Source organism: Lactobacillus sp. ESL1191, assembly GCF_058504435.1.
Map to the genome: position 1 here is coordinate 472,425 of NZ_CP196365.1, position 114,344 is coordinate 586,768.

114 protein-coding genes, 2 tRNA genes, 1 other RNA gene and 1 pseudogene (2 of these 118 cut by a window edge) are annotated in these 114,344 nt (G+C 41.9%); 79 read left to right on the top strand and 39 right to left on the bottom strand.

The genetic code is table 11. The annotated features are described in order from the left end of the window. The 3 genes in view from rapZ to whiA are tightly spaced (at most 4 nt apart) and all read left to right on the top strand, a layout consistent with a single transcriptional unit that may run on beyond the window. Positions 1 to 340: the 3' end of an RNase adapter RapZ gene (gene rapZ, locus ACSYSN_RS02565; RefSeq protein WP_317637962.1), read on the top strand. 539 nt of this gene lie to the left of the window's left edge; 340 of the gene's 879 nt are visible here — the last part of the coding sequence; its start codon lies off the left edge, out of view; its stop codon occupies positions 338 to 340. A gap of 4 nt (positions 341 to 344) precedes the next feature. Beyond that, entirely contained in the window at positions 345 to 1,373 is a 1,029-nt protein-coding gene (locus ACSYSN_RS02570) for a gluconeogenesis factor YvcK family protein (RefSeq protein ID WP_317637963.1), read from the top strand. A gap of 4 nt (positions 1,374 to 1,377) precedes the next feature. After that, complete coding sequence (gene whiA / locus ACSYSN_RS02575; RefSeq protein ID WP_491712629.1) at positions 1,378 to 2,313, top strand: DNA-binding protein WhiA; 936 nt, start codon at positions 1,378 to 1,380, stop codon at positions 2,311 to 2,313. A gap of 41 nt (positions 2,314 to 2,354) precedes the next feature. Here the strand turns inward: whiA and ACSYSN_RS02580 are convergent, their stop codons facing one another. Both ACSYSN_RS02580 and clpP read right to left on the bottom strand, forming a co-directional pair. Next, positions 2,355 to 2,504 (bottom strand): hypothetical protein, encoded by a 150-nt coding sequence (locus ACSYSN_RS02580; RefSeq protein WP_491712630.1) that lies wholly within the window; start codon positions 2,502 to 2,504, stop codon positions 2,355 to 2,357. A 132-nt stretch (positions 2,505 to 2,636) separates the two neighbouring features. Beyond that, complete coding sequence (clpP, locus tag ACSYSN_RS02585; RefSeq protein WP_491712631.1) at positions 2,637 to 3,221, bottom strand: ATP-dependent Clp endopeptidase proteolytic subunit ClpP; 585 nt, start codon at positions 3,219 to 3,221, stop codon at positions 2,637 to 2,639. Between the two features lie 169 nt (positions 3,222 to 3,390). On the opposite strand from clpP, the gene ACSYSN_RS02590 reads away from it, so the two are divergent. Next, a complete protein-coding gene (locus ACSYSN_RS02590) occupies positions 3,391 to 5,094 on the top strand; it encodes an SH3-like domain-containing protein (RefSeq protein ID WP_491712632.1) in 1,704 nt (567 codons plus the stop codon). 23 nt (positions 5,095 to 5,117) lie between these two features. Here the strand turns inward: ACSYSN_RS02590 and ACSYSN_RS02595 are convergent, their stop codons facing one another. Together ACSYSN_RS02595 and ACSYSN_RS02600 are read right to left on the bottom strand one after the other, a co-directional pair. After that, positions 5,118 to 5,570 (bottom strand): Fur family transcriptional regulator, encoded by a 453-nt coding sequence (locus ACSYSN_RS02595; RefSeq protein ID WP_491712633.1) that lies wholly within the window; start codon positions 5,568 to 5,570, stop codon positions 5,118 to 5,120. A 94-nt stretch (positions 5,571 to 5,664) separates the two neighbouring features. After that, positions 5,665 to 7,107: an APC family permease gene (locus ACSYSN_RS02600; RefSeq protein WP_491712634.1), complete on the bottom strand. Its 1,443-nt coding sequence runs from the start codon at positions 7,105 to 7,107 to the stop codon at positions 5,665 to 5,667. 157 nt (positions 7,108 to 7,264) lie between these two features. Here ACSYSN_RS02600 and ACSYSN_RS02605 point away from each other — a divergent pair, with 157 nt between their 5' ends. The 11 genes from ACSYSN_RS02605 to ACSYSN_RS02655 all read left to right on the top strand — a co-directional run bounded on the left by ACSYSN_RS02605 (position 7,265) and on the right by ACSYSN_RS02655 (position 21,036). Next, on the top strand, positions 7,265 to 8,803 hold the full coding sequence (locus tag ACSYSN_RS02605) for a bacterial Ig-like domain-containing protein (RefSeq protein ID WP_491712635.1): 1,539 nt from the start codon (positions 7,265 to 7,267) through the stop codon (positions 8,801 to 8,803). 344 nt (positions 8,804 to 9,147) lie between these two features. Beyond that, positions 9,148 to 10,674: an LBA0864 family S-layer associated protein gene (locus tag ACSYSN_RS02610; protein ID WP_491712636.1), complete on the top strand. Its 1,527-nt coding sequence runs from the start codon at positions 9,148 to 9,150 to the stop codon at positions 10,672 to 10,674. A 262-nt stretch (positions 10,675 to 10,936) separates the two neighbouring features. Continuing rightward, the gene (gene argF, locus ACSYSN_RS02615; protein WP_491712637.1) at positions 10,937 to 11,959 is read left to right on the top strand and encodes an ornithine carbamoyltransferase; all 1,023 of its coding nucleotides are present in this window, start codon (positions 10,937 to 10,939) and stop codon (positions 11,957 to 11,959) included. Positions 11,960 to 12,354: 395 nt separating this feature from the next. Further along, positions 12,355 to 13,386: a sugar-binding transcriptional regulator gene (locus ACSYSN_RS02620; protein WP_491712638.1), complete on the top strand. Its 1,032-nt coding sequence runs from the start codon at positions 12,355 to 12,357 to the stop codon at positions 13,384 to 13,386. Between the two features lie 62 nt (positions 13,387 to 13,448). After that, the gene (gene gap / locus ACSYSN_RS02625; protein WP_317637973.1) at positions 13,449 to 14,465 is read left to right on the top strand and encodes a type I glyceraldehyde-3-phosphate dehydrogenase; all 1,017 of its coding nucleotides are present in this window, start codon (positions 13,449 to 13,451) and stop codon (positions 14,463 to 14,465) included. Between the two features lie 105 nt (positions 14,466 to 14,570). Next, positions 14,571 to 15,782: a phosphoglycerate kinase gene (locus ACSYSN_RS02630; RefSeq protein ID WP_491712639.1), complete on the top strand. Its 1,212-nt coding sequence runs from the start codon at positions 14,571 to 14,573 to the stop codon at positions 15,780 to 15,782. A 20-nt stretch (positions 15,783 to 15,802) separates the two neighbouring features. Then, positions 15,803 to 16,558 carry a triose-phosphate isomerase gene (gene tpiA, locus ACSYSN_RS02635; protein ID WP_491712640.1) on the top strand — a complete coding sequence of 252 codons (756 nt, stop codon included), beginning with the start codon at positions 15,803 to 15,805 and terminating at the stop codon, positions 16,556 to 16,558. A 258-nt stretch (positions 16,559 to 16,816) separates the two neighbouring features. Beyond that, positions 16,817 to 18,871, top strand: coding sequence for an SLAP domain-containing protein (locus tag ACSYSN_RS02640; RefSeq protein ID WP_491712641.1), 2,055 nt, complete (start codon positions 16,817 to 16,819; stop codon positions 18,869 to 18,871). A 161-nt stretch (positions 18,872 to 19,032) separates the two neighbouring features. Continuing rightward, entirely contained in the window at positions 19,033 to 19,650 is a 618-nt protein-coding gene (locus ACSYSN_RS02645; RefSeq protein ID WP_491712642.1) for a hypothetical protein, read from the top strand. Positions 19,651 to 19,776: 126 nt separating this feature from the next. Further along, on the top strand, positions 19,777 to 20,364 hold the full coding sequence (locus tag ACSYSN_RS02650) for a hypothetical protein (RefSeq protein WP_491712643.1): 588 nt from the start codon (positions 19,777 to 19,779) through the stop codon (positions 20,362 to 20,364). A 102-nt stretch (positions 20,365 to 20,466) separates the two neighbouring features. Next, positions 20,467 to 21,036: a GDSL-type esterase/lipase family protein gene (locus tag ACSYSN_RS02655; protein WP_491712644.1), complete on the top strand. Its 570-nt coding sequence runs from the start codon at positions 20,467 to 20,469 to the stop codon at positions 21,034 to 21,036. Between the two features lie 22 nt (positions 21,037 to 21,058). Here ACSYSN_RS02655 and ACSYSN_RS02660 read toward each other — a convergent pair whose 3' ends face one another. Together ACSYSN_RS02660 and ACSYSN_RS02665 are read right to left on the bottom strand one after the other, a co-directional pair. Beyond that, on the bottom strand, positions 21,059 to 21,580 hold the full coding sequence (locus ACSYSN_RS02660) for an LURP-one-related/scramblase family protein (protein WP_317638234.1): 522 nt from the start codon (positions 21,578 to 21,580) through the stop codon (positions 21,059 to 21,061). Between the two features lie 10 nt (positions 21,581 to 21,590). Further along, positions 21,591 to 22,466 carry a Cof-type HAD-IIB family hydrolase gene (locus ACSYSN_RS02665; protein ID WP_491712645.1) on the bottom strand — a complete coding sequence of 292 codons (876 nt, stop codon included), beginning with the start codon at positions 22,464 to 22,466 and terminating at the stop codon, positions 21,591 to 21,593. 83 nt (positions 22,467 to 22,549) lie between these two features. Between ACSYSN_RS02665 and ACSYSN_RS02670 the strand changes: the two genes are divergently transcribed. The 3 genes from ACSYSN_RS02670 to tsaE are packed head-to-tail and all read left to right on the top strand — an operon-like array spanning position 22,550 to position 24,708. After that, positions 22,550 to 23,245, top strand: a complete 696-nt coding sequence (locus ACSYSN_RS02670) for a uracil-DNA glycosylase (RefSeq protein ID WP_491712646.1) — start codon at positions 22,550 to 22,552, stop codon at positions 23,243 to 23,245. Between the two features lie 11 nt (positions 23,246 to 23,256). Further along, positions 23,257 to 24,231, top strand: a complete 975-nt coding sequence (gene pta / locus ACSYSN_RS02675) for a phosphate acetyltransferase (RefSeq protein ID WP_491712647.1) — start codon at positions 23,257 to 23,259, stop codon at positions 24,229 to 24,231. A 3-nt stretch (positions 24,232 to 24,234) separates the two neighbouring features. After that, on the top strand, positions 24,235 to 24,708 hold the full coding sequence (gene tsaE / locus ACSYSN_RS02680; RefSeq protein ID WP_491712648.1) for a tRNA (adenosine(37)-N6)-threonylcarbamoyltransferase complex ATPase subunit type 1 TsaE: 474 nt from the start codon (positions 24,235 to 24,237) through the stop codon (positions 24,706 to 24,708). A 30-nt stretch (positions 24,709 to 24,738) separates the two neighbouring features. On the opposite strand, the gene ACSYSN_RS02685 is transcribed toward tsaE, so the two are convergent. Beyond that, positions 24,739 to 25,272: a 3'-5' exonuclease gene (locus ACSYSN_RS02685; RefSeq protein WP_491712649.1), complete on the bottom strand. Its 534-nt coding sequence runs from the start codon at positions 25,270 to 25,272 to the stop codon at positions 24,739 to 24,741. 98 nt (positions 25,273 to 25,370) lie between these two features. On the opposite strand from ACSYSN_RS02685, the gene murB reads away from it, so the two are divergent. From murB to ACSYSN_RS02725, 8 genes are all read left to right on the top strand, one after another. After that, positions 25,371 to 26,270, top strand: a complete 900-nt coding sequence (gene murB / locus ACSYSN_RS02690) for a UDP-N-acetylmuramate dehydrogenase (RefSeq protein WP_491712650.1) — start codon at positions 25,371 to 25,373, stop codon at positions 26,268 to 26,270. A 35-nt stretch (positions 26,271 to 26,305) separates the two neighbouring features. Further along, entirely contained in the window at positions 26,306 to 27,151 is an 846-nt protein-coding gene (cdaA, locus tag ACSYSN_RS02695) for a diadenylate cyclase CdaA (RefSeq protein ID WP_317638236.1), read from the top strand. Next, positions 27,148 to 28,128 carry a CdaR family protein gene (locus ACSYSN_RS02700; protein ID WP_491712651.1) on the top strand — a complete coding sequence of 327 codons (981 nt, stop codon included), beginning with the start codon at positions 27,148 to 27,150 and terminating at the stop codon, positions 28,126 to 28,128. The genes cdaA and ACSYSN_RS02700 overlap by 4 nt, the downstream gene beginning before the upstream one ends. 19 nt (positions 28,129 to 28,147) lie before the next feature. Then, a complete protein-coding gene (glmM, locus tag ACSYSN_RS02705; RefSeq protein ID WP_491712652.1) occupies positions 28,148 to 29,500 on the top strand; it encodes a phosphoglucosamine mutase in 1,353 nt (450 codons plus the stop codon). 197 nt (positions 29,501 to 29,697) lie between these two features. Further along, positions 29,698 to 31,509, top strand: coding sequence for a glutamine--fructose-6-phosphate transaminase (isomerizing) (glmS, locus tag ACSYSN_RS02710; protein WP_491712653.1), 1,812 nt, complete (start codon positions 29,698 to 29,700; stop codon positions 31,507 to 31,509). A gap of 94 nt (positions 31,510 to 31,603) precedes the next feature. Beyond that, a complete protein-coding gene (locus tag ACSYSN_RS02715) occupies positions 31,604 to 32,419 on the top strand; it encodes a Cof-type HAD-IIB family hydrolase (protein ID WP_491712654.1) in 816 nt (271 codons plus the stop codon). Positions 32,420 to 32,442: 23 nt separating this feature from the next. Next, the gene (locus tag ACSYSN_RS02720) at positions 32,443 to 32,877 is read left to right on the top strand and encodes a CopY/TcrY family copper transport repressor (protein WP_491712655.1); all 435 of its coding nucleotides are present in this window, start codon (positions 32,443 to 32,445) and stop codon (positions 32,875 to 32,877) included. Between the two features lie 34 nt (positions 32,878 to 32,911). Continuing rightward, positions 32,912 to 33,631 (top strand): hypothetical protein, encoded by a 720-nt coding sequence (locus ACSYSN_RS02725; RefSeq protein ID WP_491712656.1) that lies wholly within the window; start codon positions 32,912 to 32,914, stop codon positions 33,629 to 33,631. A 48-nt stretch (positions 33,632 to 33,679) separates the two neighbouring features. Here the strand turns inward: ACSYSN_RS02725 and ACSYSN_RS02730 are convergent, their stop codons facing one another. Genes ACSYSN_RS02730 through ACSYSN_RS02740 form a run of 3 tightly spaced genes read right to left on the bottom strand, consistent with a single transcriptional unit; the run spans position 33,680 to position 35,076 of the window. After that, positions 33,680 to 33,904: an IS3 family transposase gene (locus ACSYSN_RS02730; protein WP_491712039.1), complete on the bottom strand. Its 225-nt coding sequence runs from the start codon at positions 33,902 to 33,904 to the stop codon at positions 33,680 to 33,682. A 3-nt stretch (positions 33,905 to 33,907) separates the two neighbouring features. Next, complete coding sequence (locus ACSYSN_RS02735) at positions 33,908 to 34,510, bottom strand: DDE-type integrase/transposase/recombinase (RefSeq protein ID WP_491711753.1); 603 nt, start codon at positions 34,508 to 34,510, stop codon at positions 33,908 to 33,910. A gap of 32 nt (positions 34,511 to 34,542) precedes the next feature. Then, positions 34,543 to 35,076 carry a helix-turn-helix domain-containing protein gene (locus ACSYSN_RS02740; RefSeq protein WP_491712657.1) on the bottom strand — a complete coding sequence of 178 codons (534 nt, stop codon included), beginning with the start codon at positions 35,074 to 35,076 and terminating at the stop codon, positions 34,543 to 34,545. Between the two features lie 160 nt (positions 35,077 to 35,236). Between ACSYSN_RS02740 and asp1 the strand changes: the two genes are divergently transcribed. From asp1 to ACSYSN_RS02755, 3 genes are all read left to right on the top strand, one after another. Further along, positions 35,237 to 36,757, top strand: coding sequence for an accessory Sec system glycosyltransferase Asp1 (gene asp1, locus ACSYSN_RS02745; protein ID WP_491712658.1), 1,521 nt, complete (start codon positions 35,237 to 35,239; stop codon positions 36,755 to 36,757). Positions 36,758 to 36,886: 129 nt separating this feature from the next. Further along, positions 36,887 to 38,284 carry a DHA2 family efflux MFS transporter permease subunit gene (locus tag ACSYSN_RS02750; protein ID WP_491712659.1) on the top strand — a complete coding sequence of 466 codons (1,398 nt, stop codon included), beginning with the start codon at positions 36,887 to 36,889 and terminating at the stop codon, positions 38,282 to 38,284. A gap of 3 nt (positions 38,285 to 38,287) precedes the next feature. Next, positions 38,288 to 38,713 (top strand): MarR family winged helix-turn-helix transcriptional regulator, encoded by a 426-nt coding sequence (locus tag ACSYSN_RS02755; protein WP_491712660.1) that lies wholly within the window; start codon positions 38,288 to 38,290, stop codon positions 38,711 to 38,713. A 62-nt stretch (positions 38,714 to 38,775) separates the two neighbouring features. On the opposite strand, the gene guaB is transcribed toward ACSYSN_RS02755, so the two are convergent. Together guaB and ACSYSN_RS02765 are read right to left on the bottom strand one after the other, a co-directional pair. After that, a complete protein-coding gene (gene guaB, locus ACSYSN_RS02760; protein ID WP_491712661.1) occupies positions 38,776 to 39,921 on the bottom strand; it encodes an IMP dehydrogenase in 1,146 nt (381 codons plus the stop codon). Between the two features lie 51 nt (positions 39,922 to 39,972). Next, entirely contained in the window at positions 39,973 to 40,878 is a 906-nt protein-coding gene (locus tag ACSYSN_RS02765; protein WP_491712662.1) for a LysR family transcriptional regulator, read from the bottom strand. Between the two features lie 106 nt (positions 40,879 to 40,984). Here ACSYSN_RS02765 and ACSYSN_RS02770 point away from each other — a divergent pair, with 106 nt between their 5' ends. The 4 genes from ACSYSN_RS02770 (at position 40,985) to ACSYSN_RS02785 (ending at position 45,170) form a co-directional block, all read left to right on the top strand. Continuing rightward, positions 40,985 to 41,851 carry an aldo/keto reductase gene (locus ACSYSN_RS02770; protein WP_491712663.1) on the top strand — a complete coding sequence of 289 codons (867 nt, stop codon included), beginning with the start codon at positions 40,985 to 40,987 and terminating at the stop codon, positions 41,849 to 41,851. 11 nt (positions 41,852 to 41,862) lie between these two features. After that, a complete protein-coding gene (locus tag ACSYSN_RS02775; protein WP_491712664.1) occupies positions 41,863 to 42,723 on the top strand; it encodes an aldo/keto reductase in 861 nt (286 codons plus the stop codon). Between the two features lie 154 nt (positions 42,724 to 42,877). Then, a complete protein-coding gene (locus tag ACSYSN_RS02780; protein WP_491712665.1) occupies positions 42,878 to 43,249 on the top strand; it encodes a cupredoxin domain-containing protein in 372 nt (123 codons plus the stop codon). A gap of 16 nt (positions 43,250 to 43,265) precedes the next feature. Continuing rightward, the gene (locus ACSYSN_RS02785; RefSeq protein WP_491712666.1) at positions 43,266 to 45,170 is read left to right on the top strand and encodes a copper-translocating P-type ATPase; all 1,905 of its coding nucleotides are present in this window, start codon (positions 43,266 to 43,268) and stop codon (positions 45,168 to 45,170) included. Positions 45,171 to 45,387: 217 nt separating this feature from the next. Here ACSYSN_RS02785 and ACSYSN_RS02790 read toward each other — a convergent pair whose 3' ends face one another. From ACSYSN_RS02790 to ACSYSN_RS02810, 5 genes are all read right to left on the bottom strand, one after another. Further along, positions 45,388 to 45,642: an ATP-binding cassette domain-containing protein gene (locus ACSYSN_RS02790; protein ID WP_491712667.1), complete on the bottom strand. Its 255-nt coding sequence runs from the start codon at positions 45,640 to 45,642 to the stop codon at positions 45,388 to 45,390. Between the two features lie 512 nt (positions 45,643 to 46,154). Next, positions 46,155 to 46,580 carry a helix-turn-helix transcriptional regulator gene (locus ACSYSN_RS02795; protein ID WP_491712668.1) on the bottom strand — a complete coding sequence of 142 codons (426 nt, stop codon included), beginning with the start codon at positions 46,578 to 46,580 and terminating at the stop codon, positions 46,155 to 46,157. 18 nt (positions 46,581 to 46,598) lie between these two features. After that, a complete protein-coding gene (locus ACSYSN_RS02800; protein WP_491712669.1) occupies positions 46,599 to 47,318 on the bottom strand; it encodes an antibiotic transporter permease in 720 nt (239 codons plus the stop codon). Then, entirely contained in the window at positions 47,315 to 48,046 is a 732-nt protein-coding gene (locus ACSYSN_RS02805; protein WP_491712670.1) for a multidrug ABC transporter permease, read from the bottom strand. The genes ACSYSN_RS02800 and ACSYSN_RS02805 overlap by 4 nt, the downstream gene beginning before the upstream one ends. Before the next feature lies 1 nt (position 48,047). Further along, complete coding sequence (locus ACSYSN_RS02810) at positions 48,048 to 48,812, bottom strand: ABC transporter ATP-binding protein (protein ID WP_491712671.1); 765 nt, start codon at positions 48,810 to 48,812, stop codon at positions 48,048 to 48,050. Positions 48,813 to 49,154: 342 nt separating this feature from the next. Between ACSYSN_RS02810 and rsgA the strand changes: the two genes are divergently transcribed. Together rsgA and ACSYSN_RS02820 are read left to right on the top strand one after the other, a co-directional pair. Then, on the top strand, positions 49,155 to 50,084 hold the full coding sequence (gene rsgA / locus ACSYSN_RS02815; protein WP_491712672.1) for a ribosome small subunit-dependent GTPase A: 930 nt from the start codon (positions 49,155 to 49,157) through the stop codon (positions 50,082 to 50,084). A 21-nt stretch (positions 50,085 to 50,105) separates the two neighbouring features. Beyond that, on the top strand, positions 50,106 to 50,678 hold the full coding sequence (locus ACSYSN_RS02820) for a GrpB family protein (protein ID WP_491712673.1): 573 nt from the start codon (positions 50,106 to 50,108) through the stop codon (positions 50,676 to 50,678). Positions 50,679 to 51,139: 461 nt separating this feature from the next. On the opposite strand, the gene ACSYSN_RS02825 is transcribed toward ACSYSN_RS02820, so the two are convergent. From ACSYSN_RS02825 to ACSYSN_RS02840, 4 genes are all read right to left on the bottom strand, one after another. Then, positions 51,140 to 53,926: an FtsX-like permease family protein gene (locus tag ACSYSN_RS02825; protein WP_491712674.1), complete on the bottom strand. Its 2,787-nt coding sequence runs from the start codon at positions 53,924 to 53,926 to the stop codon at positions 51,140 to 51,142. 12 nt (positions 53,927 to 53,938) lie between these two features. Beyond that, positions 53,939 to 54,640, bottom strand: coding sequence for an ABC transporter ATP-binding protein (locus ACSYSN_RS02830; RefSeq protein ID WP_491712675.1), 702 nt, complete (start codon positions 54,638 to 54,640; stop codon positions 53,939 to 53,941). A gap of 52 nt (positions 54,641 to 54,692) precedes the next feature. Next, positions 54,693 to 55,505 carry a Cof-type HAD-IIB family hydrolase gene (locus tag ACSYSN_RS02835; RefSeq protein WP_491712676.1) on the bottom strand — a complete coding sequence of 271 codons (813 nt, stop codon included), beginning with the start codon at positions 55,503 to 55,505 and terminating at the stop codon, positions 54,693 to 54,695. 145 nt (positions 55,506 to 55,650) lie between these two features. Then, positions 55,651 to 57,306, bottom strand: coding sequence for an APC family permease (locus ACSYSN_RS02840; protein WP_317638017.1), 1,656 nt, complete (start codon positions 57,304 to 57,306; stop codon positions 55,651 to 55,653). 213 nt (positions 57,307 to 57,519) lie between these two features. On the opposite strand from ACSYSN_RS02840, the gene ACSYSN_RS02845 reads away from it, so the two are divergent. From ACSYSN_RS02845 to ssrA, 11 genes are all read left to right on the top strand, one after another. Continuing rightward, positions 57,520 to 58,248, top strand: coding sequence for a YebC/PmpR family DNA-binding transcriptional regulator (locus ACSYSN_RS02845; RefSeq protein WP_317638018.1), 729 nt, complete (start codon positions 57,520 to 57,522; stop codon positions 58,246 to 58,248). 112 nt (positions 58,249 to 58,360) lie between these two features. Then, entirely contained in the window at positions 58,361 to 59,335 is a 975-nt protein-coding gene (gene comGA, locus ACSYSN_RS02850; protein WP_317638020.1) for a competence type IV pilus ATPase ComGA, read from the top strand. Continuing rightward, the gene (locus tag ACSYSN_RS02855) at positions 59,301 to 60,305 is read left to right on the top strand and encodes a type II secretion system F family protein (RefSeq protein ID WP_491712677.1); all 1,005 of its coding nucleotides are present in this window, start codon (positions 59,301 to 59,303) and stop codon (positions 60,303 to 60,305) included. The genes comGA and ACSYSN_RS02855 overlap by 35 nt, the downstream gene beginning before the upstream one ends. Before the next feature lie 12 nt (positions 60,306 to 60,317). Further along, positions 60,318 to 60,662: a competence type IV pilus major pilin ComGC gene (gene comGC, locus ACSYSN_RS02860; protein ID WP_317638022.1), complete on the top strand. Its 345-nt coding sequence runs from the start codon at positions 60,318 to 60,320 to the stop codon at positions 60,660 to 60,662. 85 nt (positions 60,663 to 60,747) lie between these two features. Then, on the top strand, positions 60,748 to 61,074 hold the full coding sequence (locus ACSYSN_RS02865; protein ID WP_317638023.1) for a Prepilin-type cleavage/methylation protein: 327 nt from the start codon (positions 60,748 to 60,750) through the stop codon (positions 61,072 to 61,074). 185 nt (positions 61,075 to 61,259) lie between these two features. Beyond that, positions 61,260 to 61,835 carry a competence type IV pilus minor pilin ComGF gene (locus ACSYSN_RS02870; protein WP_491712678.1) on the top strand — a complete coding sequence of 192 codons (576 nt, stop codon included), beginning with the start codon at positions 61,260 to 61,262 and terminating at the stop codon, positions 61,833 to 61,835. Positions 61,836 to 62,003: 168 nt separating this feature from the next. After that, positions 62,004 to 63,005, top strand: a complete 1,002-nt coding sequence (locus tag ACSYSN_RS02875; RefSeq protein WP_491712679.1) for a class I SAM-dependent methyltransferase — start codon at positions 62,004 to 62,006, stop codon at positions 63,003 to 63,005. Between the two features lie 42 nt (positions 63,006 to 63,047). Beyond that, a complete protein-coding gene (locus ACSYSN_RS02880) occupies positions 63,048 to 64,232 on the top strand; it encodes an acetate/propionate family kinase (RefSeq protein WP_491712680.1) in 1,185 nt (394 codons plus the stop codon). Between the two features lie 106 nt (positions 64,233 to 64,338). Further along, positions 64,339 to 64,806 carry an HIT family protein gene (locus tag ACSYSN_RS02885; RefSeq protein WP_491712681.1) on the top strand — a complete coding sequence of 156 codons (468 nt, stop codon included), beginning with the start codon at positions 64,339 to 64,341 and terminating at the stop codon, positions 64,804 to 64,806. After that, a complete protein-coding gene (locus ACSYSN_RS02890) occupies positions 64,803 to 65,612 on the top strand; it encodes a Cof-type HAD-IIB family hydrolase (protein WP_491712682.1) in 810 nt (269 codons plus the stop codon). Before ACSYSN_RS02885 ends, ACSYSN_RS02890 begins: the two co-directional genes overlap by 4 nt. A gap of 77 nt (positions 65,613 to 65,689) precedes the next feature. Beyond that, positions 65,690 to 66,057, top strand: a transfer-messenger RNA (tmRNA) gene (gene ssrA / locus ACSYSN_RS02895). A gap of 164 nt (positions 66,058 to 66,221) precedes the next feature. Here the strand turns inward: ssrA and ACSYSN_RS02900 are convergent. Continuing rightward, positions 66,222 to 67,091, bottom strand: a complete 870-nt coding sequence (locus ACSYSN_RS02900) for a LysR family transcriptional regulator (RefSeq protein WP_491712683.1) — start codon at positions 67,089 to 67,091, stop codon at positions 66,222 to 66,224. Between the two features lie 126 nt (positions 67,092 to 67,217). Between ACSYSN_RS02900 and glpK the strand changes: the two genes are divergently transcribed. The 4 genes from glpK (at position 67,218) to ACSYSN_RS02920 (ending at position 72,079) form a co-directional block, all read left to right on the top strand. Continuing rightward, entirely contained in the window at positions 67,218 to 68,729 is a 1,512-nt protein-coding gene (gene glpK, locus ACSYSN_RS02905; protein ID WP_491712684.1) for a glycerol kinase GlpK, read from the top strand. Positions 68,730 to 68,765: 36 nt separating this feature from the next. After that, on the top strand, positions 68,766 to 70,508 hold the full coding sequence (locus ACSYSN_RS02910; protein WP_491712685.1) for an FAD-dependent oxidoreductase: 1,743 nt from the start codon (positions 68,766 to 68,768) through the stop codon (positions 70,506 to 70,508). Between the two features lie 186 nt (positions 70,509 to 70,694). After that, positions 70,695 to 71,663 (top strand): mannose-6-phosphate isomerase, class I, encoded by a 969-nt coding sequence (gene manA / locus ACSYSN_RS02915; protein WP_491712686.1) that lies wholly within the window; start codon positions 70,695 to 70,697, stop codon positions 71,661 to 71,663. 20 nt (positions 71,664 to 71,683) lie between these two features. After that, on the top strand, positions 71,684 to 72,079 hold the full coding sequence (locus ACSYSN_RS02920; protein ID WP_491712687.1) for an SdpI family protein: 396 nt from the start codon (positions 71,684 to 71,686) through the stop codon (positions 72,077 to 72,079). Between the two features lie 87 nt (positions 72,080 to 72,166). Here ACSYSN_RS02920 and ACSYSN_RS02925 read toward each other — a convergent pair whose 3' ends face one another. From ACSYSN_RS02925 to ACSYSN_RS02935, 3 genes are all read right to left on the bottom strand, one after another. Continuing rightward, positions 72,167 to 73,111 carry an SLAP domain-containing protein gene (locus ACSYSN_RS02925; protein ID WP_491712688.1) on the bottom strand — a complete coding sequence of 315 codons (945 nt, stop codon included), beginning with the start codon at positions 73,109 to 73,111 and terminating at the stop codon, positions 72,167 to 72,169. Between the two features lie 156 nt (positions 73,112 to 73,267). Continuing rightward, positions 73,268 to 74,137 (bottom strand): SPFH domain-containing protein, encoded by an 870-nt coding sequence (locus ACSYSN_RS02930; RefSeq protein WP_317638035.1) that lies wholly within the window; start codon positions 74,135 to 74,137, stop codon positions 73,268 to 73,270. A 45-nt stretch (positions 74,138 to 74,182) separates the two neighbouring features. Then, positions 74,183 to 76,372: an LTA synthase family protein gene (locus ACSYSN_RS02935; protein WP_491712689.1), complete on the bottom strand. Its 2,190-nt coding sequence runs from the start codon at positions 76,370 to 76,372 to the stop codon at positions 74,183 to 74,185. 142 nt (positions 76,373 to 76,514) lie between these two features. Here ACSYSN_RS02935 and ACSYSN_RS02940 point away from each other — a divergent pair, with 142 nt between their 5' ends. Continuing rightward, positions 76,515 to 77,138, top strand: a complete 624-nt coding sequence (locus tag ACSYSN_RS02940; RefSeq protein ID WP_491712690.1) for a VanZ family protein — start codon at positions 76,515 to 76,517, stop codon at positions 77,136 to 77,138. 77 nt (positions 77,139 to 77,215) lie between these two features. Beyond that, positions 77,216 to 78,565, top strand: coding sequence for a glucose-6-phosphate isomerase (locus ACSYSN_RS02945; protein ID WP_491712691.1), 1,350 nt, complete (start codon positions 77,216 to 77,218; stop codon positions 78,563 to 78,565). A 135-nt stretch (positions 78,566 to 78,700) separates the two neighbouring features. On the opposite strand, the gene pgmB is transcribed toward ACSYSN_RS02945, so the two are convergent. Genes pgmB through ACSYSN_RS02960 form a run of 3 tightly spaced genes read right to left on the bottom strand, consistent with a single transcriptional unit; the run spans position 78,701 to position 83,878 of the window. Further along, positions 78,701 to 79,360, bottom strand: a complete 660-nt coding sequence (pgmB, locus tag ACSYSN_RS02950) for a beta-phosphoglucomutase (RefSeq protein WP_491712692.1) — start codon at positions 79,358 to 79,360, stop codon at positions 78,701 to 78,703. Next, complete coding sequence (locus ACSYSN_RS02955) at positions 79,341 to 82,157, bottom strand: alpha-L-rhamnosidase (RefSeq protein WP_491712887.1); 2,817 nt, start codon at positions 82,155 to 82,157, stop codon at positions 79,341 to 79,343. The genes pgmB and ACSYSN_RS02955 overlap by 20 nt, the downstream gene beginning before the upstream one ends. 17 nt (positions 82,158 to 82,174) lie before the next feature. Next, complete coding sequence (locus tag ACSYSN_RS02960) at positions 82,175 to 83,878, bottom strand: glycoside hydrolase family 3 protein (protein WP_491712693.1); 1,704 nt, start codon at positions 83,876 to 83,878, stop codon at positions 82,175 to 82,177. Positions 83,879 to 84,063: 185 nt separating this feature from the next. Between ACSYSN_RS02960 and ACSYSN_RS02965 the strand changes: the two genes are divergently transcribed. The 5 genes from ACSYSN_RS02965 to ACSYSN_RS02985 all read left to right on the top strand — a co-directional run bounded on the left by ACSYSN_RS02965 (position 84,064) and on the right by ACSYSN_RS02985 (position 88,521). Beyond that, positions 84,064 to 84,717 carry a cupin domain-containing protein gene (locus ACSYSN_RS02965; RefSeq protein ID WP_491712694.1) on the top strand — a complete coding sequence of 218 codons (654 nt, stop codon included), beginning with the start codon at positions 84,064 to 84,066 and terminating at the stop codon, positions 84,715 to 84,717. 63 nt (positions 84,718 to 84,780) lie between these two features. Beyond that, entirely contained in the window at positions 84,781 to 85,074 is a 294-nt protein-coding gene (locus ACSYSN_RS02970) for a helix-turn-helix domain-containing protein (protein WP_491712695.1), read from the top strand. A 165-nt stretch (positions 85,075 to 85,239) separates the two neighbouring features. After that, the gene (locus ACSYSN_RS02975; RefSeq protein WP_491712696.1) at positions 85,240 to 86,514 is read left to right on the top strand and encodes a PTS sugar transporter subunit IIC; all 1,275 of its coding nucleotides are present in this window, start codon (positions 85,240 to 85,242) and stop codon (positions 86,512 to 86,514) included. A 2-nt stretch (positions 86,515 to 86,516) separates the two neighbouring features. Beyond that, entirely contained in the window at positions 86,517 to 87,941 is a 1,425-nt protein-coding gene (locus tag ACSYSN_RS02980) for a glycoside hydrolase family 1 protein (RefSeq protein ID WP_491712697.1), read from the top strand. 403 nt (positions 87,942 to 88,344) lie between these two features. After that, positions 88,345 to 88,521, top strand: a complete 177-nt coding sequence (locus ACSYSN_RS02985; RefSeq protein ID WP_317638043.1) for a hypothetical protein — start codon at positions 88,345 to 88,347, stop codon at positions 88,519 to 88,521. Positions 88,522 to 88,548: 27 nt separating this feature from the next. Here the strand turns inward: ACSYSN_RS02985 and ACSYSN_RS02990 are convergent, their stop codons facing one another. From ACSYSN_RS02990 to ACSYSN_RS03000, 3 genes are all read right to left on the bottom strand, one after another. Next, positions 88,549 to 89,559, bottom strand: a complete 1,011-nt coding sequence (locus tag ACSYSN_RS02990) for a serine hydrolase domain-containing protein (protein ID WP_491712698.1) — start codon at positions 89,557 to 89,559, stop codon at positions 88,549 to 88,551. 166 nt (positions 89,560 to 89,725) lie between these two features. Beyond that, positions 89,726 to 90,181, bottom strand: a complete 456-nt coding sequence (locus ACSYSN_RS02995; RefSeq protein WP_491712699.1) for a DUF3021 domain-containing protein — start codon at positions 90,179 to 90,181, stop codon at positions 89,726 to 89,728. After that, positions 90,178 to 90,621 (bottom strand): LytTR family DNA-binding domain-containing protein, encoded by a 444-nt coding sequence (locus ACSYSN_RS03000; RefSeq protein ID WP_491712700.1) that lies wholly within the window; start codon positions 90,619 to 90,621, stop codon positions 90,178 to 90,180. Before ACSYSN_RS03000 ends, ACSYSN_RS02995 begins: the two co-directional genes overlap by 4 nt. Before the next feature lie 250 nt (positions 90,622 to 90,871). On the opposite strand from ACSYSN_RS03000, the gene ACSYSN_RS03005 reads away from it, so the two are divergent. The 3 genes from ACSYSN_RS03005 (at position 90,872) to ACSYSN_RS03015 (ending at position 91,832) form a co-directional block, all read left to right on the top strand. Then, positions 90,872 to 90,943 (top strand) — tRNA-Glu (locus ACSYSN_RS03005). 10 nt (positions 90,944 to 90,953) lie between these two features. Further along, a tRNA-Gln gene (locus ACSYSN_RS03010) sits at positions 90,954 to 91,025 on the top strand. 495 nt (positions 91,026 to 91,520) lie between these two features. Further along, positions 91,521 to 91,832 (top strand): ArpU family phage packaging/lysis transcriptional regulator, encoded by a 312-nt coding sequence (locus ACSYSN_RS03015; RefSeq protein ID WP_491712701.1) that lies wholly within the window; start codon positions 91,521 to 91,523, stop codon positions 91,830 to 91,832. A gap of 349 nt (positions 91,833 to 92,181) precedes the next feature. On the opposite strand, the gene ACSYSN_RS03020 is transcribed toward ACSYSN_RS03015, so the two are convergent. The 4 genes and pseudogenes from ACSYSN_RS03020 to ACSYSN_RS03035 form a co-directional block, all read right to left on the bottom strand. Next, complete coding sequence (locus ACSYSN_RS03020) at positions 92,182 to 93,012, bottom strand: hypothetical protein (protein WP_491712702.1); 831 nt, start codon at positions 93,010 to 93,012, stop codon at positions 92,182 to 92,184. A gap of 751 nt (positions 93,013 to 93,763) precedes the next feature. After that, complete coding sequence (locus ACSYSN_RS03025; protein ID WP_317638055.1) at positions 93,764 to 94,102, bottom strand: hypothetical protein; 339 nt, start codon at positions 94,100 to 94,102, stop codon at positions 93,764 to 93,766. 150 nt (positions 94,103 to 94,252) lie between these two features. Further along, positions 94,253 to 94,786: pseudogene (locus ACSYSN_RS03030) on the bottom strand (ClbS/DfsB family four-helix bundle protein). 405 nt (positions 94,787 to 95,191) lie between these two features. Further along, positions 95,192 to 95,812, bottom strand: coding sequence for an NUDIX hydrolase N-terminal domain-containing protein (locus ACSYSN_RS03035; protein WP_491712703.1), 621 nt, complete (start codon positions 95,810 to 95,812; stop codon positions 95,192 to 95,194). A gap of 251 nt (positions 95,813 to 96,063) precedes the next feature. Here ACSYSN_RS03035 and ACSYSN_RS03040 point away from each other — a divergent pair, with 251 nt between their 5' ends. Then, positions 96,064 to 96,321, top strand: coding sequence for an ABC-2 family transporter protein (locus tag ACSYSN_RS03040; protein ID WP_491712704.1), 258 nt, complete (start codon positions 96,064 to 96,066; stop codon positions 96,319 to 96,321). A 134-nt stretch (positions 96,322 to 96,455) separates the two neighbouring features. On the opposite strand, the gene ACSYSN_RS03045 is transcribed toward ACSYSN_RS03040, so the two are convergent. Next, positions 96,456 to 97,808: a MurT ligase domain-containing protein gene (locus ACSYSN_RS03045; protein ID WP_491712705.1), complete on the bottom strand. Its 1,353-nt coding sequence runs from the start codon at positions 97,806 to 97,808 to the stop codon at positions 96,456 to 96,458. 147 nt (positions 97,809 to 97,955) lie between these two features. Between ACSYSN_RS03045 and ACSYSN_RS03050 the strand changes: the two genes are divergently transcribed. The 18 genes from ACSYSN_RS03050 (at position 97,956) to ACSYSN_RS03135 (ending at position 111,927) form a co-directional block, all read left to right on the top strand. Beyond that, positions 97,956 to 98,555 carry a thymidine kinase gene (locus tag ACSYSN_RS03050; RefSeq protein WP_491712706.1) on the top strand — a complete coding sequence of 200 codons (600 nt, stop codon included), beginning with the start codon at positions 97,956 to 97,958 and terminating at the stop codon, positions 98,553 to 98,555. 21 nt (positions 98,556 to 98,576) lie between these two features. After that, the gene (prfA, locus tag ACSYSN_RS03055; protein WP_491712707.1) at positions 98,577 to 99,665 is read left to right on the top strand and encodes a peptide chain release factor 1; all 1,089 of its coding nucleotides are present in this window, start codon (positions 98,577 to 98,579) and stop codon (positions 99,663 to 99,665) included. Beyond that, positions 99,658 to 100,506, top strand: coding sequence for a peptide chain release factor N(5)-glutamine methyltransferase (gene prmC, locus ACSYSN_RS03060; RefSeq protein WP_491712708.1), 849 nt, complete (start codon positions 99,658 to 99,660; stop codon positions 100,504 to 100,506). The genes prfA and prmC overlap by 8 nt, the downstream gene beginning before the upstream one ends. Beyond that, positions 100,506 to 101,510 carry an L-threonylcarbamoyladenylate synthase gene (locus tag ACSYSN_RS03065; protein ID WP_491712709.1) on the top strand — a complete coding sequence of 335 codons (1,005 nt, stop codon included), beginning with the start codon at positions 100,506 to 100,508 and terminating at the stop codon, positions 101,508 to 101,510. Before prmC ends, ACSYSN_RS03065 begins: the two co-directional genes overlap by 1 nt. A gap of 81 nt (positions 101,511 to 101,591) precedes the next feature. Next, the gene (gene upp, locus ACSYSN_RS03070; protein WP_317638066.1) at positions 101,592 to 102,221 is read left to right on the top strand and encodes a uracil phosphoribosyltransferase; all 630 of its coding nucleotides are present in this window, start codon (positions 101,592 to 101,594) and stop codon (positions 102,219 to 102,221) included. A 105-nt stretch (positions 102,222 to 102,326) separates the two neighbouring features. Further along, on the top strand, positions 102,327 to 103,040 hold the full coding sequence (atpB, locus tag ACSYSN_RS03075; RefSeq protein WP_491712710.1) for a F0F1 ATP synthase subunit A: 714 nt from the start codon (positions 102,327 to 102,329) through the stop codon (positions 103,038 to 103,040). An 18-nt stretch (positions 103,041 to 103,058) separates the two neighbouring features. Next, positions 103,059 to 103,283, top strand: coding sequence for a F0F1 ATP synthase subunit C (atpE, locus tag ACSYSN_RS03080; protein WP_317638068.1), 225 nt, complete (start codon positions 103,059 to 103,061; stop codon positions 103,281 to 103,283). A gap of 43 nt (positions 103,284 to 103,326) precedes the next feature. Then, positions 103,327 to 103,839 carry a F0F1 ATP synthase subunit B gene (gene atpF / locus ACSYSN_RS03085; RefSeq protein ID WP_491712711.1) on the top strand — a complete coding sequence of 171 codons (513 nt, stop codon included), beginning with the start codon at positions 103,327 to 103,329 and terminating at the stop codon, positions 103,837 to 103,839. Beyond that, positions 103,839 to 104,387 (top strand): ATP synthase F1 subunit delta, encoded by a 549-nt coding sequence (gene atpH / locus ACSYSN_RS03090; RefSeq protein ID WP_491712712.1) that lies wholly within the window; start codon positions 103,839 to 103,841, stop codon positions 104,385 to 104,387. The genes atpF and atpH overlap by 1 nt, the downstream gene beginning before the upstream one ends. 14 nt (positions 104,388 to 104,401) lie before the next feature. Beyond that, positions 104,402 to 105,913 (top strand): F0F1 ATP synthase subunit alpha, encoded by a 1,512-nt coding sequence (gene atpA, locus ACSYSN_RS03095; protein WP_317638071.1) that lies wholly within the window; start codon positions 104,402 to 104,404, stop codon positions 105,911 to 105,913. Positions 105,914 to 105,922: 9 nt separating this feature from the next. Beyond that, a complete protein-coding gene (locus ACSYSN_RS03100; protein ID WP_491712713.1) occupies positions 105,923 to 106,885 on the top strand; it encodes a F0F1 ATP synthase subunit gamma in 963 nt (320 codons plus the stop codon). 23 nt (positions 106,886 to 106,908) lie between these two features. Continuing rightward, positions 106,909 to 108,348, top strand: a complete 1,440-nt coding sequence (atpD, locus tag ACSYSN_RS03105; protein ID WP_491712714.1) for a F0F1 ATP synthase subunit beta — start codon at positions 106,909 to 106,911, stop codon at positions 108,346 to 108,348. A gap of 11 nt (positions 108,349 to 108,359) precedes the next feature. After that, positions 108,360 to 108,797 carry a F0F1 ATP synthase subunit epsilon gene (locus tag ACSYSN_RS03110; RefSeq protein WP_317638074.1) on the top strand — a complete coding sequence of 146 codons (438 nt, stop codon included), beginning with the start codon at positions 108,360 to 108,362 and terminating at the stop codon, positions 108,795 to 108,797. A gap of 73 nt (positions 108,798 to 108,870) precedes the next feature. Then, positions 108,871 to 109,101, top strand: coding sequence for a DUF1146 domain-containing protein (locus tag ACSYSN_RS03115; RefSeq protein WP_317638075.1), 231 nt, complete (start codon positions 108,871 to 108,873; stop codon positions 109,099 to 109,101). Between the two features lie 83 nt (positions 109,102 to 109,184). Further along, positions 109,185 to 110,174, top strand: a complete 990-nt coding sequence (locus ACSYSN_RS03120) for a rod shape-determining protein (RefSeq protein WP_317638076.1) — start codon at positions 109,185 to 109,187, stop codon at positions 110,172 to 110,174. Positions 110,175 to 110,187: 13 nt separating this feature from the next. Then, entirely contained in the window at positions 110,188 to 110,481 is a 294-nt protein-coding gene (gene yidD, locus ACSYSN_RS03125) for a membrane protein insertion efficiency factor YidD (RefSeq protein ID WP_491712715.1), read from the top strand. A gap of 8 nt (positions 110,482 to 110,489) precedes the next feature. Then, on the top strand, positions 110,490 to 110,717 hold the full coding sequence (locus ACSYSN_RS03130) for a DUF2969 domain-containing protein (protein WP_317638078.1): 228 nt from the start codon (positions 110,490 to 110,492) through the stop codon (positions 110,715 to 110,717). A gap of 16 nt (positions 110,718 to 110,733) precedes the next feature. Further along, positions 110,734 to 111,927, top strand: coding sequence for an FtsW/RodA/SpoVE family cell cycle protein (locus tag ACSYSN_RS03135; protein ID WP_491712716.1), 1,194 nt, complete (start codon positions 110,734 to 110,736; stop codon positions 111,925 to 111,927). A 65-nt stretch (positions 111,928 to 111,992) separates the two neighbouring features. On the opposite strand, the gene ACSYSN_RS03140 is transcribed toward ACSYSN_RS03135, so the two are convergent. The 3 genes from ACSYSN_RS03140 to ACSYSN_RS03150 form a co-directional block, all read right to left on the bottom strand. After that, on the bottom strand, positions 111,993 to 112,442 hold the full coding sequence (locus ACSYSN_RS03140) for a universal stress protein (RefSeq protein WP_491712717.1): 450 nt from the start codon (positions 112,440 to 112,442) through the stop codon (positions 111,993 to 111,995). 44 nt (positions 112,443 to 112,486) lie between these two features. Continuing rightward, positions 112,487 to 112,768, bottom strand: coding sequence for a hypothetical protein (locus ACSYSN_RS03145; protein ID WP_491712718.1), 282 nt, complete (start codon positions 112,766 to 112,768; stop codon positions 112,487 to 112,489). Between the two features lie 441 nt (positions 112,769 to 113,209). Next, on the bottom strand, positions 113,210 to 114,344 hold the 3' portion of the coding sequence (locus ACSYSN_RS03150; protein WP_491712719.1) for a replication-associated recombination protein A. 179 nt of this gene lie beyond the right edge of the window; 1,135 of the gene's 1,314 nt are visible here — the last part of the coding sequence; its start codon lies off the right edge, out of view; the stop codon is at positions 113,210 to 113,212.

Sequence of the window (114,344 nt, forward strand, 5' to 3'; positions counted from 1 at the left end):
GCCGATTGATGCTGATATTGTAATGGATGTCCGCTTTTTGCCTAATCCATTTTATATTCCTGAATTGCGTCCTTTTACTGGTCTCGACAAGCGAGTTTTTGACTATGTAATGGAAAAAAAGGAAACTCGCAGCTTCTACCAAAAATTATTGGACTTGTTACAGGATGCGTTGCCGGGCTACATCAAAGAGGGTAAGGGTAAATTGACGATTGCAATTGGCTGTACGGGCGGCCAGCATCGCAGTGTAGCAATTGCCAAACAACTTGCCCAAGACCTGGCCAGGGACTATCCGGTTGACATCACGCACCGTGAAATCAGCCGTTACACGAAGAAGGGATAAGATTATGACTACAGGAGCTACAAGAACGGTCTGGATAACCAAAAGCCGCCGGCCCAAGGTGGTTGTCATCGGTGGTGGAACTGGCCTGCCCGTTGTTTTAAACTCGTTGAAAGATCAGGATGCAGAAATTACGGCGATTGTGACCGTTTCAGATGATGGTGGCTCATCTGGATCGCTGCGTAATTACATTAACGTGGTGCCACCTGGCGATATTCGTAATGTGTTGGTTTCCTTAAGTGATATTAGTCAAGAAGAAAAGGATATTTTTCAATATCGGTTTGATTCTTCTGATTCCTTCTTTTCTGGACATGCGATTGGAAATTTGATTATTGCAGCGTTAAATGAGATGCACGGTAATATTTTTGATGCCGTACAATCATTGTCAAAGATGATGCAAGTTGATGGATACGTCTATCCAGCCTCAAACGAACCCTTAACTTTAAATGCTGAATTTGTTGATGGCACTGTTCAGGTGGGTGAAAAAGAAATAACTGACATGGACAAGCGGATTAAACGGGTTTGGGTTACCAATACTAAGTCGGCTGACCAGCCTGAAGCCGTTCAGCCAGTTTTGGAGGCGATTGAGCAGGCAGATGCAGTTGTTCTGGGACCGGGAAGTTTATTCACGTCGATTTTGCCTAACCTAATGATTCCCAACTTGGGCGAGGCCGTGCGGAAGACCCGAGCAGAAGTGATTTATATTTGTAATATCATGACCCAGTTGGGTGAAACCGACCACTTTTCTGATAGTGAGCATGTTGGCGTAATTAATCAGCATCTAGGTGGTAACTACATCACAACCACTCTGGTAAATGGCGCCAAGATTGACATGTCCAAGTTTGATCCAGCTGATTATGATGCCTACATTGAACCAGTCAAAAATGATTTTGCCGGTTTGCGTCAGCAAGGGTGCCGGGTTATTACTGATGACTTTATTGATCAGCACAGTGGCCTGGTTTTTCATGATGGTCAAAAAGTGGCCCAAGAGATTATCAACTTAGCCTACGCTGCGATGGCGCGCAAGAAGGGGTAGAACAATGGCAAGCTATGCAAGCAAAGTGAAGAAGGAGCTAACGTCGCTGCCGATTCATGCTGAGCATGCAAAGGCAGAATTGGCAGCCTTTCTGCGGATGAACGGCGTTTTGAATTTTCATGATCGGAAGTTTAGTTTGGATATTACAACGGAAAATCCGGCCATTGCACGGCGCATTTTTTCCCTAATTAAGAGTGCATATGGCATTGAGCCACTATTAATTGTTTCGCGCAAGATGAAGTTGAAAAAAAATAATCAATACCTGGTGCGATTGCAGTACCATGTCCGCGAAATTTTGACTAACTTGGAAATTTTGTCGCCAGCCGCCGGTATCATTACCCGCATTCCGCCACGGATTACGGCATCGCGTGAGGGTGCGATGTCGTACTTGCGGGGGGCCTTTTTGGCCAGTGGCAGTGTCAATAATCCGACTACTAGTCGCTATCACTTGGAAATTTATTCAGCGTACGCCGACCATAATGAAGACTTGCTAAAACTGATGAACCATTATTTTCAACTTAATGCCAAGTCGACCCAGCGCCGGCGGGGTTATATCGTTTACTTAAAAGAAGCAGAAAAAATCGGCGACTTTCTTCATATCGTTGGCGCACTAAATGCAATGCTAGCCTTTGAAGACCTACGCATCATGCGTGACATGCGGAATTCGGTCAACCGCTTAGTTAACTGTGACACGGCTAACTTAAAAAAAACAGCCACGGCTGCAGCTAAGCAAGTTGAAGATATCGAACTCCTTGAACGTAAAATAGGTATTGATAACCTGCCAGAAAAGCTGCAAGGAGTAGCCCGGCTGCGACTGGCTAATCCTGAATTATCTTTGAAAGAGGTAGCAGAACAGGTGCCGGATGGGCCAATTTCCAAATCAGGGGTCAACCACCGGTTCAAAAAAATACATGAACTGGCTAAGAATCTAGGAGAATAAAAAAAGGAATCCCGAAAAGGGCTTCCTTTTTGTTTACATTGCTACTTTAAGTTAACACTTTCACCGCCGCACAAAATCATGGCAACTCCCAGCGTTGTTACTACTATTGATAAGGAGTCAGATAAAACCAGACTATTTAGGATGGTAATAAATAAGCCGGCATAAAACAGCGCTTGTTTGATTTTGTCCATTCGTTGTCTCCTTTCTGGCAGAACAATACCTTACTACCTAAATTGAGTAAAAGTATACTTTAATAATCTCGTACATGCAAAAAGTCCCAAAATTAATTCGGGACTTCGTTTGGCCATTTTACTAAAATCTAACTATTTCTTTTGGTTGACCATGATTTCATCAATTAGACCATAATCTTTGGCCTCTGGTGCAGTAAGATAGTTGTCACGCTCGGTATCTTTTTGGATCTTTTCGAGGGGCTGGCCAGTTGTTTCATGCAAGATATTGTTAATCTTTTCACGACTTTTTAGAATTTCGTTAGCCGCAATTTGAATGTCAGTCTGCTGACCCTGTGCACCGCCTAGCGGCTGGTGAATCAAGACAGTAGAGTTAGGGAGGGCAAACCGCTTTCCCCTAGTTCCGCTGGTCAACAGGATAGAAGCCATTGAAGCTGCCATCCCAATTGCAATGGTTGAGACGTCCGACTTAATGAAGTTCATGGTGTCCATGATGGCTAGACCTGAAGTAATGACACCACCGGGCGAGTTAATATACAGGGAGATGTCCTTAGTGTTGTCTTGGGCATCAAGGAATAGTAACTGGGCAATAATAGAATTAGCCATGTCATCATTAATTTCACCGCTTAACATGATAATGCGGTCTTTTAATAAACGTGAATAAATGTCGTAAGCACGTTCACCACGTGCAGTTTGCTCAATAACTGTAGGTACAAGCATGTTTTAACCTCCTGATTTAAGTTCAAAATCATTAGCACTCTAATAAGTACAGTGCTAATTAAATCACTTACGTTAAATACTGTCAATGAAAGTGTATCAATTTTGTATTTTATGTAACATGTTCTTATTATATAATGGAATGAGTAAGTTTGAATTTGGAGGAAATATTTTGAAGCTTTTTAAGAAAATTGCAACGATTGCGATTGCGTTGATTGGAGGGCTGGTCATCACGACCAAGCTTTCAACAACAGTGGTCTTTGCGGCAGAGTCTGATAATACTCAGTCGCAAACGCAAACACAAACGCCGCAAGATGATTCGAGTCAGTCGTCAGAAGACGATGACGATACAGGCGGTACCACTAATACTGGAACGGCCAGTGGGAATCGGATCACTCAGCCTAAAAAGGAGCCCAAGCAAGTGGTGACTGGTTATGCCATGATGACCAAGGTTGCTGGTAACAAGAATTATGCGGTTTGGAAAAATGTTAATAATGGTAAGGTTAGTCAAAAAGTTGCTGATGGAATTAATTACCGTTACAGCCATATCCAGTCGGATCAACTGATTGAGACTAAGAAATACCGCTATTGGCGTATTTATGTTAACGGGCGCGAAGTGGGTTATGTTAATGAAAACTACTTCGCCAGAAATCAGATTGCTGTTCCTAAAAAGGTGACTTTGGTAAGAAATGAGTTTTATAGCTTTTCTCCTAGGGATGCAATTTCTTATGTAACTAACTACATGGGAACAGTTATTGATAATAGCCAAGTAAAAGTTTCGCGCGAGAGTATTTCTTGTGCTACACCCAAAACTTACCAAGTTAAGTTCACCTATGGGAAAGCTACGGCCACCCTCATGGTGACAATCAGAAAGAGTACCAAAGAGGGGGTTGCTGATGCTGCCGAAACGAATGCGGTTGAGGCTAAACCAGGAACTAATGACTATAAGGCTTGGAAGACCCACTATGGTTCGTCCATCAACTATCTTAGTCCAACTGAGTACAGCCCCGAAACAGATAAGCACGTCTTAACCAGTGGTAAGATGACGCTTAAAACTAAGTTTTACCAACCGGTTCTGCTGAGTGTAAAGGACCCAACCGATGACGATATTAACCGAGTTGGGCATATTCCTGAAGGAGTTACGGTTTCTAATGGTTGGACCTATACTAGCTTGTTAAGTCATACTTACTTAAGCTCAGGCCACATTGTTGGTTATGACTTGAACAAGTTGACTAATCCATACAATGCGCAACGCTTGCTGGAAATGTCGCAAAAGGACTTTAATAACTATGTCAAGCACATTAAGGTTAGTCCGTATATTCCAATTGGCCACGGTCAGGCAATGGGTTCTAGTGATAAGTATATCTATGTTTTGAATAATGACAACACGTTAAAGGAGTCGTCTGATTCTGAAGAATTGATTCAAATCCGCAAGAGCGACTTGCAGATTAACAAGATTTGGACAATTAAGACTTGGGTTGGTGATGAAAACAACCCACGTTACTTCCAAAATGGCGTGATGATCTCAGACGATGACATGTACACGGTTTACCATGATACTAAGAATAACTGCTACGAATACTGGGAATTAACCCGGAAGGGTGACAACTGGTATTCCAAGCTAGTTGGTAAGACTGATGGCAACTTTGTTAACAACAACTCGCCTGTTCAAGGGTTTACCTATGATCCAGTGAATCGAAACTTCTATTTGGCCTTTAATGATCTAATTTTTAAAATTGGTCGTGACGGAACTTTGAAAGATACATACTCATTTGACACCGGCCGGGAGATTGAAGGAATATCAGTCAGTGACGGTAAACTTTACGTCAACTTGGCACAACGTGCTGAGTTGCTAGTAAGTATGAACATCGATTAAATAAACTAAAAAAGCAAGAGCCTTTAACTCTTGTTTTTTTGTGTTTTTGCTTGACATTCGGGACAAATGCCAAAGATTTCTAGGTGACTGGAAGAAGTGACATAAGCGGTCTGCCGTTCTGCCTCTGTGCGCATGCGGCCTTCAACCACTTCAAAGTTGGGATAAAAGACATCGGCAATCTGGCCACATCGGGTGCAGATAATGTGAAAGTGCGGCTCGACAAAAAAATCATAGTGAAGTGATTCATCGCCATTTTTGATTTCAATTACTATGCCAGCTTCAACTAGCTTGTTCAGTGTATTGTAGACAGTAGCGCGATAGGTCGGTTCATTACCGCTAATGGCCGTAAAGATAGTATCTGCGGTTGGATGATTATGGTGGGTCATCAGATAATGTAAAATTTTCAGTCGAGGTTGGGTTACCTTAAGCTGGTTCTTTCTAAGCAAGGTTTCAGCCTCATTAAGCTGGTCTGCCATAAAATTCATCTCCTTTAGTTTAAGATTAGTTTATCATTAATCGCACCAAAAAAGCCGCCTTTTGCTAGGCGACTTAAAGAATCTTTAATTGCTATTAGCCTTTAACCTTTGTTTCTTGATAGTGCTTAATTGTTGGCAAAATCAGTCCTAATAGGAACAAGACGATTGGTGTAGCAATGTTTAAGGTCAGGGTAAAGGGATCAGTTGAGTAGATACCTAAGAGGCAGGCTCCAACTGTCACTGCGAAGCCCCATACACCAGCTGTATATGCCAGCCCTTGATGTTTTGTCATCTGATAGCTATCCTTGTTTTGGAATTTGCTTATCTGTTTTCGCAGAGCCATATATGCAATAAAGACCCAAAGGTACCGCATTGGCATTACAATTGAATTAAGTTTAACTAATTGAGCCATAATATCTTGAGCATTAGGCATTAGTGCTTGTACAGCAATTAAACCACCAGAAAGACAAACAACCATCCAAATACCATTGATGTAGGCACCGTGTTTGTTAACTTTTAGTAATTTTTTTGGAATGAAGTCTTTAGCTTCTTTACTACCTAGGAGCATTCTTAGTGGGGCATCGATACTGATAACTAATGTCGAGAATTGCCCAATGACATTGCACCAGGCGTAGATGTACATAAACAGGCCACCTACACCATAGTATTCACCTAATTTTCCAAAAGCCATGTAGGGACCGTTTGAAATGTATTCATTGAGGTGGCCGTTAACTGCTTTTGGGTCAAACATCATGGCCAAAGCAATTGTCCCTAAGATGGCTGAGACCATTACCATCACAGCTAGCCCCAGCATCGCCTTGGGAAAGTTGCGGGAAGGGTCTTTCAGCTTATTAACGTAGGGGGAGATTTTTTCGGCACCACCAACAGCAAAAACTAGAATTGACAAAGAAGTGAAGTACTTGACATTAAAATCAGGAATAAAGTTCCTCCAGTTCCAGCTAAAACTCATAAAGTTGCCGTGAGGGTTAATGGCCGGAGCTGCAAACATCATAATGATGAACAAAATGGACATGATAAACATGGAACTGCCAGCAATGGTTGACAGTGTTTTAATAACCGGGACACCGCGACTGGCAACCCAGCAGAAGAAGAGAAAGACAGCTAGGGTGGCCAGTTGGGTCCAGGAGGTCGAGATACTGTCATACCAGTTAGTATTACCAAAGATGCCCCAGGCCATTCCTCTTAGTCCGCCCGTGCCTTTACTAGAAATATAAACGACATGAACAGCCCAGAAGGTCCAGCCGGCGTAATAGGCCCACTTAGGTCCCATGGTGGCATTGATCCAGGAGGAAACACCACCCTCTGATTCCTTGAATACAGAACCTAGTTCTCCAACCATTAATGAATATGGAATAAAGAATAGTAAGAAAATCAGGACCCAGCTGAAGATAACCTTGGTACCATCAAAGTAGATAAATCCGTTAACGACGTTACCAAAGCTCCAAACAATGGAAAAAGCCATTGTTGCTAAGGTCGTCCACATCATTTTTTTGGAATTTTTTTGTGAATCAATCATAAATTCTAATTCTCCCCAATTAAAAACTAATAACCTCTTAATTTTATCCTAAAGTCATATAAAAAGCTATTGTTTTTTAATACAGTTATATTTAGTTGTTGAATCATTACAGCAAAAATGGCAAGATTAATATATTGCTTTGAAGGGTGAACAGTAAATGAGAAGAAATCACAAGAAAAATTCAGTACTAGTCAGCTTGGTTGCCCTAGTTTTTCTACTGCTTGGTAATAGGGTTACTGCAGTGGGCGCCAAAAGCTATCAGAAGGCTGTGACAAAGGTACCGGGAACAAGCACTTACCCGGTCTACCACCGTGTTTCTAAAAAGGGTCCTAAGGGTAAATTTACTTCGACTAAGCATTTCAAATATGCCCAAATTCAGTCCAAGCAAGTGCTGGTAACTAAGAAGGGGACCTTTTGGAAAATCATTGTTGACGGGCGATCTGTCGGGTGGGTCAGCGAAGACTATTTTACCCGTAACAAAATTTCAGTTGCAAAAAGAGTCAGCCTGGTGCAAAATGCTGATTTTACGTTTGATTCTAGAGAAGCAATTAATTATGTAGCGGATGAAACTGGTACTGCTGTTGATATCGCCAAGGTATCTGTTTCTAATCCGAGTATTAATTCAGGGACACCGGGCATAACAATTGTCACTTATCGCTATGGCAGTGCTGAAGCTAGTGTTCCCGTAACGGTACGGTCCAATGCGAAAGAAGGGATTGTGCGCGCTAAAAAGGGCCCTTTTTTAGGTCCAGTAGCCGTTCCAACCTGGAAGGGTTCTTCAAAGTCAACCTCGCGAAATTGGAATGCAAAGCATAATTTTACTTTTGAGACTAAACCGAACACCTTTTACGCCAATGGACTAACACTTAGAACTGAACTTTTTCAACCGCGCTTTGTCAGTCTGGACTACCATCAGGCCGCAGACCAGATGGGGCAGGTGGGGATCGTTCCCGAAGGGATTGCTGTTCACGGTTCAAATTTCACAGTAGCAGTGTTTAATTCAAGCAAGGATCAGAAAGGACACCTCGTTTCTTATAATCTGAAGCAGATTGGTAAGTATCAGGCGCAGAACTTGCCTGGCTTGAAATGGAAAACTTTTGAGAAGTATGCTGCACATATCAAGGTCAGTCCCTACATCAAGTTAGGACACGGTCAAGCGATCGGCTCATCGGCTAAGTACATTTATGTGATTGCTAATAATAATACCGCTAAAAATTCAACTAAATCGGAAGAAATTATGCAAATTAGGAAGTCAGATTTGAAAATCAACCAAATCTGGAGCTTCAAAATTTGGAATGGGACGGCCAAAAAGCACACCGGGCGCTATATTCATAATGCCACCTTTGTTGGTAACAGCACTATGTATTGCCTGTTCCATAATGGTCGCAAACACCGCTATGAATACTGGAAAGTCAGCCGATCGGGGGATACATGGACACCAGTTGAAATTGGAGCTACTGATAGTGACTTTATCAGCAATTCGTCACCGGTTCAGGGCTTTACCTATGATCGCGAGCACGGTCAATTTTATATTGGCTTCAATGACTATATTTTCAAAGTTGCTAAAAATGGCGCCTATCGCGAAACCCATCGTTTAAATGTCAAAAGAGAAATCGAGGGCTTGTCGGTTTCAGGTAACAAGCTGTACGTCGAATTTGCTCAACGCGGCGAACTGACTTCTGGTAGAACTAACTAACAGTAAAAAGACAGGTCTTTAAATATGAAACCCCGAAGTTAAGACAAGTTCGGGGTTTTTATGATGACTAAATCATCTAATTAGGATAAAAATAAAGCAGTAACAAGTCTTGTGATATGCTGAAGCCCAGGCGATAGTGAGATTATACTGCCACTAATTTAACCATTTGACCATTGATGAATAAATTGAGAAAAAAGTGCATAATGTAGTTGAAACAAGCTCCAGCCTTATACTGATTCTTGTAGGGAATAAGTTGTCCAGCAGTGCAAATAGGGGTTCTGCACTGACTAAAGACTATTTTGAGCGTTTGGGTTGGGATTAGAAGGTTTGAAAGGAAAGAATAAATGAGGAAAAGTTTTAAAAGCGAGTTGCTAGCTGCGAGTGTCTTGGCTATGTTGGGCCTGTTGGCTACTGGCAGTAATTCACAAGTAAATGCCAAGAGTTATCACAAGGCGGTTACCAAAATTGCTGGGAGCGGTACTTATGCAATATACCATCACGCTTCAAAGCAAGGGCCATCGGGCAAGTTTACTTCAACCAAGTATTTCAAGTATAGTCAGATCCAGTCTAAGCAATCAATTTCAACGAGTAAAGGCAAGTTTTGGAAAATCATTGTTAATGGTCGTACTCTTGGGTGGGTCAGTCAGGCCTTTTTTGCTCGTAATCAAATTTCTGTGGCGGCGAAGATTAGCCTGGTTCAAAATCCGAACTTTTCCTTTAATCCGAAAGATGCAATTAACTATGTGACCGATGCTAGTGGTACTGCCGTTAATCCAAGTAAGGTTAGTGTATCGACGACCAGTATCAATTCTGGCACCGCTGGACAAACAAAGGTTGAATACCACTATGGGACAGCTAGTGCCAGTGCCGACGTGACAGTTCGGGCGGATGCAAAAGAAGGTATTGCTAGTGCAAATAAAGCTCCTCAAAAGGGTCCTCAAGCAGTGCCAACCTGGAAGGGCGGTTCCAAATCTTCATCACGAAATTGGAACGCTGCGCACCACTATACGGTTGAAACTAGGGCAAATGCCTTTAGGTCTAACGGGTTAACGCTTCAAACCAAACTTTTTCAGCCGCGGTTTGTCAGTTTAGGTTACCACCAAGCAGCTGATTCGATGGGGCAGGTCGGAGCGATTCCAGAGGGTATTAGCATTCACGGCTCCAACTTTACGGTTGCTCTCTTTAACTCAAGCAACAGTCAAAAGGGCCACCTGGTTTCATATAACTTAAAACAAATCAATAAGTTCAAAGCACAAGATCTTGCGAATCTTAAGTGGTCCACCTTCAAAAAATATTCTGCTCATATCAAGGTGAGCCCCTACATCAAGCTCGGTCATGGTCAAGCAATTGGTGCTTCGGCTAAGTACATTTATGTGATTGCTAATAACAATACAGCCAAAAACTCGACTGCTTCTGAGGAAATTTTGCAAATTCGCAAGTCAGATATGAAAATTAACCAAGTTTGGAGTTTCAGAATTTGGAACGGTGTCAATGGGCGCTATATTCACAATGCAACCTTTGTTGATGACAACATAATGTACTGCCTCTTTCACAATGGCAGTAACCACTTATACGAATACTGGAAGGTAACCAGAAGTGGTGACACTTGGACTCCGGTTGAGGTCGGTGCCACAAAGACCGATTTTATCAGTAATCATTCGCCAGTTCAGGGCTTTACTTATGACCAGAAGCACCAGCAATTTTATATTGGCTTTAATGACTACATTTTCAAGGTGGCCCAAAATGGCACTTACCGAGCAACGCACCGGCTGAAGGTGAAGCGCGAGATTGAGGGAATGTCAGTTTCAGGTAATAAACTTTATGTAGAACTTGCCCAGCGTGGTGAATTAATGGCCGGCAAGACCAAGTAAGATAGTAAAAAGCAGCTCCGCAGTGGGGCTGCTTTTTTGGCTAGGACATAGTCCCTCAAAAACTGGAACAGTAGATAAACAGGGGCACTACTGGTACTTGAGTATATTGCCCATGACTATGCATGTATTTCTTGATTTTTCATGCAATGTTTAAGTCTTTATTAGCTTTTGCCATTTTATTTTGTAGCAGGCAAGAAGTCCTATATTATTAACCGTTAGACAGAAAAATAGACAGAAAAATTTTTGCCAAAGGAGACTTTTCATGCCTAAAAAAGATTTTATTGATACTTGTGATTTTTCCAAAGCGGAAATGCAGTATTTAATTGAACTAGGACTAAAGATTAAGGAGGCTATTGCCCATGGTTACTACCCTCAATTGCTAAAGAATAAGAGTTTGGGAATGATCTTTGATCAGACGTCCACTAGAACCCGGGTTTCTGCTGAAGCTGCGATGACCGAACTTGGAGGCCACGCATTATACCTGGCTCCCGGCCAAATTCAATTGGGCAAGGGTGGTCATGAAGGATTGGCCGATACGAGCCGTGTCCTTGGTGACTTGCTTGACTTACTCGGTGCTCGGATTAGTAGTCACGAGGAATTAACGAATTTAGCCAAGTATTCTAAGGTGCCTGTAGTGAGCTTTATGAGTGACCAAGACCACCCAACTCAGGCCCTGGGAGATTTAATTACTATTGAAGAGCATCTGCCAGTTGGAAAAAATTTGGCTGAGGTGAAAATTGTCTTTGTTGGCGACGCGACCCAAGTTGCCGTTTCCACAATGCTATTTTGTGCTCAGATGGGCATGCAATTCATCCAATATGGGCCCCAGTCCAAGCATATGCCCAAAGACCTTTTAGTACGTGCTAAGAAGCTTGCCGCTGAAAGTGGCGGCTTGATTGAGGTCTCAGAAGATGACCAGGTTTTAAAAGGAGCTGACTTCATCTATACGGATGTGTGGTATGGTTTGTATGATCAGGAAATGGATAAGGAAGAATATTTGAAGCTCTTCTATCCAAGGTATCAAGTTAATAAAGACTTGCTACAAAAGACGGCCAATCCCGAGGTTAAGTTAATGCACTGTTTGCCAGCTAATCGCGGCGAGGAAGTAACAGCGGCAGTTCTTGAAGGTGATTCGTCAATTGCCTGGGAACAATCCGAAAACAAAAAGGCCGCCATGCGAGCAATTTTTGTCTATTTGCTCAACCCGCAGCTGAAGTGCCCCACCAAGAATGAGGTTAAGCAGCTCCATGCAGACCTGGACGATTTATTGGCTAGAGAAATATAAAAAAGCGTGAGCAAGGTGCGAATAACCATGCTCATGCTTTTGTTTTATTGGGATGGGTCCCCTGAGAGTCGAACTCAGATTTTAAGAACCGGAATCTTACGTGCGATCCATTACACTAAGGACCCAAATCAACACTTCAAATAGTATAACAGAAAAAAGCTAGAAGTTAAATTTTTTTGGTTAAAAATAGTTAAACTTGGGGTAACTAAAAATAGCGACTACTCCTTAACATGCTTTTGCTTGAATTATTTGTAGGAGGTTGTTATACTATAACTGTCGGTTGAGGAATGAAGAATTATTAAGGTAAGTCTACGTTTCTCTTATATTTTTAGGAAGATTGGGACAAAAAATGACAAAACATGGGTCATAATTGTCCCACGAGGGAGGGGAAGCTAATGTACTCGGAATTTCCTGTGCTTGAGGCTCTCGTTCCTGACGTCTTAAAAGTCTTTCGGCAAAGATATCTTGTCCTTGAGCAGATTGAGCTGCATGCGCCAATTGGCCGTAGATATGTGGCTCAGGCGCTGGGACTTTCTGAACGCAATGTCCGTACGGAAACGGAGTACCTGCGTACTCTTGGTCTAATCGAGATTAAGAGCTTCGGAATGTTCATGACGGAAAAGGGTAAGAAGACTTTGCAGGATGCAGCACCTTTGATTGATCGCTTGTTTAACGCTCGCCAGACCGAAATTGATTTGGCCCGCAAGTTAGGCATTGAACGGACAATTATTGTTCCGGGTGACAGCGACCTTCAGGAACTAGTATATGAGCGTATGGGTGAAGAGCTGAATGCAGCTTTGGACCTACTCTTGCCACTAGGGCACTCAATTATTACAGTTTTAGGCGGTGCGGCCCTTGCCAAGTCAGCGAAGGACTTGTCTAAGAGTTTAAGTAAAAATCGACAACTTGAATTTGTACCGGGTCGCGGAGCCTTGGGCGAAGATGTGGCTTTTCAAAGCAACACGATCGTGCAAGAGATGGCGGCCGAGACGGGTGGTAAGTACAAGACTTTGTATTTGCCAGAGCAGGTTTCGTCTGAAGCCTACAAGTCGCTAATTCGAGAGTCCACCTTTGCAGATGTGCTTGAAGACATTGCTAAGACAGATATCGTTATCCACGGTATTGGACTTGCCTTAGAGATGGCACGCCGCCGCGGGTATGATTCAATTCGGCTCTCTGAATTACGGGAAAAGAAAGTAGTCACTGAATGTTTTGGGTGTTTTTTTGACGGTGACGGTAAGATTGTCGATCGCGTGCAACAGGTTGGCTTGCAGTTCGAGGATCTAAACAAAATCCCCCACATATTTGCCTTTGCTTGTGGCGGCCATAAGGCCAAAGCAATTGAAGCTTATATGCCTAATGCTCCTCATCAAACCTGGTTAATTACTGATGAAGGAGCCTCAAAGCAGATTTTAAAGGAGAAGTAATTCTCATTTAAAATAATTGATGTTTACAGTTCTAAAATAGTTCTTAAGGAGGACTTTAGAAAATGACAGTTAAAATTGGTATTAACGGCTTTGGCCGTATTGGTCGTTTAGCATTTCGTCGGATTATGGATTTAGGTGAGAAGTCAAAGGATATTGAAGTTGTTGCAATTAACGACTTGACTACTCCAGCACTTTTAGCTCACTTACTTAAGTACGACTCAACTCATGGTACTTTCAACCACGAAGTTTCAGCTACTGACGATTCAATCGTTGTTGATGGTAAGAAGTACCGTGTATACGCTGAACCACAAGCTCAAAACATTCCATGGGTTAAGAATGACGGTGTTGACTTTGTTCTTGAATGTACTGGTTTCTACACTAGCAAGGCTAAGTCACAAGCTCACCTTGATGCTGGTGCCAAGCGGGTTCTGATTTCAGCACCTGCTGGTAACGACCTGAAGACGATTGTTTACGCAGTAAACGATGATACTTTAGATTCAAGCGACACGATTGTTTCAGCTGGTTCATGTACTACTAACTCATTGGCACCAATGGTTGATGCTTTGCAAAAAGAATTTGGTGTTAAGGTAGCCACAATGACTACTATCCACGCTTACACTTCAACCCAAATGCTTTTGGATGGCCCTGTACGTGGTGGTAACATGCGTGCTGCTCGTGCTGCTGCAGTTAACATTATTCCTCACTCAACTGGTGCTGCTAAGGCTATTGGCCTGGTTGTTCCAGAATTGAACGGTAAGGTTAACGGTCATGCACAACGTGTTCCAGTTACTGATGGTTCATTAACTGAATTGGTTTCAATTCTTGACAAGAACGTTACTGCTGATGAAGTTAACTCAGCAATGAAGAAGTACGAGAGTCCTTCATTCGCATACAACGATGACGAAATCGTTTCTAGCGACGTTGTTGGTATGACTGCTGGTTCAATCTTTGACCCAACTCAAACAATGGTAACCACTGCCGGCGACAACCAATTAGTTAAGACTGTTGCTTGGTACGACAATGAATACTCATTCACTTGCCAAATGGTTCGTACTTTGTTGAAATTTGCTACTCTTTAATCAATTAATTGATGATCTTTAAGTAGTAAAAGAGAAGGCGGAGGGGAATATTCTTCCTTCCGCCTTTTTTTCAAGAATAAGTAATTAACTAAAGAGAGGATAAAGATGGCTAAATTAATAGTTTCAGACCTAGATGTTAAAGATAAAAAAGTTTTGGTCAGGGTTGACTTCAATGTGCCGATTAAGGATGGCGTGATTGGTGACGACAATCGGATCGTTGCTGCCCTGCCAACTATCAAGTACATTATTGAAAATGGTGGTAAGGCAATTTTGCTCAGCCACCTGGGCCGGGTTAAGTCCGATGCTGACAAAAAAGAATTGACTTTGAAGCCAGTTGCTGACCGCCTAAGTGAAGTTTTGCAAAAGCCAGTAACTTTCGTACCTGAAAATGAAGGTAAGGAAGTTGAAGCAGCAATCAGCAAGATGAATGATGGCGACGTTGTTGTTCTGGAAAATACTCGTTTCCAAGACATTGATAACAGCTTTGGTAAGCGTGAAAGCAAGAACGACCCAACGTTAGGTGAGTACTGGGCTTCTCTGGGTGATATGTATGTAAACGATGCCTTTGGTACCGCGCATAGAAGTCATGCCTCCAATGTTGGTATTGCAGAAGCCATGAAGAAGGCAGGCAAACCTGCCGCAGCTGGCTACTTGATGGAAAAAGAGATCAAGTTCTTGGGTGACGCCGTTGCCAACCCAGTACATCCATTTGTAACTATCTTGGGTGGTGCCAAGGTTTCTGACAAGATTGATGTTATTACCAACTTGATTCCAAAATCTGACCACATCTTAATTGGTGGTGGGATGGCATATACCTTTTTAGCTGCTAAGGGTCAGGAGATCGGTAAGTCATTGTTTGAACCTGATAAAGTTGACTTAGCTAAGAAATTACTGAAAGATGCTGCGGGTAAGATTGTCTTGCCAGTTGACAACTTGGCTGCAACTGAGTTCTCAAACGATGCTGCTCGTAAAGTCGTTGAAGGTAATATTCCTGAAAACATGATGGGCTTGGACATTGGTCCCAAGACTATTGCTAATTTCAAGGAAATCCTGAAAGATGCTAAGACTGTTGTTTGGAATGGGCCAATGGGTGCCTTCGAAATGTCAAACTTTGCCGAGGGTACATTGGAAGTCGGAAAATCCTTAGCTGAATTGTCTGGTGCAACTACTATCATTGGTGGTGGAGATTCAACTGCTGCAGCCAAGCAATTAGGGATTGCACCACAGATCACCCATATTTCAACCGGTGGTGGCGCTTCTCTGCAATACCTTGAAGGTAAGGAATTACCTGGAATTGCCTGCATTTCAGACAAATAAGTTCTCAGAAAGGACGTAACATGCGTACACCAATTATTGCTGGTAACTGGAAGTTAAACATGAACCCAGACCAAACTAAAGAGTTTGTTGCTGCGGTTAAGAACAAGTTACCAAACCAAAACACCGTTGAAGCACTAATTTGTGCTCCGGCCGTTGACCTCGATGCCTTGAAAAAGGCTGCTGCTGGCTCCAACTTATTAGTCGGAGCAGAAAATGCCTACTTCGAAGATGAGGGTGCCTTCACAGGTGAAACTTCATCTAAAGTGTTAAAGGAAATGGGCATCGACTACTGTATCATCGGTCACTCAGAGCGGCGTGAGTACTTCCACGAAACTGATGAGGATATTAATAAAAAGGCCCAAGCTTTATTTGCTAACGGCGTAACTCCAATCATTTGCTGTGGTGAGTCACTAGAGACACGTGAAGCTGACCAGCAAGCAGAATGGGTTATTCAGCAAATCAAGGCGGCTTTAGCCGGTTTAACTAATGATCAAGTAGCTAAAGCTGTAATCGCTTATGAACCAATTTGGGCAATTGGTACTGGTAAGACTGCTAGTTCCGATCAAGCTCAAGAAATGTGCAAGACGATCCGTGATACGGTCAGAGACTTGTACAATGATGAGACTGCTGACAATGTTCGTATTCAGTATGGCGGTTCGGTAAATCCGGGCAACGTTAAGGAATTAATGGCTAAGCCAGACATTGACGGTGGACTTGTTGGTGGCGCCAGCCTAAAGCCTGATTCATACCTAGCTTTAGTTAACTACCAAGACTAGATTCTAACTATACAAAGTAAAAAAGCTCCTGCAAGTGCAGGGGCTTTTTGTGTACGGATTATTTTAAAATAAAATTTTGTTATTTTTTATTATTCTCAGCTTTAATCCATTAACATATTTGTATTTGTGACCACTACCACGCGTTATTTTATTATTTATATGCAAATATAAATTGCAAAAAAAAAATATAGTAAAATTTAATCTATCGACAATCAGATTTTGCTGGAGTTAGCATCTAGCAATTTTTAGGAGGAAAAGATGCAAAATAAGAAAAAAACAAGAATTATAAGTACTGCTGCTGCCGTTTTGTTAACGGTTGCTCCAGTTGTTGCGACACCAGTATCAACTGTATTAGCTGATTCAATAGTCACTATTGATGCTGGAACAGTTACTAGCACTGCCGACGCTGCTACACTTAAGTTAAACGTCAAAAACGTTGCTGATTTAGTTTCCGGTAATGTTGCTTCTAAGTTGCAAGTGGCACTAGCTACACCAAATGTGCCAGCAGGTGCCAAAATAGAAGCAAAAGACGCAAAGGTTTACACTAATATTGATGCAGAACCAAATGGCAAAGGTATAGTGGGCGCTGGTTCTGAAGTTCAGAATTTTGCTGCTGGCATTGAGTATTATGCCGCTACAACTGTTGATATTACTGGCTTAACTCCTGGTAAGACATATGAAATCACAGCCGGTGATGGTGTGTATAATCTTGAAGCTGACAACACAGGTAAGATTACCGGAATCGGCGTAATCAGTGATGCATTTAAACTTTTTGATAAAAGCAATAGTGGTACACCAATTGTTAAGGAAAAGAAGGAAGGAGGTTCAACAGTCATTTCAGGCGAAATCAAACTTGCTGCTACGGACACCAATGTTGATGCTATTGCTAAATTGATTACTGATAAATACGCTGTAGAAACTAATGGTAACGCATCAGCAGACTTTAAGAATATTCAAGATGACATTCGTGCCTCCCTTACTGATGCTGGTATTAATGTTAAGCCAAATGGTAGTTTTGCCCAACCAATGAAACCATTTAAGGTTACGTTGAATTTGTTAGCAGATAATGGTAATACTGCCACATTTGATATAATAGTTACTCCAGCCTTTATTGTTGAAGGTGCGGCTTCACTTAAGTTAAATATCGACAACCTTGCTGACTTAGATGACAATGACCCTGCTACTAAATTGCAAACATCAGTGACGTCTTCAACTTTGCCGATAGGTGCTAAAGTTGAGAAGTCAGGTATTGAGGTTTACACTGACGTTGATGTAGAACCAAGTGGTAAAGGTTTAGTAGGAGTAGGGACTGAAGTTACAAATCTTGCTAAAGGTACTGACTATTATGCAGCCACAACTGTTGATATTACTGGTTTAACTCCTGGTAAAACATATGAAATTACTATCGGTGATGGTACATATTACCTTGAAGCTGATAGTGATGGTAAGATTACCGGAATCGGTGTAGTTAGCGATGCATTCAAGCTTTTTGATACTACTCTGACTGGTGAACCAGTTGTTAAAGAAAATAAGGCGGGTGGTGCAGTCGTTACGTTAGGCTCTGTTGACCTGACTGCCGCAGACACCAATATTGCTGATGTCGCAGCTAAGATTACTGCTAAATATGTAGTATCAACTAATGGCACTCCAACTGAGAAAGCTGATTTTAAGGATCTTCAAGCTGATATTCGTGCAGCTCTCAGTGGTGTAGATGCTAACGGTAACTTTACCCAACCAGCAAACCCGTTCGATGTCACTTTAAACTTGATTGCTGATAGCGGTAAGACCGGAACTTTCAAAGTTACGGTTAATCCGGTAGTTGTTATTCCAACTCCAGTTCCAACACCTGTCAACCCAGGACCTGTTAGTGGTGGTGGGGCTGCCACTACTACTCCAGTAACTGGTGCTACTGATGGTTCTTCTAAGCCAGCTGAGGACAAGGTCTCAAAGACTGTTATGCATAACGCTTACATCTATGACCTTAGCCACAAGCGTGTTGGCACTGAAACATTACGTGCTTTCACTAAGGTTGATGTATATCTTCAACCAGTTAAGCTTGAAGATGGTCGTCTGGCCTACAAAATTGCTGAAGGCCAATACGTAATGGCTGACAACATTGATGGTACTTCACGTGTCTTGAAGCATAATGCTTATGTCTACCAGACGGGTAAGAAACGTGCTGACAAGCGTGTTCTGCGTAAGGGCAAGACTGTCATTACTTACGGTTCACCTTACAAATTCAAGAATGGCAAGCTCTACTACCGGATTGGTGGTCCTGCTAAGCAATACGTTAAGGTTGCTAACATTCGCTAATTAACTTATGACAGTTAAAGTATAACTACTAAGCTAGAAAACCGGAAACGAGTTAGTCGTTTCCGGTTTTTTTGCTTAAAGTGCAGACTTATGCGAAAAAAGCTTGCTATTTTGCCTATTTTAACTGATAATATATGAAAGATTCACTAAGGAGAGTAATAATGAAAAGAAAAAAATTGATACCGTTGCTAGCTACTGTAATTACATTGAGTGCAGTTGGCGCGGAGGTTAACCAAGCAAGTCAGGCCCAAGCTGCCGACAATAAAACGACTACGACCACTACTAAAAAGAAAAAGTATGGTTTAGACAAAGCTTTTGTTTTTCCGGAGTCATACCAGGGTAAGTGGTACAGTAGTAGCAATACGACTATTTATCCGCTTAACTTTCACCGGAGCGGCTTTGACACGCCCTGGAATAATCAGTATATCAACGTTGTTAAGCTTGGCAAGATGAAGGGTACTAAGAAATATATCTGGCAGATGTCTCGGTCGTGGGTAGAGCATAACATTACTGATATAGACCAATATTTGCGTGCTAGTAAAGAAAAGAAACGTGGCAACAGTTGGATTGTAGTTAGCCCCGTTGATCAAAAGTTGCGTACGCGTGGTTATGCCTATACTGTGAAGAATGAGGTACTGGATGGTAAGAGCCAAGCGGTACTCTTTGAGTCGGCTCCAGGAACGGGCAAGGTGGTCAATCAATTCTTCAGGACCGAAATACAGGCGCAAAAGTATGGCAGAGAAAAATTTGATAATATGAAGTATAGTTCAAATTTTTAAGACTATCGTAAATGAGGCTAAGTGCCTTATTTTGTTTTGAATTGAAAATTATTGTTTAGTAATACTTGTGTTATCAGGCAATTAATAAGATAATTAAACTCAGCAAATTTGAATGGAGAATAAATAATGAAACGGCAAAAAATCATTACGTTACTGGCGGCAGCCACTATTACTCTAACGACCGTAAGCGGTGTAGCAGTTAATGATGGTCAGCAAGTCCAGGCGGCGGCAGCCAAGGGGAACAAGTATGGTTTTATCAAATTGTACACTTTTCCCAAGTCTTATCGAGGCACTTGGTACAATACTAGCTTTCTGAGCGGCAGCCCTATTACTATTCGTAAGACTTCTTTTGGGGCTTCAATTATCGGCAACCATATTAACGGTTACAAAGTTGGTAAGGTTAAGGGGACAAACAAGTATCCTTGGCAGATGTCCACTAGCTGGCAGGATGCCAATAGCGACATCTTTAATAAGAATGCGCGAATAACAGAAAAAACGATGCACGGTAGTAAGTGGATTGTTATTGGTATGGTTAATAAAAAGGCCCAGAATTTTGCTTTCACTGTTAAAACGGAAGTATTGAATGGTAAAAAACAAACTGTGCTTTTTAGGGCCAATGCAAGTAACGGCTTGGTTACTCACCAATATTTCTCTTCTCAAGCACTCGCCCAAAAATATGGCCAGCACCAGTTTAAAAATGTAACTTACCAGTAAATATTTCTTTATTAGGTAAGAGAAAAGGCTGTAACGAAACAGAAATGACGTTACAGCTTTTTGATTAAGGCAAATTTTAAGTTGAAGTGCAGGTAACTAATAATGAAATTACTTTTAACGGGTGATAGCATAATCACCCGCAAAGAGGGGCTGCAAGAACCTCATATTAATAATGATATCAAGAAAAAAATACCCCAAATTGAAGTGGTTAATACAGCAATTCCGGGTATTAATTCAGGAGCATTTTTGGCAATGTTGGCAGATTTAATTTTGAAAAAACCTCGTGGTGATAAACTGGCAATTTTACTTGGAACCAACGACCTGGCCTTACATAAGCAAGTCCCGCCGGAACGCTTTAAGCAAAATATTGAATTACTAGTTGCAAGTGTCATCTGCCAGTACTATCCGCCCAATGTGGTGCTTATTTCGCCACCAGCAGTTGATGAACGTAAGCAGAAAAAACGCAATAATAAGTTAGTAGAGCGCTATGCGGGCATTATCAATGAGGTTGCGCACGTCTATCAGGTAAAGTTTGTCAACTTGTACCAGGCGATGATTAATGCGGGCGATTTGTCTAACCTGTGCCGAGGCGAGTTGTATGATGGGCTTCATTTCGGAGCGGCAGGATATGACCTGCTGGCTAACTTATTGGTAGAGCAACTGATCAGGTAACCTTAAATTTGAAAACAAACGCCTAATTAAATTTCACCTTGTAGTTTCCACCGATGGGCGGGAAGGTAGGCAGGCGCAGCGGGGTAGTGTGCCACTGGGTAAAGAGAGTTGCACAAAGTAAGATAAAGGGTACGTCTTCGGGTCGGGCAATGTCACAAGTTAAGACGACCCCGCTTTTTTTCATTTCGGTTTTGACAGTTGCTACTTTCTTCAGACCGGTAATGAACTTGTAGCTACCATTTCTGATACTACCGGTAACTAGGTAGTTGAGCCTGGTAAGGTAGAAGAGATTGGCTGCTCGGTTATTCAAGCGCTTGACTTTGACCAGCGAGTGATTGACCACATCAATTGTAAAGGAGGCAATTAGTCCGTTGCCGTCAGTGTAGAGGCGGCCAATTTCTTTACCCGTATTGGTTTTTAAATAAAGGGTATGGTTAGGATTGTCCAGATTGCCCTGGATAATGTAGCGAATCTTGCCCTTGTCGTTAGCTACCGGAATCTGCCCGTATTCCCGCTTTTGAGTTAACTCTAAAAAATAGCGCATCATAGTACCTCTATTCTTTTCGATTATTGCTAATAAATTCCCTTAAAACAGCAGCTACGCCATGATCATTATTTGACTTAGTAATTACTTGAGCTAGTTCCTTGATCGCCGGAACGGCGTTGCCCATTGCCACACCGGTTCCCGCCGCTTCGATCATGCTGGCATCATTTAGGTTGTCGCCAATAGCTGCAATTTCTGCGCGTTTAAGTCCCTTTTGGTGGGCATAATCAAGGAGGGCCCGCCCTTTTTGGGCCTGGGCGTCGTTAATTTCAATGTTAGCGGCGGCGCTGGAAGTGACTACTACCCCGCCAAGTTGCATAATTTCTGCTTTGGCTGCACTAAAGGCTGCTGGGCCACGACGGTCAAAGGCAATTATTTTCATTATTTCAACTTGGGGATTAGCTAAGAGGTCACCGAAGTTGCTTACTTCGACCATGCTGCGCATTGCGTCACTTCCTGCTGAAGTTGCCACGGCTTTTTTAAAAGATACCTGCTGGTTTAATGCAACCAGTGAGTGTGCCAGATTGACAATGCGTTGACTGACATCCGTCGAATAGATCCGCTCTGTAGTCACTAACTCGAAGTAAATGTGGTGCCGGGCCAGGATTGCTGCCACCGCCCGGATCTTAGGAGCGGGGAGGGTGTGTTTAACCAGCAAGTTACCTAGCCAGTCAAAAACCAGTGCGCCATTAAGGTTGATAAAGCCAGTTTGGAGGCCGTAAGCTGCAATTGTTCGACGTGATTGACTAGGGGCTCGTCCTGTGGCCACCAGAAACTCAATACCATTTGTTTGGGCTGCTCGGATTGCGGCTACATTTTCGGCCGATATAGCCAGATCACGATTGAACAAGGTTCCATCCAAGTCGCAAGCTACTAACTTAATCAAAAATCTCCCAGCTCCTTTCCAGCTTCCCCGTTAATTAATTTCATGATACCATAAAACTAGTGAAAGTGAGGCGGCTTTAAAAAATGAAAAAGTTTATTGGTAATGACTGGGATGAAGTTTTGGCTCCAGTCTTTGAAAGTGAAAAGTATCAGCACTTACGTGAATTTTTAAAAAAAGAATACGCCACCAAGCAAATTTTCCCCGACATGTATCATATTTTTACTGCCTTTAAATTAACGCCATTTGCTCAAAGTAAAGTGGTTATTTTGGGTCAAGACCCTTACCACAATCCTGGACAAGCGACTGGCATGAGCTTCTCCGTAATGCCGGGCGTGAGTTTACCGCCGTCACTTAAGAATATCTACCAAGAATTGTACGATGATGTGGGGTGTCTTCCGGTTCAGCACGGTTACCTCAAAAAGTGGGCTGATCAGGGTGTACTAATGCTCAATGCGGTTTTGACCGTGCCATACGGTCAAGCTAATGGCCACCAAGGCCAGGGTTGGGAAGAAGTAACTGATGCTGCAATTAAGGCTTTAAGTGACCGGGGACGGATAGTTTTTATTCTGTGGGGGAGATACGCTCAAAATAAGATTACCCTAATTGATCAGGACAAAAACATGGTAATTAAGTCAGCCCATCCTAGTCCGTTTTCAGCTGACCGGGGATTTTTTGGGTCGAGACCGTTCTCACGGTGTAATGCAGCCTTGAAGGATTTTGGGGCAACCCCCATCGACTGGCAATTACCTGAACAAATTACACAAGCAGATTTAGCATAGGTGGAATAATAATGAGTGTTTTTGAAGTATTAAAGTCTAAGTTAAACGATGCTCCGCAAAAATTGCGGATTGTTTTTCCGGAAAGTGAAGATATCAGGGTCTTGCGAGCTGTGCAGAGACTAGCAGCAGAAAACTTGCTGGAGCCGGTTTTGCTGGGCCAGCCAGAACGGGTTAAGGAAATAGCCCGGCAAGCAGGCCTCAACTTAGACAAGATAATAATAGTGCAACCTGACGCTGATGACCGAATGGTCGAGGCTTTTGGTCAAGCGCGGGGAAAGCGTATTTCTGAAGAAGAAGTAAGAACTGCCTTGCGGGATGATAACTACTTTGGCACAATGATGGTCCAAATGGGTGATGCTGACGGGATGGTTTCTGGGGCCACGCGTTCAACAGCGGCAACTGTACGACCAGCACTGCAGCTAATTCACGCAGCGCAAGGAATGAAGCGGATTTCAGGGGGCTTCATTATGGAACAGGGCGAAGAGCAGTATGTTTTTGCTGATTGCGCAATTAACCTTGATCCAGATAGTCAGACGCTGGCGGAAATTGCCTACCAATCTGTTCAGACAGCAAGAATGATTGATCTTGAACCGCGGGTGGCTTTTTTAAGCTTTTCAACCAAGGGCTCGGCCAAGGGGGAGATGGTCGATAAAGTCGTAAAAGCAAGTGAATTATTTAAGCAAAACCACCCTGAAATTATTGCTGATGGGGAGTTGCAGTTTGATGCTGCCTTTGTGCCAGAAGTTGCAGCTGCCAAGTCCTCCCAATCTCCTCTCAAGGGGCGGGCTAATGTTTTTATCTTTCCTGAATTACAGTCGGGCAATATTGCATATAAAATCACGCAGCGTTTAGGAAACTTTACGGCAATTGGCCCGATTCTACAAGGCATTGCCCAACCAATCAACGATTTGTCCCGGGGAGCCAGCAGTGAGGATATTTATGATGTCGCCATCTTGACTGCAGCCCAAGCGCTAGTAGGGAGATAAAAGATGAAGCTGAGGATTAATTCGCCGGTAGAAATGAAAAAAGTGGGCGCAATTATTGCAGGGACAGCTCAACCGCACGATATCTTGTTATTAACCGGTGACTTGGGCGCCGGTAAAACCACGCTGACCCAGGGAATTGCTGGTGCACTAGGAGTTAAACGGCCAGTCAAAAGCCCAACATTTACCATTGTGCGTGAATACCGCGAAGCTAGTTTGCCAGTTTTTCACATGGATTTTTACCGCCTTGAGGCAGATGACTTGTCTTCAATTGACCTGAGCGCTTATTTGGCAGAACCGGGTTTGGTCATTATTGAGTGGCCAGAAGTAATCAAGGCAGAGCTGCCGGATGAATACTTGCAACTGGTTATTAGCCGGATTGATGATAGCTGGGATTCTACCAAACGTGTCATGGAATTTCGCCCTCGTGGATTAAGAAACGAGGACTGGGTCGAAACTATTTTGCAAAAAGTTGAATAAAAAACCAGGACAGTCTACCGTCCTGGTTTTTTAAATTTGATAAATCAAATTTTTCAGTGCCTCATCACCGAACCGTTTATTTTGCGCCAGCAGGATTCCCGCACAGGCCTCGCTATCGCTCAAAGCGTTGTGATGGTGCCATAATTCAACACTTAGCGCCTTAGCGACTGTATCGAGCTTGTGGTTGGGCAGGTCCGGTTCGAAAACCTTGCTTGTTTGCAGGGTATCGATAACAAAGTAATGTGGTTCCTGGATATCATAGCGGGCCAGACTTTGCCTCATGACATTGGTGTCAAAACGGGCATTATGCGCACAAACTAGCATGCCCGGTTGAAATAGATTTTTGACTTGTGGCCAAACTTCGGCCATCGTTGGCGCGTCTGCCACGTCAGCCGCAGTAATATCGTGAATTTGAATATTGCGTGCATCAAAGGGCATTTGTGGATTGATGACAGTATAAAAGCGGTCGACAATTTGGTTGTTCCGCACCATGACCAGAGCCAGCGAACACGCACTTTCTGGATGCCGGTTGGCGGTTTCAAAGTCCATTGCAATAAAATTCATTTTTTCTCCTTTAAAACTTAATTTTAGTATAACATAGGATGAAGCCGGTCGCTGATTGCGGTAAAATAGAAAAAGACATATTAAAGGGGATAAAAACTTTGGAGTTATTCGAGCTTGCAAAAAAAGGAATAAAAATAGAAAAACAAGTTCCGCTCAGTCGCTACTCGTTTACAGAAACGGGGGGGCCAGCAGAATATTTGGCTTTTCCCAAAACTTTAACTGAATTAGAACAGTTGGTTGCTGCTGCCCGCAACGAGCGACTTCCCCTGACGATAATTGGTAATGCATCCAACTTGATTATTCAAGATGGTGGCATCGCTGGATTAGTACTTATCTTAACGGCCATGAAGCAGATTAGAATTGACCAAGATCAAGTAACTGCACAAGCCGGGGCTCGTATTATTGATACGGCCTTTACCGCTGCCCAGTGCAAGCTGACTGGTCTGGAATTTGCAGCTGGTATTCCAGGTAGCGTTGGCGGTGCTGTCTTTATGAATGCCGGTGCCTACGGTGGCGAAGTGTGTGATGTGGTCCAGAGCGTTAGAGTTTTGACTCGTACTGGTGAATTTAAGTGTTACACGAACGAAGAAATGCAGTTTTCCTACCGTCATTCTGTGGTGCAGGAAAATGGTGATATTGTAATCGAGGCTACCTTTGCATTGCAGCATGGTAAAAGAAATAAGATCTTGGCTGAGATGAACTATTTGAATGCATTGCGGCAGTATAAGCAGCCCCTGGAATACCCCTCTTGCGGTAGCGTCTTTAAGCGGCCAACTGGTTATTATGTGGGCCCGTTAATTATTCAGGCCGGCTTGCAAGGAAAGCAAATTGGGGGTGCTCAGGATTCGACCAAGCATGCCGGATTCATAGTTAATAAGGGCGCAGCAACTGCGACGGATTATCTTGATTTGATTCATTTGATTCAGCAAAAGGTAGATGAACGTTTTGGCATAAAGCTGCATACTGAAGTTAGGATTATTGGAAAACCAGCTGGTTGAGGAGGGGGAATTTAGCAATAATGGAAGGAATACCCATGCATTTTAACATCGCAAATATTTTATCGTGGCGTAGTCTGTCACTTATCCTCGATGTATTGATCATCTGGTTCTTGGTCTATCACTTAGTGGTGTTGATCAGAGGGACCAAGGCGGTTCAACTTGCTAAAGGGATTGTGCTGATTTTTGCCGTCAGGATAATTGCCGGTATTTTGCAACTGCATACAACAACGTGGTTGATTGATCAGATTGTTTCCTGGTCTGTGGTCGGCATTATCATTATTTTTCAACCAGAAATCAGGCGTGGTCTTGAACATCTTGGCCGCTTACCAATCTTTGGTGAACGCGAAGACAGTCAGCGTGATGAATCACTCAAATTCATTGATGAACTTGACAAGTCGATTCAGTACATGTCCAAGCGCAGAATTGGTGCGCTGATTACAATTCAACAGGAGACAGGGCTTGATGACTATATTGAAACGGGCATCAAGTTGAATGCTCATGTTACTGGCGAATTGTTGATTAATATTTTTATTCCCAATACTCCACTACACGACGGTGCCGTCATTATCGATAAGGACCACAAGATTGCTGTGGCAGCGGCTTATCTGCCTTTGTCAGATAGCAGCATGATTCCTAAGCGCTTGGGAACTAGGCACCGGGCCGCAGTTGGGATTTCTGAGGTGACAGACGCAATTACAATTGTTGTTTCTGAAGAAACAGGTGGTGTGACCATTACACGTAATGGCCGGTTGTTGCTCGATATGACCCGTGAAGAATATCTGAAATACTTAACGGCGCAACTGGTGCCAAAACAACATAAAAATGAAAAATGGTACCAAAAAATTGTCCGTAAAATCTGGAAGTGGGGTGCTGATCGATGAAGAATTTTTGGAGAAAGTCCTGGGTTATCAGCCTAATGTCGCTTCTGATTGCGGTTTTGCTGGTGATTTACGTCAATTATTCACAACAGGGTTTTCTGATCCAGGGGCAGAGTGAGCGTACTAGACAAACAGCTAACAAAAGCCAAACGATTTCAGTTCCTTTGCAAGTTTCAGTTGATACCGATAAGTATTATGTCATTGGCTACCCTGAAAAGGTAAGTGTTACTCTAGAGGGGTCGACGGCCCTAGTTACTTCAACCGTTAATACGCAAAACTTCCGTGCTTATATTGATTTGACTGCTAAAAGTATTGGCGAGCATTCCGTTAGGGTAAAAATGACGGGAATCAGTAGCCAATTATCATACTCAATTAGCCCTAAAACAGTCCATGTCAATATTCAGCGGCGGAAGTCGACCACTATGCCTATTCAAATGGAATATAATAAGAATGCCATTGCTGAAGGGTATAAATTGGGTCATACCAGTGTTTATCCGCAACAAGTCGAAGTGACCGGTGCACGTAGCGAGGTTGACCAAATTGACCAAATTGTTGCTAAGGTCGTTTTGCCTAATGGAATCGACCATCCTTATGAACGCCAGGTTAATTTGATTGCGGAAGATCGTAATGGTCGGCAACTTAACGTTGTGATTGAACCAGCCACCGCTAAGGTGACTATTCCAATCTCTGTTGCCAAGAAGACGGTCAAAGTGGAAATTGAGCCCAAGCATGAACAGACGGATAAGGTATACTCGCTGACTGCCAAAAGTAGTCAAGTAACGATATATGGTAGTGAAGAAACCCTGGCCAAGATAAAGCACTTAAAGGTTCCAGTTGACTTAAGCAACGTTGCTTCTTCAACTGTCAAGACCGTAACTCTGGCCTTGCCGCATGGTATTGTCAAAGCGAACCCAAGTCATCTGGCTGTGGAAGTTAAAGTTGAGAATATCAGCGATTCGAAAAAAACACACGGTAAATAAAAAATGAGAGGTAGTTTTTATGTTGAAATATTTTGGCACTGATGGTGTGCGCGGAGTAGCTAATCGTGACTTGTCACCTGAAATGGCCTTTAAATTAGGGCGTGATGGTGGCTATGTCTTAACCAAGAATAAAGCTAAAGATGAGCAGGCTAAGGTTTTGGTATCACGCGATACGCGAATTTCTGGCCAGATGTTAGAATACGCTCTCATCTCTGGCTTGTTGTCGGTGGGAATTGAGGTTTTAGAAGCAGGTGTAATCACCACCCCGGGTCTGTCTTACCTTGTGCGTGCACAGGGTGCTGATGCTGGTGTCCAAATTTCAGCTTCACATAATCCGGTTGAGGATAATGGTATCAAGTTTTTTGGTAGTGATGGCTTGAAGCTTTCCGATGAAATGGAAGAAGAAATCGAAGCATTGTTTGATGCTGAAGTGGACACTTTACCCCGGCCATCTGCGGAAGGTTTGGGCTCAGTGACGGACTTTCATGAGGGCAGTGCGAAGTATTTGCAATTTATCGAAAATACTATTCCAGAAGACTTGGACGGTATTAAAGTTGTGATTGATGGAGCAAATGGTGCGGCCAGTAGCCTCATCTCGCGCTTATTTGCTGACTGCGGAGTTGACTTCACTACGATTGCCACCCACCCTAATGGATTAAATATTAATGATCATGTTGGTGCAACTCATACGCAAAAGTTACAGGAAGAAGTAGTTAAACAGGGCGCTCAGTTGGGACTTGCCTTTGACGGCGATGCGGACCGCTGCATTGCCGTGGATGAGAATGGTAAGGAAATAGACGGGGACCACATTATGTACATTCTTGGCACCTATCTTGAAGACAGTGGTCGGTTAAAGAAGGATACAATTGTGACTACGGTCATGAGTAACCTGGGCTTTACTAAGGCGCTTGAGCGACGTGGAATTAAAAATATCCGCACGCAGGTTGGTGACCGCTACGTTTCGGAAGAAATGCGCGCAAACGGATATAACCTCGGTGGTGAACAATCTGGTCATGTGATTATGAGTGATTACCATAACACCGGAGACGGGATGCTCACCGGTCTGCACTTAATGCTGGTAATGAAGAAGACGGGAAAATCCTTAACCGAGTTGTTGCAAGATTTCAAAGATTATCCCCAGTGCTTGGTTAATGTACCGGTTACTGACAAAAAGAATTGGCAAGAGCATCAGGCAATTCTTGATGTAATCGAAGCAGTGGAAGATGAGATGGCCGGTGATGGTCGTGTCTTGGTCCGACCATCTGGTACCCAAGAACTTCTCCGGGTAATGGCTGAGGGCCCGACTCAAGCAGAAACAGATGCCTATGTTAAGCGTATTACGGACGTCGTTGAAAGAGAAATGGGCGTTTAACAGACAACCAAAACAAAAGAAGCAGGAAATTTTCCTGCTTCTTTTGTTTGTTTAAGCGCAATGATTCTCCCACTTAGTATATACCAATTTAAATATTATAGCTTGACCAATTTTGTTAAATATCATATTATTTCTGTTGTAACCAAAATATTTTTTTAAACCAATTTGTATTTATGACTATACCAAAGGAGAAAAACATGTGTGGAATTGTTGGGATTGTCGGAAAAGCTGCTAGAGAAGCGGTCCTAAATGGACTGTCTAAATTGGAATACCGCGGTTATGATTCAGCCGGTATCTATCTGAATGACTTGCAGGGTAATGAATACTTAACTAAAGCGGTGGGCCGCATTCAAAACCTTAAAGATAAGATGAAGCCAACTGAGCAGGGCACAGTCGGTATTGGCCATACCCGCTGGGCAACTCACGGCAAGCCAACTGTGGATAACGCGCATCCTCAGTTTGATGAGACTAGGCGTTTTTACCTGGTGCACAATGGTGTGATTGAGAATTACCAGGAAATTAAAAACGAATACTTGTCAGGAGTCGATTTTGAGTCCGCTACCGATACTGAAGTAATTGTACAATTAATTAGTAAAATAGCCAGGGAAGAAAAGACCGATGCCTTGACGGCACTGAAAAAGGCCCTGCAGCTGATTAGGGGGTCGTACGCTCTGCTGCTTGTTGATAATACTCAACCTGATCATATCTATATTGCCAAAAACAAGTCACCACTAATGTTGGGACTGGGAGCTGGCTTTAATGTGATTGCTTCTGATGCATTGTCGGTTTTGGATCAAACCCAGACTTTCATTGACCTTCAAGACCAAGAGGTGGGCGATATTACCCCAAATGATTATCGCCTTGAAACTATCACTGGTAGTAGAGTTGAACACCACGAACACGTTTTGACGATTGATCCTAATGCTGCTTCTAAGGGTACTTATGAGTTTTATATGCTTAAAGAAATCAGTGAACAGCCAAGCGTCTTACGGCATTTGGACCAGTTCTATCTAGATGATAAAGGGGAGCCCCAAATTGACAAAGCGATTCTAACGGCTCTGGCGCAGGCGGACCGACTCTACATCTTTGCAGCCGGTACTAGTTACCACGCCGGCCTGGTGGGGCAGGCATTATTAGAACATCTGACAGATCTTCCTACGGAGGTTGGCCTGGCCTCTGAGGCCGGATATCACTTCCCGATGATGTCTAAACACCCCTTCTTCATCTTCTTGTCACAATCGGGTGAAACAGCTGATTCCCGAGTAGTTTTGCAGGAGGCTTTGAAACGTAAGATTCCCTGCTTAACCTTAACTAATGTGCCGAATTCAACGCTAGCTCGCGAAGCTGATTATGCCATGTCACTTGAAGCTGGCCCTGAAATAGCGGTTGCGTCAACCAAGGCGTATACGGCTCAGGTTGCCCTTGAAGCTATTTTAGCTAAGGCATTGGGAGAACAACTTGGCAAGCAAAAAGCGCGGGACTTTAGCTTGCGAACAAACTTGGCCCTGGCGGCTGAGGGTATTGAAGAAGTGATTTCTGATCAAAAGCGACTTGAGCAATTGGCCCAAAAATATCTAATTCCATCACGTAATGCCTTTTACATTGGCCGTGGCATTGACTATCCGCTTGCTCTAGAAGCAGCCCTGAAACTGAAAGAGGTTTCATATATCCAGACCGAGGGTTTTGCCGCGGCTGAGCTCAAGCATGGAACGATCTCTTTAATTGAGCAGGGCACGCCAGTCATTGCTTTAATTAATGATCCTGTAACTAGTGATCTGATGCGCGGTAATATCCAAGAAGTGGTTGCCAGAGGAGCAAGTGTGATTACGATTGCCAGCAAGGAGCTGGCTAAGCCTAATGATGATCTTGTACTTCCACAGCTTGACTATTACTTACGGCCGCTAGTCAGTGTGGTTGTTAGTCAGCTGTTAGCCTATTTTGCATCCAAGGATAAGGGCTTAGATGTTGATAAACCACGTAACTTGGCTAAGAGCGTGACTGTTGAATAAAAAGATCAAAATAGAATATTTTATGAAAAAGTCGTAAGTTATTACGACTTTTTGTATAATAAAGAAGATAATGTAAAAATTGGGGGAAAATAGTTTGGCAATTAAATTAATCGCAGTTGACCTTGATGGCACCCTGCTCAACAGTAATAATCAGATTTCACCGGAAACGGAAAAAGCCTTAAGACAGGCGAGCAGTCAGGGGATTCTAGTGGTACTAGCCACGGGGCGACCGTTATCTGGTGCAATGACTTTTAATCGGCAACTTGGGCTTGCGGGCCAAAAGCAATATAATATTGTTTTTAACGGCGCAGTTATCCAGGACTTAGCTGGTAATGTGCTCATGAACCAGGAAATGAATTACCATGATTTTTCCAATTTGCGGCGTTTGCAAAGGCTTGCCAAAGTTAACTTGCATTTTGAAACACCAGAATGTTTTTGGACCTGTGATCGTGATCTGGGAGCAAATCTGGCCATTAATGCTGCGGTCAACAATGAACTGGTCAAGGTGAGGAAGCCAGAAGAGATTACTCAAGACTTTACTTTTAACAAAGTAGGGTTTAGTGTGATCAAAGAGGAGCAAGAAGTGGACAAGCTCTGGCAGAATATTCCAGAATGGGCCTTTGCCAAGTATGATATTGTGCGTAGCTTTTCAAGTGTGATTGAAGTTAATCTCAAGGACGCCTCCAAGGGGAATGCACTAATTCAACTGGCTGACCGGCTCAAGCTTGATCAGCAGCAGGTAATGGTTTTTGGCGATCAGGGCAATGATATTTCGATGTTTGCCAATCCTAATTTTCAAAAAATTGCCATGGGCAATGCAATCGAAGAAATTAAACAGGAAGCGGATTACGTAACGGATGATAATGACAGTGAAGGAATAGCTAAAGCGCTGAAAAAGTTTGTTCTATAATAAACTGAATTGAGTTGATGATAATGGTAAAAACTAAAGAACAAAATATTTCCGAGGCCGAATGGGAAGTTATGCGAATAGTATGGACGTTAGGGGAAATCCACGCTGGAGATGTAATCCAGCAGCTTCAAGCAAAGAAAAACTGGTCTGAATCAACGATTAAGACTTTAATGGGACGGTTAGTAAAGAAGGGCTTGCTCAGTACGCGTAAGGATGGGCGGCGCTTTGTCTATTCTGCTACGGTTAACCAGGTTCAGATGATGACCCGGGTTACAACTGAGATGATGCAGCACATGTGTGATATGCATAAGGGCCAGGTAATGATTGAAATTTTGCAGGACATGCCTCTGTCTAAAGGTGACATTGCAACTATTCAAGCAGAGTTGACTCGTAAAGAAAAGCATGCACCTGACCAGGTCAGCTGTAACTGCCTGATTTCAGACCAGCATGATTGTTAGTAATGGTAAATTGGCATAAGGAGAAAAATGATTGATGAAATCTAGTAATATTTTGGCGCGGATAATTTTTGTTGCCCTGGTTTGTGTGTCAGGGTTCATGTTGTTACGCAGTCCCGTAACAATCAATGAACCGAATGTTCACGGAATGGCTAAAACAGCCTTGAAGAAGGCCGTTGATGAAAAGGGGAATACAAGCGTAAAGGATTCTCTCCAGTTAGCTCAAAGTTTTGGTTTAATCGATAAGGTAATTGACCAATTGCCGCAGAAATACCACTACGATCTCTCATATATCAGCTTGTACAAGCTTAGTGCCAGCTATCAGGAGAATGGTGAAATAACTGCTGAAAATTTAAACTTACCAGAAAAAAATGAGATTCAAAAAGCAGTCAACTCCGGGATGACGGCAAAGATTAATGAGTCACTTGACCAAAATTCAGACCAGCTCAAGCAGGGGGTTAGCCTATTCCACTACTTTTGCCTGGGTATCCTGATTGTTCTCATCTTAGCTGCGGTATTGGGCTTGTTTGGCAAGAGTTGGGCAGCCGGCGCGCTGCTTTTAGTAGCAGTTGCTTCCTTTGGGATGTTACAATATTTTGCCAATAGCTTTGTCCGCGGCTTGCAGACTGAGTTAGATAAAAGTATTACGCTGTCAACTTCTTCATCACTTTGGCTGGGGTTGGCGTTAGGTGTTCTGACTTCTGTCGGCTGGATCATATACACGCGGTTAAATAAAAAAGAAGTAGTAAAAGAATAAGTAAAAAGCTTACCAAGTGAAGTTAACCCCTAGAATTGGACATTAACATTATTTCATATTTGCTAAGGCCGTGTTCCGATATTCAATCGGGGTGCGGCCTTTTAGCGTGTGCCTGATTCTAGTTTGATTGTAGTATTTGATGCACTTTTCCATGGCCTCCTGCAGCACCTTCTTAGTAGGATAGGTATAGGTGTAGTAGTCTAGCTCAACCTTCATGATGTGAAAGAGACTCTCGCAGGCCGCATTGTCGTGGCAGGTGGCTCGCCGCGACATGCTTTAAAAAATGTGATGCTGCTTTAGGGTCTGGCAATATGCTTTGGACTGGTATTGAATGCCTTGGTCGCTGTGAATCGTCATGCGGTAAGGCAGTTTAGGCCGGCTGACCAAAACCTGTTTGAGTCCATCCAGCACATACTTGGTCTGTGGCCGCTGACTAATGGTGTAGCTGATGATTTCACCACTGTAAAGGTCTTTAAAAGGTGAGAAATATATCCGTTCACTCATGCTCTTATTGCCATAGCGAAATTCACTAATATCGGTGACTATCTTTTGATAGGGCCGATTCGTCTTAAACTTTTGGTGGAAGCGATTCTTGGCCTTCTTGCCTTGAGGACCCTTGGATGAATCATACTTGCCTGCACGCAGGTTGTATTTGCACGCCAGCAGACCTTGTTCTTTCATCAACCGGTAAACCCGTTTATGGTTTACCTTGAGACCATACTTGATTTTTAGCGTATCGGTCATGGGCAGGTAGCCAAAGCTGGGATTATGCCTTTTAACCACTTTAATTAGCGACAGTAAAGCCAGATCGCTGTACCTTTTTCGCCTGCTGCTCGGGTGATACTCATAGGTGCTCTTGGCTAAAAAGCTATAGTGCAATAGTTCTTGCAGTTGATAGTTATGCTCATGCCTTAGCTCTTGGATGATGGTCCGTTCTTCTTGCGTTGAGCGTCTTTGCGCCGAGCTAAGGCCTCGACTTTTTTTAAGTAGTCGTTCTCAATGTGGAGCTGGCGATTTTCTAAGCGCAGCCGCTCTAATTCAGATAACTCGCTGCTGGTATACTTACCTGGTTTTTTAGGTGATTTATTCATCGGTGGTCGGCCTCGTTTAGTAAAGAGTGCATCAAGTCCGCCCTCGTCAAAACGTTTTTCCCAAGTATAAATTAAGCTAGGGGAGGAAATCTTGAAGTGAATGGCGGTATTTTGATAGGTCTCGTCATGTTCTTTTCTCCAGTTTAAGACTTGGAGCTTGAATTGACCACGATAATTTTGCGAAGTGCGCTGAATTTCTAAACCCTGCACGCCAAAGTTCTGGTATTGCCCTGCCCAAGTATCAATCGTTTGATGTGAGCCAGCACCAATTATTTGGGCCACAGAGCAACTGCTATAGCCATCTTTGAGCAAGTTAAGTGCTTGTAATTTTTGTTCAACGGTAAATTTAACCATAGTAAAACCCTCCAGATGGATTTTGGTCCAATCTAGAGGGTTAACTTCAAAGTAACTGGTAAGCTTTTTTAGTGCGAAGAATTAGATGATAGCTATTAATATAATTAAAGTGTGATAAAATAAGAATGATAATTTTAGCTATATTAATAAGGAACAAAAAATGTATTACTTTTTAAATAACCGCTTAGACCCTAACAGTTCAGGAATAGAACACGCTGAAGTTAAAAGGTTGAAGTTATTTAAGCAAAATGGGGTCAGCGCCAAAATTGTGATGTCTGAATTTAACCGTTTTGCTCACCGGAATTTGCCTCTGTATGGCCTGACTGATGCTGACTATGTCAACATGTTTGATTTTTTCGCGGGTACGGTCAATTATGAATATCAAGCAATGACGATTGAAGACTTGTCGATCGCTGAGCATTTTCAGGTTAAGCAAGTGCCAGTTGGCTTTGAAGTTTATGATGATGACCGCAAAACCATGGAAATTGTCTTGTTTGCGGACAACAATATTGACACCATTCGCTATTACAATGCCGATAATAATTGTACTAAGGCAGACTTTTATGATACGCGTGGGTTTCGCAGTCTGACCCAAATCTACGACACTGGTGATGGCCATCTTAGCTACGAGCAGTTCTACCGGCCGAATGGCACCATTTATTACGAAATTTCTTATGAGCAAAGACCTAATTGGTTATCTGCAACTAATTTGCAGTTGGTCGACCTTGAGGGTAAGTTGCACTCGCTAATGAATAGTAGCCAGGCTTTCAGGATTATGTTGGATGAGTTGAACCAGCAAGATGTCACTGAAAAATCGACCTTTATTTCGGACCGGAGCAATATTACAAATATTCCCATGGTCTATATGAAGACACCAGCTCGTAAAATTGAGCATTTCCACAGTATTCATTATCAGGATTACGATGATCCAGCTTCTCCACTTTCCTATAATTCGATTTCTAATAAAGAACAACTTAGTCGCACAGACTTAATTATCACACCAGGGGAACAGCAGGCTGCAGATATGCGTGCTCGCTTGCATACTCATGTTCCAATTGTTGCCATTCCGGTGGGAATTATCCCAGACGAGCAATTACAGGCGGAGCATGTTTCGATGAGTGAGCGCGAGGCAGGTAAGATTGTCATCGTAGCCCGACTTTTCCATGAAAAGCGTTTGGATGATGCCATCAAGGCCTTTGCGCAGGCCTACCAGACTAACCGTGCTTTGACGCTTGATATCTATGGTTATGGTGATAGCAGTGATAATTACCAGGAAGAAAAAATGTTAAAAAAGCTGGTTAGTGACTTAGAGCTGGAGCGGGTAGTCAATTTTAAAGGATATTCGCAGGACATGGATAGCGTTTATAATAGTGCCCAGTTATTATTGCTCACCTCACGTTATGAGGGGGCATCGCTTGCGATAGCAGAAGCGCAAGCCCATGGGGTACCGGTGATTTCATATGATATTAACTATGGGCCAGCTGACTTAATCGCTGATGGAACAAACGGCTTTCTAGTTAATAATGGTGCTGTTAATGAATTGGCAAATAAAATCAGCGAATTTTTTGCCGATGCAAGCTTGCGCGGACAAATGAATGAGTCTGCCTACGAAAACAGCAAGCGCTTTTCAGGTAGTAACATTTGGCAATCTTGGAAAAAGTATGTCATTGATACTGAATAATCTGCAGGCAAAACCGTCTTTAAGCTAAGGACGGTTTTTTGTTAACTATTTTTATTGCAAAGAAAACTTTTTTAAGGTACCATAGTCATTTAGTTAGTTTGCTAACTAAATTTGCTAGGAGGAATTTTAATGCAAAGAAAATTAGATGCAAAGTTGATTTGTTCAATTTTTGCGGCTGGATTGATGTCTTTTTCGGGAGTTTTGATTGAAACAGCAGGGAATGTGACTTTTCCGGTTTTAATGAGTGAATTTCAGATTAATATGGCGACCGTCCAGTGGATGACCACGGGGTATTTATTGATTGCCTCGATTGTCATGCCATTGTCCGCATATTTAAAGCGAAATTTCCATTCACGGCAATTGTTTGTTACGGCAGCTGTCCTTTTTATTATTGGTTTGGTAATTGATGCGGCGGCGCAGGCCTTTGCCTTTTTGGTAATTGGCCGAATTGTGCAGGGTGCCGCTGCCGGTATTGCGATTCCCTTAATGTTTAATATTATTTTGGAAAGAACGCCCCTTGACAAAATTGGCCTGTTGATGGGCATTGGAACGATGATTACCGCTGTTGCACCGGCCTTGGGGCCGACCTTTGGGGGAGTGGTAGTTAACCTACTCGGCTGGCGTTATATCTTTATTTTTATGGTTCCGGTCATGATTATCTCTTTAATTATGGGGTTAATGTCAATTCCTCATGACTCAAGCCCAATTAAGCGTACGAAACTTGACTGGGCTGGGTTTGGCAGTATTGCGGTGAGTTTTGTGGGCTTAATTCTCGCCTTTAGTAACTTAGCAACTGTCATGCAAAAGCCGGTACTCTTTCTGGCGCCACTACTTGTTGGTATTGTGGGATTAATTGTTTTTATCCGCCACTCATTAAAAGTGACCAGCCCATTAATTAATATTCGAGTGTTTAAAAAGTTGAAATTTACGCAAGGATTAGGTGCGTATTTTATTTTTCAGATTAATACTCTGGGCCTGTCCTTTATCTTGCCTAATTACGTGCAGATTGTTAACCGGATGACGGCCATGACCGCCGGTCTGTTGCTATTAACTGGTGGGTTAGTGGGGGCAATTGCTTCACCTGTTGGTGGACGCTTACTCGATAGTTACGGTCCGCGCAGGCCAATTATGACTGGTGCCATCTTGGAAATTATTGGTGCAATCCTATTCTGCTCCTTTGCTTCATCATTGACTGCTGGCCAAATTATTTTCTTTTATGCAGTGACCATGTTGGGCATTGGTTTGGTAATGGGTAATATCATGACTGCTTCACTCAATGCGCTTAAGCAGGATGAAAACACAGATGGTAATGGTTTGTTTAACATGACCCAGCAATTTGCTGGTGCAGTTGGAACTTCAGTTGTTTCAGCGATTATGCAATTTGCTCAACAAGTTAGCGGTAAGCAAAGTGCGGCAGGCAAGTTGATTGATGGTGCCCAAACCGGATTAATCTTTTTACTAATTTTGGTCGTTGGAGGTGTATACTTGCTGTATCAAGCAACAAAACCATTTAAGACAAGGAAGTAAGTAATGAACAGACTAGGGTTGATTTTACAACGAGTACAGAATACTTTTAATCGTAATGTCGATCAATATGCTAGAGGCCTTGGACTTACGGGCATGCAGATGTTAATTATTGAATACTTGGCTTCGTTTACTAGCCAACGAACAATTTATCAAAAAGACATTGAACATGAATTTAATATTCGTAAGTCAACGGCAACTAACATTTTGCACCTGATGGAGCAAAGGGACCTAATTATTAGGAAAGTTGACCAGCAGGATACGCGTTTTAAGGCAGTTCGATTGACTGCTAAGGCGGTTAAGTTGAAAGAGCAAATTACTCCCTACTTTATTAATTCTGAGGAAGAAACGGCTAGAATTCTAGGCGATCAGACCAAGCTGGAATTGATGGAGAATTTGCAAAAGTTGGACCAAACTTTGGCTGAAAAGTAAAAAACTAGTCATTACACTTGGGGTGTAGTGACTAGTTTTTTAATGTCTTTGATTATCTTTCGTTACCGCTCGTAGTTTGGTGCTTTTTTAGTGATTTGAACTTCGTGGGGGTGAGATTCTTGTAAGCCTGCATTAGTGATCCTAACAAACTGGGCATTTTCTCTTAGTGCGGCAATGGTATTGGCTCCAACATAGCCCATACCAGAACGCAGTCCGCCGATCATCTGGAAGATAATGTCAGCAACATTGCCCTTGTATGCTACGCGCGCCTCAACGCCCTCGGGTACCAGCTTATTGGCCGCGTTAACACCGCCCTGGAAATAACGATCGGAAGAACCGTGAGCTTGGGCCATTGCTCCAACTGAGCCCATACCCCGATATGCCTTGTATTTTTGGCCAGCACTTTCAAAAATCTCACCTGGTGCTTCAGTGGTCCCAGAAAGCATACTGCCGAGCATCACAGCATTGCCACCAGCCCCTAAAGCCTTAACAATATCACCTGAATACTTTACTCCGCCGTCGGCAATAATGGCTTTGTCGTATTCACGGGCAGCAGTTGCAGCATCATAGATGGCGGTCACTTGTGGCACGCCCACGCCTGCAACAACACGTGTAGTACAGATTGAGCCGGGTCCAATACCTACCTTAACAACGTCAACGCCGGCATCAAACAGTGCGCGGGTGGCATCACCAGTAGCGACGTTGCCGGCAATTAGGCAAATAGTTGGAAAATGTTTGCGAATGTCTTTAATCTTCTGTAAAACCCCGGCTGAATGCCCGTGAGCAGTATCGATAACCAACGCGTCAACGCCTTGTTCTAGAAGAGCTTCAGTCCGAAGGAAGGTGTCACTGGTCACGCCGATAGCAGCTGCAACGAGTAGCTGATGGTTGTCATCGGTTGCAGCCTGAGCTGCAATGCTTGGAATAATTGCGTGCTTAACAGTAGCAACTTCACTAGCTTGGGCGCTAATTGTCATGTTCTTATGGATTACTCCAAGGCCGCCTTGCCTTGCCATTGCGATTGCCATAGTACTTTCGGTCACGGTATCCATGCCAGCACTGATTAAAGGAATGGTTAATTTGAGCTGGGGTGCTAAGACAGTAGTTAAATCAACTTCCTTAGGTAGAACATGACTTTCAGCTGGAATTAATAAGACGTCATCAAAAGTTAGTCCTTCTTTAACAAACTTCGTTGACCAATTTGACATTTAAGATACGCTCCTTGGATTAATTATAACTGTTAAATTTATTTCACTGTACTAGTGATTTTCAAGTTGGTCAAGCGGAAAGTTTGGTGGCCAAGCAGCCTGAACAATTTTCAAAATGGGAGTGACCCGGTGGGCATTGACCGTCAGATAGTTGCCGTATATTGGCATTTGGGCGCTAGCATCGCTGATTGGAAGTTCAATCCGATTATCGTCTAAGTTCTGCGAAATGGGATTGTTTGGATCTAGTCGCGAAAGATTGGTGCTAAAGTAAGGGAAATCAGAAAATTTGATTAGCTCTTTCATTGCCTGCCATTCTGATTGGTACATGAAGTTGGCGTTGGGAATTTCTTGTTGAATAATATCCCGCCAAACCCCAATGTCGCCATAAACGATAAAACTGTGTCCCGTAATATCTGCAAAATGGAGGCGGGCACGCTTGGCTTCAGCCATATTCCGGTTAAGGTCAACTGCGAGCTGTTCTGTTCCCAGATAACGGGATTCAATTTGCGGAGCAAATAGTTCTTGGTTAGAAAAAACGAGCAAGGCAGCATTTTGTTGAAGTAGGTCAGATATTTCTGTAATTTTTATTAGGTCATGACTAATGAATAAGTCAGCTGAAAGACGTGCTTTAATCATGGTTAAAATAATAAAAGGCCCAGGAATTGTTGCCATAATTGTTGGACGGTGTTGTAGTTGATCAAAATTGCGAATTTTGGTGACAAAGTCCTGGTTATTTTGCAGTAATTTTTCTGCTTCTATTGCCGCGAGCTGGCCCGTTTTAGTCAAGACAAGGCGGTTAGCATGTCGTTCGAATAGTTTTACCCCGAGCTTTTCTTCCAACTTCTGCATGCCCCGCGTAATAGAAGGTTGAGTCATGTTTAACTGCTCAGCAGTCTTGGTTAATGTCCCCACTTGGTAAAATGTGGTTAGCTCCGTCAATAAATAAGGATCAATCATGGTTCTTCTCCAGTATACGTTTCATGTATGCTAGCATGCATAATTGCTAATTGTCAATTCTACTGACTGAGTCTATGATAATGGCAACTTAAAGGAGGTATAGATAATGACAACAGTTCCAACTATCGAATTAAATAATGGGGTGAAAATGCCGCAATTAGGACTCGGCGTGTATCAAGTAACTGATTTGGCTGAAGCAACAGGGGCTGTAAGTGCAGCAATTGCAGCAGGCTATCGCTTAGTTGATACAGCAGCGGTTTATCAAAATGAGGCAGCAGTAGGGCGCGCAATTAAGACCAGCTCGGTTCCGCGAGAACAAATTTTTGTTACTTCAAAGTTATGGGTTTCAGACTATACTTATGAGCGGGCTAAGCAAGGGATTGAAGCTTCATTGACTAAGCTGGGTCTTGATTATCTGGACCTATACTTATTGCACCAGCCATACGGTGACATGATGGGGGCTTGGCGTGCCTTAGAAGAAGCATATCAAGCAGGAAAAATCCGTGCCATAGGTCTTTCCAATTTTTACGCTGACCAGGTAAAAAACCTAGAATTGACGATGTCAATAAAACCGGTTTTGAATCAGATAGAAATAAATCCTTGGTACCAGCAGCGCGATGAGGTTAGCTTTAATCAAAAAGAAGATATTCAAGTTGAAGCTTGGGCACCTTTTGCAGAGGGGCGGGGCGATATCTTCAATAATAAGCTGATTGCCGAACTGGCTGCCCACCACCATAAAACTACGGGTCAAATCATCTTACGTTGGCTACTACAACGTGGAATTATCGTTATTCCTAAATCGGTGCACCAAGCACGAATTGAGGAAAATATTGCGGTTTTTGATTTTGACTTAGGCGCTGATGAGATGACCGCTATGACAAAGTTAGATAAGCATGAGAGCCAGTTTTTTGATCATCGAGATCCAAGCACAATTGAACAAATCTTTGGTTCAAGTTTACGGCAATTAAGTTAAGGAGGAGAAAAATGACAACAAGCACAATTAAGTTAAATGATGGTAACGAAATTCCCGTAATTGGCTTTGGTACCTTTCAGATTCCCAATGATGGCTCTACTCGTAGAGCCGTGGCTGAGGCAATTGAGGCCGGTTACCGGCATATCGATACGGCGGTGGCCTACTTTAATGAAAGTGAAGTGGGCGAGGCAATTAAAGCCAGCGGGGTGCCGCGTGATGATATCTGGATAACCTCAAAATTGTGGTTGCAAGATTATGATTATGAGGCAGCTAAAAAGGCTATTGACTTGTCACTAACAAAGTTGGGTACAGACTACGTTGATTTGTATTTGATCCATCAACCTTATGGAGATGTTCCTAGTGCATGGCGTGCCCTAGAGGAAGCAAAGCAGGCGGGCAAAATCAAATCACTTGGGGTATCGAATATGACACCTAAGATCTGGCAACAGTTTGTTCCGCAATTTTCGACGATACCGGCAGTTGACCAAGTTGAATTTAACCCTTATTTCCAGCAGCAGCCTTTGCGTAAGCTGCTTGCGCAAAATAATGTGCGTTTGGAAGCCTGGTCACCGCTAGGACAGGGGAACCAAGCCCTGTTAACTGACCGAGTAATTCTAGCACTAGCTGAAAAGTATCATAAGGATGCAGGGCAAATTATTCTTCGTTTTGAAAATCAAGAGGGTATTATTACTCTGCCTAAGTCAGTCCATGAAGCTCGAATTAAAAGCAATTTGAATATTTTTGACTTTGAGTTAACAGAGGCCGAAATGGAGCAAATCAGAGCCCTGGATACTGGCAAGGGCCGTCATGACCCAGAGGCACCAGGAGTGGTTGAAATGCTTTCTGCTTACGATGTTCATGCAGATGACTGAGTTATTGAGATGAGTATGAAAAAAAGTATTGATGAATTTCACCAATACTTTTTTTATGCTTTAATGTTTACAAATGTAAATCCAATAAGTATAATATTTATAGTTTACTAATGTAGACATAAAATGAATTGAATTTTAAACAGGAGTACCAGTCATGATAAAAATCATTAGTTTACTTGTAGGATTAGTTGTTATTGCCTTTATCGCGTGGTGGTTCTTCGGTAAGCGTAGTGTGCAAACCGGCGAAGCGGTCGTTGATGCGGATAAGCAAAGTATTGACATCAAGGTTAAAGGTGGTTATTTGCCCGAGCAAGTTGTTTTGAAAAAAGGAATTCCAGCGACGCTTAACTTTAAACGGTTGGACTCGTCCAGCTGTTTAGATCATGTAATTTTTCCTAAGTTTGGCATCAATCAAAAACTGCCCGAGGGCGAAGTTGAAAAGGTCGAGATTGATACCAGTAAGCCGGGCGAGTATGACTGGGAATGCAGTATGAACATGTTTCATGGCAAAGTAATCGTTAAGTAGCAGAAACTGGTAAAATATGAATGTCACTAAGCGTTTTTGGATTTCACTAATTTTGTCTCTACCGTTACTGGTAGAAATGTTGGTTCGTCCTTTCACAGGTTGGATGCTTCCGGGTGGAGATTGGACTATGTTGATTTTGACCAGCATGATCATGGTGATTTCAGCCAGGCCTTTTGTCAGTAGTGCATGGTCAGCCTTTGAACAGCATCATGCTAATATGGACACGCTAGTTGCCGTGGGTACTCTGACGGCCTACCTTTACAGCATTTATGCCATGTTTATCAATAAGCCAGTCTTTTTTGAAAGTGCAGCCTTTGTCATTACCTTTGTGCTTTTAGGCCAGGTTCTAGAAGAAAAAATGCGCAGCAATGCATCGAGTGCGATGAGTAAATTGCTCACCCTGGGAGCAAAAAGTGCACTGGTTAAGTGGGGCGCAGAATTCATTGAATTGCCAATTGAGCAAGTAGTTTCGGGTGACTTGATTCAAGTCAGGCCGGGGGAAAAAATTCCGGTTGATGGTCAGGTTGTTTCGGGTCAATCTAGTATTGATGAATCAATGGTGACTGGCGAAAGTATACCGGTAAAAAAGCAGGTTGGCGACAGTGTCATTGGGGCTACCATTAACCAGACTGGTTCTATTGTCATAAAGGCCCAGAAGGTGGGCAGCGATACCATGTTGGCCCAAATTATCGAGATTGTGCAAAAGGCCCAGAACAGTCATGCGCCAATTCAAAACTTGACGGATAAAGTGTCTGATATCTTTGTTCCGGCGGTATTAATAATTGCACTAGTGACTTTTTTGGTTTGGTTTGTGTTTTTGGGCAAAAGTGTTGCCACTGCATTAATTTATGCTGTGTCAGTCTTGGTTATTGCTTGTCCGTGTGCCCTCGGATTGGCAACACCAACGGCACTCATGGTTGGAACAGGTCTTGGGGCTAAGCATGGGATTTTAATCAAAAACGGTGAAATCTTGGAAGCAGCGAATAAGTTAGATACGATTGTTTTTGACAAGACCGGCACAATCACGGCAGGTAAGCCGCAGGTGACTGAGGTAGTTGGCGGCCGCCATGTCTTGCAACTGGCTGCTAGTCTTGAACAGTTATCTGAACATCCCTTGGCGCCAGCAGTCTTGGCTGCAGCTAAAGCAGCGCAAGTAAAACTATTGCCGGTTAACCACTTTAGGGCGCTTGAAGGCCAGGGGATTAGTGGCCAGGTTGATGCGCAAGCAGTCTTTGTCGGGACGCTTAAACAAGACTTAGACCTGGTAGTGGCACCTGCTTTAACAGAAAAAGTTAAGGTCTTACAAAAGGAGGCCAAAACGGTCGTTTTGGTTGCCATAAATCATACGGCAATTGGGCTGATTGCTATCCAGGATATTCCTAAAAAAGAGGCCCAAAAGGCAATTAAGGAGTTGAAGCAGCAGGGCTTGAAGACAATCATGCTAACGGGGGATAATCAGGCAGTGGCGGGTGCAATTGCTAATCAAGTTGGTATTGATCAAGTCATTGCGGATGTTTTGCCAATTGATAAAGCTGCTGCAATTGCCAAGTTACAGCAGACAGACCGAGTTGCCTTTGTTGGTGACGGCATTAATGATGCTCCAGCGCTGAGTCAAGCTGATGTTGGTATCGCCATGGAGTCTGGAACTGATGTAGCGATTGAAGCCGGCGGTATCGTCTTAATTAAGAACGATTTGAAAGATGTGGGCCGAGCTTTAAAGTTGAGTCAAAAAACTTTTAATCGCATTAAACTTAACTTATTCTGGGCCTTCATCTATAACGTGCTGGGTATCCCGGTGGCCGCTGGTGTCTTTAGTGGTATTGGCTTGGTACTTAGTCCCGAGCTTGCGGTGCTGGCTATGGCTTTTAGTTCACTATCGGTGGTAAGCAGTTCAGTTTTGTTAAATAAGGTTAAAATTTAAGTAACGAAAAAGACAGTCAATTGGCTGTCTTTTGTGTTTTGAGTTATTTGTTATTTATATTGCCTATTCTTTATTTTTATAAATATTAGCAATAATTAATAAAATAAATAGACAGCAACTAATGATGAATCGAATTTCCATATTATCACATCCTAATTGTTAATTTTTTCGATTTTTACTACTTGAGTAGCTAGCTTTTTGAATTCGTCGATATGCGTTACGATAATGACGCTTTTTTGCTAGAATTACGGTATTTTTTAATTTGGCCAATGACAATTTTTTGAGTTTGCTTATCAAGCGCAGTAAAGGGTTCGTCTAAAATTAAGACATTATGTTTTTTGGCAAGCATAATCGCCAAATAGACTTTATTCCTTGTCCCTTGAGAAAGATTTTTTATTAAATAGTCAGAGTATCTTTCGACCAAAAAAGACTCGCAAAACTGTTGTACTACCAGAAACAATACCGGCGTCAATCATCCATGCCCACCAAGGGAATTCAGTAAGATAATTATCTATACAAATCATAAAACATTTTTATAAGTCTGGATAAACTGTGTATCATATTTGTTACAAGTCACAACTCGGCCAACTAGCAGTTATTTTGGCATAACCGTATTTTTTTAGATCATTTTTAATCTCCATCGCTTGCTGGATATCGTTCTCAAATAATGAGGTCATATAATAAGTCTGTATGCGATGATCATCAGTTTAAACGTTGAGGTTTCATTAATGGTGTATTTGATAACGTCATTAATGTGATCATGATATTTCTCATTATGATAAATTTCTCGCTCGTAGCAAGTGACTAAATAATTACCAAATATTCTTAAATATTGTTCAAGCATTAATTCGGAAAGTTTTTTGTTTTTGATTGATGTCAGCAGTCGGCCTATTAAGAAGTCCAATTCATCTTGTGGTCATAACGGCATAGTGTTAGCTAACAGTCTTAGTAGCTCGGGATGCTTAGTCCAGTTTTCACCTTCATTCAAATTTTTTTCAATTTTTCCGGTAAATTATCACTTATTTCGTCTAAATTACCTTTAAAATAAGCTACAGTCACTATTGCACGTAACTTGAATATTTCATTGTTTGGTAAAGCTAATATTTTATGACAGTATCGCTCTAATAAGTCGATGTTTTTAGCATTAACTGCCCAATACATGTTGTTTTCTAGTTGTTCAGTTAATATTTCTTCTTGTGACATGTATGTCTTTTTGGCTAATTCAAAAAAATCATTAACGTCGATATGATGTGCAAGTAAGATGCGCAATAAATTGTCAGCACTAATGGCATTCTTGCCACTTTCAACTTTGGCGTAAAAAGGTCTGCTAAGAATATCCTGACACATCTGTTTTTGGGTTAAATCTAAGTTTAAACGTGCTAGCCGTAATGCTTTTCCGATTTCCATCATCAACTCTCCTAATTCAATCTAATACCTGTGCTTACCGCGGGCTAAGACTGGTCTGATCTGTGAGACGTATGCCAGCAGACCGATTGCCAGCCAGATTGCTGTAGTAATAGCGCTACCACCTAGGCTTGCAGTGCCGAACTTGATGAAGTTGACCAAACTGGAATAGGGTAAGAGCAGGGCAAATAGCTGTAGCCATTTTGGATAAGCAGTAATAACAATTAAAATCCCTGCGGCAATTTCGGTGATGGCACTAACAATGTTTTGCAAGAAGTAGGGATCATTCATTTGCCATGATAATGCCCAGGTGGCAAAGCCCAAAACAGTGCCATACAGGCAGAACAAAGGCAAAAGAAACAGTCCCCGGCAGATAATCGATAATGGTGCACCAAAGCAAAAGGTAAGCAGTAAGTTGATCAGTGCCAGGCTTGTCCCAATAATACCAGCAACTAATGACTTAGCCAGCCAAAAGCGTAGACTGAAGGGTCTTTTGGCAATTACTTCAAAATCGACCCGTAAGTCGGAGTCATTTACTAGCAGCTGGTTCATGGTCTGCATACTTAGTCTGGCTGCATCAATAGCAATCGAGGCAATGACTACCCGCCAATCGAATTGCTTAGTATATTGCAAGTTGATTAGGACTAGCAGCATAAGATCAATTAGTGGCGTGATCAAGAAGTAGGTGATTTTGGTGCGACAATTGCTTAAAAAGCTAAGGGCTGAAAATTGAGTCGCAATCATATAATTTTCAGCGCTCCCTTCTTTCTAACTAGGTAGTTGATCTTCTTAACCAAGATTGCCATTAACCAAATCCAGATAAAAAGGCTACAGGAATAGGCCGGCCAATTAAAAGGAAGACTGCGAATTAGTGTGGCAATGGGAGCTGTGAGGGGAATGAACCACTGTGAAACGCGAGTTAAGGGTGCTAGCAAGGTGGAACTGCCAAACAGGCCTGCAAGTAATAAAATTGGCGTCCCGATTAGCGCTTCATAAGTTATCGCATTAGGTGAGAGCGTTAGGAAGGCGGCGATGAGAATACCCATTACTGAACAGGCAACCCACATTAAGAAGATGATAAGCAGCATGTTGATGGTAAGTGTCCCCGTGGATACACCTAGTATTTTAGCTAAGATGAAGGCGATGGGAAAGGAGAAAAGACCGTAGCTGGAGGCCGGCAAAAGTAGAGTAATGAGGGATGCCCGCTCGTCATACTGACTGTTCATGAGGTAAGGCAATGTTCCTTTATACCTTTCGAAGCTGATGCAGCCAGCAACAGTGGTGCAGGATGTCCACATGCCAAAGCTACCGCTCTGGCGCCACAACATGGTATTACTCAAGTCCTTATTAGCATAAGCAATGGTGTATTGCAGTAAAAAAATCCCAATGGTTGAAGTAATTGTTAGCCAGACAAAGTACTGATCGGATAGGTAATCATGCAAATGAAAAAGGAAGAGGCGGATAAAACGCATTTTAGGGCCTCCTTAATTGTGGAGCTAGTTTTAAATAGGATTCTTCTAGAGTCGCAGGTCGACCATCTGTTTGAATATTTGCTAATTTGATCACACCGCTGACCGTGCCTTGATAAAAGACTTTGCCTGCACCCAGTAGGATAACTCGGTTAGCCAGCTTTTCAATTTCTGACATGGTGTGACTGGTCAGTAAAATACTGATACCAGAATTGGCCAGTTTTTGAACTGTGTCTTGCACACTTTTAGCGATCTCAACATCTAACCCGCTGGTCGGCTCATCGAGTAAGAGCAGACTTGGGTTACCCAGAAGTGACCGAGCGATATGCAACCTTTGTGTCATTCCTTTTGAAAATTCGCCCACTTTTTTATTGGCAACATTGGTCAAGGAGACTACTTCCAAAACTCGTGCAACTTCATCTTTTTGCTTGCGGTAGGGTACTTTGGCCAAGTCAGCAAAGAACAGCAAGTTCTGCCTGGCTGTGGCATTGCGATAAAAGCCCATTTCACCGCCGAAAGATACTCCGATTTGAGGACGTTTACGAGCTGCGGTGATATCCTGTCCATTCATTAGAACTTGTCCCGAACTGGGGCTGAGGTAACCACCAATAATTGAGACAATGGTAGTCTTACCTGCTCCGTTGGGTCCCAGGAGTGACAGAATTTCTCCCTGGCTAATTGTGAAAGAGACATCATCTAAGGCAGTAAAGTCTTGTTTGTGGCCGGTGTAAGTCTCTTTTAAGTGTTTAACTATTAAAATATCTTTCAAAATTTATTCTCCATAATTCAAGTGTAAATATACTCAGCCACTAATTAAGGAAGGGATGACTATTTGAGCAATTACAAGTCAATCTGAAGATCTTGTGATGGATAACATTAAAACTATCATTTTTATTATAGCATAAATTAATTTAATTGATTTTTTATTGTAAAAAAATTTGAAATTACTAAAAATATGTGGGAAGATAGCAAAAATAAGCTTGATTTATTCGTTATCATATAGGAGATAATCATGGAACTAGGGTTGGATACATACAAGCAACATGAGCAAGTTGATGATGGAGTAACCGTGGCCTGAATTTCACTTAGCTCGGCCAACATTTACAAGGTCATGCACCTAGATGGTAGTGAAACTACTGCCATTCCCAAAAATCGGACTACTCAGTTTTTAGTTGGTGATTGGGTGGTCATAGATCCGCAGCTTGACTTTGACCTCATTAGTGAACGTTTACCACGTTATAGTACCTTAGGACGAATAACGGGTGATCGTTACCAGGCTCAAGAAAAGGAGGCAGTCAGCAATCTTGATCAATTGTTCATCTGCATTTCAATGAATAAGAACTTATCGGCTAGCCGGATCAACCGTTATCGCTATGCCTTTCAAAAAGACAATGAGTACCAGACTTCGCTAGTTTTAACTAAGTCTGATCTCTGGCCTGATGCTGCACAGCTGGCAGCACAACTAGCAGATGAACTGGGCGTGGTCGTGTTATGTACTTCAAGTCTCACTGGGGCAGGAATTGCTGATTTACAAGCTAGCATTTTACCGGGACAGACGGTTTCTTTTTACGGTAATTCGGGTGTGGGCAAATCAAGTCTAGTTAATGCAGTAGCACAAGAGGAAGTAATGGCGACTCAGCAGATTAGTGCAAGGACGGACAAGGGGCGGCATACAACTACTAGTTCGCGCTTGTTTCCGATTAGTCGGGGTGACTTCATTTTGGTTGATACGCCAGGAATCAAAAGCGTCGGGGTCGGCACAAATGACTTAGCAATGGTGTTTCCCGAAATCGTAGACTTGGGTAAGGGATGTCGTTTTCATGATTGTACACATAAAGGTGAACCAGGCTGTGCCGTTCAGGCAGTTGTTAATAACGGTCAGCTAGACCAGCAAGTATACGAGCAGTTCATTTCTTTACAAGCAGAAAGCCAGGCAACGCAGACTTATCTGGATGCCAAAATAGCTAAAAAGTTGATGCGCAAGGCAAAAGACAAGAAACAGGCAGTTAGCAAGCGCCATTATCGTAAGCCGCCAATGTAGTTGTCAAAGTAAGGAGATTCAATGATGTCGTTTTCACATTTACAAAAGGTAACAATTGGCCACATTAGCCAAAATCAACCGATTAAATTGGTTGACTATGACCCAAGCTGGCCGGAGTTGTTTCAATTAGAGCGGGAAAAAATCACTGAGGCACTGGATGAGACGGCGCTTCAAATTGAACATGTCGGTTCAACTGCAATTCCGCATCTTTGTGCCAAGCCAATCATTGATATGCTGTTGCTGGTTCCAGATCCCAGCAAGGAGTCGACCTATGTTCCTCAACTGGAGAAGGTCGGTTATGTTCTACGGATTCGTGAACCAGCCAGTGAGGGGCACCGCATGTTTATTGGAAATAAAAACCAGCTCCACATTCATGTCTATGGTCCTAAAAGTGAAGAGGCTCGTGATCTAGTTTTGTTTCGGGATTGGTTGAGAATTAACCAGGCAGACCGACTAAAATATCAGGCATTGAAAGAGCAACTGGCCCAGCGTTCATGGCAAACGGTCCAAGACTATGCGGATGCCAAGGGGCCAGTAATTACAGAAATTAAGCAGCGGGCGCGCGAACACATAGCTGATGTTTGGAATCAATAAACGAGGTAAGAATAGTAGGTCAACCTGCACTCTAGTTGGAATAAATTTGCTTGTTTAAATTATCATTAAGAGTATAAAATTGTTATTAACTTTTTAATTTATACACAAATTTATGATACAGTCATCTAGATAAATTTACTACATAAGGAGAAAATAATATGGGTCTTGATATCATGATGATTTGTTTAGTGGTTGGAATAATATGCTTAGTCTTGGTTTATAAGAAGAACTTCTCTAAAATAAGCAAAGATATTATTCTAGGCCTAGGCATCTTTTTCGTGGCCGTAGCAATTTTCCTGGCTACACCATGGGGTTCTGGTATTGCTCATCATGTCTATGATAGCTTGTACGCGCAAGGACTATTTAAGTAAACTGCTTAAATAAAAAATAAAACCATCTTGGAAGATATCTTCTAAGATGGTTTTTTTAATAACATACTTTAGCTGATTTTTTGTCAATAATTAATCAACCGATTGCAAGGCTTCAAGCATGTTTAGATTTTTCAGCTGCTTGTTAACAATGAAGCCGAGAATCAAAGTAATGATACCGATAACACCTAACGGCCACAAGAAACTTGAAGCTGACAGGGCCGGATTAAACATGACGTTGTCTGGCGGTACGACGTACAGGATATAGCGGTAGAGCAAGTCACCAGTTAAATAGCCAACTAGAATTCCTAGGACAGTTAACAAGATGGTTTCGCGGTAGATGTACATTGTGACCTCACCATCGTAAAAACCTAGCACTTTTATAGTTGATAGTTCGCGAATTCGTTCGGCGATATTGATATTGGTTAGGTTGTAGAGAATGACAATTGCTAATAGGCCGGCAACGATAATCAAAACGACCATGATCATGTTGAGTGACTGAACCACGACGTCGAGTTCTTGACTAATTGCAGTATTCTGCACGACCCCACTAACACCGTCTAAGGACATGTAACGAGCGGCAACTTTTTTGGTATTTTGTGAGCTTCCGTCTTTTAAGTTAACTAGATGGGCATTGGTTTGATATTTACGTTTAAATACTTGACGATATTGGTTCCGATTCATAAAGGCAAAATGCCCCATATACATTTCGGTGATCCCAGCTACTTTCATGGTACGTTGGTGGTTGTCTTGATCAATTAAGGTGATTTTGCCCCCTTTTTGAACCTTTAAAAGGCTAGCCAGTCGTTCTGAGATAACAACACCATTATTATTTAGTGCAATTGACTGCCTAGTCCGCCGGTCATTCAGGTGAACGTACTGGTTGAGCTGGTTACTTGAGCTGGGAACAATCAAGGTAATGTCTTGCGTATCGCCAGTACGGCCAACAGCCTTAGTCATTGATTCGTAGTACACTGGCATTTCTGCTTTAACATTGTTCTGGTGCAATTTGTTCTCGAGTAGCTTTTTTTGCTTAGCTGAACTAGGTGTTTTTTGCGCAACAATTAGGTTGTAATGGATTAAGTCAGAAAACTGCCGCTTATTCATGGTACTAATCGAATTTTTGACAGCAAAGCCAGAAAAGAGAAGGGTGGTCGCCCCGCAGACACCAAAGATAGTCATCAGCATCCGTTTCTTGTAACGAAAGATATTGCGAGCGGTAACCTTGTGGGTAAAACTCAAGTGCTTCCAGATTAAGGGGATCTGTTCAAGTAGGATTTTTGAACCTGAGGCAGGTGGCTTGGGTAGTAATAAAGCTGCTGGTTTTTCCCGGAATTCATTTTTGGCGGTTAAATAAGCAGGCAAAACTGAACTGACCCAAGACAAGACTAAGGCCACCAGACTAATTTGCCACTGGAAGTGTTCTTCAATTGGTGGAATAGTTAAAGATTGATAATAGGCGTGGTAGACAATTTGCGGCATCAGAGTGTGACCTAGAATAATACCAATTACCGTTCCCATTGTCCCCGCTAAAAAGCCATAGAAAATAAACTTATTGATGATCACCAAATCATCGTAACCTAGTGCCTTCAGCGTACCGGAATTAATTCGTTCTTCATCGATGAAGCGGTTCATCGTCGTGAAGGTAACTAGTGCAGCAACAAAGTATAAGAAGATTGGAAAAACCTTGGCCAGGTCTTCGACCACTTGGGCAACTGTTGTATAAACCAGATTCCCATCACCACCAGGCACTTCGCGCCGATTATAAACATTGTATGAAGGCGGGGCCATTTTTTTGAGTTGCGCTTTGGCCTGGGCGATTTTGTGCTCCCCTGCACTAATTTGCAAGTTAGTTTTTTTGGCGCTTTTTTGCAGTTCGGCTTTTTTACTGCCCAAAATTCTTGTTTGGCTGGCTAGCTCAATTTCAGCCTGCTGCAGCTGGTCGCTGAGTTCAGCAGAAGGCTGCACTCCTTGAAGTTGCGACTTTTGCGCAGTAAGTTCGGCCCGCTTACTTGCTAATTGTTTTTCAGCTACGGCAAGTCCTTGCTCTGCATCTTGCAGCGCTTGCTTAGCCCGTTGTAATTTTCTTTCCTGCGGTGACAGTTTCTGGGCGACCGCAGTATTAATCCGCTCTTGTCGCCGATAAGCATTCTTCTTTAGAACGGCCTGCAAGTCTTTTTTATGTTTACTAGTGCGGTCAATGTATTCGCGGCTGTATGAATCAAGTCCATGCAAGTCTTGGTAAGTTATATTGGCGGTAGTGTATACCGTCCGGTTAAAGGCTTGCGGTGTTGCCACAGCATAACCTTTAAGTTCACCGGTGCCGCTATTGCTTTGGCCCAAATTGACATTAGAGAGGATCTGGCTCGAGCGGACAAAGCCAACTACCTTAAAAGTTTTCTGCTTGAGCAGGGTAGTGCCAAGGATATTTTTCTTTTCAGTAAAACTGATTTGCTGGCCGACCTTGTACTTAGGGTAATAGTGATCAGCAAGCGCAATTTCGTTTTTTTGCTTAGGCAAGCGTCCCCGTCTTACTTCGTACCTTCCTACGGTCTTTGGCTTTGAAAAGATCCGAAAACTAGTGTGACTGTTTTTCAAGACAGTGTCAGTCATGTAACCAAATTCAACATTTTTAATGCCTTTGACCTGGTTGATTTCTTGGGTATCCTCATGGTCAAAGCCATAATTACCAATAACGGTTAGATCAGCTGCATTTAGGCTCTGGGCGTAGTGGTTACCAGTAGCACGCATGTCGGGGCCAGTTACCATCAAGCCAACTAAGGCAAAGGCACCAATCATCATTAGTCCTAAGATAGATAAGAACTGTCCTTTTGTGTGTTTAACTGATTGCCAAAAGTCTTTCCAAATTATCTTATTCATTGTCAGACCCTCTTACCATTTAATATTGGCGATGTCTTCGGGATGGTCATTCGGTTCAATTTTGGTTACCTGACCATCGTGAAAGTGAATTACGCGATCAGCAATCGGAGCCAAAGCGCCATTGTGCGTGACGATAACTACGGTCGCACCATTGTTGCGGCTTAAGTTGGTGATTGTTTGTAGGACGCTCTTACCAGTCTGATAGTCAAGGGCACCAGTTGGTTCATCGCAAAGCAGGATTTTGGGGTTTTTAGCGATTGCCCGGGCAATGGCAACACGCTGCTGTTCACCGCCTGATAATTCGGCGGGAAAGTTGTTGATTCTGCTCTTAAGGCCGACATCTACTAGGGCCTGCACCGGATCTAAGGCATCAGAAACAATTTCCGAAGCCAGTTCGACGTTTTCCTTGGCAGTCAGATTTTGAATTAAGTTGTAAAACTGAAAAACAAAACCGATGTCAGTGCGCCGATAGCTGGTCAGTTGCAGCTTGTTATATTTAGCAATATTTTGACCGTCGATAATCACTTCCCCAGATGTGTTAGTGTCCATTCCCCCTAGAATGTTGAGCATTGTTGACTTACCAGCGCCGGATGCACCAAGAATGATTGCCAGCTCGCCTTGATTAATCGTGAAATTCACGTCATCATTAGCAAGAATCTCAGTGTCACCGGTTTGATAGCGTTTATAGTTGTGCTTTACTTCAATGTAACTCATGAAAAATCACCTTTTATTAATCTGACAATGTTGTATGTCTACTATTTTCATTCTAGTCCAAATACTGTTCGAGTACTTGTAATACGCCCATCTCATTGTTACTTGGTGCTTCATACTTGGCAATTTTTTTCAAGCGTTCATCACCATTTTTCATGGCATAACTGTAACCAGCCAGCTCAATCATTTCGCGGTCGTTCATGCCGTCACCAAAGGCAATTAACTCTGCTGGTTCAACGTTAAAATAGCGTAAGAAATACTTGATTCCTTGTCCCTTGTTAACGCCAGCAGGCATTACATCGATATTATCAAAGCCGCTGGTAGTACAGTGAATTTGTTCACCATTGTTCTGGTTGAACTTTTTTTCGATTTCATTAGCTAGGCTAGATGAACAGTTGAGCGTCAACTTGGTCAGGCTATCGCTACTGGGAAGATCAACCAAGTTGGCAATTTCGACCATATCCGGATAAAAAAAGTGCATCGTGTTTTTGAACTGTGCCGGTGCCTTTTTACTAACGTAGGAGCGGTCGAGACCGCTTGCGGCAATCCGAATGTCAGGATAGTTGTTTTGGATGAAGTTGAGTAGTTTGATGCCAGTTTTATAAGTAAAAACGTGGCGCACAATAATTTTGTTATCTTGAGTTAAAATTGAACCATTATCGGCGACGATATCGATACGGTCCAAAAAGTCATAAAAGTCTTGACGCAAGCGGGACAGAGGTCTGCCACTAGAGACGATAAAGTGGACGTGGTGCTCACGCAGGGTCGTTAAGACTTGTTCAAATCGGCGCTGGTCAAACTCGCGTTTATCGTTTTCAAATGTGCCATCCACATCGACGGCCACAGCCTTAAAAGGAATTGATTTCATGTTGTTCTCCTTAATTTTTCTAGTTATATGTATTATATAGTAGATAACGAAAGCTGGGGATGTTGGTTACGGTTTTTAACTTTTTAAAAATAAAAAACAGATTCATGCTAAAAATGAATCTGTTTGATGATTTTGTCAATTGCAGCTAATTCGCAGTTGGCTTTCTTTTGCCAACTAACCAGCAAATGAGAATTGCAATAAGATTTTCGACCATAATTAATATAATATTTAGCCCCAAATGCACCTGGCCCAGACTAAGCACTTGACCATTAAGGAGCTGGTTTTGCTCTGCAAAGTAGAGATCAAAAACGATCGAGCCGCAAACAACTGCCAGCATCGTAACCCATTGCCCGCGGCTAAAGGCCAGGCCGTACCGTTCTTCGCGGCGTCTAATACTTGGTAAGATGGCACCAAGCCCGATTAAAACGACTACCGCAATGATGTTGATAATTAATTCATACCACCAGTAGCCGCTAAACTGTTTGATATCTTGCGGTGCAATGCCCAGAATTGTTGCTACAGCAGTAACAATTAGGAGAAAGAAGCCGGCCCAGTATCCCAGCCGGTCGTTTTTTAAGAAAACATAATCAGCTGGGAATTTTTGGGGATTTTTGCGAATCTGCATGAAGGAATAGAAGATCCAGCAGGTTACACCCGGAGAGATAATGCCGTTCAGGTTGAGTAACCAGTTAAAAATATCATTCATATCAGGCAGGAAGATGCCTAAGAGCATAATGAAAGCTGATAAGGCGACGGTAAGAATGTAGCCATTGATGGGGAGGCCATTTTGGTCTTTTTTCTGTAAAAAGCGTGGCATATACTTGTCCCCGGTATCGGAAATCAGCATCCGTGTCATGGCGTCAAGTAATACCGCGAGCAACGCTGCATTGTAAAAAACAGAAGTCCAGGCCCACACGTATAGCAGGGTTTTGCCCAGACCGTATTGCTGGCCCACCATGTCAAAGACATAGTAAGCCCCGTTCATTTTGAGGTCGTTGGGAATATGATAGCTGTCAAAGTAAATTCCTAGCGCAAAAGACCCAAAAACAGTCAGGAAAATAGTCATTACGGCCAGGGCGACCATAGCTTTGGGAAAGTCGGACTTCGGCTGCTTCATTTTGGTTACGTAAGGCGCGACCAATTCGCACCCGTTAAGAGCAAAGATGAGCATGGCAATGGTTGTCCAGTAGTGCATGTTAAAGTTGGGAACTAGCGTGTGCCAGGTAAAAGGCTGGGTTGCCATGTGTCCCCCAGACTTAGCCAATCCCAAAAAAGCTAACAGGACAAACATCAGGGTCATGATCAGCATCAGACCACCGCCGATGGTCGACAAAATTTCCATTGAATGAGAAAAGTAATGCTCAATGATTATAAAAATGATGAACATGGCAAAGGTTAGGAGTGCGAACTTAGCATTAGAAATTTGGCTTTGGAATTTTTCTGAACCGGTCAACGCCCAGCCAATATCAACAATAATTTCATTGGCAGAGTCCACGGCGTAGGGGATTGAAGCTGCCCAGTAGGTCCAAGCAGTAAAATAACCCAAAAATTCTCCGTTGGTACCGCGTACCCAGGAAGATAGCCCGCCACCTTCATTATTAAAGACTGAACCGAGCTGTCCGACCATCAAGGAATATGGAATGACATAAAAAAGACACATGATAATCCATGAGGTAACAACGGGCATTCCCTGGTTTTGGAAATTGTACATGATATCGTCGAGCCCAATTACCGTGCAAAAGGCCATTAAGGTCAAAACGGGCCATGACAGATATTTTTTCTTGGAATTTAATTCCTCCACTAAAATTCGTCCCTTCTAAAAATTATTAACTTTTATATTCTACTAATTAACGCAGAAGTTGACTAGAGCAAAGACAGAAATAGTTTAGAAAAAAGTTGGCCTTGATTTTTGCTTCTGGCAGTGATTTCTTTAACAAGGGCTAGTATTGAATTTTATGCGGCCGTGCGGTAAGATGATAACGATAATATCTTAATGAAAGAAAGAAGGATTCTTATGTCAGGACATTCAAAATGGCACAATATTCAAGGCCGCAAGAATGCGCAAGACGCAAAAAGAGGTAAAATTTTTCAAAAGTTATCTCGTGAAATATACATGGCTGCAAAAAACGGTGGTCCTGACCCTTCTGGGAATCCAAACTTACGAATGGTAATGGACAAGGCCCATGCCAACAACATGCCCAAGACCAATATTGATCGTGCTCTTAAAAAGGCTGAAGGAAATTCAGATGAGCATTATGATGAAATTACTTATGAAGGCTATGCGCCAGGAGGTGTTGCCATCTTTGTTGAAGCTTTAACTGATAACAAAAATCGGACCGCCTCTTCAGTACGTGTTGCCTTTACCCGTAATGGTGGTTCACTTGGTGCCAGCGGATCGGTTGCCTATATGTTCAACCGTAAGGGTTACATTGTGATTGACCGGTCAACCACAGATGCTGATGAAGACCAGATGCTGCTAGACGTGATGGACGCCGGTGGCGATGACTTGCAGACCAGTGATGATGCCTTTGAAATCTACACTGATCCAAAACAATTTGCGCAAGTTCGCGATGCCCTGGTCAAGGCGGGATATAAGTTAGCAAACGCTGAGTTAACGATGATTCCAGAAAATACGATGGCAGTTCCAGAAGAAAAGCAAGACCAGTTTAATAACTTAGTTGAAGCCTTAGAAGATGATGAAGACATTCAAAATGTCTACACGGCAGCAGCTGACGAAGACTAAATAATTCAAATTACCCAAATCACCCAATTACTTGGGTGATTTTTTTTGTGTTTATTAAAAAAATTAGCCCTTTTATGCGTAACTAATAGTGCAGGTAAAAAAGGAGGCTTTTATGCGAATTAAAGAAGTGGTCAACAGCTTAATTGAAAATGCAATTAAGGTCCATACCAGTGATATTTTTTTCTTAGTGCAGCATCAGCAGATTATGGTTAAGTTTCGTACTATCAGCGGAATTACTAACCAGACCACCTTTGGGTTCAATGAAGGTCGAGAAATTATTAACTTTTTGAAGTTTGCCGCACAGATGGACATTGCTGAGCACCGGCGCCCCCAAGTTGGCGCATTTGAATATGAATATCAACAAGTCAAGTATTACTTACGCTTATCAAGCATTGGTGATTTTACTGATTGTGAATCCTTGGTAATCAGGATTATTTATCAGGTAAATGATGGTAGTTATTTCTTTACCGAACAGATTGAGCAATTGAAAGACCTGTCCCAAAAACGTGGCCTAGTTGTTACCAGTGGGCCAACCGGCTCCGGCAAGACCACGACCATGTATAAATTGGCCAAGTATGTTGGTCAGAGGCAGATGGTAATGACAATTGAAGATCCGGTTGAAATTAATGAGGAGGCTTTTTTACAGACACAAGTTAATCTGGAAGCCGGCATTACCTACACTAGTCTACTGGAAGCAGCATTACGCCATCGCCCAGATATTTTAATCATCGGTGAGATTAGAAACGCATCAACGGCCCGGTTGGCTGTTGATGCCGCCTTGAGCGGTCATCTGGTGTTTGCAACGGTTCATGCCAAAAGCACGCTGCAGACTATTTCACGTTTGGAGAGCTTAAAGATCAATACAAATGAGCTAAGTAATTGTTTGACAGCTGTTTGCTACCAGCGTTTGTTGCCAACTGCCGGGGGCTTCTCCTGTTTGATGGATATTGCTAGTGGGGCAGTTTTACAAAGTAAAATTGCCCAAAAAAAACGCGGTAATCACGTTGAATGGACCAAACACTTAGTTGGTTTGAAAGAAAGGGGTGAAATTAGTGCGGAAGTATTTGATCAATTCAAAGCAGGATAAGTTGACGAGTCAGGAACGGTTGAATTTTCTAGATTACCTGCAAAATAGCCTGTCCAATGGCTTTTCCCTGAATGCCAGCCTTGAGTTAATGCCAATCCTATGGCCTGAGCGGCAGAACTTAATTAATAGATTCAGCGAAGGAATTCAGACGGGGACAAGTCTAGGCAAGGAACTGCTTAGATTGGGCTTTTCTAAAACAGTGGCTGCTCAGATTGACCTGGCAATGGAACAGGGGAGCTTGTCCGAGTGCCTGGAGCAACTGGCTACGCTCGACCGCTTAAAAAACGAACAGATTAAAAAACTCAAGACAGAGTTATCGTATCCCCTAGTTTTGACAGGGATGATGATCTGCTTGTTATTGTTTATGCAAACTTTTGTCTCAAGCCAGTTCACTGAAGCGGGCGAACATACGGGGGACATTTTGCTGGTTGGCTTACTGGGCTTGGGTTTGTTCTTTGTTTACTACTTGGTGCAGGTCCTAAATCTACTTAAAAAACAGGACTACCGATCTTTGTCTAAATTAGCGCATTATCCGCTTGTCGGCCCGCTCGTCCAGCTCTATGTTAAGTACTTGTTGGTTTATGATGTGGCGATGCTCATTTCAAGTGGTTTTTCACTACAAAAAATGTGTGAGTATGCTATGCGGCAAGAAGCCGGGTCGTTGCAACAATTTATTGGGGCTAAGGTGGGTGAACAGCTGGCCGCTGGCAAGGGCTTGAAAGAAATAGTTGAGAAAGAAGCCTTTCTACCCAATGAGTTGTTACTGCTACTTCAGACTGGTTCGAAAAAGAATGATTTAGGTAGCCGTTGCCTGCTTCTAGGCCAGACACTTTTTGCCGATTTAACAGGTAAAATTGAAAAATTAATTATTAATGTCCAGCCATTTTGTTTTATCTTAATTGGCTTAGGGGTGATTGGGATGTATTTAAAGGTACTATTGCCAATGTATACCATGATGCAAAGTATTTAGGAGGTTTTTAAGATGAAAAAGAAAATGAAAAAGTATCTGCTTAACATTATTGCTAAAACTAGAAAAGCTCAAGGCTTTACGCTGATTGAGATGGTTGTAGTGGTTGCTATTATTGTTATGCTTTTGCTGGTTATTGCACCGAACTTAATGAAGCAGAAGCAGGGCGCAAATGACAAAACAAGTGATGCCTTTAAGACTACCTTGCAGACGCAGGTTAATCTTTATGAAGATGACAAGGACCGTAACAGTAAAGAAATCAGCTTCAAAAACATGTTTGATGACGGTTACTTAACTAAACGACAATTAGAAAAGGCTAAGAATTATCGGGTAAATAACGGTGTGGTTGAAAAGAACTAGGGTAAAGCTGAGAGCTTTTACAGTTTTAGAGATGGTAATTACCCTGGCCATTGCACTTAGTCTCCTGGGGCTAGGAGCGATGCAGTTGACTACTTATAACGAAAAATTAGTTTTGAATAATACAACTAGACAGCTTAAGAGTTCACTTGAGCAGGCAGCTAGAATTTCAACTATCCGGCATAAGGCTGCGGTAATCAGATACTATCCGGATTCAAAAAAGATCACGATTATTGGTAATGGTTACTCCCGGGTAATCAAGATTAATCAAAAAATAGAAATTCATAACTTATCCAGTCTGAGAATATCTGCGAGTGGTTCAATGCCACCGCATACGATTGTGATTACTAATCAGCGCTATCGGCAAAAGGTAAAGCTACAAATGACGTGGGGAAGAGCAATTGATAGTACTTAATAAGTTAAAAGGCTTTTTGTTGGCAGAAAGTATGACAGCCCTGATGATAGCTGTGATAGCGGTCTCTCTATTGGCACTGGTTGTGGGCGAAAGCAGAGCAATAGAGCGGCAGGTTGAACTAAAAACGGATCGGACCTATGCATGGCATATAATGATAAAAAATGACTTGTCTGAAATCAAGGTTCATGACCATGTCTATCAACTGCGGGGGACAAAGTGTATTTATGATACAACTGAAAAAGAAACTTATTGCGTCAAAAAATAGTGGCTTTATGGTAGCTGGAGCGGTGTTTTCAGTTTTAGTAACATTGCTGGTTGTTTTGCTGTTGCAGGGTTTATTAAAGAGCATAGCTAGTGCTGATCGAGCAACGCACAAGACAGACGACCTAGTTTTTGCATATGTGCAGTTTAACCGCTTCGTAAATGAAGATAAAAACATGGCTTATGTTTTAACTAAGGAGTCGAACTCCAGGCAGGCCGCTCTGGTTAAAATCGATCAAAAGGGCAAGAAAAAAATTTACGTTTTAACTTTCTATAAAAATATGATTCGTGTGACCACCCCAGAAGGTGGGCACATGCCACTTCTACTTGGTGTTAGGACTGCCTCTTTTGAGAGCCGAGAACGACAGATTAAGATCACAGTTACTGAAAAAGACAAACGAAAATCAGAAATTTACTTTAAATTGGATGCCAAACCAAAGGAGAAAACCAAAGATGAGCCTAAAAAGAATAAAGCTGAAAGCAAGCGCACTATTAAGTAGCGTCTTAGTGCTCTCAACTTGCCTGATTTTTGTGCAGTTCTATCAAGAAGTCTATCGTGACAGCATGCAAAACGATTTTTTGTTAATCGAATACCTGCTTAACAATTGATTTTCTTGTACTTATTACTTCCTTTCTATTAAAATGTTTAAAAGATAGGGGTAAAAGCAATGAAGAGAATTGAAGAACTGTTTAGTGAATTTTTAGATTGTGTCACCTGCTTGCAAGATACTCTAAATGTATCCTTTAGCGAGGCTCTTACTGAAACCTTTGATAACCTGGAACAAGGCAGAATCAAGGTGGAGATGAGCGCACCAGACAAAGATACGGTTAGTAAGCTAGGCCAGAAGTATGCCGACTTGCACTATGATGACCTTACGCAAAAGATGAAAGTGCAAGTTTATACTTATCTGACGCTTAAGGCCGTTAATGAAGATGGGTTAGACAATAATCAGCTGCCTACGCCGCCGATTGTTTCCACCTTGGTGGCAATGTTTATGAAAAAACTATTGCCTGACCAAAGGCTTGAAGTGGTTGATCCTGCCATTGGAACGGGCAACTTATTGTTTGCTGTAATCAACCAACTAAAAAATGCTAATCATTCCAAGCTAGACTACCAACTACGCGGAATTGATAATGATGAAGAAATGCTCAACTTGGCTGATGTTGGTGCACATTTGAACCGGATCGAGATTGAGTTATATTGTCAGGATGCACTAACACCGTGGCTATTTGGTCATCCAGATGTGGTCGTCAGTGATCTGCCGATTGGCTATTACCCAATCGACGAGAATGCAGAAAAGTATGCAACGCGAGCTGAAAAAGGCCATTCATTTGCGCACTACCTGTTCGTCGAGCAAATTATTAATAATCTGAAGGCGGCAGGGTATGCTTTTTTGGTTGCTCCGCAATCAATGTTATCCGGTAAGGGCGGAAGTGATTTCATGCCCTGGTTGTCTGAAAAAGTTTTTTTGCGGTCAATTATTGAGCTGCCAGACAGGATGTTTCAAAATAAAGCCAATCAAAAGTCTATTTTGATCTTTCAAAATCATGGTGAAAACGTTAAAAGTAGTGAAGTTTTGCTCACAAAGTTAGACTCCATCAAAAGGGAAGAAAACCTAATAAAACTTAATGTTAAACTAAATGAGTGGTATACTAAAAACATTAATTAGTTTGTGAAAAGTTGAAATGATGTGTATGGAGGAATCTAATTTATGAAAAAAGTTTTAGCAATTAACTCGGGGAGTTCTTCTTTTAAATATAAGCTATTTGCTATTCCAGAGGAGCAAGTACTGGCCGAAGGCATGGCAGACCGGGTGGGAATCACTGGTTCATCTTTTGAAATTGAACTGGCAAATGGTGAGAAGCACTCCGAAGAAGTGGCTATTCCCGACCAGGAGACCGCGGTTAACTTATTGCTCAAGGCGCTGAAAGAATATAAAGTAATTGAAGACCTTAACGAAATTGTCGGTATTGGTCACCGAATCGTTGCTGGCGGCGAAGATTTTACTGACTCTGCGCTGATTGACCGGGATAAATTACAAAAAATTTATGATTTGAAAGAATATGCGCCGCTTCATAATCCAGCTCAAGGTAAGGGCATTGAAGCTTTCATGAAGCTATTGCCAGATGTTCCAGAAGTTGGTGTGTTTGATACTTCATTCCATCAAACATTAGATCCAGTGCACTATATGTATTCAATTCCTTACAAGTACTACGAAAAGTATGGTATCCGAAAATATGGTGCTCATGGCACCTCGGTGCGTTACATTGTTGGTCGGGCCGCGGAAATGCTTGGAAAGGATGCTAAGGACCTCAAGCTGGTTGTTTGTCACTTGGGTTCAGGCGCTTCAGTTACTGCCGTTAAGGGTGGTAAGTCTTACGACACCTCGATGGGCTTTACCCCGATTGCTGGAGTTACCATGGGTACTCGGTCAGGTGACGTTGACCCCTCTGTTCTGCAATACATTATGAACAAGGAAAAGATTGATATTAATCAAATGATTGAAATTTTGAACGACAAGTCTGGTTTATTAGGAATTTCAGAAATTTCTTCAGATATGCGTGACTTGGAGAATAATGCTAGTCAAAAAGCAGATTTAGCACGTGACATTTTTGTTAATCGGGTTAGACAGTATGTAGGTGCCTACATTGTTGAAATGGAAGGTGTTGATGCCATTGTCTTCACTGCTGGAGTAGGCGAACATGATGCTGGTGTACGAGAAAAAATCATGAAGTCATTTGAATTTATGGGTCTTAAACCCGATCTTGAGGCCAACCAGACAAATGGAGAGAAATTTGTTTCTAAAGCTGATTCTCAGATCAAAGCAATGATTATTCCGACTGATGAGGAATTAATGATTGAACGAGATGTTGTGCGCTTGGCCCATTTAAACTAAAAATCTGCATGAATAAAAAAACCGTTAAGTGAAATTCTTAGCGGTTTTTTTGGTTAATTTTTGCTATTATTTAAGAAGACCAATATCGGAGGATATGGAAAAACTTATGAAAGAATGGCAAGTAGATCGGATCGGTTCTGCCATTGCAGGGACCAATCCAATGGTGATAACTGAGTTAGCGGGTGGCTATGTTGTTATGGGCGATACCCAGTTTTTGCCGGGTTATTGCGTGTTATTGCCTAAAAGACACGTCGCTTCTTTAAATGACTTGAAACTTAAAGAAAGAGTAGAATTTTTAAATGATATGAGCTTGCTTGGTGATGCAATATTAAAAGCGTGCCGGGCGGAAAGAATTAATTACGATATTTTAGGTAACACGGATCATTTTTTGCACGCACACGTTTTTCCGCGGTATAAAACTGAAACAGCGGAAAGGCTGACTAGGCCGGTTTGGTTATACGAGCCCTGCTTTTGGACAGCTGTGAAATATCAGTATGATGACAAAAAGCACGGAGAGATTAGACAGGCAATAGCTGAAGAATTGAAGAGAGAAGTAGAGGAAAAAAGTGAATGATTAAACTAGTAGCAATTGATGTGGATGACACTTTATTAAATAGTCAAGGTAAATTATTGGAATCGACCAAAAGGACGATTAAGCAGGCGGTAGAACAGCAGGTTAAAGTGGTCTTGTGCTCTGGTCGCCCCTTGGCTGGAGTTAAGCACTTCTTGCAAGAGTTAAACATTGTGGCAGATGATCAATATGTCATTACCTTTAATGGATCCGTCATTGAATCAGTGACAGGTAAAGTGTTAAAGAAGTCAGGGCTCAGTTTTACCACGGCCCTAGAGATTGAACAATATTCCCAGCGCCATGATGTGGCCTTTAACTTTGTCGATGCTAATAGTCGGATTATTACAAGTAATCATCACGTTGGCCGGATTACTGTGGTTCAGGCTTGGGAAAACAGTGCTGGCATTTTAGTGAGAGCTACTAAAGAACTTACGAAGGATAATCAAATAATCAAGGCGGTTTTTGGTGACGAACAAAAAAAACTTGATGACATTGAGAATGATGTCATTAGGCAGTTTGGAGCAGAGAATTATGTTGTTCGTGCAGCTGATAACTTTTTGGAAGTAATGCATAAAAACGTTGATAAGGGTGCGGCACTAAATTTTTTAACTGCCAAACTGGGTCTTGTTCCGAGCGATGTTATGGTAATCGGTGATGAGCGTAACGACATTCCCATGTTTAATTTTGCTGGTACTGCTGTTGTAATGGGTAATGGTTCTGACCTGGCCAAGGAACACGCTGACTATGTTACTTCGTCAAATGATGCTGATGGTATTGAACAGGCGTTTAATGAGTTTGTTTTTAAATAATCACCCAGCAAAATGGGCGCAATAGCGTAGTTTGATAGTAAATGGGAGTCCAATATGCTATAATGAGTGAATCCTAAGGGGATGTTTTGGGATTCGACAGGCGTAGATTCGCATTGACTGCGGTTCGTAGGTCACGTCTACGTAAAAACGTCACAGTTTTTTCTAACTGCAAATAAAGAAAATTCTTACGCATTAGCTGCCTAATTTAGGCGCATGCGTTGCTTCTTGCCAGATTACTCACGTCTGGCTTCAAGTATCAACTTAGTGAGTTACGTTTAACTACCTCATCTGAATAGTTAAAAAGAGTCATTCCAGGTTAGCTAGTCCATACTAGCCCTGTTATATGGCGTTTTGGACTAGTGAAGTTCAAATAGTATAACTATGATCGTAGAGGTCAGTGACGGAATGCGTCTGGACAGGGGTTCAATTCCCCTCATCTCCATATATAAAAATAAAAAGCTTGATAGATTAACGTTTATCAGGCTTTTTTGATAAAAAAGTTCGAAAAAAATAATTAAAGATTCAAAGTGTCCTTATATTGCCGGATGCGCTCACTATTTGACTCAGAAGCACGGCCAAAAAGCAAATTTACCCAGGCTACTTTACACTTTATCTGCTCTTACTTAAAAGATCACCGACTGCGGGATTTTTGTAAATAGCTACTACATCGTATTTTAACGAGGGGAGGTCAGGTAGGTAGGTGACTTGGCCGGCATAAGTTTCCGGAATTGGCACTTCTTTTGGGAAAATTGCCATGCCTTGTCCCAAAAAAACGTTAGTCAAAGCGGCATCGAAACTGTCTTGATAGATCACGTGTCGGTAGTCAATTTTTAAGTCATGCAGAATATTTTTGATTTTTCTTTGGACATCGTTACTATCGGTAGCGGACCATTTTTGTAAAAACAGGGGTTGCTGGGCAATAGCCTGTTTCTTGATTTTGCCGTGTGCATTAAGCAGGCCTTGGTTGAGCAAGACACCGAAATTGGCGGTGCCAATTTTTTGACGGTGAATACTTTTGATTTTGCTGACTGCCGTAGAAAAACTTATCAGGACATCAAAGTCACCGCTATCAAGTTTAGGAATACTCCCTGAAAATTTTTCGGTGTCGAGTTGTAGTTGGATACTGGGATGAGTTCTTTTGAGGGCGCGGGCAAGCTGAATGGTCCAGTAGCTGAAGCCTCGTAGATAGTGAATCCGCATAATGTTGTGGGTATTGTTAAGCCCGCTAACTTTTTGAGTAAATGCATAGTATTGCTTCAACAGGGGAACTGCATAATGGTAGAGATTGACCCCCGCAATCGTAACCTTAAAGTGTGAAGTAGAGCGATCAATTAACTGAACCTTTAACTCTTTTTCCAGATTTTTGATAGCGTTACTAATGGCGGTTTGAGAGACAAAATTTCTTTTAGCGGCGGGCGTGAAGCCCTGGGTTTCGACCACATCGACAAAGTATTTAACTGTTAGTAAGCTATATTTCATAGTACCGTATCCTTTTGCTTATAACTTTACCTAATAAGTTATTATCATTATATGTTAGCGCTTACTAAAAAGCGAGGGTAAAATTATCTATGTAGAAATATTAATACTAGCAAAAAGGAGATATAGATGGCTGAAAAATATATTTTGGCGATTGACGAGGGTACGACTAGTACGCGTGCAATCATTTTGGACCATTCTGGTAAAAAGGCAATTGACTCACGCAAAGAGTTTAACCAATATTTTCCTAAACCTGGTTGGGTAGAGCATGACGCCAATGAAATTTGGAATTCAGTATTATCAACGATTGCTAATTCTTTTATCAATTCTGGCATTAAGCCCGATCAAATAGCAGCAATTGGAATTACCAATCAGCGCGAGACCACGGTTATTTGGGATAAAAAGACTGGTCTACCGATTTACCATGCAATTGTTTGGCAGTCACGTCAAACCGCAGAATTGGCAGACCGGTTAATTGCTGATGGTTATCAAAAGATGATTCATGAAAAAACTGGGTTGATTCCAGATGCCTACTTTTCGGCAACCAAGATCAGGTGGATTCTGGATCAGGTTCCGGGCGCTCAAAAACGAGCAGAAAATGGTGAATTGCTGTTTGGAACGATTGATTCTTGGTTGGTATGGAAACTAACCGGTGGTAAGGTTCATGTTACTGATTATTCTAATGCTAGCCGGACAATGCTTTTTAACATTACTAAGCTAGACTGGGATGATGACATTCTTAAGCTGTTGAACATTCCACGTGCCATGTTACCCGAAATCAAAACCAACTCAGAAGTTTATGGTAGCACGGCTGAATATCATTTCTATGGTAGCCAAGTCCCAATCGCTGGGATCGCTGGTGACCAACAGGCTGCACTCTTTGGTCAACTAGCCTTTGAACCAGGTATGATCAAAAATACCTATGGTACTGGTGCGTTTACGGTGATGAACACAGGAGAAAAGCCGCAGTTCTCTCACAATAATTTGTTAACGACAGTCGCCTATGGCATTAATGGCAAGGTTAATTACGCCTTAGAGGGGAGTATTTACGTTGCTGGTTCAGCAATACAATGGTTGCGTGATCAGTTGGGGCTGATTGACGATGCACCGCAGTCTGAGGAAGCCGCGAGACGCTCAAAAGATAATAATGAGGTCTTTGTGGTGCCTGCTTTTACGGGTTTGGGTGCACCTTACTGGGATTCAAACGTGCGAGGGGCTGTTTTTGGCCTTTCACGAGGCACTTCAAGCGACGACTTTGTCAAAGCAACGTTGCAATCGCTCGGCTATCAGAGCCGAGATGTAATCGATACGATGTATAAAGATACGAATATTAAAATTCCTAAGCTCAAAGTTGATGGTGGCGCTGCAAACAATGATTACTTAATGCAGTTTCAAGCTGATATTTTGGGTATCGAAATTGAGCGTGCTGCCAATTTAGAAACCACTGCTTTGGGGGCCGCTTTTTTAGCTGGGTTAGCGATTGGCTTCTGGCAGGATATGGATGATATCAAGAAAATCCAAAAGGCAGGTAAAATTTTCAAACCGCAGATGAGTGGTCAAGAACGCGACCACTTGTATGAGGGCTGGAAGTCAGCCGTCAAGGCAGCGCAAAGTTTTTCTTACAAGCCTTATCAAAAATAAAATAATAGCATTAATTTAAAGAAAGAGATAGTTAAGATGGCCTTTTCAATTACGACCCGTAACGAAGAAATAAATCGTTTAAAAAATGAAAAGTTAGATTTGTTGATTATCGGTGGTGGAATTACCGGGGCTGGGATTGCTCTGCAAGCAAGTGCTGCTAAAATGAAAACAGGCATAATTGACATGCAGGACTTTGGCGGCGGCACCTCATCCCGTTCTACAAGGTTGGTTCACGGTGGTATCCGCTACTTAAAGACCTTTGATGTTCAGGTGGTTTCAGATACGGTTAAAGAACGGGCAGTTATCCAACACATTGCACCACATATGACCCAGCCGGATCCGATGATTTTACCGATTTATGACGAACCTGGTACAACTTTTACGATGTTTTCGGTTAAGGTGGCGATGGACTTATATGATCACCTGGCAGGGATTGAAGGCGATTCGCCCCTTACCAAGTATGCTAATTACACGATTGATAAGGAAGAAGTGCTAAAGCGCGAACCACAGTTAAACCCGCGGAATTTACAAGGGGCAGGAGTATATTTAGATTATCAAAATAACGATTCAAGACTCGTTTTAGAAAATGTAAAAAAAGCTCATGAACTTGGCTGTATTGCAGTTAGTCGCCTAAAAAGCATCAAGATTCTGCATGATGAACACCAGCGAGTGAATGGGGTCCGAGTTTATGATAACTTGACTGGAGCAGAGTTCGATGTTCATGCCGATGTGGTAATTAATACTTCGGGGCCATGGTCTGACCAAGTTCGTGAGCAAGATGATGCGATTTACAAGAAGCCGCGGTTGCGTCCGACTAAGGGGGTTCACTTAGTGGTTGATCAGTCCCGGCTGCAGGTTCCGCAACCGACCTATTTTGGCTCAGGAACAGCTGACGGACGGATGATTTTTACCATTCCTAGAGAAGGTAAGACTTACATTGGAACGACCGATACGGATTTCACGGCGGATTACGCCCATCCAACGGTTGAACAGCATGATGTTGACTACTTGCTGAATATCATTAATAAAAAGTACCCGAGTGCCCACCTCACTATTGATGATATTGAAGCTAGCTGGGCCGGTGTTCGACCTTTAATTGAGGTGGAAATCGAAGAAAATACAGCAGCAGATGCAACCACTGGAGCCAGTGTTTCAGACAGTACGTCTGCGCCATCAGCCGTTTCGCGTGGTAGCTCACTAACCGAAGCTACTGACGGACTGATTACCTTAACTGGAGGTAAGTTGACGGACTATCGCCTCATGGCTAATGGTGCAATGGCCAAGATTAGGGCGGTTTTACATGACCAGTTTAACAAGGAGTTTGAACTTAAAGATTCAGCTAAAATCAAAGTTGCAGGTGGTGACTTTGATTCTGCCAATGCTGAAGCAGAACTTGCGAATATTGCTAAACGTGGTGTTGAAGCTGGTATTAGCCCAGAAGATGCAAAAGAAATCGCTAACCTCTTTGGATCTGAAGCTGAGCAAATATTCCACCATGCTCAAGAAATCAAGGCAGCTGATGGTCTGAGCTTAGGTGAAACGGCGGCGCTTGATTACTCACTGGCGGAAGAAATGACTTTAACGCCAGTTGACTATCTATTACGCCGGACCTATCACGTGCTGTTTAAAAATGATACGTTGGATCAAGTCAAAGTAGCTGTCATCAGGCATATGGCCGATTATTATGGCTGGGATCAAGTACAGATGGAAAAATATACAGAGGATTTGGACAAAGAGATTGCAGAATCGCGATTGGAGGAGTTGAAGCAGCGGAAATAATATTATCAAAAGCAAAGTAGTAAATTATATCCCCAAAAAGTCTAGCAGTAATTGACTGCTGGGCTTTTTACGTGGATGAAGTGGTCATTATTGAAAGCCTATTGCTCAGCTTTTTCAAATACGAAATAGCAAAAACTGTTTTAATTTTTGAGTGTAAAAGGTTAAACTTAACAAGAGGTGATTTTCATGGAACCGATATTTTTAACGCCATACTTTAGACCCAAAATTTGGGGTGGTCGTAAATTAAAAACGCTGTTTAACTATGACATTCCAGCAGGTAAAGTCGGCGAGGCTTGGGTGATTTCTGGGTATCAAGATGATGCTTCAACCGTTAGTAGCGGTAACTTAAAGGGTGAGAGCCTGCGAACGGTTTACCAAAAATACCCAGAGCTTTTTGGAAATCCCAAAAGTAAAGAGTTTCCACTGCTAGTTAAGTTTCTTGACGCTAATGACAGCCTGTCTGTCCAGGTTCATCCAGATGATGATTATGCTCGCAGAGTGGAGCATGATCGTGGCAAAACGGAAAGTTGGTATGTTTTGCAGGCGGATCCCGGCTCTTACCTGATTTATGGGCATACAGCCAAAAACCGCGCTGAGCTCGCTGAACTGATCAATCGCGGTGCGTGGGACCAGCTTCTACGCAAGGTTCCGGTCAAAGCTGGTGACTTTGTCTACGTTCCTGCGGGCACAATTCATGCCTTAACTAAAGGTATTTTAGTGATTGAAACCCAGCAGTCAAGTGACGTTACATACCGCCTGTATGACTACGACCGAATTGACCAAAAAACGGGTAAACCCCGTGAACTCCATACGCGAAAATCAATTGATGTTACAACTGTGCCACATGTTGATCCCCAGTTAGAAGTTAAGGTGCAAAAAGAGCAAGATGCCACAATTAAAACGCTGGTTGAGCCTCCCGTGTCGCCGCACTTTGCCCTGTGGCAGGTTGCACTTAACGGCAAGTGGGCGACCGGCTTGAAGAATTATCCTTACTTGCTAGTAACGATTATTAAAGGTGAGGGGCAGCTTGAAACTGCTACTGAAAACTATAGCCTACAGCTTGGTACTAACTTGATTATTCCTAATCAGTTAAAGGACTTCACCTTTACTGGTGAAATGGAAATGATTATTTCTACGCCTGGTAGTGATGACTAATTGACCTAGAGGAGAGAAAAATGATTTACATTGCTTGTGGTGCGATTATGGTGGTGGTAGGGCTCTTATGGTGCATTTCACCCTCAAAAAGTCCGAATCCATTGTATGGCTACTCTTCATATTTAGCTCGGGTTAACGATACCAGTTACCACTTTGCGCAGGTAAAGGCTAGGATGTATTTTATCTTGTTTGGAGTAATTCAGTTCTTGCTTGGAGTTGGAATCCATTTCTTAAAGTGGGATCGGTATTTCATCTTGTGGATGCTGACTTTTTATCTGTTTATTATTTTTCCAATTATTGCTACAGAAAAAAGTCTGAAAAAATTTTTGCTTGATCGCGGCGAACTTCCACATGATTATGTTGATCCTGATCAGGTCAAACATGAGCGGGTAAAGGGCTTTCGTGGTCATAAGTAAAGTGACGACAACGAAAACACAATAATACATAAAAAAGCAAGAAATTTCAAAATTTCTTGCTTTTCATTTAATCTTTAACTATTAAATTTACTTATTAGGAACTGGTATTTGTGGGCCTGCAAGGTATTTTACATCTGATGCTTTTACAAAATCACCACCACCATTTATAACTTGATAAAATAGTTCTTCCTTATTGTTATCAAGACTAGTTATTCTCACGGCTTTTACTATTCTTATCATATCTCCCTTTTGACCAAAATGAGTCATCTTCGGGCCATTTTCATCTTGACCGTTCTCATCATAATATGGTGCATCTTTTATAAAATACACTTGAGTAAAGATGCTGTAAAAGGGCATTTGTTGTCTCACGCTGTTCTTAATATCATAATCGCAAATAAATTCATCTGTATCTTTTATCCGATATAAGTTGCGCACACCAGGAGGCGTACCAAGGTCTACCCCAAATTCACCTCTAGTAGTAGTCATATCAAGGATTAGTTTCTGGCCACTCTTTAAAGTCTTAGGTAGTAATTGTCCATGACCATTATAAAGTGGGATTTTTCCAGACCTAGACCAAGCTTTTGTGGTTATCTTAGTTTGATTGGTATAAAGCCAATTACCATTAATCGACTGAACATTCATAGCCTTAATATATCCACCATGTCCAATATTGTAATACTGTTGACCTTTAATCGTCTTATACGGTAAATAAAACCAAGCCCAATCAGTATCATGAAATGAATAGCGCTTAACATCTGAATTATCTATTCCTTCAACTGTTCCAACATACTTAACTTCTGAGCCATTCTTAAGTAAACCGTTACCGCCAAGATAAGTATATCTTTTTTTGCCCTTCTTGTTATAAACACGGGTTTTGTGATTTAACGTTAACATGCCTTCTGTGGCATTTGGAGTTTTCTCTGTGGTCTCTACTGCGTGAACTTGATTTGTGTTGGTTACTAAAGTAGCTACAGATGTTGTTGCCAATAATTCAGCCGCTAAACTAATAAGTATTTTTTTAGTCTTCTTCATGATATACCTCATATATCTTAAAACATTAATAACTATGTATGTTAACATCTAATTTTAGTAGTTATTTTTCTTAATGTCTAATTACTTTCAATTGCTACTATAATTTTTATACTAATGTAAACAAAAAAGCACTTCCGCAGAAGTGCTTTTTGCTAGTTAATCACTATCCTTTGTCGCCTTGTGCCAAATTTTGGCAGTGGTAGGAATTGCAGCAAGGTTGGTCATATCGTCCTTACTTGTCACGATTAAGTTGTTGGGACCCTCAGCCAGTTTGTTAAAACTGTCAAGACTTTGATTTTTGAAGTAACCGTCACTTGCTGTTGCCAGACTGGCTTGCAGTTGGTTGATTCGGTATGCTTCTGCATCTGCTTCAGTTTTAACTGCCGCAGCCTTAGCTTTAGCGGTAGCAATCAAGGCATCGTTCTTAGCTTTAGTGGTTAGCTCGATGTTCTTAGCCTCACCCTCAGCCTTTTCGATGGCCGCAATTTTTTCTCGGTCAGCAGTCAGCTGCTTATCCATTGCTCGTTGGATTTCGGCACTTGGCAGTAATTCGTCGATGTTGACCCGGACTACCCGAATACCGTAGACATCGGTTAAGTCACCAATGGCATCGGCTAGCTGCGTGTTGATACTGCTGGTTGAGCCTAAGGCATCGTTCAGGTCCATGCGGCCAATAATGTCGCGCAAGTGCCCTCTGATTAACTCGACCATCGACTTAACGGAATCCGTGTTGTTGTAAAAATACTTGTAAGAGTCAGTTACTAAGTAGTTTAACGTCAGACTCGTAGTTATTTCAGCGTTATCCTTGGTGATAATTGAATATTTGGAAATTTCAGCAGGAAACATGGCCAAAGAAACGCGACGCATTTTTTGAATTACCGGAATAATAAAGACTAGACCGGCTTTGACAGTTTTAGAATATTTGCCCAAGGTTTCAATTAAGCCCTCATTATTTTGCGGCACTACCCGACACCCTGATAATAAGAAAATAATAACAAGTAAAGCAATGATTAAAAAGACAAGCAAGGTTAGACCTCCATGATTAATACTTTTATAATGATAGATTATTTTCTAATTATATGCCTTTTTATTATTTTTTCCAGATTTATTTTTCTTTTCGATTAAATGATTTCCAGAAACAGATTCGGGAATATCAGTGATTTCTTCATGGCGCCCGTTAAGCTCGGGTGCATCAGTCTTGTAAAGGCCGGTCGTTGACTTGTGGTATTTAGAAATCAAAGCAGTCGACTTAGCCTGTAGCTGGTCGCGGATTCCTTCCATTTGCTGAAAGTTGGTCAGATAGTCAAACTGGTCGGGGTCAACGGGTTTGAATCCAGTGGGAGTGTAAAAGCGGAGTAAGTTGTGATTATTGAGTAAATCGGAGTACTTGAGTGATTTTTTGCCTGCTTTAGCCAGTTGGGCAATTTCAATTTCTTCTTGCCGAGTAAAGTTGACAATTTCTTTGCCACTTTGTCGGTCATAGACCACGCCTTTTTGTCCTTTGCCACCAATTATGATGTATTTTTGGCTGACAATCGTGCCATTACGGAAGACCACCCAGGGCTTGTAGGCAGGTGAGAGCAGGTCGCTGCCAAACTGAATATAGTTACGGTTAGAGATACCTAGCAAGTGGAGCAGGGTCGGGAGAACATCAATTTCGCCAGCTACTTCATGCCTAATCCCGCCCTTTAAATCAGGTGAATAGATCATGAAGGGGACGCGTTGCATTTGGACATTATTGTAATTGTTCCAAGTATCGGAACTTTCGCCAACGATTGGGGCGAGAGTTTCATTTTCAGAATTAGTTAAACCATAGTGGTCACCGTAGATTACCACCATGGTGTTTTTGATTAAGCCCGACTTTTTGAGATAAGTAAAAAACTCTTGAATTGCCTGGTCGAGATAGTGGGCAGTTTCAAAGTAATTATTGATTGACTTATCACTTGTTTCAGTAGTTTTGAAATTGTGATCTAAGTCTTCATCATCCATTTCGAAGGGGGTATGGTTAGTTAGGGTGATGAACTTGGTGTAGAACGGCTGCTGCATTCTCTCTAAGTACTTGATACTTTCTGCAAACATCAACTTGTCTTTAACGCCGTAGCCGATACGATCGCTCTTGTCATGACTAAAGTAATTTTGGTCAAAAAAGTAGTTATAGCCCATATTCTTGTATACATCGTCACGGTTCCAGAAGGAACCAACGTTGCCATGGAAAACCGCTGAAGTATATTTTCCATGTTCCCGCAAAATTTGTGGGGCTGCCTGAAAGGTATTACTGCCACCGAGTGCAGTAAACAAAGAGCCATCAGAAATGCCGTAAGTTGCTGTTTCAAGCATATTCTCGGCATCACTAGTCCGACCAATACCAACCTGGTGGTAGAAGTTGTCAAAGCTGAGGGTATGTTGGTTGTGGTAGATGGAATTTAAAAAAGGAGTGACTTCCTTACCATTTACCTTTAAGTTAAGCAAAAATTGCTGAAAGCTTTCCAAGTGAATGACAATCACATTTTTACCCTTGGCGACACCATAGTAGGTACTGTTTTTGGGTAGCTTATTCTGTTTGGTGTAGGACAGGATTTTGTTCAAGTCAGCGGTATTGGCGTTACGGTTGACTTGCTCTGTTTGTTCGTTCTTAATGCCGTCGTAAACGGTGTAAGTATCAATTCCCAGGTATTTGACGATATATGAACGATCAAAGGTAGTGCCCAGAAGACGGGGCCGGGAGGTTTCGGCCAGAAAAATATTTGCCACCAGAACAAAAGCACCAACCGAAGTAATCGCAAAGGAGATCAGCAAACCGTATGATTTTTGGGCAATTTTAATTTTACGGGCAATTAGCAAGGCAATGATGATAATCAAATCTAGCCAAATCAGCAGGTCTGAAGGATGCAGCATTGCCACTGCACTTTTACCGAGACCAGGAGCCACCTTGCCGGTATTGACAATTGTTTTGACGGTGATGAAGTCAGAGAACTGGCGGTAATATAAGATATTAGCAAAGAGTAAGCCAGTATTGGCAAAATCCATGAACAGCATCACACAGTAAGATACCAGTGGTTTAGAAAAATAAAAGCCAATGCTAAACAATAAGATTGCACTGCCGAAAGGGCTAATCCACATAATGAAGTGCTGGTAGGGATCAGTAAGCCCCAGACTAAAGTCGTGATACATGGCAAAGATATATTTAACCGCGAATAAAAAGATTAACAGACTAAAAAAGCCAGTACGAGTTTGAATAAAGTTAAGTAGTTTATTTTTCAACGTGAACGCTCCTTATTTTATTATTTTAAAAGTTTAGATAACTTTAGACAATCTTTTCTGGATTGTTAGTCGTTTTTTAAGAAATAATCGGCCTAGATTGGGTATAATTTAGGTGAACAATATTTTAGGAATTGAATAAGACATGATATTTTTAGGACCGCTGTATAATTCGCTGGCGCAGCACTATGCAACTGAAGTAAACCACTTCGCATTGATTAAGATGATTATGCTAGCACTGGATAAAACCATTTTCTACTTTTTGGTTTTTATGGTGTTACGCTTATTTTGGTTACTCCTAGTTAGACGGCGGCGAACTATCAGGTCTGAGGCCATGGTCTGGTTGTTTGCTTTTTATGTGCTCTTGGTATTGATGCTGACGACTTTTCGCAATGCCTATTTTCCTTGGGCGCTCAGCTTTAACTGGCACCGCCCGCTTAGTGATATTAACCTGGTTTTTTTACGGGAAACCTGGAAAATGTTCTATGCTCAAAGCCGACTTGACTTCATTTATAACTCTTTTGGCAATGTAGTTTGCTTTATTCCATTTGGATTTTTGGCGCCAGTTGTTTTTTCCAAAAAGCAATCCTTTGCCCGTGTGGTAATAGCTGGTATCATCTTTTCAGTCTTGGTTGAAGGGCTGCAATTTTTATTGGGAACTGGGATCAGCGATATTGATGACGTCTTCTTTAACCTTTGCGGGGCAGCTTTAGGGTACTTGCTTTATCTACTTTGTTGGCGAATTAGACAAAAACTGCAAACTAGGTAAAAGCACTGGTATTTGTAAAATAAGATTGCTAAAATATTCTTGTGAAAAGAATATTTAATTCAATAGGGAGTGTATTCATGAGTTTAATCAAATTTGATGCCAGCAAATTAACGCCGTTTGTTCAAAAAAATGAACTAAGCGAAATGCAAGCGATGGTTAATGCGGCAGACCAAGAGCTAAGAGAAGGTTCAGGCGCCGGTAGCGACTTTTTGGGTTGGGTTGACCTGCCGGTAGACCATGACCAAGGCGAGTTTGCCCGCATCAAGGAAGCGGCTAAGAAGATTCAGAGTAACTCAGAAGTATTGGTTTGTATCGGTATTGGTGGATCATACTTGGGTGCTCAAGCAGCGATTGAGTTTCTGAACAGTGCCTTTTATGGCAAGGCTAAAGAAAAATATCCGACAGTTGTTTTCTGCGGGAATTCACTTTCTGGTTCTTACCTGCATGACCTAATTGAATGGCTTGGTGACAAGGACTTTAGTATCAATGTTATTTCCAAGTCAGGAACGACAACTGAACCAGCTGTTGCCTTCCGCGTATTTAAGGCCAAGCTAATCGCCAAATACGGTAAGGAAGAAGCGCAGCGGCGGATTTTTGCCACTACTGACCGGGCTAAAGGTGCTTTGAAAACTGAGGCCGATGCTGAAGGTTATGAAGAATTTGTTGTTCCAGATGACATCGGTGGACGCTACAGTGTCTTGTCTGCTGTTGGCCTTTTACCGATCGCAGCAGCTGGTGCTGATATTGATGCATTGATGAAGGGTGCTGCCGATGCACGGAATGATTATCGCGACACTGACTTACAGCAGGCAAGTCCCTATCAATACGCCGCCTTGCGCAACATTCTTTACCGCAAGGGTTATACTACAGAAATTGTTGAAAATTATGAACCAACGCTGAGAATGTTTAGCGAGTGGTGCAAGCAATTGATGGGTGAGTCAGAAGGCAAAGATAATAAAGGTATCTGGCCAGCCAGTGCCAATTTTTCAACTGACTTGCATTCACTTGGGCAGTATATTCAAGAAGGGATGCGTAACCTCTTTGAAACAGTAATTCGGGTAGAAAATCCGGCAAATGATGTTAAGATTCCAGCTGATGATCGCGATCTGGACCAATTGAACTTCCTAGCTGGTAAGAGCCTGAACTATGTTAATGACCGAGCATATGAAGGGGTTGTTTTGGCCCATACTGATGGTGGTGTGCCCGTGATGACGGTCAACATTCCAGACCAAACAGAACATACTTTGGGCTACCTCATTTACTTCTTCGAACTAGCAATTGCGATTTCTGGTTACTTGAATGGCATTAACCCATTCAACCAACCGGGAGTTGAAGAATATAAGCGCAACATGTTTGGCTTGCTTAACAAGCCTGGCTTTGAAGAGCTCCATGATGATTTAACTGCGCGCTTCAATGAATCAAACTAAGTAATAGACCAAATAAAATCCAAAAACTTAAAAAGGTTAAAAAATCACTGTCTAAACAGCGTATTTTTTAACCTTTTTGTTTTAAATGTTTTTTCTAACTTTGTTCTTGTTTAATTGGGATTTTATGCGAACATACTAGCTAAATCTTTCCCAGGCTTGCTCAATTTGTTGGTAATTCAAAGCAGAAGTTTGAGGGAAGAGTAAACCAGCTTGGCCCAGTTCTGACTGAGAGCCAACTCCAACAGAGAAGGCCCCGGCACGATTGATTGCCCTAATGCCTGCAATTGAGTCTTCAATCCCAACACAATCACGAGTGTTTAAGTTAATTGCTTTGGCAGCCGCAAGAAAGATATCTGGAGCTGGTTTGCCAGCTGCCACCTGGGCGGGATCAACGATGGCATCAAACGCATTGGTAAGTTGTAATTTTGTGAGAATGAAGGGCCCATTCAAGCTTGCCGAAGCCAAGGAAAGTTTAACATTATGTGCTTGAAAAGCTGCAATCAAAGCCGTTATTCCCGGTAAGATATTTTCAGGAGTGAGACTAGTTAACAGTTCACGAAAGACTATATTTTTTTCTTCAGTCATTTCTTGAAATTCTGTTTCGGTAACTATAATGTTTAAATAATTTAAAATGGCAGTTAATGAATCGGTGCGACTCACTCCCTTGGTTTGTTTTTCCAGTTCATCAGGTAATTCGCGGTTAAAATGATCCTCGATCAATTTGCGCCAAGCCTGAAAATGGTATACCGACGTATCTGCAATAACGCCATCAAGATCAAAAAGTACGCCTTTCATGTAAAAATTTCCTTTCACTAGCTAATGGTGTTTTAGCCATAATTGATTTAATTTCAGCAAATTCTTCAGCAGAAATATTGATAAACGGCAATGTTTCATTTAATTCAAGTAATGAGTTCGATCCGAAAGTCTTTAGGTTTTCGGGACGCTTTAAAAAGGTAAAGACGCCGCTAATTGCTTGTAATTTAGTCACTAATTCTTGGTCAGCCATTATCTGGTTGACTGACATAGCTAAATTGTAGTATTCAAGGTAGCTGGTATGTGGACGGTAAGTAATAGTGTAGCGTCCACTTACTAGTTTTAAGGGCAAGCTTTTGGCAGCCCCATTAACTACTACTGTGTTAGCAACACGTGGTAGTTTAACAGTCACTTCCTGGCCAAAGGGGATATTTAATTCTATTTTGATGGTGTGGTTTTTATCTGTTTCCAGCCGATAATCGACTTCTAAGTTACCGTATGAGCTTTTATAGTGTCCCTGGACGTGTTTAAGGCGGTAGTCAAATTGCGGGGCAAAAGTTACTTGTTGGTAGCCATTCTTTTGGGCGGCTAACCCCAAAACTTGCTGGTAGACCCATTGCATAACGGCTCCTATGGAGTAGTGGTTCAATGAATTCATTCCCTCAGGATTCATTGAACCGTCCGGCAAGACAGAATTCCAACGTTCCCAAATAGTTGTTGCGCCAAGATCAACAGCATAAAGCCAACTAGGAAAATCTTCGTTCAAGAAAATTTGCATAGCTAGCTTGTGCTCGCCATTTTTTGAAAGAACTTGACAAATTATAGGGGTGCCGACAAAACCGGTCTTTAAGTGGTTATTGTCCTTGAGAAGGCGGTTAACCAGATCCTTGACAACACGATTTTTATGTTTTTTTGAAACGAGGTTGAAGTGTAAGGCAAGTGCATAAGCAGTCTGGGTATCAACAGCTAGCCGCCCAGTAGTTGTGATGTATTCATTAGCAATTGCTTCTTTAACTCTCTGGGCTTGGTCAGAATAATGCTGGGCCTCATTTTGGAATCCAAGAACTTTTGCAGCTCGCGCGACAATCAAACTAGAATAATAATAGTAAACCGAAGCAATAAAGTCTTCATCCGTTTTTCCTGTTGGAATGGCGGGATTTTCGCCATCTAAGGAGAGCCAGTCGCCAAATTGAAAGCAACCAGTCCACAAGTCCCTGGTTGAGCTTGCTTGGCTAATCCAATTGACCCAGGCCTTCATGTTTGAATAATTTTGCCGTAAAATAGCTGGATCATTATAGGCCTGGTAAACTGTCCACGGAATAATGGTAGCGGCATCACCCCAAATTGCGGCACCACCACTATCATTGCCAAATGCAGGGGCATACATGGGCAACATGCCTTGGTGCGTCTCCTGTTCAATTTTCATATCTTGAGCGTATTTTTTAAAGAAAGCATAACAGTCCATATTTAGGACAGCGGTCCCGACAAAAACAGCAGCATCGCCAGACCAGCCTAACCGTTCATCTCGTTGGGGACAGTCGGTAGGAATATCAAAAAAGTTGCTCTTTTGTCCCCAGACGATATTTTGTAAGAGGCGGTTAACCTTCTCATTATCAGTCTTAATGCTACCAGTTACTGCCATATCAGAGTAAATAACGGCTGCTCTAAAGTCCCTTTTATTTAGTGGCTTGGTGTTACCAGTTACCTTAACGTAACGGTAGCCAAAGTAAGTGAAGTGGGGCTGTACCCACTTGGACTTTCCGCCGGAAGTATAATGAAAAGCAGCTCTGGCTGCCCTTAAGTTATCCCGGTAAAAATTGCCATTTTGTAAAATTTCGCCTACTTGTAGTTTGATGGTTGTACCGGCTGGCTCTTGGTTGAACAGTTCAGGCCAACCAGCATGATTTTGTCCAAAGTCTAAAACGGTTTCGCCTGCAGGGGTATAAATAATTTTTTTAACAGGCAGATATTCTTTAACTTCAAGTGGCAAGCTTAGCCGATCTTGCAAAATACTTTTGGAATAATCAAGTTTAATAGCGGGTTGCCAATTAGCAGGTTCGCTAGAATCGTCGTAATCTTCGCCATAATATATTGCTGAATGAGTAATTTTTCCAGCGGTGGTTAACCAAGAATCATCGCTTACGATGATTTCTTCTGAACCATCAGTGTAGTGAAGATGAAGTTCAGCTAGTGCCATTTGACGGTTACCATAAATATTTTCCTGGCCGCCCTCAAAACCGAAATTGCCTTTATACCAGCCATCACCCAAGGAAATTAACAGTTCTTGGTTGGTAGCTGGGTGCAGAAAGTTGGTTACATCGTAGGTTTGGACTTGCGTTAACTGATCATAGGCCGTAATGCCAGGAGCCAGTACTTCTGCACTGATTTTCTTGCTGTTTAAGTAAGTTTCATAGACTCCTAAGCCAGTCATGTAAAGTCGTGCCTGTGCTACTTTTTTATGCAAGCGGAATTCTTTTTTAAGAAGGGTGTTTTGCAGGTGATGATCAGGATTACCAATCCAGCTTGCGGTAAAGGGTTCGTCCATTTTGCCCGTTTCAAAAAAACTGGTCTTACTTCTTTCAGTAGCTGCATTTTTGATTGAAACAGTCACTGCGTACCGCGTGCGCGGAATTAGTTTAATTTCAAAATCAAAAAAATTGTTGCTATATTTTTCCCAAGCAGATTCGTAAACAACGGTATCGGCGGTCACAGTGATTTTTTTCTGGGCATCTTGTGGTGGCTCTGAACTACTTACGTCGAAGGTGACATGTAGGTGATCATCTAACTGATAGCCTAGGGGCTCGGTTAAGTGGTTAATTGCCAGCTGATTAATTGCAATCATTGTTGTAGTCTCCTCTACAAATGGGTATCAAAGCTGCCACAAAAAGGATCCACGGGATTTTTGCCGACAAATTCTTCTTGTCCCATCATCTTTTTAATAAGGGCATCGATGGTTACATCATTTCCGGTGTAGGCATTGATATAAGTCGAAACCATTGGGACATCAAACAAGTGATATGGGTTGCAAGTTGAAACAAAAACGGTGGGAATATCCCTCATAAACCAAGGTGCATCCGCAGCCATCAAGTGCACCCAGTTCAGTCTAGTGGTAGTTTGGTTGCTAGCGGTCTCCACGTTGGCAACATAGAGAGCTAAATCGAAGCGGTCTTGCTCATATCGAATTCCGCCAGCAAAAACTTCCTTGAAGTCTAAGTTTTTTTGCTCAAAAACAGTGACTAGAAAACCTTTTTCTGCAAGTTTTTGCTTGAATTTAGCTGTTACCTGACCGCCTTCCTTAAAGCCACCATCGTCCGTGTCACCTAAAACAACCAAACGGACCCGGGGATATTTTTGGGGCGTAAGGGGTAGGAGTTGGTCTCGGTCCTTTACCAAAGTTACGGCTTCTTTAGCCACTTTAGCAGCAAGTTCCTGGTGTTTAGTTAGTTGTAGGTCAATTCTGTTTTCCGCCGGCTCACAAAGTTGGTTGTTAGTATCCATAACTCCTTGCGCAACTTTAGTGGCAATAATTCTAGTTACGGCTTCGTCAACGCGCTTCATTGTGATGATACCGCGCTCAACAGCATCAGTAATATATTGATAATCTTCGTCAATGTCCTTATTAAAAAGAATCATATCTATTCCAGCATTGATGGTTGCGGGCAGGGCCTCTGCGCGAGGCAAGATGGCATTATAACCAATCATTGGAGTAGCATCAGTAATGGCCAAGCCGTTGAAGTTTAAAGTTTGCCGAAGTAGACCATCAATTAAGAGTTTAGAAGTAGAAGCGGGGCGTAAGTCTTGGTCGCTGATCCCGGCTTGCAATTTGCGTTCCCATGCTGGTTGCATAATGTGCCCAATCATAATGCTGGGAAGGCCGTTTTCAATTAGATGACGGTAGATTTGCCCGTATGATTCCAGCCATGCAGTGGTCGAAAGTGAGTTGATTGAACTTACTAGATGTTGGTCGCGTTCATCTACTCCGTCCCCCGGAAAATGCTTGGCTACCGGAATTATCTGATTGGCCTTAAGACCGGCAATCTGAGCGTCTGCCATGCTGCTGACCTGCTCTTGGTCACTACCAAAAGTCCGGACATTCATGATTGGATTGTGGAAGTTTTGATCAAGATCAACAATTGGCGCAAAGGACATATTGCAACCAACTTGCTTTGCTTCATAACCAGAGACTTCACCGAGATTATAAGCATTTTCCGTATTAGCGGTGGCAGCAACTTGTAAAGGCCGGCCAAACCAGGTACCGCCATTAACTAAGCCATTACCGCCGGCTTCTAAATTGGCTGCGATAAAAAGAGGGGTGGTACTAGACTTTTGTGAAGTCATGATGGCATGTTGCAGTTTTTGGGCGTCATCTGGACGATACATAATGCCGCCTGGTTGATAAGTTTCAACAAATTTTTGTAATTCATTGCTTTCTCCAACTTGCCCAATGACAAAGAAGAGTTGACCAATTTTTTCATTAGTTGACATACCCGCGACTTTTCTATTAACAAAGTCGATTTGAGAAGCAGATAAGTTGTACGGCTTCCTAGATAGATCTGTCATATTTTTCCTCCATCTGATATAAATATAAATTAAAGTTTAGCTTTATTTTATGCTAGTACCCCCATTCTTGCTATTGCTAAAAGCCATATAAGTTGTGTTGATTTCACAGTTTTTTATACAATGAAGTTACTGCAGGGCAAATGTTGATGTAAATTATTAGAGACTAAGGAAGGCGGCAAGAACAGTTGAAAGAGCAAATTTTACGATTACTGCGAAAAAACAATTCTCCCAAAGACTGGGCAGACGTGTTAGCAGCGGTTGAAAAGAATGGTAATCTGACTGAACAGGTAGGCAGAATTGGCGATGAACCGGTCTACCGCTTCTTTGACACGTATTCTGACCACTTAATCCTTAATAGCAGTTCGATCTCAATTGCGGTTCAACCCACTGAATCTTTCATACCTTTTCACACACATGATTATGTAGAAATTATGATTCCATTGGTAAAAGATTGCACAGTGGTTTTAGAACATTCGGAAGTCACGGTTAAAAAGGATGACTTAATCTTCATGGGTAATAGGACGATTCATAAGGTTCAGCCAATTGACAAAAATAGTGTTGTGGTCAACATTGCCCTAAGAAGTTCAGCATTTTCGTTAAATGAACTCGACTATTTAAATCGCAAAGAAAAAGGTTCCAATATTTCTAACATACTCTTTTCTCTTTTGTCAGATGAAGAATATGGGGAGGGGCGTTACAGCTTATTTGAGATTAACCATGATGCTAAAATCAGACAGCTGGTTTATGATCTGATAGCAGAGTACTACCATCCTGATGTACAATCCGATCAACTGATTCGGCTCGAGATGCTGACACTTTTTTCGCGCTTAATTCGCTAAGCTGCTAAGGCAGAAATTAAAGTAAAAGATTATCAAAAAAAGCATAACAATTTATTATCACTTTTGTTATATATTGAAAAACACTACAGTAATATTACCCTACAAAAAATGGCTACCCATTTTGGCTTCAACCCGAATTACTTATCAGATTATCTTAAAAAGCACACGGGCAAGACCTTTATTCAGTTGGTGCACTTGCAGCGCATCAATGTTGCGGCTGAATATCTGACCTATACTACAGCGCCAATTGAGCGAATAGCCAATCGCGTTGGTTATGAGAATCCTTCTTACTTTTATAAGATCTTCAAAAAATATGTTGGAATATCGCCGGCGCAATATCGTCAAGAAAACGATTAAGCGGACTGACAACTTATTTGTCAGCCCGATTTTGCGGTAGTTGCTTAAAAGAAAACTGGGAAATGAATATAATTTGTCTGCTTTTTGAATATGGTTATCTTGGGATCTGACTAATATACTTTATTTGAAAATGAAAGCGAATAAAAGTATTAAGGAGAAACGAAAGTGAAAAAATTCCAAAAATGGCTAGAAAAATACCTAGTCCCATTTTCAAACAAATTAGGGCAAAACAAGGTCCTCCAAAGCATTTCGGCTGGAATGGTAATGACGCTGCCAGTCACAATTGGCGCCTCAATTTTCTCGATTTTTGCTAGTTTTCCGATTAAGCCAGTGGCTGATTGGTTTGCAAAGATTGGCGTGACAAGTTCGATGACAGCTATTGTCAATGGTACGATGAACATTTTGGCGGTTTTTATTGCCTTTTCAATTGCCTATAACTATGCGCAAAAGGCTAAGGCCAATGGTGCCATTGCTGGTTTATTCAGTTTAGCCAGTTTTTTTATTTTGATGCCACAAGTTGTTCCGGGAAAAAAGCCAGTGAACGCTTTTCAAATTACTTATCTAGGTAGTGAAGGGATTATTGTTGCAATTTTACTTTCTGTTTTAATTGGCGTATTTTACGTGAAATTAAGTAGAAATAAGAAATTGACGATTAAGTTACCAGATTCGGTACCAAGCATGGTCAGTTCTTCACTCGAACCTCTGATTATTGGGATCATTATCTTTATAGCAGTTTTTATTGTTAGAGTGATTTTTGATTTTTCACCATTTGATAGTGTCTTTGACTTTATTAATAAGTTAATTACAAGTCCACTGCTGCACGTTGGTGGTTCGCCGATTACCTTAATTCTCATTATGGTTTTGTCAAATCTATTGTTTACGTTTGGTATTCATCCAGCGGCAATTCAATCTGTGATTATTCCAATTGTTATCTCAATGATGGTGGGCAGTACGCCTGCATATCAGGCTGGTAAAACGATTCCTTATTTAAGCAATCTAGTAGTGTTTGCCTTTTCAAATAATGATGCCGCAGGTGCCACCCTTAGTTTAGTGTTAATTGCATTACTTTTTGGAAAATCAAAGCGGTACAAAGAATTCTTCAAGGTATCAGCTTTACCTAACATTTTTAATATCAATGAACCAATTATTTTTGGAATGCCAATTGTGTTAAATCCACTGATGTTTATCCCATTTATTCTGTCCAGCTTTATTTCTGGCGGGGTAGCTTTGCTGGCAGTTAAAGTTGGTTTTATAACCAATTACAATCCAAGCCTGGGCATGGGGATGCCGTGGACAATGCCTAAGTTAATTTCTGATGCAATGATTATGGGCTGGCAGGGTGCAGTTGTATGGTTGATTAACTTTGCATTAATGGTTGTTGTTTATCTGCCCTTCTTTAGAGTAGCTGACAATCAAGCTTTTGAGGAGGAAAATAAATAAGGATGAGTAATTATTATCAGCTTGCAGATGACTTTCCCCAAGACTTTTTGTGGGGGGCGAGTACTTCTGCCTTTCAGGTCGAAGGTGCCGCCAAAATTGATGGTAAGGGTATTACCGTGGCGGATCAACGTTCTAAAAAAGGTAAATATCTTGATACTTCAATTTCAGTTGACCACTATCATCACCTTGAAGAAGATGTTGCGTTAATGGCTGAACTCGGCCTAAAAAGTTACCGTTTTTCAATTTCTTGGGCCCGTATTTTTCCTCATGGAAATGATGAAAAGCCCAATCAAAAGGGGGTTGATTTTTATGACAAATTAATCAAGTTGTTAGTGAAAAATAAGATTGAGCCCATCGTTACACTATTTCATTTTGACTGTCCCGTAGCCTTAGTCGAACAGTATGGCGGCTGGGCTAGCCGCCGAGCAATAACGGACTATTATCGCTATGCCAAAACCCTGTTCGAATTGTATGGTGATCGGGTAAATTACTGGTTAACGATCAATGAGCAATCTTTACTGGCAAATGTACCAGCGATGAACGGAATTAAAGATGATAATATGCTCAAGTTGCGGCAAAAAGGTGAAAATTCTAATTACAACATGTTTTTGGCACAAGCAAAGGTTTATGCGCTATGCCATGAGCTGTTTCCTGAAGCAAAAATTGGGCCAGCAGTTTCGTATATGACGAATTTCCCTTATGACCATACATCAGCCAATGCCTTAAAGAGCAAGTCGATGGAAGATTTGATTTCTTTTATTGACATGGATGTAGCCTTGAGAGGTGAATTACCGTCTTATTACCTGCGCTACTTAAAAGATAATAAATTAGTTTTAGATATTCACGATGGTGACGAAGAAATATTGCAAAACGGGCGGGCCAACTTTCTTGGACTAAACTGGTATTCAACTTCGGTTTTCAAACTTAGTTACCAAGAAAATCCCAAAATGCTTGCTGGTGTAATTTCAAACGTTGAGAAGGTAAGGGATAAGCGGTTGATGAACTCTGAGTGGGATTTTTCGTACGATCCGGTAGGCTTACGGTTTGCATTGCAAAAGGTTAATGATCGTTATCCTAACATCCCAATCATCATTACCGAATGCGGCTGGCCTGAGCGGGAAGAACTGGATAATGGGGCAGTTCATGATCAAAAGCGAATTAAGTACTTGAATGGACATATTTTTGAATTGCGGGAAGCGATAAGAGATGGGGTCAACGTAATATCCTTTAACCCTTGGTCCTTCCTGGATTTATTAAGTGTTAATGATGGCATGGATAAGCGCTATGGCTTAGTTTTCGTTGATCGCGACAACGAGTCGGAAAAAGATCTGGCAAGATATCCAAAGGACAGTTTTTACTTTTACCAAAAGGTAATCAAGACCAACGCTAAGAATGTCGTTGAGTTAAATATTAACGAAGCAAAGTAAAAGGACCGAAAATAGGCTTGGCTAAGATTGATATATCGACCTAAATGATGGCTAGAACTAAGCTCCCGGCTCAAGCCAATCAGTTGATGAGTAGATAGCAAACTAGTAGGCTGTATTTTATCTAAGTATCTAAAGAGCTGTAAATTTAATAGTTTACAGCTTTTTGTGTGACTGATGATGGGATTAAATTACATAACCAGCAATTGGTTAGTGAATCGATACTTTTAGCTAAAGCAAATTAAAAAAGTTTATTAATGCTTACGATTGTAAACATTTTGCAACAATAACATTTATAACAGCGGGTTGCTAGAATAATCTTTTTAGACATTTAAATAACGCCCAAGGGGGTAGATTTTGTCCGTGAATCCGGTATAATTAGGGTATCTCAAAGGAGGTTTTAGCAATGATGTGTGATAATATTTATCTCAAAGTTTTATGGGTAATTGTTTATGCGATTACCGCTTATTATACTTTTACGGGCAATATGATGATGGGAATGTACTGGATGGCTGGTGGGATGCTAGCCCAAGCCGTAGTTGATTTGGTTTACCACTTTATGCCTGGCAGTAAGAAATGTTAAAAAGCAGTTTCAGCTGAAGCTGCTTTTTTAGTGCTTATTTTCTGTAATGAAGCTTTGGATGATTTTTTCGCGAACCGCTAAAAAAATCTGGTTGTGGCCGGTGGGGTGAACCCGGTTGGTTAATAAAATTAGTCCTGTCTTTTTGACACGGTCTAATAAGAGTAGGACGCCTGTATATCCGGTGTGTAGAATTAGGGGATAGTGCAGCTCGGGATCAAAGCACAGGTCCCACCCCCAAGAGCGCGGCCGAAGACCGGTTGGATTTTTATTGTCAAACAATAGGCTGACCACCTCTTGGCTGAAAGGCAGAATCTGGTCGTCCAGTCCCAGGTATCCCTTAGAAATTGTAATCAGATCATTCATGGAAGCAAAGAGACCAGCAGAACCACAGTCACTACCTAGTTGCCGCGCCTTGGGGTCATGCGGAACACCCTGCAGGCTACTGTTTTGAAACATGACTGTGGGTACACAGTCGGTTTTTTCAGGGGTAAAAGTAGTGTTTTTAAGTCCCATTGGGTTGATAATCTCTTGCATACCGACTTTTTGCACGGACTGACCATAAATGGCCTTGATAACCAGACCCAGCAAAATAAAGTTGGTGTCGGCGTAGCGGACGCGCTGTTCAAATTCTTCTGTTACCGGTAGGTGAATGATCGCATTAAGCAACTCGTCGTGGGTTAATTGGTCACGATGGTCGATCCAGCCGCGAATACCGGAAGTATGAGTCATTAGATGAAAGAGGCGAACTCTTTCGTCTTTGAATTCGGGGATAAAGTCATGAAGCGGTTCAGTAAAGTTGAGCCGATCTTCCTGGTAGAGTTTGAGCAAAATATTTTCCGTAACCAGAACTTTGGTTAGACTGGCTAAATCATATTCGGCAAAAGGACTGAGTTGGGTCACGTTGGGATAAGTACTGGCAAAGCCAACCGTGGAAGTAAAAACCTGCTGATTGTTGATAAAGGCGTAATTCACGCCAGGCACGATACGTTCGGTGACCAGAGACTCAATTAAGTTTTGGGTGCTTGAATAATCAATCATAAAATATCCTTAATATAATTTGTTCCGTTACTGTATATTATAACTAATTAGCGCAGAATTTTACGGATTTACGGCATAATAGAGCTTTTAACGATAAAAGTATTTTTTAAAAATAAAAAATGCGCTAGTTAGTCTGTAACTTAGCGCATTTAATCGTTTAAAGCAATTATTTAGAGATTTTTTTATTTACCTGGTCGATTGTCTTACGGGCAAAAATCATAAAACTAGTCCAAATAATTAAATAAATTATGGCATAATTAAAGGTAAAGCACAAAAGAATTTTAATATTGCAAGGAACCCAACCCGCAAGTATGGCAAGTGGTGTGAACATGATATAGGTAATTAAAAAATGGGTAACATTTTGTCGAGTTATACTCCACTTTTCTTGATTAAAAATGACGCTGCTGCCACCGTACATTGCTCCGATTAGCGCCCATAAGCTCATGGCTGCTAGCGTTGCCTGCACGGGATTGGCAAATTGACTGACAAAGTTTGGGCTAGAGGGCAAGAATTGGTTCGAGTGGTTGGAAAAACAATATATAAGCGCTAATAATAAGCCGATAGTTACTCCGATTGGAGCGCACCAAAGTGAACGCATTAAAATTTCTTTTATATTTTTCATGATAAGTACTCCTTTTTGATTGCTTGCATGTAGCGACGCGAGGTATAGGTTGTTTTGCCATTTTTGAGGATAACTTGGTAGATCCCGTTACGGGTAAGAACAAATTCCTGAATGCAACTAAAATTCAAGATTTCAGAACTAGAAATTTGGACAAATAGGCGGTAGGGTAAAAGTTCTCTGATTTCATAAAGTCTTTTTTTGAGCTGGTAGAGCCCATCTATGGTTTCGCAAACAACTGCCTTGTTTTCAGTATGAATTGAAATGATTTCAAAATAGGGAATAATTTTTTTACGACCTGCGCGGTAACCGGTAATGGCTTGGTCATTCAAGAACCGATCCAGGTTATTACGCAGGTTGGTGCTATCCGCATCAATCTGGGGTGTGTTGACGGTAATAAAAAGCTCCTTTAGATCAGCAATTGCTGTTTGGTTTACTAGCATATGGTAACTTCCTTTCTTGAAGCCTAAGATAACAAAAACTGCCAAGTCCTGGCAATTGCTTACGGATAATCGGTTGATTTGTAGGCATAAGTGGTAAGCAGAGCGACCATTAGTATTGCGTTTAAAATAGCTGGCATGCTATAATACTCTTTGCCAAAGCAGTTAGTGGAGAGCAGACAGTATAACTTTCATTTAGAAGAAATTGCTTGACAATCATGATGTAGTCTAGCATAATAATTACTGTTGATTTTGCCCGTTGGTCAAATGGTTAAGACGCCACCCTCTCAAGGTGGAGTTACGAGTTCAATTCTCGTACGGGTGATTTTTAACACTGGGATATAGCCAAATGGTAAGGCACAGGTTTCTGGTTCCTGCATGTTTCGGTTCGAGCCCGGATATCCCAATTTTTGTGATTTGTCTTAGTTTCAACTAGCTTCAAACGTTGATACTAAGGCATTTTTATTTTTTCTGATTTTCTGAAACTAACTGAAATTAGCCTAATCGGTGCAAAATTCGGTGCAAAATTTTTGGCAGTGGTGGATTAATCAAAATATCCTAAAATTGGTATAGCTAGCCACTGAAAAGTGTTATAATACCAGGTGTTCATAGCTTTAATAGTTTATAGTTTAATTACCTCAGAAAGTCCATTTTGGGCTTTCTTTTTTCGTTTAAAATAGTTAAATCGGTGCAAAATTTTACGTTCAAGAATATAGGCATCCAAAAAATACCAAAAAGGGATGCACAGATAACTTAGCGCATCCCTATATAGTTGATTTTTATTTGATTTGTACCAAGTACATTAGCATATCTTAGCGTTGGCTTTGCCTTTTAGGCATAGTTATGTATAAATAAATTAAAACGCTTAGAAGGCAAAATAGAGCAACGCTGGAGGTCATTCCGTGGAAGTTACAGAAAATCTAAAAGTATTTTTTAAACAGGATTTGAATAGTCTAGTAGCACATTCTGGTAGGCATAGAAGAGACTTAGCAGCTGATAAAGTCGACCACCTAACCACGCTTGATAAAACGATAGCATCTAAAGAAATAACCTTTGCTGAAAATGTTACCTGGTGCGTTGGTAAAGCCATTCAAGAGTGCTCTGATAAATCACGAAAGATACTAACTGATAGTTATCTACTGCGTCATTTAAATAAAACCATTATGGAAGAAATGGGCATCAGTAAATCACGATACTATGAGTTAAACAAATAGCTTTAAATGAATTCATGGAAAACTTTGACGCATACCAGAAAGAAATAGGACTAGAACCATATATTAAGTTAGTAAAATAAAATAGAGGTCGCATTTTACGACCTCAGGTATATATTACTTAACGAACCACGACTTAACCACCCCAAAAGTGAGGTGTCGTGTTTTACGACTACCTTAAGGAAAAATGTTCAGGTTTTCTTAGGTTCTAAATCGGTCTGAACGATTTAGAACAAGTATAGTTATAACTACGGTTGTATCCTAGCAAATACTAGGACTTTTATTTAACAAAAAAGGCCAAAGTGGTAATCATAGTCTGTTTTAGCACTGCACACATTTTTAAAATATCTCACTATTTTAGTACATGGGTAAACAACGATACTCCAAAAAATAATATTGCTGCTAAAACAACTAAGGCAATCCAATTAAACCAATGTTTGTGCTTATCTTTCGTGCTATCTGTTACTCCTTTAATTTTTAAAATCCAGTAAAACAATAGTTCAATAATGCCCCACATCATTAATCCAAATACGGCGACAAGAATTAAAGTTTGTCCTAATGAAGTTGGTGTACTACCGATATTTTTGAATAAATCAGTAAGTAAATTCATCCCACCAAAGATAACAAATGTGATAGCCATGAAAATACCTAGAATTGTAATGAATTCAGTATAGATGCTATTTATTTTATTGGTGGTTTTTTGTAAATCATGTTGTTGATCCTCAATTATGATCTTTTGACCGTAAATTTTATTCTCTTGAGTACTGATATCATCAGATAATGAAGATTGTTTTTCTTCTAATTCTTTTTGTTGCGTAAACAGTTCTACTTTTCTACCATCAAGATAGTTGATCCTGTCGATATAATTATTCGAACGGATTAGATCAGTATACATTTCTAATTCGTAAAATAAGTCTTGATAATTATTTTTAATAAAATTCATTTTTTCAGTAAATGGACTGTTTAAGTCATCTCCTGCATCTTTTTTGTAAAAATATTGTTCTAAATTAGTGTATGTAGAATCAAAACCCTGCTTTTCCTTACTGTACATAAAAGCGTGGTGACTTGTTAGCACACTATTATTATTCCTTAAAAAAGTTGAAAATTCTTTTTGGTTATCTTCATTACTACTTAAAGTAATGAAAAAAATTTTGATAGTTGTTTCGTATTCATCATTGTTCAATTTTAATCACCTCAAAATTAATTATACATTAATAAAAGTGATATTTTGATAGATATTTAGGAAAGCAAATAATAAAGCCGGTATAGTAACCAATTTACAAATGCTGTGGTAAAAAAATAAATCTGTAGGTAGATTGGTTAAGCATAGTTTAACTACCTAAAAAGCAGGTGATTTTATTTTAAGAGCTTACAATATTGATCTATTTTCCAGTTTTTAGAAAAACTGGAAAACTGAGCTCGCATTATCGAAAATCAGATTTGAAAACTGCTGGTTTCTGATAGCCAAAGTTGGTTTTTTAGGGTACAGATTATGTTTATTATATATAAGTGATTTTTATATTAAGGTATAATTGTGATAATATCGCTAGTGAATTATTTATTAAAGTAATTATAAAAGGACAAATCAAGAAATTTGGGTTTGCACTAGTCTGTGCTAGATTATTAGCACGTTCTACAAATCCAGAATTAGCTCTAGTTGTGTTAACTGCAGAAGTTACTATATCTGTTGGGTTAGTAGCTAGAAAGCTAGTTCTTAGTTACTTGAATATTAATTAAACTGAGAAATGAGTTATAACAATAACTGCTTCTCTAAGCGGGTACTGCAAAAGCTGAAGTAAATATCGTCGATGCTGTTAAGTTCTGAAACACGTCCAATATCCAATCATCAAAAAGGGTCCTAACTCCGATTAGTTGAAGTCAGGACCCTTTTTGTAATAAGGCCATTTTGCATCTTTAACCTGAATGGCTAAGAACTATTTCAAATACTTAAGCAGCTGCGAGATTTCTGCTTCTTTTTGGGCTTGCGGCAGGCTATTATCCTGCAAGATTTCGAGCGCTTGACGTGCTACGGAATATACTTGTTCATCGCCACTGTCGCTTAGAGTGTAACCAATATTTAAAAATGTTTCCAAGCTGCTAGTGTTTTGATCTGCTAAGGCCTTTTTTATTAGAAGTTTAGCAATGGTTTTGAAATTTCGTCTTTTTTTGCGTTTTTCCTTGCTTTTTTCGTAAGCAGGTAAGAACAGGGCAATACAAACAGCGGCTATTTCGGCAAATGCTGTTACCCATTCAGACAATGGACCAATTTCCATAATTTATCCCTTTCTGTAATAGTAATTATAATTTACTATCATAGCTCAATTAGCACAGCCTGGAAACAAGTTTGATTGAGGGTATTTGCCATTGCAAACGAAAAATAAAGTTAAATATTTTGCCACAGAACAGTATTATTGGGGAGTTTGTTATTTTAATGATCGCTTATGTTTACGTAATTTCTTTAAGGCCCATTCATAGTGGCTTGAAGTATTAGAAATGAAGTATAATCCAAGAGCATTATTGCCAGTCCACGAAAAAGTCTTCTTGGTAAAAAGTTCGTCATTGGTAAAGGAGGCCAGTAATTGCATTACTTGCTCGTGACTCTTATGCAACAGTTCTTCTATTTCTGCTAAATTAGTGGACTGGTGCTTTTCCTGAAATTTGTTGTTCAGATCGCCATAGTTGCGCTAATTGTATCCAGCTGGCTAAAAAGATTGCTCTTTGCCGGCTTGGTTATTATTAATCCAATTCAGTAGCAAATTTTGCCATTCATACAGGTGAGCCAATACATCACGTACATTATGGTCACGTTGCCAATGTGCCTCCTTCAGGTTACTAGTATCGAAAGTAAAATCAGCTTCACGGGCATCTTCAGGTAACGAACTAATTAAAGCAAGCAGTTTTTGATAAGCAGTATTGCTCGCATCGATTAACTCGGTCTTATTGGTGGGTCTGGTCATATTCAGATCTCCTTTTAATTAATGGTATTACTAAAACAAGTTTAGTATACCGGAAGAAAGAGCTTTTTGAAAATCTGCTAGCTACTGAAGATCAAAACATTACTAAAATTCGAAAATGAATGTAACAACACATTATTTTAATGATATGATTGTTTTTCAAATACAGAGTCACAAATTTGGGATCAAGTAATAGATGGCAGTTTTGCTGCCACCAACAGGACACTCCCGCCTAATAGCTAGCGGAGTCAGTGCGTTTTGGAGCAAACTTGCGGTGACATTGGTGAGCTGCGGGATATTAACAAATTGACCATCTCTTAACGTTTTTAAATTTTGAGGAGTGCTGGCTTAACTTTTACAAAAAATCTGAAAAAATAAATTTATTTCGTTGAAATTAAAGATACTCTCTTATTCAAAGACAGTTTTCCAATTGGTGCTGGAGTATGCATCAAAACACATTCGAACCTGTTCTTCAGAACCTTTGTCACTACTTAAATTAGGGAGATTATCAAATGAAAAATAAGAACTTTGAGTAGTTTCGTTGTTCTTGGTAAAGTGACCGCCGATTGCCTTACACAGAAAGAAAATTTCACAAACTCCGTAAGGATACGCTACCGTACTGTGTTTTGCTAAATCATGAATGGCTATTACATTTTCAACCGTAATATCAATACCAGCTTCTTCCTTAGTTTCTTTAATGCAATTTTCTGCGACTGATAAGTTAACTTCGCACCAACCGCCGGGAATGGACCAAGTTCCGTCATTTTCTTTTACTAATAATATCTTATTGTTAGTAAAAATTGCAGCTCGGGTAGCAATTTTGGGAGTTTGATATCCTACTTCATTACAAAAAAGTTGTTTGACTTGTTCAATTTTTAAACTTGATTTTTCTGCTATCATTTCAGCAGCTATATCTCTAATTCGTTGGTATCGTTCTTGGTCGAATTTATCTTTACTGTAGGTCAACCCGATTTGAGCTAAACTTTGTAACTCAACGGCCCATTTGATTAGTTTGTCATTTTCTTTCATAATGTAAACCTCTAATATATTTCAGATAGCAATATTATATGTTGGCTTAAATTAAAAGTAAATATATTTTTGATTTCACTTGAGTCTTGGCCTATCACATGATTTCAGCTATAACAACTTTTAGCTTCTTTGCCTTTAATCTTAATTTAAGCTTAAATGTAAGTAAGTTATAAAATAAACAGTAACCAACATTTTTATACAAGGTGTATTTTGTTTCGTGCTGTCTATCTAGAAATAGAAAAGTGGGTGGAATGTTGACTAAGCAGATTATTAATGCTCACCAACTGACAAAGGAATACCAGGTGGTCGATCGCAAAAGCACTTTAGGTTCGGCCATCAAGTTGTTTTTGCTCCCTTTCGGAATGGTGGCGACACCAGCTACGGTCGTTTTATTGCATAAAAGTATGGCTGTCCTAATAGTGCAGCTTTTAGTAGCTGGGGTTTTTGCTCTACTTGATATGCTCTTTTGGAAATTGGGAATTAGCAAGTATGATGGAGCAGGACGCTAGCAATCAGAATGGTCCAGCACTCTAAAACATAAATTCCTGCGGGGTAAGTGGCCATTTAGCATCTGGATACCTGAAATTTAGTTTGAAATTAAAAAAGCGCAAGCTGCTTTTGCAACTTGTGCTTTTTATATGGCTTACATGCCCGCCCTGATAATCTTCTGCTCGGCCATGGCCTTGCGCAAGGCCAGGAGGGCGGTATAGGTTGATAGGATGTAGACTTTCTTGGTAGGCAGCTTGGCTAGCTGATTAATTACTTCTTCGTAATTGTTACAAGTAGTCATATTATCCGGCTCAAAACCGGCTACTTCAAGCCGGAAATGCATGTCTTTAGATCGTTCACCGCCGACCAAGATGTGCTTAATCTGATCATGGTTTAAATCTTCAAATTGGCCATCCCAGATCCAGGAGGTGTCGATACCATCGGCGTGATTGGCGTTAAGCAAGGTCACTAGCGAATAGTTGTCTTGTTCTGTGTCCAACATGTGCAAGACTTCATCCAATCCAACCGGATTCTTTACCAAAATTAAGTCGATTTTCTTGCCTGCATAAGTAATTAACTCTTGCCGGCCGAAGACGCGTTTGTTTCTGAAAAAGGAGCGGGCGATTTCATCTTCGCTTAAATCGAAGTGGCGAGCAACGGAATAAGCCGCTAGAGCATTATAGATATTGTAAGTACCACCAATGTCAATAGTGTAGTCTTTAAGCCCCATTTGAAAGTGTAACCGGTTGGGGTTCTGTTCGATAATTCGATTGACCGAATAGGTTAATTGAGGGCGCTGGTAACCACAGTTGGGACAGAAGAAGTCGCCAAGATTCGCATAAATACGGTCGTGGTAGTGCAAAATGTGGTCACAACGCGGACAGAGGATGCCATCTGTGTTAACCGGGGCCGTCGTATCGTTTTGCTGCTGGTCACTGGGTAAGTTGAAGCCGAAAAAAAGTTTGGGGTTAGGTAACTCAACTGAAGAGAAAATACTGGCGTCGCCATTGGCAATAATCGTAGCTTGGGGTGCTAACTTGATGCCGGCCACGATTTTTTCATAAGTGGTGTAGATTTCGCCGTAGCGATCCATCTGGTCACGAAAAATATTAGTGAGGACGAAGCAAGTCGGCTGAAGCAACTTGGTTACCAGCTTCACGTTGGCTTCATCGACTTCCAAAACGGCAATACGTCGGTCAGCACCATTGTCCTTATGGGCCAAAAAAGCCGTAACAATTCCTTGTTCCATGTTTGAGCCAGACGGGTTAGTAAGGACATCGCCGTATTTCTCTCGGAGCGCCTCGACAATCAGTGCTGTAGTCATGGTTTTACCGTTGGTACCAGTTACAATCACGGTTTCGTAGCCGCTGGCTAAAGAAGTCAAAACTTCGGGGTCAAACTTCATGGCCAACTTGCCGGGAAAGCTGGTGCCTCCTTTAAGGACATTGTGAAGGAACCAGTAGCTCGACTTACCAGCAAATTTGGCGATTCTAGATTTTAGATTCATATTTATCCCTCGCTTTAAAATCACTAACAACTATAGCATAGCCGCCAACTGAAAACGAGTTTTTGGCGACATTTGCCTGCACGAATTTTGATTTTCATCTATACTAGATTAGTTAGATGAATTTTAACTAAAAATAGAGGAGCAAAAATGGCACAATTATTTTTTCTTTATGGTGCAATGAGCAGTGGCAAAACCATTGAAATTTTAAAGGATGCACATAATTACGAGGCCCAAGGCCGTAAAATTGCTCTGCTGACGAGTGGAGTAGATAATCGCAACGGGGTTGGTACGATTGCTTCGAGAATCGGAATGGAACGTAAGGCTGTCCCAATTGATGCTGAAATGGACGTCTTTGCTTACATCAAAAAGATTAATGCCGAGGATCAGGCTCGTGGTGATGGTCCAATTGCTTGCGTCCTTGTTGATGAAGCCCAATTTTTGGAGCGACATCACGTGATGGAATGTGCTAAAATTGTCGACGAATTAGGAATTCCGGTAATGGCCTTTGGCTTGAAGAACGACTTTCAGAACAACTTGTTTGAGGGTAGTAAGAACCTATTGATTTTTGCTGATAAAATTACGGAAATCAAAACAATCTGTCACTACTGCGGACGCAAGGCCACAATGAATCTGCGTATTCACAATGGCCTGCCAGTCTATGAGGGTGACCAGGTCAAAATTGGCGGCGACGAGAGCTATCACCCGGTGTGTCGTTTTCATTACTTTCATCCAGAGCAAATAAGATAGTTATAGAGGAGAAGAAAAAATATGGATAAGATTATGGCCAGGCTTGAAGGTCTTGTAGCGCACTACGATGAGCTGCAGGAAATGATGGCTGATCCAGAGGTTATTAATGACACCAAGCGTTATATGGAGATCTCCAAGGAGGAGTCAGACCTGCGCGAAGTGGTTGAAAAATACCGTAAATACAAGGCAGATAAAAAGGAAATTGCCGACAATAAGGAAATGATGGCTAGCGAAAGTGATAGCGACTTAGTTGAGATGGCCAAGGAAGAAAATAGTACGCTAGAAGCAGAAATTATTGACCTTGAAGATGAGATTAAGCTGCTGATGCTGCCCAAAGATCCTAATGATGACAAGGACATTATCATGGAAATCCGCGGTGCTGCAGGAGGTGATGAGGCCTCGCTGTTCGCTGGGGACTTACTTCGGATGTATGAAAAATATGCCGAACAGCAGAATTGGCAGGTTTCCATAGTTGATAGCGACCCTACCGAAGTTGGCGGCTACAAGCATATCGCCATCATGATTACGGGTAATAAGGTTTATTCAAAATTAAAGTATGAGAATGGTGCACACCGTGTACAACGGGTTCCAGTTACTGAGTCACAGGGCCGGGTTCATACCTCAACGGCAACGGTTGCAGTGATGCCAGAATACGAGCAAGTTGACTTTGAGTTAGATCCCAAAGACCTTAGAGTTGATGTTTACCGTGCTAGTGGTGCTGGTGGTCAGCACATTAACAAGACTTCCAGTGCCGTACGCATGACGCACCTGCCAACGGGAATTGCTGTTGCAATGCAGGACCAGCGGAGCCAGCAGCAGAATCGGGAAAAGGCGATGCAGATTTTGACTTCGCGAGTTTATGACTATTATGAAAGCCAAAACCGCGACCAATATGACGCTGAACGTAAGAGTGCAGTCGGTACCGGTGATCGTTCTGAGCGAATTAGAACATACAACTATCCGCAAAATCGAGTTACGGACCACCGCATTGGTTTGACTCTCAACAAGTTGGACCGGATTATGAACGGTGAACTAGATGAAGTTATCGATGCTTTAAGTCTCTACTTCCAAACTAAGCAACTAGAGGAGCTGGCCAATCAAAATGCCTAAGATTAAGACTTTGAAAGACTTGTATGCTTGGGCAAAAGACGAAGCAGGTGACCACCGAGATGAAGAGATTGCTTATTTACTGGCAGAGCGTTTACAACTTAGCCCAAGCGAATTTCAATTGAAAACAGATATGGAACTAACTGCAGGCCAGGTTAAGCAAGCGCAAAAAGATATGCAGAAACTGGTTAAGGGTATCTCGCCCCAGTATATCTTGGGCTATTCCTGGTTCTTGGGCTATCAAATGATAGTGCAACCAGGTGTGCTAATTCCGCGCTTTGAGACCGAGGAGTTGGTTGAGTGGGCACTGGACCGCTTAAAAACGGGAGACAAGGTACTTGATCTAGGCACGGGGTCGGGCTGCATTACAGTAGCTCTGGCACTGGAGGCTGCTAAGCGCGGAATTGCCAACCTCGACCTTTATGCGTCAGACGTGACCGATGCGGCCCTAAGGACTAGTGAAGAAAATTTTCTAAAGTACGATCTTGATGTGACTGTCCGCAAGGCCAATATTTTGATTGGTTTAGAAAAGTTTGACAAAATCATTTCTAATCCGCCATACATTAAAGAAACGGAAAGAGCCGTTATGGACCAAAATGTTTTGCAAAATGAACCAGAAGAAGCTCTTTTTGGGGGCAAGGATGGCCTGAATTTTTACCGTAAGTTTGCTCAAACAGTGCCTGAACACCTAAACAGCGGGGGCGAATTCTTTTTGGAGTATGGCTTCAGTGAAAAGGAGCAGTTACAGGACTTGTTTGCGCGTGAGTTGCCGGACTTTACCTGTGAATTTAAAAATGACCTGGCGGGAAAGCCGCGGATGGTTTGGGGGAAGTGGAACAAGTAATGGAAACAGAAATTTTTTCTGCAGGCCAAATTGATGCTGCGGTTAACTTGTTGGCTAAGGGGGAATTAGTCGCATTTCCGACCGAAACAGTCTACGGGTTAGGCGCACTTGCAACTAATGAAGAAGCAGTTAAGCAAGTTTATGCAGCCAAGGGCAGGCCAAGTGACAATCCGTTGATTGTGACGGTTGCAGATAAAGAAATGATGTCGCACTATGTCCAAGAAATTTCGGATCGAGCTGAAAAGCTGATTAACCATTTTTGGCCGGGACCGCTGACGATTCTGCTCAAGGCTAGGCCAGGCAGCTTACCTAAGGCCGTTACTGGCGGTCTAGCCACTGTTGCCTTGCGCTGTCCTGATGATCAGCTGACTCGTGAAATGATTGCCAAACTCGGTTCGCCAATTGTCGGCCCCTCTGCTAACACTTCGACTAAGCCCAGTCCAACAACTGCCCAGCATGTTTTTCATGACTTAAGGGGGAAGATTGCGGGTATTATTGACGGCGGCCCAACTAAGGTGGGGCTTGAATCAACTATTATTGATATAGCGGTTAAAAGTCCCGTTGTTCTGCGACCAGGTGCAATCACTCCTGAAGAACTTAGCCAGGTGCTTGGTGAAACCGTGCTAATCAACCGCGGTCAGGTATCAGATCAGGAGGTACCTAAAGCTCCAGGCATGAAGTACCGCCACTATGCTCCTAGTGCCGCGGTGGTGGTTGTAGATGATGCACAGGATTTTGCACAAATTAACTTTGACGAAAATACAGGGGTCATGGCGCTAAATGCAGAATTGACCAAGCTTGATCTGCCAGCCCAAAACAAGTTTGACCTGGGCAATGATCTGGCTGATGCTGACCGCAACTTATTTGCGGGTCTACGTTATTTTGATGATCAGAGCCAAATTAAGCAAATTTTTGTCCAGGGTTTTGGCGGAAGTGAGCAGACTTTAGCCTACATGAACAGGCTAAATAAGGCGGCCGCGGGTCATCATTTTCAAGTAAAATAAAAAATAACTAGCAAAGGACTTTAAACCCTTTGCTTTTTTGATTAAAATAACTCTAAACATGTATATTTTTAGGAGGAACAAATGGGCAAATTTACGGTATTGGATCATCCATTAATCCAACACAAGTTAACTATTATCAGGCGCAAGGAGACGAGTTCAAACGAATTTCGCCAAATTGTCGGCGAGATTGGGGGACTCATGACCTATGAAATCACCCGCGACTTGCCGCTGCAAGATGTTGAAATCGAGACCCCGATTGGCAAGACCACGCAAAAAGCGATTGCTGGTAAGAAATTGACCATCGTTCCCATCCTGCGGGCAGGTATTGGGATGTTAAATGGAGTAATGGAAATGATTCCGGCTGCTAAGGTTGGTGTGATTGGGATGTACCGCGACGAAGAGACACTGACACCGCACGAATATTTTTGTAAAATGCCAAAAGACATTGCGGAACGTGAATGCCTAGTTGTTGACCCAATGCTTGCTACTGGCGGCTCTGCTAATATGGCCATCAGCGCCTTAAAGAAGCGCGGTGTCACGGATATTAAGTTGGCCGTTTTGGTTGCAGCTCCTGAAGGGGTAAAAGCAGTCCAGAAAGAAAATCCCGACGTTGATATTTTTGCGGCTGCAGAAGATGATAAATTATTGCCAAATGGCTACATTTTCCCAGGTCTAGGAGACGCTGGTGATCGCCTGTTTGGCACGAAATAAGTAAATTATTGTAGAATTCGCTTACAAACTTACACAAAATTATTGAATGGTGTTAATATTGTATGAGTGTTCGAAAATGGGCACAAGAAGGGAGGTCACGAAGTATTGGAGGAATCATTTGTTTTTAAATTTTTGGGTTTAAACTTTGATCTCGCAGGGATCATCGGTTCAACTTTAATGGCAGCTACAGTTTTATTGGTCTGCATTTGGCTGTCACGGACAGTTGAGCTGAAACCAAACAAAAAGCAAAACGTACTGGAATACCTACTCGACTTCACTGATGGCATTGTTAAAGACAACGTCAGTGATTCCGATGCACGGAAGCACCTCTCGCTGTATGCCTTTGTTTTGTTTCTCTTTATCTGGTTTATGAACCAGCTGGGGATGTTCCTGGAGGTCAAAGTCGGTGACTTTATGTTTATTAAGTCACCAACAGCGGACCCGGTAACGACAATGTCGTTTGCAATGATGACCTTGCTCTTATCATTTACTTTTGGAATGCAAAAATTTGGCACGCGTGGTTATTGGCGTAACTATGCTGAACCAGTTGGTTTTTTGTTCCCAATCAATATGATTGAGGAAATAACCAACTTTTTAACACTATCTTTGCGTTTATATGGTAATATCTATGCGGGTGAAGTTTTATTAACGTTGATTGGTAATAACCTGGCTCCTAGCTTTGGAATTCCAACAATGATTTTGGCAGCTCCACTGGCTATGATATGGCAAGGTTTCTCTGTCTTCATTGGCTCTATCCAGGCATATGTTTTCGTAACTTTATCAATGGTTTACATTGGTAAAAAAGTTACAAAAGAATAATTTTTTGGAGGTTTAAATATGTCACAAGCTTTTAAATATCTTTCAGCTGCACTTGTAGCTGGTATTGCAGCCCTTGCTGCTTCTTGGGGTAACGGTAAGGTTATCACTAAGACGGTTGAAAGCATGGCGCGCCAACCTGAAAGTGCTGGCAACCTGAGATCAACAATGTTTATTGGTGTTGGTTTGATCGAAGCTGTTCCTATCTTGGCGATTGTTGTTGCTTTCCTGATTCTCTTCCTTTAATTTGCCAAGAGTTAATAGGTTAAAAAAGAGAGAAGGGCAGTAAATGACATTTCAAACATTATTTGCAGCCTCAGCGAATCACATCTACATCGGTAATACCATTTGGTACATGATTGTCTTCGCAATTTTGCTTCTTTTAGTTAAGCATTATGCTTGGGGACCAGTCTCCGACATGATGGAGAAGAGACGGCAAAAAGTAATCAATGATTTGGATTCAGCCGCAGATAACCGCAAAAAAGCCGAAGTTTTGGCTAATGAACGTGAAGCTGCTTTAAAGAATTCAAAACAAGAGGCAATGCAAATTCTCTCTAGTGCAAAGACTGACGCGCAGAAGACGAGCAGTCAGATTGTCGCAGAAGCTAACGATGATGCTGCTGCGATTCACGCCAAGGCTAAAACCGATGCCGCTCAGGCAAAGGCTGCAGCTTTAGATGAGGCACGTGCAGAGGTGGCTGATATTTCGGTCACAATTGCTGAAAAAGTAATTGCACGGAATTTGTCTGCTGATGACCAAAAGGATTTGGTTGATCAATTTATTAAGGGGCTGAATAAGTAATGGCCTTGAGTAAAGAAGAAATTGCTGCACGTTATGGTACTGCACTGTTTGATTATGTGCAGGATATGAAAGCTTTAGATGCTGTTCATGCGGATTTACAGGAGTTGCGCCAAGCACTGTCTGCTCATCCACAAATTTTACAGGTTTTTAGTGATCCGATACTAAACACTACAGAAAAGAAAAAGGCTTTGTCTGCAATTGAGCAGGGTTTGGTCGATGAAGTCCAGAACTTTCTGAACTTACTACTCGATTATAATCATTTTTCTGCTCTGCCAGCTATTATCGTTTACTTTAACGACTTGTATAACGAAAACAAAAAAATCATGGCGGGAACCGCAATTACGTCAATTGAATTAGACGAGTCCCAGCTTAAGGCTTTGGGCGAGAGTTATGCACAAAAATATGGCTTGACCCAGGTTCACCTTGATAACGAGGTTGACGATAGCATTATTGGTGGTGTGATTCTGAAAGTCGGCGATTATGTCGTTGATGGTTCCGTCAAAAACAAGCTGACCAAGATTCGTGCGCAGTTAATTAGTAAAGATTAAAAGAGGTGAAACCATTGAGCATAAAAGCAGAAGAGATTAGCTCTTTGATCAAGCAGCAGCTTGAACACTATGATGACAAACTCGACATTAAAGAAGTTGGAGTTGTGACTTACATAGGTGATGGTATCGCCCGGGCTCACGGATTGAATAATGTTCTGGCCAATGAATTGTTGGAATTTGACAATGGTTCTTATGGTATTGCTCAAAACCTTGAATCAAATGATGTTGGTATCATTATTTTAGGTAACTTTGACAATATTCGAGAAGGCGACCAAGTCAAGAGAACCGGTCAAATTATGCGGGTTCCGGTTGGCGATGAGTTAATCGGTCGGGTGGTTAACCCTTTGGGTCAGCCAGTCGATGGGTTAGGCGAAATCAAGACGAAGAAGACGCGGCCAATCGAGGACACGGCTCCAGGCGTGATGGAACGGCAGTCGGTTAATCAGCCACTGCAAACCGGTATCAAGTCAATTGATGCCCTCGTTCCAATCGGCCGGGGTCAGCGTGAACTCATTATTGGTGACCGTAAGACGGGTAAAACCAGTTTGGCCATCGATACCATTTTGAACCAAAAGGGTCAAGACGTAATCTGTATCTATGTCTTCATTGGACAAAAGGAATCAACGGTTAGAACCCAGGTAGAAACATTGAAGCGTTTCGGCGCAATGGATTATACGATTGTGGTGGAAGCCGGACCAAGTGAACCGGCACCGATGCTGTACATTGCACCGTACGCTGGGACCGCGATGGGTGAGGAATTCATGTACAAGGGCAAGGATGTTCTGGTGGTCTTTGATGACCTATCCAAGCAAGCCGTGGCCTACCGTGAACTTTCCTTGCTCCTTCGTCGTCCGCCTGGTCGTGAAGCCTACCCGGGTGACGTTTTCTACTTGCACTCACGCCTTTTAGAGCGTAGTGCGAAGTTGAGTGATGACCTGGGCGGAGGATCGATGACGGCAATACCGTTCATCCAGACCGAGGCCGGAGACATCTCAGCTTATATTCCAACCAACGTGATTTCAATTACGGACGGCCAGATCTTCCTGCAGAGCGACTTGTTCTTTGCAGGGACACGGCCGGCGATTGACGCTGGTAACTCTGTTTCCCGGGTTGGTGGTAGTGCCCAAATCAAGGCGATGAAGAAGGTTGCGGGTACCTTGCGTACCGACCTGGCCGCCTTCCACGAACTGGAGAGTTTTGCCCAGTTCGGTAGTGACTTGGATCAGGCAACGCAAGCCAAGCTGAACCGTGGTCGCCGGGTTGTTGAAGTATTGAAGCAGCCACTGCACGACCCAATTCCGGTCGAAAAGCAGGTTGTCATTTTGTACGCTTTGACTCACGGCTACCTGGATTCCGTTCCGGTAGAAGATATCGCACGCTTTGAAAAAGAGCTATATGATAACTTTGATAATGCTCACGCAGACTTGCTTAAGCAGATTCGTGAGACCGGTGAATTACCTGATGAAAAAGAGTTACAAGCTGCACTTAGCGCATTTGCAGATAGCTTTTCACCAAGTAATAACTAGGAGGTAATTATGCCTGCATCATTACTTGAGTTGAAGAATAAAATTGCTTCAGTTAAGCAAACTGGTAAAATCACGGAGGCCATGCGAATGGTTTCCGCGGCAAAATTAAACCAAACCGAAAAGCGCGATAAGGGCTATACGACCTATAATGATCATGTTCGCAATACACTGTCGCGACTAATGAGTGCTGAAGTTATCAACCACCTACATCGTGAAAATGTTAAGGTGGATGCTGATAGTATGGGTAAAATTGACTATGAGAATGTGTTTGACCTCGGAATTATCTCTGATATGATTCAAGCACGTAAAGAAGTCAAATCTACCGGCTATTTAGTTGTTACTGGTGACCGGGGTTTGGTTGGATCTTATAATAGTGCAGTCATAAAAAATATGATGGGACTAGTTGAAGATTCAAGAGCCCAGCACCGGGACATCAAGATTTTGGCAGTTGGTTCAGTTGGTGCGGAGTTTTTTAAGAAAAATCACCTAAACGTGGTTTATGAAAACAATGCGATCACTGATGTGCCAACTTTTGATGAGGTTTTGCCAATTGTTTCAACGGCGATTAAAATGTATTTGAACGGAGTTTACGACGAGTTGTACGTCTGTTATACCCACCACGTTAACTCTTTGTCATCTGCATTTCGGGTTGAAAAGATGCTACCAATTGTCGATATTGATATTGGCATTAAAGAAGCTGAAGCGCACAAAGATTTAGAATATGATATTGAACCTGATGTTAATGCAGTCTTAACCACTTTAGTTCCGCAATATGCGCGGTCGACTATTTATGGTGCAATTTTGGATGCCAAAACATCCGAGCATGCAAGCTCGATGACAGCCATGCAGAGTGCAACGGACAACGTTAATGATCTGGTTTCAAGTCTAACTACTAAGTTAAACCGTGCAAGACAAGCAGAAATCACTACTGAAATTACTGAAATTGTCAGTGGTGCCAATGCTTTGAAATAATTAGAGAAAAGGAGGTAGATATTTTGAGTGAAGGTGAAGTTGTTCAAGTAATCGGCCCTGTGGTCGATGTAAAATTTCCACTTGATAAAGGCCTACCTGACATTAATAATGCTTTGCGTGTAATTAAGTCCAAAGACGAGACGATTGTCCTTGAAGTTACGCTAGAGCTTGGTGATGGGGTCCTTAGAACAATCGCCATGGAATCTACCAATGGTCTGATGCGCGGGATGAAAGTCCAAGATACTGGTGGCCCAATCTCAGTGCCAGTTGGCAATGATACCTTGGGCCGGGTGTTTAACGTTTTAGGCGACACGATTGATAATGGACCCGAGTTTGGTCAAGATCATGATCGTGATAGCATCCACAAGGAAGCACCTAAATATGATGAACTGACTACTAGTCAGGAGATTCTTGAAACCGGAATAAAGGTTATCGACTTACTCGAGCCTTACGTTCGTGGTGGTAAAGTTGGTCTGTTTGGTGGTGCTGGTGTTGGTAAAACGACGATTATTCAAGAGTTGATTCACAACATTGCCCAAGAACATGGCGGTATTTCTGTCTTTACTGGTGTTGGTGAAAGAACGCGTGAAGGTAATGACCTTTACTTCGAAATGAAGGCATCGGGCGTTTTGAGCAAGACCGCGATGGTCTTTGGTCAGATGAACGAGCCGCCTGGTGCCAGAATGCGGGTAGCCTTGACGGGACTGACTTTAGCTGAGTACTTCCGGGATGTTGAAGGGCAAGATGTGTTACTTTTTATTGACAACATCTTCCGCTTTACCCAAGCGGGTTCCGAGGTCTCGGCCTTGCTGGGCCGGATGCCAAGTGCGGTTGGTTATCAACCGACGCTGGCTACAGAAATGGGTCAATTGCAGGAAAGAATCACTTCGACTAAGAAAGGTTCTATTACTTCAATTCAGGCCGTTTATGTGCCAGCCGATGACTATACTGACCCGGCACCAGCCACAACTTTTGCCCATCTGGACGCAACGACCAACTTGGAGCGTAGCTTGGTTGAGCAGGGGATTTATCCAGCTGTTGATCCGCTCCAATCCACTTCTAGTGCCTTGGATCCGGAAGTTGTTGGGCAGGAGCACTACGAAGTTGCTACCCAAGTGCAGCACGTCCTGCAACGTTACCATGAATTACAGGACATCATTTCTGTTTTAGGAATGGATGAATTGTCTGATGAAGAAAAGGTAATTGTTAGTCGGGCACGGAAGATTCAGTTCTTCCTGTCACAAAACTTCTTTGTTGCAGAGCAGTTTACCGGTGTTCCCGGTTCTTATGTTCCAATCAAGGAAACGATTAAGGGCTTTAAGATGATTCTGGATGGTCACCTCGATGACTTACCAGAAGATGCTTTTCGGAGTGTTGGTCCAATTGAAGACGTTTTGAAAAAAGCGCAGTCGATGGGCGTAACTGCTAGCGATCCAGAAGCTAAAGCATTGCTAGAAAAGTAGGGTGATGTCAAATGGCAGATCCAGAAAAACTTTTCAAAGTAAATGTGGTAACTCCTGATGGCTTGGTCTTTTCCCATCGTTGTAGTCTCGTCGAGATGCGTGCAATTGATGGGCAACGTTCAGTCATGTATAATCACTTACCGCTTTTAACCCCACTAGCAATTGGTGAAATCAGGGTTAAACGCAGTCGTGAAGACAATGAGACAGTTAATCATATTGCTGTTTCAGGTGGTTATTTTGAATTTTCTGATAACGTTGCCACAATCATTGCTGATAGTGCTGAGCGTTCGAGCAGCATCGATGTTTCTCGGGCCGAAGCGGCCAGAAAACGAGCACAAGCGGCGATGGAAGAAGCTAAGGCCAGTCATGATCAACAATCACTTGAACGTGCGCAAGTTGCGTTGAAAAGGGCTGCGAACAGAATTAGTGTTTACAATTCCAGTAACTAGTATTAGAGTTTTAAACGGATGCACCAAAAGTGTGTATCCGTTTTTGTTTAATTAGAGAAAAGCGAGAATTAAGATGTTTCAACTAGGTGTTCACGCCCTAATCAGTATTATTATTTACCTATTTACGATTGCCTTATCATTTCAAATAATGAAAAATGTCCAAGTCGAAAAAATTATCCGCAAGGGGAGAGTTTTTGAAGCCCAGTTACTGCTCATCTTCAGCGCAATTGCCTTAGGTTTTTTAGTGGGGAACTTCTTGATTGCCCTCATGGATACGTCAATGCAACTACGGAATTTCTTTTAAAACTTGGTAAAGTGACCTAAGTTCCCGTCAAACTTGCCTGCCTTTATGGTAGAATATACAATGAATATTTATGGAGGATTATCGTGGCACGAGATATAGGAATTGATTTAGGAACAGCCAATGTGCTCATTAACGTTTCTGGTAAGGGAATTGTACTGAATGAGCCATCTGTAGTTGCTGTTAACACAAGTACAAATAAGGTAGTTGCAGTGGGAACTGAAGCATACATGATGGTTGGCCGGACACCCGGTAATATTCGGGTTGTTCGCCCACTTAAAAACGGCGTCATCGCTGATTTTGATATTACTGAAGCGATGCTTTCATACTTCATTGAAAAGCTTAACGTCAAGGGTTTCATGTCCAAGCCAAACATCATGATTTGTGCACCAACTGGGGTTACTTCGATTGAGCAGAAAGCTATTATTCAAGCTGCCGAAAAATCTGGTGGTGGTAAGGTTTACCTCGATTTTGAACCTAAAGTTGCAGCCATTGGTGCCGGGTTAGATATTTTTAAACCTCAGGGCAACATTGTGATTGATATCGGTGGCGGCACCACTGATATTGCCGTTTTGTCGATGGGTGAAATTGTTACCAGCCAGTCATTGCGTTTTGCTGGGGATCACATGAACCAGGCCGTAGTGGCATACATTAAGAATAAGCATAACTTACTGATTGGTTCAAGAACTGCTGAGCAGATTAAAATTGAGATTGGTAGTGCCTTTGAGCCGGATCAGGAGCAGACAATTACTGTGCGCGGGCGGGACGTCGTTGATGGCTTACCCAAGCAAGTGACGGTGTCGGCCCCAGAAATTCAGGAGGCGTTGCATGATGGCTTGATGACCATTATTGCGTCAACTAAGGATGTGCTCGAAAAGACTCCGCCCGAGCTTTCAGCAGATATTATTGACCGCGGCATTATGCTGACTGGAGGCGGGGCTCTGCTAAAAAATATTGATAAGCTAATTTCGTATTACTTGAAAGTGCCAGTGCTAACGGCCGATCAACCGCTTGAAGCGGTTGCCTTAGGCACGGGGATTTTGCTTAACAACATTGAGAAGCATCAGCTTGGCTAATTAGGAGATTACTTTGCGTAAAATTTTGATTTACCTGGTAAAATTTTATCAAAGGGTTATTTCACCGGCTTTACCTAAGAGTTGCCGTTACTATCCCACCTGTTCAACTTATATGATTGATGCTTTGACTAAGATGGGACCGCTCAAGGGGCTAATTATGGGTTTATGCCGGATTTTGCGTTGCAATCCTTTCATCCGCGGCGGGGTCGATCCTGTACCTGATGAGTTTACGATTTTTCGTAATCCGCATCCGGAAAAATACGAGGATGAAATCATTGCCAAAAAATTCCACCCATCAACGAAGTAGGAGCTATTATGTCAAAGAAACCAGAAAATATTAATGTTGAAATTAATGAGTTAAAGGGGAAAGAAAATCCGACCTGGGAAGTGATCATTCCCAATAAAAAGACCATTGGAACAATTGAGAAGGGTTCCGGACGCTACCGCGCAACAACTAGCAAAACGAATAATGTTTTGTATGCCAAGAGCCTAGAGAGCAGCATCAATGATTTGCTGTCTTACTTTGCACTACATGAAAAATAATGGACAGTGATTTTTAATGGTAAAAGTAGAAAATAAGACTAACCTGTTTGACCAGATAGCTTGGAAGATTGTGGTTCCGGTGCTGTTGTTGGCGGCGGTCGGTCTTTATGCAATTTATTTTGCAGCAGTTGATGACCCCAGTCATATGGGGAGCCCGCTAAAAGCGGTCCTCATGCAGGGACTATGGTATGTTATCTCCCTTGGAATCGTAGTATTTGTTATCCAATTTGATGCAGAGCAACTCTTTCGAATAGCACCTTATGTCTATGCTTTTGGGATTATCCTATTAATTGCGGTTTTGTTCTTCTATAACCGGGCAGTTGCAAGCAGTACAGGGGCAAAGAGTTGGTTTAAAGTTGGTCCCATTTCTTTCCAGCCTTCAGAGGTGATGAAGCCCGCGTTTATTTTAATGCTGGCCCGGGTGGTTCACGAACACAATCAAAAACTGCTGCACACGCTGCGCAATGACTGGCTACTGATTGGAAAGATTATGGCCTGGCTATTGCCAATTGCCATTCTGCTCAAGTTGCAGAATGACTTTGGCACGATGCTGGTCTTTATTGCAATTGTGGGTGGGGTGATTTTGGTTTCGGGTATCTCCTGGAAAATCATTACACCAATGTTTGTGCTTGTTTTTATTCTGGGCGCAATTGTCATTTTTATGGTTACCACGGCAGGCGGCCAGTCATTCTTGAGTCATTTCTTTCAACCTTACCAATTCAAACGAATTATGTCATGGCTTAACCCTTCGACCGATACGTCATCAGTTGCTTATCAACTCTGGTTGAGCATGCAGGCCATTGGCTCTGGCCAAATTTTTGGTAATGGTTTTGGTAAGCTGAGCGTTTATGTACCAGTGCGGGGCTCCGATATGGTTTACTCTGTTATTGGTGAATCCTTTGGCTTTATTGGCAGTGTGGCTGTAATTCTGCTTTACCTATATTTGATTATTCAAATGGTCCGCATTACTTTTGATACTAAGAATGCCTTTTACTCTTACGTTTCAACTGGGGTCATTATGATGATTCTCTTCCACGTTTTTGAAAACATTGGTATGAGCATTGATTTGCTACCATTAACGGGGATTCCATTGCCGTTCATTTCTCAAGGTGGTTCAGCGCTGATTGGCAACATGATTGGAATCGGGATGATTTTGTCAATGAAGTACCATAATAAGGATTACATGTTCAGTCAAGCCGGCGACTTTTAAACATAAAAAAGCAGTTCACATCATTATTGAACTGCTTTTTTGTTTACTTTAATTAAAACTAATTATCATGCTGTTTCGGTGGACCGGCAGACCAGCACGTCACAATCCGCTGTTCGCGTGACGTATTCAGTCACACTGCCGATCAGGATTCGTTCAACTGCATTAAGCCCGGTTGCACCGATCACAATTAGATCTACATCATGCTTTTGAGGAAACTGGTGGGCAATAATTTCTTTTGGTGCGCCAAACTCAATAGCATAGTGGGCGTCTTTTACGCCTGCACTTTCGGCAGTATCATAATAGTCCTGCAATTTTTTCTTGGCATCGGCGGATACCTGTTCCACCATTTGAGAGTCGAAGCTTGACACATTTTGAAACGACCGGGTATCAATAACGTGTAAAATTTCTAATGTGGCGTCATTGCGTTTAGCAGCCGCGACGGCTTTTTTAAACGCCAAGTCAGCCTCTTTAGAACCATCAACGGCAACTTGAATGTGGTAATATTGTTTTGTCATGTAAAACACCTCTTTCACCATTATTCTACCAAATTTTCACAGAATTAATAATCCTTTTGATTGATCAAAATGCTAAAAATAAAAATAGTTACTGAGCTGAGAATAAGCGTAATTAGGTTAAGGTAACGGTTGCCCAACAGCAAAATGAAGAAACCAATAACACTTTCCAAAAATAGGATTACTGCCGTCCAAGACATAATTGACCGAAAATTTGCATTGTTCTTACGGTTAAATACCAAAAAATGATCTGTCCGATTGTACCAAAGGTAGTAGGCAGTAGTTAGTAAAACGATTAAATAGATGATAATAAAAACTTTGAGAGTCATAAAAAAGCTCCACACAAAAAACGGTCCTGAGACCGTTCTCTTATAAATTTCAAAGAAATCCGAGTCGACTAAACATAGCAAAACAATGCTTGTTGAACCCGCAGTGTTCAAAAAATGAGAAGTATCACGACGAATATGGATCCTATGCAAAATTGATAGTATTCCGATTCGATAGTTATTTACTATCTCGCACGTATTATGTTTGACCGGTCAACTTTATACAATTAAACTAAGCAGTCAACTCAGATCAAGTATTATACTAAGCTAATGGAGTAGGACTTGTCAACTTTTTTATAGGCAAGTTGCTGCAACTGCGGGCAAACTACTTTTAAGTTATCCAACCAGAATAACGGCATTAGTTAGAGTACTGGTGCACTTGTTATGGCCCTGATAATTGAGCAAAAGCCAATTCTTGCCTTGAACTTATTGGTTTTGGTTGATTCACTGGGGCTTTTTCTTCAATCCTTCTTTTTGCATGTTTTGTAAAACTAAATACTGCTTTTGGAGGGCTTTTTCAATTTTTGAATTACCCTTGGGATCAAAGTAATGCTGACCGGTTAACTTGTCGGGTAAATATTGTTGGGCTACCCAGTCGCCTGGATAGGAGTGTGGATAGACATAATTAGTTCCATGCCCCAATTTAGCCGCTCCAGAGTAGTGGGCGTCCTTCAGATTGTCAGGAATGGCACCAAAATCATGCTGGCGCACGTCGTTTAAAGCCTGATCGATGGCCTTAATGGCACTATTACTCTTAGGTGAGAGGGCTAGTTCAATTACGGCATTGGCTAGGGGAATACGGGCTTCTGGAAAACCCAAACTTTGTGCTGCTTGAATAGCGATTATGGCATGCTGGGCGGCCGCTGGATTAGCGAGGCCAATGTCTTCGTAAGCGATCACACTCAAGCGCCGGCAGATAGCTGGAAGGTCCCCTGATTCAACTAACCGGGCTAAATAATGGAGAGCGGCATCCGTGTCAGAACCACGAATTGACTTTTGAAAAGCTGAAACCAGGTCGTAATGCCCGTCACCACTGGCATCAAAGTTTTGACTGCGCAATTGGATAGAATTTGCCATTTCTTCCTGGTTGATGGTAAAACCTTGTTCTGTGCTCTTGCCCGCTGCAATCATTTCTTGTTTGGTTGACCGAACTGCAAGCTCCAGGCCATTCAAGGTGGAACGCAGGTCACCGTTGCCTTTTTGAATGAGCAGTTTTTGGGCATCATTAGTGACTTTAACCTGGTATTTTCCGAGACCATTCGTGGTATCCTTTAAGGCCCGGTCAATAGCCTGCGTGACATCTGCTGCGGATAAGGACTTTAATTCAAAAATCTGACAACGTGACCGAATGGCAGGTGAAATGGAGATGTATGGGTTTTCCGTGGTTGCGCCAATTAAAATAATCTCTCCCTTTTCGAGTAAGGGGAGGAGGAAGTCCTGCTTAGTCTTGTCCAGGCGGTGAATTTCATCTAATAGCAAAATGACCGTACCGCTCATTTTGCCTTCCGTTGCAACCTGTTCTAATTGCTTCTTGCCATCAGTTGCCGCATTGAGCTTGCGAAAGGCATACTTAGTTGAA

What these genes read in the sequence shown, in the direction of transcription:
- ACSYSN_RS03115 (WP_317638075.1), top strand. Translation starts at nt 108,871, where the DNA reads ATGTTTCAACTAGGTGTTCACGCCCTAATCAGTATTATTATTTACCTA.
- ACSYSN_RS02725 (WP_491712656.1), top strand. Translation starts at nt 32,912, where the DNA reads ATGAAATCTAGTAATATTTTGGCGCGGATAATTTTTGTTGCCCTGGTT.
- ACSYSN_RS02700 (WP_491712651.1), top strand. Translation starts at nt 27,148, where the DNA reads ATGAAGAATTTTTGGAGAAAGTCCTGGGTTATCAGCCTAATGTCGCTT.
- argF (WP_491712637.1), top strand. Translation starts at nt 10,937, where the DNA reads ATGCCTAAAAAAGATTTTATTGATACTTGTGATTTTTCCAAAGCGGAA.
- comGC (WP_317638022.1), top strand. Translation starts at nt 60,318, where the DNA reads ATGAAAAAGAAAATGAAAAAGTATCTGCTTAACATTATTGCTAAAACT.
- ACSYSN_RS02795 (WP_491712668.1), bottom strand. Translation starts at nt 46,580, where the DNA reads ATGATGGAAATCGGAAAAGCATTACGGCTAGCACGTTTAAACTTAGAT.
- ACSYSN_RS02570 (WP_317637963.1), top strand. Translation starts at nt 345, where the DNA reads ATGACTACAGGAGCTACAAGAACGGTCTGGATAACCAAAAGCCGCCGG.
- atpH (WP_491712712.1), top strand. Translation starts at nt 103,839, where the DNA reads ATGGCCTTGAGTAAAGAAGAAATTGCTGCACGTTATGGTACTGCACTG.
- ACSYSN_RS02925 (WP_491712688.1), bottom strand. Translation starts at nt 73,111, where the DNA reads ATGAAGAAGACTAAAAAAATACTTATTAGTTTAGCGGCTGAATTATTG.
- rsgA (WP_491712672.1), top strand. Translation starts at nt 49,155, where the DNA reads ATGCACCTAGATGGTAGTGAAACTACTGCCATTCCCAAAAATCGGACT.
- prfA (WP_491712707.1), top strand. Translation starts at nt 98,577, where the DNA reads ATGGATAAGATTATGGCCAGGCTTGAAGGTCTTGTAGCGCACTACGAT.
- ACSYSN_RS02740 (WP_491712657.1), bottom strand. Translation starts at nt 35,076, where the DNA reads ATGGTTAAATTTACCGTTGAACAAAAATTACAAGCACTTAACTTGCTC.
- upp (WP_317638066.1), top strand. Translation starts at nt 101,592, where the DNA reads ATGGGCAAATTTACGGTATTGGATCATCCATTAATCCAACACAAGTTA.
- ACSYSN_RS02910 (WP_491712685.1), top strand. Translation starts at nt 68,766, where the DNA reads ATGGCCTTTTCAATTACGACCCGTAACGAAGAAATAAATCGTTTAAAA.
- ACSYSN_RS02960 (WP_491712693.1), bottom strand. Translation starts at nt 83,878, where the DNA reads ATGACAGATCTATCTAGGAAGCCGTACAACTTATCTGCTTCTCAAATC.
- ACSYSN_RS02670 (WP_491712646.1), top strand. Translation starts at nt 22,550, where the DNA reads ATGAAAAAGTTTATTGGTAATGACTGGGATGAAGTTTTGGCTCCAGTC.
- ACSYSN_RS03110 (WP_317638074.1), top strand. Translation starts at nt 108,360, where the DNA reads ATGGCAGATCCAGAAAAACTTTTCAAAGTAAATGTGGTAACTCCTGAT.
- ACSYSN_RS02630 (WP_491712639.1), top strand. Translation starts at nt 14,571, where the DNA reads ATGGCTAAATTAATAGTTTCAGACCTAGATGTTAAAGATAAAAAAGTT.
- guaB (WP_491712661.1), bottom strand. Translation starts at nt 39,921, where the DNA reads ATGTCAAATTGGTCAACGAAGTTTGTTAAAGAAGGACTAACTTTTGAT.
- pta (WP_491712647.1), top strand. Translation starts at nt 23,257, where the DNA reads ATGAGTGTTTTTGAAGTATTAAAGTCTAAGTTAAACGATGCTCCGCAA.
- ACSYSN_RS02775 (WP_491712664.1), top strand. Translation starts at nt 41,863, where the DNA reads ATGACAACAAGCACAATTAAGTTAAATGATGGTAACGAAATTCCCGTA.
- ACSYSN_RS03065 (WP_491712709.1), top strand. Translation starts at nt 100,506, where the DNA reads ATGGAAACAGAAATTTTTTCTGCAGGCCAAATTGATGCTGCGGTTAAC.
- ACSYSN_RS02780 (WP_491712665.1), top strand. Translation starts at nt 42,878, where the DNA reads ATGATAAAAATCATTAGTTTACTTGTAGGATTAGTTGTTATTGCCTTT.
- ACSYSN_RS02985 (WP_317638043.1), top strand. Translation starts at nt 88,345, where the DNA reads ATGATGTGTGATAATATTTATCTCAAAGTTTTATGGGTAATTGTTTAT.
- ACSYSN_RS02880 (WP_491712680.1), top strand. Translation starts at nt 63,048, where the DNA reads ATGAAAAAAGTTTTAGCAATTAACTCGGGGAGTTCTTCTTTTAAATAT.
- atpF (WP_491712711.1), top strand. Translation starts at nt 103,327, where the DNA reads ATGACATTTCAAACATTATTTGCAGCCTCAGCGAATCACATCTACATC.
- asp1 (WP_491712658.1), top strand. Translation starts at nt 35,237, where the DNA reads ATGTATTACTTTTTAAATAACCGCTTAGACCCTAACAGTTCAGGAATA.
- whiA (WP_491712629.1), top strand. Translation starts at nt 1,378, where the DNA reads ATGGCAAGCTATGCAAGCAAAGTGAAGAAGGAGCTAACGTCGCTGCCG.
- ACSYSN_RS02785 (WP_491712666.1), top strand. Translation starts at nt 43,266, where the DNA reads ATGAATGTCACTAAGCGTTTTTGGATTTCACTAATTTTGTCTCTACCG.
- ACSYSN_RS03000 (WP_491712700.1), bottom strand. Translation starts at nt 90,621, where the DNA reads ATGCTAGTAAACCAAACAGCAATTGCTGATCTAAAGGAGCTTTTTATT.
- ACSYSN_RS02995 (WP_491712699.1), bottom strand. Translation starts at nt 90,181, where the DNA reads ATGAAAAATATAAAAGAAATTTTAATGCGTTCACTTTGGTGCGCTCCA.
- ACSYSN_RS02750 (WP_491712659.1), top strand. Translation starts at nt 36,887, where the DNA reads ATGCAAAGAAAATTAGATGCAAAGTTGATTTGTTCAATTTTTGCGGCT.
- ACSYSN_RS02660 (WP_317638234.1), bottom strand. Translation starts at nt 21,580, where the DNA reads ATGCGCTATTTTTTAGAGTTAACTCAAAAGCGGGAATACGGGCAGATT.
- ACSYSN_RS02650 (WP_491712643.1), top strand. Translation starts at nt 19,777, where the DNA reads ATGAAACGGCAAAAAATCATTACGTTACTGGCGGCAGCCACTATTACT.
- ACSYSN_RS02765 (WP_491712662.1), bottom strand. Translation starts at nt 40,878, where the DNA reads ATGATTGATCCTTATTTATTGACGGAGCTAACCACATTTTACCAAGTG.
- clpP (WP_491712631.1), bottom strand. Translation starts at nt 3,221, where the DNA reads ATGCTTGTACCTACAGTTATTGAGCAAACTGCACGTGGTGAACGTGCT.
- ACSYSN_RS02940 (WP_491712690.1), top strand. Translation starts at nt 76,515, where the DNA reads ATGATATTTTTAGGACCGCTGTATAATTCGCTGGCGCAGCACTATGCA.
- ACSYSN_RS03045 (WP_491712705.1), bottom strand. Translation starts at nt 97,808, where the DNA reads ATGAATCTAAAATCTAGAATCGCCAAATTTGCTGGTAAGTCGAGCTAC.
- ACSYSN_RS02820 (WP_491712673.1), top strand. Translation starts at nt 50,106, where the DNA reads ATGATGTCGTTTTCACATTTACAAAAGGTAACAATTGGCCACATTAGC.
- ACSYSN_RS02980 (WP_491712697.1), top strand. Translation starts at nt 86,517, where the DNA reads ATGAGTAATTATTATCAGCTTGCAGATGACTTTCCCCAAGACTTTTTG.
- comGA (WP_317638020.1), top strand. Translation starts at nt 58,361, where the DNA reads ATGCGAATTAAAGAAGTGGTCAACAGCTTAATTGAAAATGCAATTAAG.
- glmS (WP_491712653.1), top strand. Translation starts at nt 29,698, where the DNA reads ATGTGTGGAATTGTTGGGATTGTCGGAAAAGCTGCTAGAGAAGCGGTC.
- ACSYSN_RS02645 (WP_491712642.1), top strand. Translation starts at nt 19,033, where the DNA reads ATGAAAAGAAAAAAATTGATACCGTTGCTAGCTACTGTAATTACATTG.
- ACSYSN_RS02945 (WP_491712691.1), top strand. Translation starts at nt 77,216, where the DNA reads ATGAGTTTAATCAAATTTGATGCCAGCAAATTAACGCCGTTTGTTCAA.
- glpK (WP_491712684.1), top strand. Translation starts at nt 67,218, where the DNA reads ATGGCTGAAAAATATATTTTGGCGATTGACGAGGGTACGACTAGTACG.
- ACSYSN_RS02990 (WP_491712698.1), bottom strand. Translation starts at nt 89,559, where the DNA reads ATGATTGATTATTCAAGCACCCAAAACTTAATTGAGTCTCTGGTCACC.
- cdaA (WP_317638236.1), top strand. Translation starts at nt 26,306, where the DNA reads ATGCATTTTAACATCGCAAATATTTTATCGTGGCGTAGTCTGTCACTT.
- ACSYSN_RS02870 (WP_491712678.1), top strand. Translation starts at nt 61,260, where the DNA reads ATGACCATGTCTATCAACTGCGGGGGACAAAGTGTATTTATGATACAA.
- glmM (WP_491712652.1), top strand. Translation starts at nt 28,148, where the DNA reads ATGTTGAAATATTTTGGCACTGATGGTGTGCGCGGAGTAGCTAATCGT.
- ACSYSN_RS02885 (WP_491712681.1), top strand. Translation starts at nt 64,339, where the DNA reads ATGAAAGAATGGCAAGTAGATCGGATCGGTTCTGCCATTGCAGGGACC.
- tsaE (WP_491712648.1), top strand. Translation starts at nt 24,235, where the DNA reads ATGAAGCTGAGGATTAATTCGCCGGTAGAAATGAAAAAAGTGGGCGCA.
- ACSYSN_RS03130 (WP_317638078.1), top strand. Translation starts at nt 110,490, where the DNA reads ATGTCAAAGAAACCAGAAAATATTAATGTTGAAATTAATGAGTTAAAG.
- ACSYSN_RS02805 (WP_491712670.1), bottom strand. Translation starts at nt 48,046, where the DNA reads ATGCGTTTTATCCGCCTCTTCCTTTTTCATTTGCATGATTACCTATCC.
- ACSYSN_RS02620 (WP_491712638.1), top strand. Translation starts at nt 12,355, where the DNA reads ATGTACTCGGAATTTCCTGTGCTTGAGGCTCTCGTTCCTGACGTCTTA.
- ACSYSN_RS03140 (WP_491712717.1), bottom strand. Translation starts at nt 112,442, where the DNA reads ATGACAAAACAATATTACCACATTCAAGTTGCCGTTGATGGTTCTAAA.
- ACSYSN_RS02600 (WP_491712634.1), bottom strand. Translation starts at nt 7,107, where the DNA reads ATGATTGATTCACAAAAAAATTCCAAAAAAATGATGTGGACGACCTTA.
- ACSYSN_RS02640 (WP_491712641.1), top strand. Translation starts at nt 16,817, where the DNA reads ATGCAAAATAAGAAAAAAACAAGAATTATAAGTACTGCTGCTGCCGTT.
- ACSYSN_RS03040 (WP_491712704.1), top strand. Translation starts at nt 96,064, where the DNA reads ATGTTGACTAAGCAGATTATTAATGCTCACCAACTGACAAAGGAATAC.
- ACSYSN_RS02730 (WP_491712039.1), bottom strand. Translation starts at nt 33,904, where the DNA reads ATGTCGCGGCGAGCCACCTGCCACGACAATGCGGCCTGCGAGAGTCTC.
- ACSYSN_RS02605 (WP_491712635.1), top strand. Translation starts at nt 7,265, where the DNA reads ATGAGAAGAAATCACAAGAAAAATTCAGTACTAGTCAGCTTGGTTGCC.
- prmC (WP_491712708.1), top strand. Translation starts at nt 99,658, where the DNA reads ATGCCTAAGATTAAGACTTTGAAAGACTTGTATGCTTGGGCAAAAGAC.
- ACSYSN_RS02755 (WP_491712660.1), top strand. Translation starts at nt 38,288, where the DNA reads ATGAACAGACTAGGGTTGATTTTACAACGAGTACAGAATACTTTTAAT.
- ACSYSN_RS02825 (WP_491712674.1), bottom strand. Translation starts at nt 53,926, where the DNA reads ATGAATAAGATAATTTGGAAAGACTTTTGGCAATCAGTTAAACACACA.
- ACSYSN_RS02900 (WP_491712683.1), bottom strand. Translation starts at nt 67,091, where the DNA reads ATGAAATATAGCTTACTAACAGTTAAATACTTTGTCGATGTGGTCGAA.
- ACSYSN_RS03025 (WP_317638055.1), bottom strand. Translation starts at nt 94,102, where the DNA reads ATGGAAATTGGTCCATTGTCTGAATGGGTAACAGCATTTGCCGAAATA.
- ACSYSN_RS03100 (WP_491712713.1), top strand. Translation starts at nt 105,923, where the DNA reads ATGCCTGCATCATTACTTGAGTTGAAGAATAAAATTGCTTCAGTTAAG.
- ACSYSN_RS03050 (WP_491712706.1), top strand. Translation starts at nt 97,956, where the DNA reads ATGGCACAATTATTTTTTCTTTATGGTGCAATGAGCAGTGGCAAAACC.
- ACSYSN_RS02875 (WP_491712679.1), top strand. Translation starts at nt 62,004, where the DNA reads ATGAAGAGAATTGAAGAACTGTTTAGTGAATTTTTAGATTGTGTCACC.
- ACSYSN_RS02890 (WP_491712682.1), top strand. Translation starts at nt 64,803, where the DNA reads ATGATTAAACTAGTAGCAATTGATGTGGATGACACTTTATTAAATAGT.
- ACSYSN_RS02610 (WP_491712636.1), top strand. Translation starts at nt 9,148, where the DNA reads ATGAGGAAAAGTTTTAAAAGCGAGTTGCTAGCTGCGAGTGTCTTGGCT.
- atpE (WP_317638068.1), top strand. Translation starts at nt 103,059, where the DNA reads ATGTCACAAGCTTTTAAATATCTTTCAGCTGCACTTGTAGCTGGTATT.
- ACSYSN_RS02770 (WP_491712663.1), top strand. Translation starts at nt 40,985, where the DNA reads ATGACAACAGTTCCAACTATCGAATTAAATAATGGGGTGAAAATGCCG.
- gap (WP_317637973.1), top strand. Translation starts at nt 13,449, where the DNA reads ATGACAGTTAAAATTGGTATTAACGGCTTTGGCCGTATTGGTCGTTTA.
- pgmB (WP_491712692.1), bottom strand. Translation starts at nt 79,360, where the DNA reads ATGAAAGGCGTACTTTTTGATCTTGATGGCGTTATTGCAGATACGTCG.
- ACSYSN_RS03035 (WP_491712703.1), bottom strand. Translation starts at nt 95,812, where the DNA reads ATGAAAGAAAATGACAAACTAATCAAATGGGCCGTTGAGTTACAAAGT.
- tpiA (WP_491712640.1), top strand. Translation starts at nt 15,803, where the DNA reads ATGCGTACACCAATTATTGCTGGTAACTGGAAGTTAAACATGAACCCA.
- ACSYSN_RS02800 (WP_491712669.1), bottom strand. Translation starts at nt 47,318, where the DNA reads ATGATTGCGACTCAATTTTCAGCCCTTAGCTTTTTAAGCAATTGTCGC.
- ACSYSN_RS02580 (WP_491712630.1), bottom strand. Translation starts at nt 2,504, where the DNA reads ATGGACAAAATCAAACAAGCGCTGTTTTATGCCGGCTTATTTATTACC.
- ACSYSN_RS02835 (WP_491712676.1), bottom strand. Translation starts at nt 55,505, where the DNA reads ATGAAATCAATTCCTTTTAAGGCTGTGGCCGTCGATGTGGATGGCACA.
- ACSYSN_RS02720 (WP_491712655.1), top strand. Translation starts at nt 32,443, where the DNA reads ATGGTAAAAACTAAAGAACAAAATATTTCCGAGGCCGAATGGGAAGTT.
- ACSYSN_RS02920 (WP_491712687.1), top strand. Translation starts at nt 71,684, where the DNA reads ATGATTTACATTGCTTGTGGTGCGATTATGGTGGTGGTAGGGCTCTTA.
- manA (WP_491712686.1), top strand. Translation starts at nt 70,695, where the DNA reads ATGGAACCGATATTTTTAACGCCATACTTTAGACCCAAAATTTGGGGT.
- ACSYSN_RS02830 (WP_491712675.1), bottom strand. Translation starts at nt 54,640, where the DNA reads ATGAGTTACATTGAAGTAAAGCACAACTATAAACGCTATCAAACCGGT.
- ACSYSN_RS03145 (WP_491712718.1), bottom strand. Translation starts at nt 112,768, where the DNA reads ATGACTCTCAAAGTTTTTATTATCATCTATTTAATCGTTTTACTAACT.
- ACSYSN_RS02685 (WP_491712649.1), bottom strand. Translation starts at nt 25,272, where the DNA reads ATGAATTTTATTGCAATGGACTTTGAAACCGCCAACCGGCATCCAGAA.
- ACSYSN_RS02655 (WP_491712644.1), top strand. Translation starts at nt 20,467, where the DNA reads ATGAAATTACTTTTAACGGGTGATAGCATAATCACCCGCAAAGAGGGG.
- ACSYSN_RS03135 (WP_491712716.1), top strand. Translation starts at nt 110,734, where the DNA reads ATGGTAAAAGTAGAAAATAAGACTAACCTGTTTGACCAGATAGCTTGG.
- ACSYSN_RS02845 (WP_317638018.1), top strand. Translation starts at nt 57,520, where the DNA reads ATGTCAGGACATTCAAAATGGCACAATATTCAAGGCCGCAAGAATGCG.
- ACSYSN_RS02595 (WP_491712633.1), bottom strand. Translation starts at nt 5,570, where the DNA reads ATGGCAGACCAGCTTAATGAGGCTGAAACCTTGCTTAGAAAGAACCAG.